The 82,650-nt window shown below is 30.5% G+C and carries 71 protein-coding genes and 1 tRNA gene (1 of these 72 cut by a window edge); 35 read left to right on the top strand and 37 right to left on the bottom strand.

What is annotated here, in order from left to right; translation table 11 throughout:
- Nucleotides 1-72 precede the first annotated feature (72 nt).
- The 10 genes from ACSHW5_RS05575 to ACSHW5_RS05530 all read right to left on the bottom strand — a co-directional run bounded on the left by ACSHW5_RS05575 (nt 73) and on the right by ACSHW5_RS05530 (nt 9,379).
- Nucleotides 73-405, bottom strand: a complete 333-nt coding sequence (locus ACSHW5_RS05575) for a hypothetical protein (RefSeq protein WP_435675119.1) — start codon at nt 403-405, stop codon at nt 73-75.
- Between the two features lie 4 nt (nt 406-409).
- The gene (locus ACSHW5_RS05570) at nt 410-2,152 is read right to left on the bottom strand and encodes a hypothetical protein (protein WP_435675118.1); all 1,743 of its coding nucleotides are present in this window, start codon (nt 2,150-2,152) and stop codon (nt 410-412) included.
- Nucleotides 2,153-2,203: 51 nt separating this feature from the next.
- Nucleotides 2,204-2,413, bottom strand: a complete 210-nt coding sequence (locus tag ACSHW5_RS05565; RefSeq protein WP_435675117.1) for a DUF6140 family protein — start codon at nt 2,411-2,413, stop codon at nt 2,204-2,206.
- A gap of 429 nt (nt 2,414-2,842) precedes the next feature.
- Nucleotides 2,843-3,940: a hypothetical protein gene (locus ACSHW5_RS05560; RefSeq protein WP_435675116.1), complete on the bottom strand. Its 1,098-nt coding sequence runs from the start codon at nt 3,938-3,940 to the stop codon at nt 2,843-2,845.
- Between the two features lie 149 nt (nt 3,941-4,089).
- A complete protein-coding gene (locus tag ACSHW5_RS05555; RefSeq protein ID WP_435675115.1) occupies nt 4,090-5,247 on the bottom strand; it encodes a hypothetical protein in 1,158 nt (385 codons plus the stop codon).
- A gap of 34 nt (nt 5,248-5,281) precedes the next feature.
- Complete coding sequence (locus ACSHW5_RS05550; RefSeq protein WP_435675114.1) at nt 5,282-5,578, bottom strand: hypothetical protein; 297 nt, start codon at nt 5,576-5,578, stop codon at nt 5,282-5,284.
- A 15-nt stretch (nt 5,579-5,593) separates the two neighbouring features.
- On the bottom strand, nt 5,594-6,667 hold the full coding sequence (gene cydB / locus ACSHW5_RS05545; RefSeq protein WP_435675113.1) for a cytochrome d ubiquinol oxidase subunit II: 1,074 nt from the start codon (nt 6,665-6,667) through the stop codon (nt 5,594-5,596).
- A gap of 3 nt (nt 6,668-6,670) precedes the next feature.
- On the bottom strand, nt 6,671-8,002 hold the full coding sequence (locus ACSHW5_RS05540) for a cytochrome ubiquinol oxidase subunit I (protein WP_435675112.1): 1,332 nt from the start codon (nt 8,000-8,002) through the stop codon (nt 6,671-6,673).
- Between the two features lie 97 nt (nt 8,003-8,099).
- The gene (locus ACSHW5_RS05535; RefSeq protein ID WP_435675111.1) at nt 8,100-8,543 is read right to left on the bottom strand and encodes an OsmC family protein; all 444 of its coding nucleotides are present in this window, start codon (nt 8,541-8,543) and stop codon (nt 8,100-8,102) included.
- A 110-nt stretch (nt 8,544-8,653) separates the two neighbouring features.
- On the bottom strand, nt 8,654-9,379 hold the full coding sequence (locus ACSHW5_RS05530; protein WP_435675110.1) for a peroxiredoxin: 726 nt from the start codon (nt 9,377-9,379) through the stop codon (nt 8,654-8,656).
- Nucleotides 9,380-9,565: 186 nt separating this feature from the next.
- Between ACSHW5_RS05530 and ACSHW5_RS05525 the strand changes: the two genes are divergently transcribed.
- Both ACSHW5_RS05525 and ACSHW5_RS05520 read left to right on the top strand, forming a co-directional pair.
- Entirely contained in the window at nt 9,566-9,940 is a 375-nt protein-coding gene (locus ACSHW5_RS05525; protein ID WP_435675109.1) for a hypothetical protein, read from the top strand.
- 63 nt (nt 9,941-10,003) lie between these two features.
- A complete protein-coding gene (locus ACSHW5_RS05520) occupies nt 10,004-12,106 on the top strand; it encodes a TonB-dependent receptor domain-containing protein (protein WP_435675108.1) in 2,103 nt (700 codons plus the stop codon).
- A gap of 85 nt (nt 12,107-12,191) precedes the next feature.
- On the opposite strand, the gene ACSHW5_RS05515 is transcribed toward ACSHW5_RS05520, so the two are convergent.
- Nucleotides 12,192-12,773 carry an SAM-dependent methyltransferase gene (locus ACSHW5_RS05515; protein ID WP_435675123.1) on the bottom strand — a complete coding sequence of 194 codons (582 nt, stop codon included), beginning with the start codon at nt 12,771-12,773 and terminating at the stop codon, nt 12,192-12,194.
- 104 nt (nt 12,774-12,877) lie between these two features.
- Between ACSHW5_RS05515 and nadA the strand changes: the two genes are divergently transcribed.
- Complete coding sequence (gene nadA / locus ACSHW5_RS05510; RefSeq protein WP_435675107.1) at nt 12,878-13,873, top strand: quinolinate synthase NadA; 996 nt, start codon at nt 12,878-12,880, stop codon at nt 13,871-13,873.
- Nucleotides 13,874-13,882: 9 nt separating this feature from the next.
- Complete coding sequence (gene nadB, locus ACSHW5_RS05505; RefSeq protein ID WP_435675106.1) at nt 13,883-15,472, top strand: L-aspartate oxidase; 1,590 nt, start codon at nt 13,883-13,885, stop codon at nt 15,470-15,472.
- A gap of 52 nt (nt 15,473-15,524) precedes the next feature.
- On the opposite strand, the gene trxA is transcribed toward nadB, so the two are convergent.
- The 8 genes from trxA to ACSHW5_RS05465 form a co-directional block, all read right to left on the bottom strand.
- Nucleotides 15,525-15,827 carry a thioredoxin gene (gene trxA, locus ACSHW5_RS05500; protein WP_435675105.1) on the bottom strand — a complete coding sequence of 101 codons (303 nt, stop codon included), beginning with the start codon at nt 15,825-15,827 and terminating at the stop codon, nt 15,525-15,527.
- A gap of 20 nt (nt 15,828-15,847) precedes the next feature.
- Nucleotides 15,848-16,867 carry a c-type heme family protein gene (locus ACSHW5_RS05495; RefSeq protein ID WP_435675104.1) on the bottom strand — a complete coding sequence of 340 codons (1,020 nt, stop codon included), beginning with the start codon at nt 16,865-16,867 and terminating at the stop codon, nt 15,848-15,850.
- A 51-nt stretch (nt 16,868-16,918) separates the two neighbouring features.
- A complete protein-coding gene (locus tag ACSHW5_RS05490; RefSeq protein WP_435675103.1) occupies nt 16,919-17,551 on the bottom strand; it encodes a Crp/Fnr family transcriptional regulator in 633 nt (210 codons plus the stop codon).
- Nucleotides 17,552-17,673: 122 nt separating this feature from the next.
- On the bottom strand, nt 17,674-17,805 hold the full coding sequence (locus ACSHW5_RS05485; protein ID WP_435675102.1) for a hypothetical protein: 132 nt from the start codon (nt 17,803-17,805) through the stop codon (nt 17,674-17,676).
- Between the two features lie 67 nt (nt 17,806-17,872).
- Nucleotides 17,873-19,192, bottom strand: coding sequence for a TolC family protein (locus tag ACSHW5_RS05480; RefSeq protein WP_435675101.1), 1,320 nt, complete (start codon nt 19,190-19,192; stop codon nt 17,873-17,875).
- A complete protein-coding gene (locus ACSHW5_RS05475) occupies nt 19,179-22,379 on the bottom strand; it encodes an efflux RND transporter permease subunit (protein ID WP_435675100.1) in 3,201 nt (1,066 codons plus the stop codon). Before ACSHW5_RS05475 ends, ACSHW5_RS05480 begins: the two co-directional genes overlap by 14 nt.
- A gap of 27 nt (nt 22,380-22,406) precedes the next feature.
- Nucleotides 22,407-23,519 carry an efflux RND transporter periplasmic adaptor subunit gene (locus ACSHW5_RS05470; RefSeq protein WP_435675099.1) on the bottom strand — a complete coding sequence of 371 codons (1,113 nt, stop codon included), beginning with the start codon at nt 23,517-23,519 and terminating at the stop codon, nt 22,407-22,409.
- Nucleotides 23,520-23,529: 10 nt separating this feature from the next.
- Nucleotides 23,530-23,994, bottom strand: a complete 465-nt coding sequence (locus tag ACSHW5_RS05465; protein WP_435675098.1) for a MarR family winged helix-turn-helix transcriptional regulator — start codon at nt 23,992-23,994, stop codon at nt 23,530-23,532.
- A 121-nt stretch (nt 23,995-24,115) separates the two neighbouring features.
- Between ACSHW5_RS05465 and ACSHW5_RS05460 the strand changes: the two genes are divergently transcribed.
- From ACSHW5_RS05460 to ACSHW5_RS05445, 4 genes are read left to right on the top strand one after another with little or no spacing between them, the layout of a single operon-like run.
- The gene (locus ACSHW5_RS05460; protein ID WP_435675097.1) at nt 24,116-25,009 is read left to right on the top strand and encodes a metallophosphoesterase family protein; all 894 of its coding nucleotides are present in this window, start codon (nt 24,116-24,118) and stop codon (nt 25,007-25,009) included.
- Nucleotide 25,010: 1 nt separating this feature from the next.
- Nucleotides 25,011-26,198 carry a peptidogalycan biosysnthesis protein gene (locus ACSHW5_RS05455; RefSeq protein WP_435675096.1) on the top strand — a complete coding sequence of 396 codons (1,188 nt, stop codon included), beginning with the start codon at nt 25,011-25,013 and terminating at the stop codon, nt 26,196-26,198.
- Nucleotides 26,188-27,069, top strand: coding sequence for an acyl-CoA thioesterase (locus ACSHW5_RS05450; protein WP_435675095.1), 882 nt, complete (start codon nt 26,188-26,190; stop codon nt 27,067-27,069). The genes ACSHW5_RS05455 and ACSHW5_RS05450 overlap by 11 nt, the downstream gene beginning before the upstream one ends.
- Nucleotides 27,070-27,092: 23 nt before the next feature.
- Nucleotides 27,093-27,443 (top strand): SdpI family protein, encoded by a 351-nt coding sequence (locus ACSHW5_RS05445; RefSeq protein WP_435675094.1) that lies wholly within the window; start codon nt 27,093-27,095, stop codon nt 27,441-27,443.
- 8 nt (nt 27,444-27,451) lie between these two features.
- Here the strand turns inward: ACSHW5_RS05445 and recO are convergent, their stop codons facing one another.
- Both recO and ACSHW5_RS05435 read right to left on the bottom strand, forming a co-directional pair.
- Complete coding sequence (gene recO / locus ACSHW5_RS05440; protein WP_435675093.1) at nt 27,452-28,174, bottom strand: DNA repair protein RecO; 723 nt, start codon at nt 28,172-28,174, stop codon at nt 27,452-27,454.
- A gap of 2 nt (nt 28,175-28,176) precedes the next feature.
- Nucleotides 28,177-30,504 (bottom strand): two-component regulator propeller domain-containing protein, encoded by a 2,328-nt coding sequence (locus ACSHW5_RS05435; protein ID WP_435675092.1) that lies wholly within the window; start codon nt 30,502-30,504, stop codon nt 28,177-28,179.
- An 88-nt stretch (nt 30,505-30,592) separates the two neighbouring features.
- Between ACSHW5_RS05435 and ACSHW5_RS05430 the strand changes: the two genes are divergently transcribed.
- A complete protein-coding gene (locus ACSHW5_RS05430; RefSeq protein WP_435675091.1) occupies nt 30,593-31,066 on the top strand; it encodes a CYTH domain-containing protein in 474 nt (157 codons plus the stop codon).
- Between the two features lie 46 nt (nt 31,067-31,112).
- Here ACSHW5_RS05430 and trhA read toward each other — a convergent pair whose 3' ends face one another.
- The gene (trhA, locus tag ACSHW5_RS05425) at nt 31,113-31,751 is read right to left on the bottom strand and encodes a PAQR family membrane homeostasis protein TrhA (protein ID WP_435675090.1); all 639 of its coding nucleotides are present in this window, start codon (nt 31,749-31,751) and stop codon (nt 31,113-31,115) included.
- Nucleotides 31,723-32,457: a lysophospholipid acyltransferase family protein gene (locus ACSHW5_RS05420; RefSeq protein WP_435675089.1), complete on the bottom strand. Its 735-nt coding sequence runs from the start codon at nt 32,455-32,457 to the stop codon at nt 31,723-31,725. The genes trhA and ACSHW5_RS05420 overlap by 29 nt, the downstream gene beginning before the upstream one ends.
- Nucleotides 32,458-32,720: 263 nt before the next feature.
- Between ACSHW5_RS05420 and trpS the strand changes: the two genes are divergently transcribed.
- The 7 genes from trpS (at nt 32,721) to ACSHW5_RS05385 (ending at nt 47,096) form a co-directional block, all read left to right on the top strand.
- On the top strand, nt 32,721-33,689 hold the full coding sequence (trpS, locus tag ACSHW5_RS05415; protein ID WP_435675088.1) for a tryptophan--tRNA ligase: 969 nt from the start codon (nt 32,721-32,723) through the stop codon (nt 33,687-33,689).
- Nucleotides 33,690-33,896: 207 nt separating this feature from the next.
- Nucleotides 33,897-39,455 (top strand): alpha-2-macroglobulin family protein, encoded by a 5,559-nt coding sequence (locus ACSHW5_RS05410; protein WP_435675087.1) that lies wholly within the window; start codon nt 33,897-33,899, stop codon nt 39,453-39,455.
- Between the two features lie 163 nt (nt 39,456-39,618).
- Nucleotides 39,619-41,967: a penicillin-binding protein 1C gene (gene pbpC / locus ACSHW5_RS05405; RefSeq protein WP_435675086.1), complete on the top strand. Its 2,349-nt coding sequence runs from the start codon at nt 39,619-39,621 to the stop codon at nt 41,965-41,967.
- 82 nt (nt 41,968-42,049) lie between these two features.
- Nucleotides 42,050-42,895, top strand: a complete 846-nt coding sequence (locus ACSHW5_RS05400) for an MBL fold metallo-hydrolase (RefSeq protein ID WP_435675085.1) — start codon at nt 42,050-42,052, stop codon at nt 42,893-42,895.
- Nucleotides 42,896-42,906: 11 nt separating this feature from the next.
- A complete protein-coding gene (locus ACSHW5_RS05395) occupies nt 42,907-44,601 on the top strand; it encodes a S8 family serine peptidase (RefSeq protein WP_435675084.1) in 1,695 nt (564 codons plus the stop codon).
- 57 nt (nt 44,602-44,658) lie between these two features.
- Complete coding sequence (locus ACSHW5_RS05390; protein ID WP_435675083.1) at nt 44,659-46,509, top strand: M1 family metallopeptidase; 1,851 nt, start codon at nt 44,659-44,661, stop codon at nt 46,507-46,509.
- Nucleotides 46,509-47,096, top strand: a complete 588-nt coding sequence (locus ACSHW5_RS05385) for a HupE/UreJ family protein (protein ID WP_435675122.1) — start codon at nt 46,509-46,511, stop codon at nt 47,094-47,096. Before ACSHW5_RS05390 ends, ACSHW5_RS05385 begins: the two co-directional genes overlap by 1 nt.
- Nucleotides 47,097-47,123: 27 nt before the next feature.
- On the opposite strand, the gene ACSHW5_RS05380 is transcribed toward ACSHW5_RS05385, so the two are convergent.
- From ACSHW5_RS05380 to ACSHW5_RS05370, 3 genes are all read right to left on the bottom strand, one after another.
- Nucleotides 47,124-47,789: a LysE family translocator gene (locus tag ACSHW5_RS05380; RefSeq protein ID WP_435675082.1), complete on the bottom strand. Its 666-nt coding sequence runs from the start codon at nt 47,787-47,789 to the stop codon at nt 47,124-47,126.
- Nucleotides 47,790-47,889: 100 nt separating this feature from the next.
- Complete coding sequence (locus ACSHW5_RS05375) at nt 47,890-48,936, bottom strand: 2Fe-2S iron-sulfur cluster-binding protein (RefSeq protein WP_435675081.1); 1,047 nt, start codon at nt 48,934-48,936, stop codon at nt 47,890-47,892.
- 14 nt (nt 48,937-48,950) lie between these two features.
- Nucleotides 48,951-49,940 (bottom strand): aspartate-semialdehyde dehydrogenase, encoded by a 990-nt coding sequence (locus ACSHW5_RS05370; protein ID WP_435675080.1) that lies wholly within the window; start codon nt 49,938-49,940, stop codon nt 48,951-48,953.
- Nucleotides 49,941-50,489: 549 nt separating this feature from the next.
- Between ACSHW5_RS05370 and ACSHW5_RS05365 the strand changes: the two genes are divergently transcribed.
- The 3 genes from ACSHW5_RS05365 to ACSHW5_RS05355 are packed head-to-tail and all read left to right on the top strand — an operon-like array spanning nt 50,490 to nt 53,002.
- Nucleotides 50,490-51,521, top strand: a complete 1,032-nt coding sequence (locus ACSHW5_RS05365) for a rhodanese-related sulfurtransferase (RefSeq protein WP_435675079.1) — start codon at nt 50,490-50,492, stop codon at nt 51,519-51,521.
- A 3-nt stretch (nt 51,522-51,524) separates the two neighbouring features.
- Nucleotides 51,525-52,781, top strand: a complete 1,257-nt coding sequence (locus ACSHW5_RS05360) for a peptidase U32 family protein (RefSeq protein ID WP_435675078.1) — start codon at nt 51,525-51,527, stop codon at nt 52,779-52,781.
- The gene (locus ACSHW5_RS05355; protein WP_435675077.1) at nt 52,772-53,002 is read left to right on the top strand and encodes a ferredoxin; all 231 of its coding nucleotides are present in this window, start codon (nt 52,772-52,774) and stop codon (nt 53,000-53,002) included. Before ACSHW5_RS05360 ends, ACSHW5_RS05355 begins: the two co-directional genes overlap by 10 nt.
- A 62-nt stretch (nt 53,003-53,064) precedes the next feature.
- Here the strand turns inward: ACSHW5_RS05355 and ACSHW5_RS05350 are convergent, their stop codons facing one another.
- Nucleotides 53,065-53,772: a Crp/Fnr family transcriptional regulator gene (locus ACSHW5_RS05350; RefSeq protein ID WP_435675076.1), complete on the bottom strand. Its 708-nt coding sequence runs from the start codon at nt 53,770-53,772 to the stop codon at nt 53,065-53,067.
- 615 nt (nt 53,773-54,387) lie between these two features.
- Here ACSHW5_RS05350 and ACSHW5_RS05345 point away from each other — a divergent pair.
- Both ACSHW5_RS05345 and ACSHW5_RS05340 read left to right on the top strand, forming a co-directional pair.
- On the top strand, nt 54,388-55,305 hold the full coding sequence (locus ACSHW5_RS05345; protein ID WP_435675075.1) for a serine hydrolase: 918 nt from the start codon (nt 54,388-54,390) through the stop codon (nt 55,303-55,305).
- 128 nt (nt 55,306-55,433) lie between these two features.
- The gene (locus ACSHW5_RS05340; protein ID WP_435675074.1) at nt 55,434-58,265 is read left to right on the top strand and encodes an Npt1/Npt2 family nucleotide transporter; all 2,832 of its coding nucleotides are present in this window, start codon (nt 55,434-55,436) and stop codon (nt 58,263-58,265) included.
- Here ACSHW5_RS05340 and ACSHW5_RS05335 read toward each other — a convergent pair.
- Together ACSHW5_RS05335 and ACSHW5_RS05330 are read right to left on the bottom strand one after the other, a co-directional pair.
- Nucleotides 58,255-59,511 carry a serine hydrolase gene (locus ACSHW5_RS05335; RefSeq protein ID WP_435675073.1) on the bottom strand — a complete coding sequence of 419 codons (1,257 nt, stop codon included), beginning with the start codon at nt 59,509-59,511 and terminating at the stop codon, nt 58,255-58,257. The two genes, ACSHW5_RS05340 and ACSHW5_RS05335, sit on opposite strands and share 11 nt — an antisense overlap.
- Nucleotides 59,512-59,516: 5 nt before the next feature.
- Nucleotides 59,517-62,423, bottom strand: a complete 2,907-nt coding sequence (locus tag ACSHW5_RS05330; protein WP_435675072.1) for a PEP/pyruvate-binding domain-containing protein — start codon at nt 62,421-62,423, stop codon at nt 59,517-59,519.
- 848 nt (nt 62,424-63,271) lie between these two features.
- Here ACSHW5_RS05330 and ACSHW5_RS05325 point away from each other — a divergent pair.
- The 12 genes from ACSHW5_RS05325 (at nt 63,272) to ACSHW5_RS05270 (ending at nt 74,793) form a co-directional block, all read left to right on the top strand.
- Nucleotides 63,272-63,832, top strand: a complete 561-nt coding sequence (locus ACSHW5_RS05325) for a phage tail protein (RefSeq protein WP_435675071.1) — start codon at nt 63,272-63,274, stop codon at nt 63,830-63,832.
- 6 nt (nt 63,833-63,838) lie between these two features.
- Complete coding sequence (locus ACSHW5_RS05320) at nt 63,839-64,408, top strand: hypothetical protein (RefSeq protein WP_435675070.1); 570 nt, start codon at nt 63,839-63,841, stop codon at nt 64,406-64,408.
- 191 nt (nt 64,409-64,599) lie between these two features.
- On the top strand, nt 64,600-66,129 hold the full coding sequence (gene ricT / locus ACSHW5_RS05315; RefSeq protein ID WP_435675069.1) for a regulatory iron-sulfur-containing complex subunit RicT: 1,530 nt from the start codon (nt 64,600-64,602) through the stop codon (nt 66,127-66,129).
- Nucleotides 66,107-66,607 (top strand): gliding motility lipoprotein GldH, encoded by a 501-nt coding sequence (locus ACSHW5_RS05310; protein ID WP_435675068.1) that lies wholly within the window; start codon nt 66,107-66,109, stop codon nt 66,605-66,607. Before ricT ends, ACSHW5_RS05310 begins: the two co-directional genes overlap by 23 nt.
- A 64-nt stretch (nt 66,608-66,671) precedes the next feature.
- Nucleotides 66,672-68,948 (top strand): transglycosylase domain-containing protein, encoded by a 2,277-nt coding sequence (locus tag ACSHW5_RS05305; protein WP_435675067.1) that lies wholly within the window; start codon nt 66,672-66,674, stop codon nt 68,946-68,948.
- Nucleotides 68,949-69,020: 72 nt separating this feature from the next.
- Nucleotides 69,021-69,719, top strand: a complete 699-nt coding sequence (locus tag ACSHW5_RS05300; protein WP_435675066.1) for a CoA transferase subunit A — start codon at nt 69,021-69,023, stop codon at nt 69,717-69,719.
- Nucleotides 69,720-69,759: 40 nt separating this feature from the next.
- Complete coding sequence (locus tag ACSHW5_RS05295; RefSeq protein ID WP_435675065.1) at nt 69,760-70,110, top strand: four helix bundle protein; 351 nt, start codon at nt 69,760-69,762, stop codon at nt 70,108-70,110.
- Nucleotides 70,111-70,143: 33 nt separating this feature from the next.
- A complete protein-coding gene (locus tag ACSHW5_RS05290; protein ID WP_435675064.1) occupies nt 70,144-70,797 on the top strand; it encodes a 3-oxoacid CoA-transferase subunit B in 654 nt (217 codons plus the stop codon).
- A gap of 87 nt (nt 70,798-70,884) precedes the next feature.
- On the top strand, nt 70,885-71,646 hold the full coding sequence (locus ACSHW5_RS05285; RefSeq protein ID WP_435675063.1) for an exodeoxyribonuclease III: 762 nt from the start codon (nt 70,885-70,887) through the stop codon (nt 71,644-71,646).
- 80 nt (nt 71,647-71,726) lie between these two features.
- A complete protein-coding gene (locus ACSHW5_RS05280) occupies nt 71,727-72,986 on the top strand; it encodes a transglycosylase SLT domain-containing protein (protein ID WP_435675062.1) in 1,260 nt (419 codons plus the stop codon).
- A 209-nt stretch (nt 72,987-73,195) separates the two neighbouring features.
- A complete protein-coding gene (locus ACSHW5_RS05275) occupies nt 73,196-74,179 on the top strand; it encodes a DUF4837 family protein (RefSeq protein ID WP_435675061.1) in 984 nt (327 codons plus the stop codon).
- A gap of 119 nt (nt 74,180-74,298) precedes the next feature.
- The gene (locus ACSHW5_RS05270; protein WP_435675060.1) at nt 74,299-74,793 is read left to right on the top strand and encodes a DUF1761 domain-containing protein; all 495 of its coding nucleotides are present in this window, start codon (nt 74,299-74,301) and stop codon (nt 74,791-74,793) included.
- A gap of 67 nt (nt 74,794-74,860) precedes the next feature.
- Here the strand turns inward: ACSHW5_RS05270 and ACSHW5_RS05265 are convergent.
- The 3 genes from ACSHW5_RS05265 to ACSHW5_RS05255 form a co-directional block, all read right to left on the bottom strand.
- A tRNA-Cys gene (locus ACSHW5_RS05265) sits at nt 74,861-74,931 on the bottom strand.
- A gap of 95 nt (nt 74,932-75,026) precedes the next feature.
- Complete coding sequence (folB, locus tag ACSHW5_RS05260) at nt 75,027-75,383, bottom strand: dihydroneopterin aldolase (RefSeq protein ID WP_435675059.1); 357 nt, start codon at nt 75,381-75,383, stop codon at nt 75,027-75,029.
- Nucleotides 75,384-75,658: 275 nt separating this feature from the next.
- Entirely contained in the window at nt 75,659-75,874 is a 216-nt protein-coding gene (locus tag ACSHW5_RS05255; protein WP_435675058.1) for a zinc ribbon domain-containing protein, read from the bottom strand.
- 111 nt (nt 75,875-75,985) lie between these two features.
- Between ACSHW5_RS05255 and ACSHW5_RS05250 the strand changes: the two genes are divergently transcribed.
- Together ACSHW5_RS05250 and ACSHW5_RS05245 are read left to right on the top strand one after the other, a co-directional pair.
- Complete coding sequence (locus ACSHW5_RS05250; protein WP_435675057.1) at nt 75,986-77,671, top strand: glutamine--tRNA ligase/YqeY domain fusion protein; 1,686 nt, start codon at nt 75,986-75,988, stop codon at nt 77,669-77,671.
- Between the two features lie 117 nt (nt 77,672-77,788).
- A complete protein-coding gene (locus ACSHW5_RS05245; protein ID WP_435675056.1) occupies nt 77,789-78,091 on the top strand; it encodes a DUF6370 family protein in 303 nt (100 codons plus the stop codon).
- Nucleotides 78,092-78,255: 164 nt separating this feature from the next.
- Here ACSHW5_RS05245 and ACSHW5_RS05240 read toward each other — a convergent pair whose 3' ends face one another.
- The 5 genes from ACSHW5_RS05240 to bioD all read right to left on the bottom strand — a co-directional run.
- Nucleotides 78,256-79,311 (bottom strand): NAD(P)/FAD-dependent oxidoreductase, encoded by a 1,056-nt coding sequence (locus ACSHW5_RS05240; RefSeq protein WP_435675055.1) that lies wholly within the window; start codon nt 79,309-79,311, stop codon nt 78,256-78,258.
- 258 nt (nt 79,312-79,569) lie between these two features.
- A complete protein-coding gene (locus ACSHW5_RS05235; RefSeq protein WP_435675054.1) occupies nt 79,570-79,806 on the bottom strand; it encodes a NifU family protein in 237 nt (78 codons plus the stop codon).
- 3 nt (nt 79,807-79,809) lie between these two features.
- The gene (locus ACSHW5_RS05230; protein WP_435675053.1) at nt 79,810-80,949 is read right to left on the bottom strand and encodes an Mrp/NBP35 family ATP-binding protein; all 1,140 of its coding nucleotides are present in this window, start codon (nt 80,947-80,949) and stop codon (nt 79,810-79,812) included.
- A 148-nt stretch (nt 80,950-81,097) separates the two neighbouring features.
- Nucleotides 81,098-82,363: an adenosylmethionine--8-amino-7-oxononanoate transaminase gene (bioA, locus tag ACSHW5_RS05225; protein WP_435675052.1), complete on the bottom strand. Its 1,266-nt coding sequence runs from the start codon at nt 82,361-82,363 to the stop codon at nt 81,098-81,100.
- Between the two features lie 38 nt (nt 82,364-82,401).
- Nucleotides 82,402-82,650, bottom strand: partial view of a dethiobiotin synthase gene (bioD, locus tag ACSHW5_RS05220; protein ID WP_435675051.1) — the final stretch only. 369 nt of this gene lie beyond the right edge of the window; 249 of the gene's 618 nt are visible here — the last part of the coding sequence; its start codon lies off the right edge, out of view; it ends in the stop codon at nt 82,402-82,404.

Here is an 82,650-nt window from a genome sequence, read left to right as displayed (position 1 = left end):
TCTTGTATTTCATATCTCAAATATATTAGTTTTGAAATTTAAAATATCACTCCGAACTATTAAGGGGCTAAACTATTCAGTGTATTTCTTTAAAAATATATTTTGATTTATTATATTCTGCTTTTGGATGATTTTTTTTTCTTGTTTTAAAGCTTCGGTACTAATTATATTTAGTATAATTGTTAAACCTGTTTCAATAATACTTCTTTTTTGATTATCGCTAAAAGATTTTAAATTTTCTTTATTATTTATCTTTTGCATAAGTAAATCAATGATTTTTTCTTTATTCTCATTGTTAAGTATAACTTCATTTGCAATACTATTGATATTATTTAATAATAATAGCTTGTTCTTATCTATATTCAAGAAATCTATTTCTTTTGATGAAATTATTTTTTTTTCCATAATATTAAAATAGATCTCTTGAAATATTTATTTCTAAAACACTTTTTGAACTAACAGAAACTTCTTTGACAGCTTCTAATAAATTTTTTAGTTCCTCTTTTGATTCATTTGAACTTTTAAAAATATTATTAATTTTTTCAGAATTTTGTTTTAATTCAATTGTTATAAAATTTTCCCTTTCAGATAATTTTTGTAAATCTTCGTTAGCCGTGTTTTTTAATTGAACTTCTGTTTTTATACTTTCTTTTAAAAAAATGTGATTTTCAATAAAAGGTTTGCAATATATATTCCAATCTTCTAATGTTTGATTATATAATTTTTTTGAATTGGTAGGCGAAACTATTTTATAAAACCAATTAGGTTCTTCTGGAAATAAAGAATTAACATAATTGTATTCATATACTTGATTTTTTACTAAAGTTGAAAGTTCAGTAAACATATATTCATGATATTTAACTTGTTTATGTTTATCAATAAATTCTTCTTTTATTTCTCTTTTTTCAATTGTTAAGTTTAAATTATTATTCCTTAATTCTTTTAATTCTTTATTTTCAATAATTTTTTTATAATAAGGTGATATTTTATTTATTACAATTTCAGAAACTCTATTTGTAAATAATTCTAATTGAGGAATTAATTTATTTTTTATTTCCGTGTGTAATTCTCCTAATTTTAAAATGTCATTCATTATCTTTTCGACATCTGATTGCATTCCTTGTTTTAGCTTTTCAATATCTAGCTCAATTTGGGCAATTGTTTTTTTTGATTGACTTCTTGATTTAAAGATAGCTTGACCTGCTTCTAGCATAATATTTCCTGCTGCAAATGCAGCAGCACCTTTAACATCTGATTTTGTTAATCTACCATTTGTTTTAGAAATATTATCTGCTGAATTTAGAAAACTTTTAAATCCGTCTTTTCCAGCGACAGATATTGCTCTCATTTGTACTGAATGAAACTCTTTAAAAATTTCTATTTCGTTATTTATACCATTATAAAAAAGTTCGAGTTTAGGGTAAGAGTCTTCATAATTATTCCAATTAATTTCTGAAAAATTAAACATATCTGGTTCAGTTGTTTTAATTGAGTCTCCAAATAAATCTATTAATAGGTTTAGTAAATCTTCTCTAATAATTTTTAACCTATTTCTAGTTACCTCAAAATCAGAAATTAAATCTAAATTAATATTTTTAACATATTCGTAAGTTTGAATTAGTTTTTCGTAATTATTTTTTATGTTAAAAGCGTGTTCTCTATATGATTCCACTTTTGAGCTACCCGTAATTGATATAGTTTTTTCTCTTTCAATTGACTCAATTTCCCTAACAACATCATCTGTTAGTTTAACCCCATCAATATCATTTATCTTTTCATTTTGAAGAGTGATTAATGTAAAGTTGTTCATATTAATATTCGGATTTTCAATGTCTAATGAAAATGTATTATCATCAACTCTAGCAGGATTGTAAACACTGTTTTTTTCGTCATTTTCTAGTATGTTATTTACTAAAGCCTCTTGGATACTTTTCGAATAAGAAGATTTTTCGTATGCAGTTTTAATGAGTTTCTTTATGTGAGCACTTTCTTTAATATGTATATTAAGGGTTAAATTTATATAATCAACTAATTCTCTTCTGTTTATTATTGTAGAATTCACTGAAAGCACTTGAGCTTTTTTTATAATACAATCTATAATATTTTTAAAATTATTATCTATGTTGGTTTGTGTTATTTCTTTATGATTCATAAAATGTTGATTTTATTTAGTAGAAAATTTTCGTAATTTTTATTTAAGTTGCTAAATATTCTTGTAGCTTAAATACCCCATATTTAAATATCCAGCAGATTTTAAATCTAATCCGTGAACTCTCATAAATGCTTTATGAATTTTTTCAACGTCATCAAATGGATTTGAATTCATTGTACTAATTTGTATGGACAATCCTTTATCTACGAATTCTCCATTTACATTCATTTTTTCTTTTGTTTTAATTTCAAATGTTGCCATAGTCAGTTTTTTTAGATTTTGTGAATTTCGGTTATTTTTTTTAATTTGATTTACTGTTTTCTGTATTATGGTTGTTTTTTTGAAGTTAGCTCGGTTTTTTTTTAATTACTGCCAACCTGTTTGTGTAGGAAAAGTTGCGGTTTTGTTCGCGAGGATTTTCCACCGGAAAATCTGAATTGAGCAAAAAAGCAGCTGCCTTTGGTGAAGCAATAAATTTATCAATTTTTTTTACACGGGTGCTGTTGCACAACTACTTGTTAAAGATACAGAAATTTTGTATATTTAGTAATGCAAGGCAAGAAAAACTATCAAGAAAAGCTGCTCAATAATTTCCAGTTGAGTGAGCGTGTTTTCCCCATAAGAGACATATTCTGCCAACTTCGTCAACACAATATTCAGCTCTGGCCTATCGGCGAGCCGAATACTTAGTTATTGGTATCTGGCTTTTCTCACAATCATCATTTTTCCTAACCTGCCTTTAAATGAACTCCCATTTAATTCGTTGAAAATGATAACTGGAAATTGTTTTTCAGGATAACAACCATTCCAAAAAGTTTCTAAAACCTCAAAACATTGTTTGTCAATCATTAAGTCACACTTTCTTTTCCATTCGTCTAAACTGATTTTGATTTTACCTTTTGCAGGTGATGAATGAACATATTGATTCCTTAATTCGACACAATCGTTTATGTAATTCTTAAATATATCATTATTTACGTCTAATTCCGTTCCGCTTATTATTCTTGAATACTCTTTAATCTTATCTTTCATTGACAAATAAGTTTTAAATCCATTTCGTTGATTAACAGATTTAATTCCTTTCAGCCTGTCCTTTTCTGTTTCATCAGTTCCTTTTCCTTTAAGATACGCGTCATAACCAACAGAATTTATAAAGCTTTCAACAAAAAATATAAAATTGATAAATGACTCTCTAAAACTCCGAAACATCATTTCTTCTTTTGATTGAATTCTTTTCATTTCCGCAGAAGGCAATTTGTTCATTTCTGAAAAGGATTTTTTGGTTAAGCGATTGTTGAAATAATCAAAACCTTCGTTGTAGAAATAACTTGCTGAATAAAGAAAATCTAAACAGTCAACTCCGAAGCGATAAAGGTGTTTTTTTGGATATCCGTGAAAACTATCGTGAAACATATAGCCATTTTCAAGAACCTCACTAATATCAAATATTTCATTTAAATCCTTGACAGAAATACCATCTTCATAAAAATCCGGATTTTTATTCATAAACTCAGCTATTTTTTTGTCAGGACATATTTGAGACCATTTTAGATAGGATTTTGCTTCTATTACTATTTCTTTAGTTTTAGAAATCCGATTAGTTATTACCGAATAATCACCGTTCCATTTTTCGGGATTAGCCATATTATGAATCTGTTCAATATTCTCATTTCCGTAATCAAAATGAGAAATAAATTCAGTTTCAGAAAAGAAGCCTCTTGTTAAAAAACAATAGAACTGAAGCAGCGCAGTTTGGATACTTAATTCTTTATGTAGTTCGTAGTACATTTTTAAGCTTGATGACAACGTTGTTTTGTATGGAAAGTTGCGGTTTTGTGAACGAGGAATTTTCAGCGGAAATTCAGAAGTGTGCAGAAAAGCAACAAGTTTTAGTTTAAACCAAATATAGCAATTTTTTACAAGGTGTTGGGGGTAGTTTATTTTATTAACTCAATCAATGTTCTGTAATAAAAGTGTGATTTTTCCTCTAAAGCTTTTACGTCATAAAATATATTCAAACGGTTATTTGATAATTTCTCAATTGTAATGTATTTTTCCCAACCATTATTTGTTTTTATTTTAATATAATTGCCAGTTTTACTAATTTCCCATTTACCTTTTGTAATAACAGTTTTAGAAACTTCTTTTAAATTTTCATTAATAAAAATTCCTTTTTTCATTAATTTAAATTTACCTTTTTTTTGGAATGTTAATTCGAATGATTGGTTTTCAAATTTTTCATATTGTGAGCCTATTGTATCAAATGGTATTGGGTTATTGATTGCTTTCCATTTTCCATTTAATTTAGATTTTATATCTTTTTGCTGGTTTATTGTTAGATATTCTAATTTTTTGATTTTAATATTATTGATTATAAGAGGTTTTGTAAACGAATAGGAATCTTCATACGTCTCTGCATAAAATATTTCATTTTCTAATTTATAAATATGATAAACGTTTTCTTTAAGTTTATCTCTGTTCGAAACACCTAAAAATAAATGATTTTTATAAAAATCAAGAGTGTAATTTCCAATTTCTGTATAGCCATATAAACCTTTATTTTTTGTAATTAAGACGATGTTTTTTTCTAAATAATCAAGACTATCTTTATGTGCAAAATTAAAATTTATGCCATAGTTTTTGGATTTAGATGCTGATTCAATTTTCCAACTGGAATTAAAGAATCTCGATCTGTCTGGGATTTCATTTTTTCTTAATTTCGAATTCTTTATTCTTCTAAGATAAATTTGCTTAATAGAATTGAGAGTATCCATTAGAGTAAATATTAAATCCTTTTCTGTAAATATTCCTTCTATTGAATCATTGCCAACTTTAATTCTAATGTTATTATTAGTAATCGAAAACTTTCCAAATTCTTTATCTTTCCCTAAACCTTTAATTATTACATTTTCTTTGTCAATAAAATCTAAAAGTAAATATGCTTTTGTGAAAATTGAATCAGATTTATATGGAATGTTTCGTTTTGTTGTTTCTAGGAAGTGAGAAGACAACCAAATTCCATCTAAATTTTGTCCAATTAACTTACTAGCTAGGATTAAAAATATAATTGTTAATATGTGAAGTTTCTTTCTCATTTTAATTACCCCCAACTATTAATAATAGAACTTATTATTTGTTTAATTTACTTTTTATCAGATGAATACAAACGAGTGCTAGTGCGCCTCCTAAAAACGAAACTACACAATTTATACTAAAAAGAAAACCATGAAATGTACCGTTTTGCATGATTGATTGCGGGTTAAAACCCAATCTTCCAAAAAACTTTATTAGAAAAATACTTCCAAAAACTCCTGCAATGGTGTTTCCTACAATTCCAAATGAATATTTTTTAAAAAGAATAGGGGTACAAATTGCTCCAATTATTCCTATTACAATACTCAGTAATGAAATGAATGTTTCTGTCATAAGAATAGGTTTAGACTAATGTCCGTAATCCATGTTATCTACTTTACCACCCATTAATCTTTTTTGAATAATTGCATAAATTATAAGTAAAATAAAACCTATAATTCCCCACGTAATCGCAACGGATAAACCATATTCTGATGCGGCAGTATTGTAGATGGTTAATGGGTCGTTTACAGAATTTACAGACGGTAAAATTACCGGAAATAAAGAAGCTAAAGAAGATGTAATTCCTCCTAAAATTAATAAAGTTGATAACCAAAATGCATGAATATCTTTTTTAATTTTTTTGATAAAAAACAAGCCAATTAATCCTGTAAGATAAATTACCGGAAATACAAGTAAATAAGGTTTGTCTACAAAATTATTCAAAGAATTAGGATTCACAATTTGCCAAACAAATAAAGAAAAAACCGTAAGTAATGCCAATGCAATATTCAACTTAAAAATAACACCTTTAAGCTTTTTGTTTATGGTAGAATTGGTTTTTAAAATAACCCAATTAGCACCATGAATGGTAAGAGTAACCACAGAAATTAACCCAATAATAATGGTAAACCAATCTATAATTCCGGGGTGTTGAGATAAAGGGCTAAAACTACTATCCCATAATGGTAAGAAAAAATAATGTCGTTCGTGCGCAGATATTCCGTTTTCTACAACACCTAAATTAACACCTCTTACAATATTACCTAATGCAATACCAAAAAATAAAGCCAATAATAAACTAGAAACACCAAAGGAAACATCCCAAATGTCTTTCCACATTTGGTAGTTAAACTGACTTCTAAATTCTAAGCCAATTGCTCTAAAAATAATTAGCCATAACACAATAATTAATGGCAGATAAAAACCGCTAAAAACAGACGCGTAAAATGTTGGAAAAGCCATAAAAAGCATGCCACCTGCAGCCACTAACCACACTTCATTAGAATCCCAAAATAAACCTGCAGATTTTGCAATTACTTCTTTGTCTTTTTCTTTTTTAGCAAAAAATAAATGAATAATTCCTGTTCCAAAATCGTATCCGTCTAATACAAAAAAGATACCTAAAACAGTTGCTATTGTAATGTACCAAAATATTTCCATAGTTTAATGTTTTTGAAGTTTTGGACCTTCGTTAATTGTTTTACCAACTAAAACTAAAAATAAGAGTCCTAATAACATATATAATGCAACAAAACCTAATAAGGTAAATAAAGTATTACCAGAGGATACTGTTGGCGAAATACCATCGCTTGTTTTTAACAAGCCATATACCAAGTAAGGTTGTCTTCCTAATTCTGCCGTGTACCATCCTGTAAGATTTGCAATGTACGGAAACGGAACTAAAAACATAATAAACCAAAGTAATGGTTTAAATGAGTACAATTTTTTTCGCCATAGAAAGAATAGCGCTAAAGCCATAACACCAATAAATATGGTGCCTAAACCCACCATTATGTGATAGGAATAATAAAGAGCCGGAATATTGTCTGGCAATTCTTCTTCTTTAAATTGATCCATTCCAGGAATTTGTTTATTCCAATCTTGATGCGTTAAAAAACTTAAAATATTAGGAACCGCAATTTTATTGTCTAGCTTTTTGTCTACCATATTTGGCTGACCAATTAATACAATTTCTGATCCAGCTTCTTCGGTTTCAAAAATACCTTCCATTGCTGCAAAAGCCGCTGGTTGATATTTAGCAACGTTTTTAGCATTCCAATCTCCTGTTGGAAAAGCAACTAAAAGGCTAGATACTAATCCGAAAATTACGCCTGTTTTTAAAAATAATTTCCCGTATTCTACTTGTTTTTTTCTTAAAATATAAAAAGCACCAATACTGGCTACTACAAAGGAAGATGTTACCACAGATGCAAATTGATTGTGTAAAAAAGCAGGTAACAACCAAGGATTTGTAAAAAGTGCAGAAAAGTTTTCTAATACAAATTTACCGTTCTCTAAAATTTCATAACCCACAGGGTGTTGCATCCAGGCATTGGTTGCTAAAATTAGCCAACCACTTGCCCAAGAACCAAGAAAAACTAGAAACCCTGTTAAGAAGTGTAATTTTTGTCCCATTAACTTTTCACCAAAAATAAAGAGTGCTAAAAAAGACGATTCTAAAAAGAAAGAAAACATTCCTTCCATTGCTAAAGTTTGACCAATAATACCTCCTGTTAATTCAGAAAATTTTGCCCAATTGGTACCAAATTGAAATTCCATCGGAATACCAGTTACAACACCCATGGTAAAATTAATAGCAAAAATTCTCATTAAAAATTTAGCAGCATTGTTATATTGTTCATTATTATTCCTTAAATATCTCCATTTAAAAAAAACAATTAACAAAGATAAACCCATTGTTAATTGCGGAAATATATAGTGAAATGTAATGGTGAATGCAAATTGCAATCGATCATAAAAGAGCATATCTTCCATAGAAAATCTTATTAATTGTAGTATTATTTTTGTTTCTTAAAAATGCAATAAAAATAAGTAATTTAGACCTTAACTTATCTTGTTTTTACATAAGTTTTTAGTCTTTTTTTACTTGAATTGTAATTTCTAATGTAATTTTTGAGGTAACAGAATTAGATATTAAACAGACGTTTTCTGATTTTTCTACCACTTTTTTAGCCAAGGCAATATCGGCTTGGTTAGAAATTGTAACTATTGGTTTTAAAACCACTTCACTCATCATAAATTTACGGTCTATCATTTCTAGTTTTCCCACTGCATTTGATTCAAAATTTACAAAATTGAGTTTAAAATTTTCTGCTACCGCTAAAAACGTAGTCATTAAACACCCATTAATTGCTGCCACAAAATAATGTTCTGGAGTCCAAATATTTGCTTCTCCTTTCGGAAATTCTGGGGGTGTAGCAATTGTAATCGTTTCATCTAAAACATCAGAAGAAAGCAATCCTTTTCTTTGTTCTTCCCAATTTACTTTTACTTGATAAAAATGTTCTTTTCCCATTATAAAAAAATTATAGGTCAAATTTATAGCCTTTAATAAAAGCTATCTGTAACTTATATTACAAAAGAGGCTGTCTTAAACAAAACAGCCTCTTTAAAAAAAATGGAGAATTATTTTTTAAGAATTTTGCTCAGTACCAAATCTTTATCTAGTTTTTTAGTGCAGAAAAACCAATCTTTACAATCTAATTCTTCGGAAGATGACATTCTTTCTTCTGCAACACCACAAGATCCGGCAGGAGATACAATTACATCATCACCAGGATTCCAATCTGCTGGTGTTGCCACATTAAATTTATCTGAAGTTTGCATGGCAATTAGCGCTCTGTATAATTCATCAAAATTACGTCCTAAACTTAATGGGTAATAAATTATTGCTCTAACGGTTTCATTAGGATCTACAAAGAAAACGGCTCTAACGGCTTGTGTTTTGCTTTCTCCCGGTTGAATCATTCCGTATTTTTTGGCAACATTCATAGAAATATCTTCTATTAAAGGAAACTTCACTTCTATGTTTTTCATTCCGTTAAATTCAATTTTATCTTTAATGGTTCTTAACCACGCAATATGGCTGTATAAACCATCAATAGACAATCCTATTAAACTACAATTTGCTTTTTCAAATTTTTCTTCTAAATGCGCAAATGTCATAAATTCTGAGGTGCAAACTGGTGTAAAATCTGCTGGATGGCTAAATAATATAGACCATTTGCCTTTATAATCTGAAGGATAATTAATTTCTCCTTGTGTGGTAGTTGCTGTAAATTGAGGTGCTTTATCACCAATTCTTGGCATGGCAAATTTTTCTTGTTCTAGCGTTGTTTCTTGAGTATTCATAATGATATTATTTTAACTTTTATACCGTAAAATTATGCAATACTTAGCTTCTTTTTTGTAACAGAAGTAGCACAGAATTCATAAATATTGATTTACTTTGCGGTGTTAATCTAGATTAAAAGCAATAGCAGCTTTTAATGATAAAAATCATAAAAAAAGATACTTTTATCTTTTAATTTTGTGTTTGTGAAAAATTGGAAACTCATTTTCTCTATATTATTCAGCACTCTTATACTCTATAATAGTTTAAGAGTATCTTTAACATACATCTATTATAATATAGATACCGAAGGGTTTATTGAAACTTTTTGCGAAAACAAAGACAAACCAGCCTTAGAATGTAATGGTAAGTGTCATTTAAAGAAGGTTACAAAAACCACAAACGAAGAAAAAAATCAACCCATTCAAGGTATCGATTTTAAAGATGTATTAGTATACAATCAAAAAATATCATCTTTTCATTTCACTAAAAATATCTTTATCAACAAACCTACTTTTCAATATTCAAACCTCTATAATTTTAAATTATTAACTAACTGTTTTCATCCGCCAAACGCATAATTGTTTTTTTCATTTTATAGAACTTCTATAAAAAATAAATACTTAAAAATAAAACAATTAAAGATGAAAATATTTTACAGTGTGCTTTTATGCGCGCTAATTTCGGCTACATCATATAGTCAAGAAAAAGTAATGTCTAAAAAAGATAGTACTAAACAAAAAACAGTACAACTAGATGAAGTAATTATTACAGGAAAAACCAAAAAAGACCCTGTATTTAGTTCTATAGCTAATAGATATGCTAAAAAAATAGTGCAACCTAAAAATGTTGCCGATTTATTTAATAACATTAATGGTTTCTCGGTAATTAAAAGAGGTAATTATGCCATAGACCCTTCTTTTAGAGGCGCCCAATACGAACAATTAAACATTCAATATGATGGTGGTACAAAAGCAATGCATGCTTGCCCAAACAGAATGGATCCGATAACAACGCATATAATTCCGGAAGATATTTCGAAAATTGAAATTATTAAAGGACCTTATACGGTTAGATATGGAGCAACTTTTGGTGGAATTATTAACTTGGTAACTCAAAAACCAAATTATGATGATTATGGTTTTCATGGTAAGGTTTCTGCAGGATTTGAAAGTAATGGAAACTCGCTGGTTAATTTGGCAGAACTGCAATACATCAATAAAAAATTTGACATTGTTGCCAATGTTGGTTACAGAGATTTCGGAAACTATAAAGATGGATTTGGAACCACCATTCCGTCTTCTTTTAAAAGCTCAGATTATGGAATTAAAGTTGGGTATAATTTCACTCAAAACCAACGTTTAAAAGTAGATTGGAGACAATCTTTTGGGCGAGATGTTTTACACGCTGCTTTACCAATGGACACTGAATATGACGACAGTAGTATTCTTTCTGTTGATTATAAAATAGAAAATATTGCTGAGGTTCTAAAATCTATTTCGGTAAAAGGATACCATAGTTATGTAGATCATTTAATGACCAATACCAACCGACCTTCTTTTATGATGATGGAAGCCGCTTCTTCTGTTGAAGCTACAACAATTGGTGGTAAAATTGAGTTGAACTGGCAACCTTCTAAAGCATTAAACATGTATTCTGGAATAGATGTAATGAGTATTGCAAGAGATGGTGGAAGAATAAGAACGGTAAAGGTGATGAATGGAACCACGTTACCAACTCCAATGGTTTTTAACGATAAAACTTGGCAAGATTCACAAATTATAGATCTTGGTTTTTTTACCGAAGCAAAATATAGTTTGGCAGAAAATACCATTCTTACAACAGGTATTCGATATGACAATGTAACGTCTGACATTAAAGACCCAGAAGCAGATTTTGCAGCCATGTATGATTTAAAAAAACGTACAGAACATACTTTTAGCGGAAACATTTCTATTAAAAAAATGATTTCAGACACTTATACTTTAGAAGCTGCTTATGGCCGTGGCGTTAGAACGGCAAACATGATAGAGCGTTTTATAAACCATTTTACTGTGGGACAAGATCCGTATGAATATGTAGGAAACCCAGATTTAAAAGCAGAAGTAAACAATCAATTTGAAGTTGGAATTAAAGGGTTTGAAGAACTTAAAAATGGTTTTAATAGTTTTCAGTTTAATACTTCTGTTTACTATTCTTATTTCGAAAACTATATTGTAGGAATTGTAGATCCAACCATTACAAAAAAGTTTAATCCTACTGTAGCACCAACAGATGTAAAAGTTTTTCAAAATTTAGACGTAGCTTACAAAACTGGTTTCGAAGCCATGGCTAGAGTAGATTTTTTAGACAATTATAATTTTAAAACGGAGTTTTCTTATGTGTATACAAAAAATAACGATTTAGATGAATCTTTACCGTTAACTCCGCCTTTTACCACCAATTTTACTTTAGGATTTGAGAAGGAAAATATTTGGGCAAATGCGCAATATAATTTGGTTTCTAAGCAAGATAATATTTCTGAAAGTTTTGGAGAAACATCAACCGAAGGTTACCAAACATTAGACCTTCGTTTTGGAGGAATACCTATTAAAAATGTTACTTTAGGTATTGCTGTTTTAAATGTATTTGACAAAGGATATAACAGTCATTTAAACTTTTCATTTACAAATCAGGCCAATTTTGGAAGAACTCCAATTACAGAACCAGGACGTAATTTCTCTGCTTTTTTACAGTATAAGTTTTAGGAAAAAGGAACATACAAACCTAAAAGATTTTAAAAAATCTTTTAGGTTTTGTTTAAAATTTAACTCTAAAAAAAGGATGTAATTTCTATTTCTTCACAAACTTTACAAACAACTCCATTTCTTGTCTGTTATGATAAGAATTGTAACACTTTTCAAAAACATCTAAAGAAAAATAAGGTTTAAAATACGTTTCGTATTCTTTTTTATTTCCACCAAAAGGTGGATGATCTTCATTGAGTTTTGCGTCAAAAAATAAGCCTATTAATTTGCCTTTATTATGCAACAGATCATTTATTTTAGAAGCATATTTTTCTCGTAAATCAGGATGTATTGCACAAAAAAAAGTTTGTTCAATAATTAAATCAAAAGAATCATAAACATCAAAAAAATTAGCATGAATTAATTGCGATGATGGAAAACCAGGAACTCTCTTTAAGATGTTTTCTAAAGGCAGTTTAGAAACATCAACCACAAAAATATTTTTAAAACCCTTGCTAAAAAGATACTCTGCTTCATAAGAATTTCCACCACCGGGAATCAATATTTTTAAATTTTTATTGGTTAATTGATCAAAATAAGATTTTAAAGGCGGAGAAATGACTCCTAAATCCCAACCAATCTTATTTGTTTTGTACTTATTTTCCCAAAAATTTTCCGATAAATTCAACATTTTTTGCATTATAGTTATAATTTCATAGAATAACGGTAATCATTTTACTAGCTACAAAATAGAGTTTATATTTGTAGTCTAGTTCAAAATAAACACTTTTTATGGAAACTTTAGATGCTGCAAAGAAAAATCTAACTAAAAAAGGATTTTTAGATATTGAAACTCCTAATATTAATTATTTAGAAGAAATTTTAAAGCTAAAAAAAGAGAAAAATGCAGTTATTTTGGCGCATTATTATCAAATAGATGAAATTCAAGAAATTGCAGATTTTGTAGGTGATAGTTTGGCGTTAGCGCAGCAAGCTGCCAAAACGGATGCAGATATTATTGTTTTTGCAGGAGTTCATTTTATGGCAGAAACGGCAAAGATTTTAAATCCTACTAAAAAGGTGCTTTTACCAGATTTATTAGCGGGTTGTTCTTTGGCAGATTCTTGTCCGCCAGCATCTTTTTCAGAATTCAAAAAACAACATCCAGATCATATTGTTGTAACTTATATAAATTGTTCTGCAGAAATTAAAGCCTTAAGCGATTACGTTTGTACATCTTCTAACGCTAGAAAAATAATTGATTCATTGCCAAAAGACCAACCTATTATTTTTGCACCAGATAGAAATTTAGGCGCTTATTTAAATAAAGAAACAGGAAGAGAAATGTTACTTTGGGATGGCGCATGTATGGTGCATGAAGCTTTTTCTATGGAAAAATTGATAGATTTGTACAAAGAACATCCAGATGCTGAGTTAATTGCGCATCCAGAATCGGAGGCACACATGCTTAAAGTTGCCAAATATATTGGCTCTACATCCGGACTTTTAAATCATGTAAAAAACAGCGATAAAAACAAATTTATTGTAGCTACAGAGGCTGGTATTTTGTTTGAAATGATGCAAGAAAATCCTGATAAAATAATTATTCCTGCGCCAGCAAAAGAAGACAATACTTGTGCTTGTAGCGAGTGTGCATACATGAAAATGAATACAATGAAAAAATTGTATTTGTGTTTAAAACACGAATTACCTAACATAGAAGTGGAAACAGAATTGGCAAAAAAAGCAATTATTCCAATCAACAGAATGTTAGAACTTTCTAAATAACGCCTTAAAATGTTACCCGATAAAAACATAATTTCTACCGATTTTTTAGTAATTGGTTCTGGTATTTCTGGATTAACTTTTGCTTTAAAAACTGCAATAAAATTTCCGGAAGCCAAAATTACAATTGTTACTAAAGACGAACAAAGTGAGTCTAATACAAAATATGCACAAGGCGGTATTGCAACAGTTTACAATAAAACCGTAGATACTTTTGAACAGCATATCAATGACACTTTAATTGCCGGTGATGGTTTGTGTGATGAAGAAGTTGTAAGAATGGTTGTAAAAGACGCACCAGACAGATTGCAAGAACTCATAAATTGGGGAACACAATTTGATGAAAACAAAAACGGTGATTATGATTTAGGTAGAGAAGGAGGTCATTCTCAAAATAGAATTTTACATCATACAGATATTACTGGTGCAGAAATTGAGCGCGCTTTATTAGCCCAAGTGAATGCGCTTTCTAATATCTCTTTTTTAACCTATCATTATGCTATTGATTTAATTACAGAGCATCAAACAAAAAAGAGAAAAACAAAACGAAATAGTAAAATATCTTGTGATGGTGCTTATGTTTTAGATGAAAAAAATCAGATAGTAAAAACCTTTATAAGCAAGTTTACAATTTTAGCTTCTGGAGGAAATGGTCAAGTGTATGAAACAACTACTAATCCTGCTGTGGCAACAGGAGACGGAATAGGAATTGCTTATAGAGCAAAAGCAGAAATTTCTGAAATGGAATTTATTCAGTTTCATCCAACGGCATTATACAATCCTGGAGAATATCCTGCTTTTTTAATTTCTGAAGCGGTTAGAGGTTTTGGTGCTAAATTAAGAGACTACAATGGTAATTTCTTTATGCATAAATATGACGAAAGAGAAGAATTGGCCTCTAGAGATATTGTGGCAAGAGCCATAGATAACGAATTAAAAAAGAGTGGAAAACCACATGTGTATTTAGATTGTACGCATTTAGATATGGATAAATTTAAAGAGCATTTTCCGAATATTACAGAAAAATGTGCTTCTTTAAATATAGACGTTACCAAAGATTATATTCCGGTTGTACCAGCATCTCATTATATTTGTGGAGGTGTAAATGTGAACAAAAAAGCGAAAACATCTATTAAGAAATTATACGCTTGTGGCGAGGTAACCAGATCGGGTTTACATGGCGGAAATAGATTGGCTTCTAATTCTTTATTAGAAGGACTTGTTTATGCCCATAACGCTTTTTTAAATGTTTCTAAAAAATATAATAAAGCTAAAATGCCCAAAGATATTCCTGTTTGGAATGACAAAGGTGTTATTAAAAACATGGAAAAAATATTAATTACTCATGATAGAAATGAAGTGAAAACTATTATGACTAATTATGTGGGTATTGTACGTTCTAACGAACGTTTAAAACGTGCCGAAAAAAAATTACGCGTACTTTATGAAGACAACAAACGCTTGTATGATCATTCTGAGCTTTCTGTAGATTTATGCGAATTAAGAAACTTAATTACAACGGCATATTTAATTACGCAATTTTCTAAAAAAAGAACTGAAAACTGTGGTGGTTTTTATAGTTTAGACTGTATTGCTGAATAAAAAAAGCACCTGGTATTATTCAGATGCTTTCCTTAAATGCTATTGAAAATAATTAAATCCCCCGATTATTATTTACAATAGAAATCAAATCTTTTTTCTGAACAACACCAGATTGTCTCCAAACTTGTTTGCCAGATTTAAATAAAATTAAAGTTGGTACACCTTTAACTTGATATTTTGCTGCTAAAGGTTGGTTTTTATCAACATCAATTTTAATAATAGAAATTGTGTCTCCTAAAGCATCTTTAACTTCTTTTAAAATAGGACTCATAGTTTTACAAGGTCCGCACCATTCTGCAAAAAAATCTATTAAAACCGGTTTGTCTTGATGTATAATTTCTGAAAAATTGCTCATGCCTAAGTGCTTTTATATAATTATTTTTGAAAAGTAATACTCCAAATTCCTCTAACTTCATTCTCGCTATAACCAATTGCCATGTCTTTTGGATATAAGGTATTTAGTTGCGCTAATGTATTGGTTTTAATCTCTGTAGTTGGTTTTCCGTGACATTGCAAACACATATTATTTGTTTTAATAGGGTAATACACTTTTACATTATTAGTAGCTTCTACAACAATTGGTTCTGACTCTTGGTTTGCTTTAATATCTTCTTTAAAAATAGTGATATATTCGTTTTCTTTTGTAGTTGCTCTGTTTTTTGTATTTCTAGGTTTGTCAGAAACTCGTTTTATGGTAGCTTTGTGCGCAACAGACATGCTGTCTGTTAAAGGTAATGCTTGTACATTACAAAATTTTAAGGCAGCCAAGGTTCCTTCTTTTTGAATTTTTCCCATTAAGTTTTTGCCCAAAACTGCTTTTGTAGATAAAGCATATTTTAAACCTCTTTCATTATAAGGTAAATTTGTAAAATTATTTCCTTGTAGCTGTTTTTGCATTCCTTGCCCCTTGTTATTTCCCATTCCTTTGCGGTTTCCATTTCCATTTCCATTACCTTTTCCGTGCTGTTTATTATAATGCTCTTCAAACCACGCTGGTTTTTCAATGTCAAAATTAAAGAGATAATCTGCAATTTGTTCTATAGTTTCTTCAGGAAAAGCTTGTTTGGGCATCACACCAAAACGTTTTACAGCACCGTACATAATTGCATTTTCTTCAGTTGGATTTTTAATAAAATCTTGCATCGACTTTATAAATGCTTCTTTAGCACTATTGCCCATTAAATAACGCTTTTTTATAGCAATCATAGGTGGCGCAATTCTATTTTCTTCTGGCGTTGTTGGGTTGTGGCACACGTAACAGTTTGTTTCTAGTAACTTTTTACCAGCATGTTCTTGAGTTTCTAAAACACTACTCTTCTTAGAATAAGTGGGTTTTTTAGAATCTTGGCAACCAAATAGAAAGGCAATTGCGAGGATAATTGTAAGTGATTTCATTATTTTTATTACAAAAATAAGACGCTATTTTAAAATCTAAAGTAACTAATGTTACAGTACTAAAACTTTAATACTATTTCTATATAATTGAATTTTATTTTCGTTTTCTAATTTCTTTAATAATCTAGAAACCACTACTCTAGAAGTGTGTAGGTCTTCAGAAATTTGTTTATGAGTAACGTGTAAAACATCATTATGTGTTACCATTGCTTTGTCTTTTAGATACTTAAATAGGCGTTCGTCCATTTTTAAAAAAGCAATAGTGTCTAAGGCTTCTAAAAGTTCGTCCATTCTATTGTGGTAGGTTTGTAAAATAAAAGCTTGCCAAGTTTTATATTTCCCTAACCATTCTGCCATTTTTTCTTTGGGCAACATAATTAGTTCTACGTTTGTTTCTGCAACTGCTCTAATTTTACTTTTTGTTTGTCCCATGCAACAAGAAAGTGTCATGGCACAAGTATCTCCTTTTTCTAAATAATATAAAACTAATTCTTCACCATTTTCATCTTCTCTAAGAATTTTAATAGCACCAGAAATTAATAGCGGCATGGATTTTATATAGTCTCCAACTTCAATTATAGTAGTGTCTTCTAAAAAATCTTTATAAATTCCTAGTTTTTCTATTTCTGAAATTAATTCTTCTTCAAAAAGATAGCCAAAGTTAAAGTCTAATTTATTTGTCATTATTTCTTACTATTTTACATCTATAAAAATAGTGAAATGCTTTTTAAGAATAATGAATTTTCAAATTTATTACAACAACAAAAGCCCGAGATTTAACTCGGGATCTTGTTTTTATATAGGGATTATTTTGCTTTTTTATCTGTGCTCATCAATAAATAAATAGTTACAACTAAGCCAACAACTACTAAGGCAAAAACGCCTATCATAATTGTGCCATTTACCCAAGAAACTTGTGGAATATTTAAAAAATTCATAAGCTAATAATTTACAATTTCAAAATTAGAATATATTACAATGTTAAATTATGACAAAAATCAGTTTTTAAAAATTTACATTTAAAATGTCTCCACTTAATTGTAAGAGTTGTAATTCTATTAGTTTTGCATCAAATTTAGCATTGTTAAATGCTGTTTTAGAGTTGATTAAGTTAATTTGTGCTTGCCTAAATTCTATAGAGGTAATTTGTCCTAATTTGTATTTTTCTGTGCTTCTGTCAAAATTATTCTGAGAAGTTAACACGTTTTTTTCTTGTGCTGATAAAATAAATAATTGGTTTTGATAATTTTCCCAAGTATTTTTTAGATTATTTTGAATGGTTACTTTTTGTTGTTCTAATAATATTTGCTGATTTTCTAATGCTATTTTTGCGTTGGCAACACTTGTTTTTGTGCTTCCTCCGTCAAACAAACTCCAAGACAAACTTAACCCCGCATTTAATCCGTTAGCAGTAGAAGCGGCTAAAAAAGAAGTTGCCGGATTTTCACTTTTATTCCAACCATAAGAAGTATTTAAATCCAAACTTGGTAAATAATTTGCCCTATTTATTTTGATGTTAAACTCGCTAATAGCAATGTTTTTTTCATTTTGTTTTAAGGCGGTGTTATTTGCAATTGTTTTTTGTTGAAGGGCTTCAAAATTCATTGCGTTTATAAATTCAACATTTGTTTCTACCACATAATTTACTTCTTTTTCAATACCTAAAATAATATTTAAACCACGTTTGGCATTGCTTAGTTGTTGTTTGGCATTTATTAAAGTTATGCTGTCATTATTTACATCAACTTCTGCATTTAACAACTCTAATTTGGTAGATTGCCCATATTCATATTGATATTTTGCCCGTTGTAAACGTTGTTTAGAAATGGATAAGGCTTGGTTTAAATTGTTCTTATTTTCTGTTAACCTACCAATTTGAAAATACGTTGTAAACAATTGCAGATAGGTGTTTTCAATGGTTTCTTTTGCTTGTAGTTCTGTTAAATTATAAGTTTCTTTTAATTGTTGATAATTGTACTTTCTACCCAACCCATCAAAAATGGTATAATTTAAACCTACAGATGCATTGTAAGATTTTGTAACCGCACCATCTATACTTGTAGAAGTTCCGTCTTGCCTAGAAATAGTTTGATTATTATTACTGTAATTTGCACCTGATGAAACAGAAGCTGTTGGCAAAAAACCAGTATTGTAAATACTTTTATTGTTTTTTGCAATGTCTAAATTATTATTGGCTATTTTAATACCAAAATTATTTTCTAAGGTAATTTCTAGTGCTTCTTTCTTTGTTAGAATTTCTTGTGAAAATCCTTGTAAAGTCGATAAAAAACTCACTACTAATACTATATTTTTAATGATCTTCATTTTCATCAAATTTAGATTCTATAATTGCTCTTTCTACTTCTTCTTTTGTTATTTCTTCTCCTGTTTTTAACCACTTAATTCCAACTTTAATAGAGTTAGAAACAGACAACAATAATGGCAACATTACCAATGTTAATACAGTAGCAATTGCTATTCCGTAAGAAATAGATATTGCCATTGGTATTAAAAATTGTGCTTGTCTACTTTTTTCTAATAATAACGGAGCCAAACCTGCAACTGTTGTTAAAGAAGTTAAGAAGATGGCTCTAAAACGAGATTGACCTGCCATAATTAATGCCTCGTCAAATTTTATGCCTTCTTTTAAATAGTTATTAAACTTCCCTATTAAAACCAAGCCATCATTTACCATAATTCCTACCAGTGCTATAATTCCCAAAAATGATAAAATACCAATTGAAAAATCATGAAAAAAATGTCCCCAAACAACACCAATCATACTAAAAGGAATCATTACAATTAATAAAATTGGCTGACTGTAAGAACGGAATGTAAAGGCTATAACAATATAAATTAGTAATAAAATAATAGGCCCTACAAGTTGTACAGAATCTGTTGTTTTTTTGGCTTCTCTATTCTGACCTTCATACAAAGGAGTTACACTATGATATTTAGAAAGTATTTCTGGCATAACATTTAACTTAATATCATCTAAAACTTCCGTTTCGCTTGTTTCTAAATCTTTTAAATCTGCCGTAATTTGAATTTCTCTTTTACCGTCTAAATGATTAATAGCAATATCTCCTCTTTCTATAGTATAATTTGCAATTTCAGAAAAAGGAACTCTTGTTCCTGTTGGCGTTTTAATGCGCATATCATCTAAATCTTTTATAGAAGATCTGTCTTTTTTGTCATAACGAACCCAAACTTTAATTTCATCTTGTCCTCTTTGAAAACGTTGTGCTTGAAAACCAAAGAAGCCATAACGTACTTGGTTCATTATAGATTGTAAAGTTAATCCTAATAAATACGCATTGTCTTTTAAAGTAATTTTTACTTCTTTAATTCCTGCCGGATCATTATCTGTTACATCTTTTAACAACGGATTATTCTCTAAAATTTGTTTTAACTCGTCTTTTACCGCTTTTAATTCTGTAATATTATTCCCTAATAAAGAAACTGCCACAGGGCTTCCTCCAAAATTACCACCAGAACCAAAGATTAAACTTTCTGCACCTGTAATTTTTCCAACTTTATCACTAATGGTATTTGTTATTTCTGGTGATGAAAAATCTCTTGCTTCTCCTGGTAATAAATTTACCGTTAAGGATGCATTTGCACTACCAGGGCCAATTCTTTTAATTACATTTTCTACAACTTGTACATTACCTGTTTGTTTTTTAGTGTATTGTTCATTTACCAACCACACCTTTTCTTCTATAGATGAAATAATAGAATCTGTAATTTGTTCATTTGTACCTTGTGGCATTGTAAGTGTTATTTTAACACTATCACTTGCTATTCTTGGAAAAAAGGATTGTTTTACAATTCCAGCACTCATTGCCATAAAGCTAAAAATGACAAAGGCAACAGGTATAGAAAATGCAAAAATTTTATTCTTTAAAGAAAACTTTAAAAAGGGCACATAATAATTGTCTCTTAATTTACCTAAACCTATATCTGCTGCTTTATTTATTTTATTAAAAAAAGTATCTATAGCATTTTTCTTAACTTCTACACCGTTCTCTAAACGTTTTCTATCTAAAGCTTTAGAATGTGCAATGTGAGCGGGTAAAATAATTAACGCCTCTATTAATGAAACTGATAAGGTTAACAAAACAATGGTAGAAACTTCTCCAAAAAAATCTCCAATTCTTCCGTCTACAAAGAAAAAGGTAGAAAATGCGATTATGGTGGTTATAATAGCGGATACAATTGGCGGAATTACCTCCATGGTACCATCTATTGCTGCCTGTATTTTAGATTTTCCTAAATCGTAATAATGATGATAAATATTTTCTCCTATCACAATACCGTCATCAACCAAAATACCAATAACGATAATCATACCAAATAATGATAATACGTTGATAGTAACATTAAATTGAGCGGCAAAAATAAACATCCCAAAAAAGGAAATTGGCAAACCAAAAGCTACCCAAATGGCCAAACGTAAGTTTAAAAATAATGCTAAAAAGAAAAGTACTAGCAAAATACCTGCAATACCATTTTCTATTAATAATTTTGTTCTTCCGTTTAATGTTGTACTTCTGTCACTGGTAATATTTAATTGTACATTTTGGTTTTCTTGGTTGTATTTATGTATGTATTCTTTTATTTTATCAGCAGAAGAAATTAAATCTTCATTATTAGTATTACTTACGGTAATATCTATGGCTAAATTTTCATTATAATATAACCTGTCTGGTGTTTCTGACCACGTATCTCTTACTTGTGCTACATCCTTTAAACGGATAATATTTCCGTTCGTTTCGGTTCTAACTATTAAATTTAGAAGTTCGCTACCATAATAAAAACGATTACTTGCTCTAATTAAATAATCTTCTTGTGGGGTTTTTATATTACCACCTGTAATTAATAGATTAGAATTTTGTATTGCTGCTGCTACTTCAGAAAAAGACATGTTATAGGCTAACAGATCATTTTCTCGTACTGCAATTTCTATTTCTTCGTCTGGAAACCCAGATAATGAAACTTGCGAAATTCCTTCTATTCCTCTAATATCATTTTCTACATTTCTAGCATATTGTTTTATAGATTTAAGACTAAGATGGTCTCCACTAATGGTAAAACTAATTGTTGGTCTAATGTTTTCTACTTTTGCAATAACCGCTGGCTCCATACCAGAAGGGAAAGAAGGAACTCTATCTACTGCATTTTTTACATCAGATAAAACAACATCTATATTTTTTCCTTTTTCTACTTCAATATTTACGGTGGCAGAATTTTCTCTAGAAACAGAAGTTACTCTTTCTACGCCAACAATACCTTTTAAATTATCTTCAATTTTTAACACTACACCTTCTTCCATTTCTTGAGGAGAGGCGCCGGGATATGTTAATGAAATGTTTATTAATTGTGAATCTGTTAGTGGAAAAAAAGAGGACTTCATACTTAAAGCGCCCACCGTACCAAACAAAATAAAAGCAATAATAAATATATTAACTGCAACCGGAAATTTAATAAAATATGTAATTATTTTCTTCATTTTATGCTGAGTTTATTTCAGTAACAATTACTTTTTATTAATTTTTACAATCATACCATTAAATGCGCCAGGTAAAACCTGTGATAACATTTTCTGGTTATTATCTAAACCTTTAACAACAACTGTTTCTGCATTAAAATAAACAGGATTAATAGTAGTTAAAGTTAAAATACTATCGTTTTTAACAGTATACACTGCTTTATTATTTACCAATAACTTTCTAGATATTTCTATGGCGTTAGATTCTGATTTTGCAACCAAATCTGCTTCTAAAAACATACCCTCTTTTAAATCTTTATGCTGTACATCTATGTATACTTTAATTGTTTGAGAAACCTGATCTACTTTACCGTTAACACGAACAACTTTGCCTGTATAATTTTTAGTTTTTTCTAAATTTGTTAATGCAACCGTATTACCCACTTTTAATAAATCTGCAAATTCTGAATTGATAGAAACTTCCATTTCATAAACACTTGGGTTTATAAATTCTCCTAATTTTTGTCCTACTCTTACCAAAGAACCAGGAGTTACCAAGGCTTCTGTAAGAATGCCGGTAAAAGGAGCTCTAATTTGATGTTTGGACAAACGAACTTCTAAATTCTTAACATTGTAATAGGCAGTAACAATGCCTCTACCATTAATAAAATACTTTTCTTTATCAGAAGAAAATTCTGGTAATTTTGGGGTAGCTGTATTCATATCAAAACCTTTTATATAGGTTTCCCATTTGCCAAATTCTTTTGGATAATCTAAACGTAAATCTGGTAGAATTGCTGTAATTAAATTGTTTAAATTACTTTTCTGAGATTGTAAACTAGCATAAAACTCATCACTATTAATGCTTAACAATGTTTCGCCTCTATTATACTTTGTTCCTGCTTTAAATGGTTTGTTAGAAGATTTTAAAATACCAGAAACTTCAGAGTATATTTCTATTTTATTTTTTGCCGTTAAATTACCATTGGCAGATAAAATAATAGGAATCTCTGTATTCTCTACTTCTTTTACATACACAGTTTTAATTTGCTTTTTATATTTTGGTTTGGGTTTTTGGTTTTTATCAATTAAGTAATTTCCTAAAATTATTGCCCCAACAATAGTTAAAACTCCAAGAACAGCTAGTATAATTTTTCTCATATAATGGTAGTTAAATATGTTCTGCTTTAGAACAGAAGTTAGTTTGTATTTTTTTAAAAATATTAATTATTTGTTGTTTTTCTTCCGGAGAAATATTTTTCTCCATAGTGGTAATTAAATCTTGAATAATAGGTGTTGTTTTTAGATAAATTTCTTTACCAAAACTAGTTATGTAAACATTTTTAATGCGTTTGTCTTCTTTATTTTGTTTTCTGAAAATATAATTTTTCTTCTCCATTTTAATCAACAAACGTGTTAATGAAGATTTGTTTCTTAATGTTAAAAAAGCCAAATCATGTTGATTTAAACCATCTTGATCTTGTAATCTTTTTAAAACAATCATTTGTTCTTTTGTAAGATCTAGTTTTTTAGATTTAAATGATTCTTGAAAAAAATAATCAACCAATTTCCCTGTTCTTCCTAACCAAGGTCCAATAGAGTTTTCAAAATCAATATGTGTTTTTTCATTTTTCACGATGCAAAAATAAACAAAACCTTAATTAGTTGCATGTGCAACTAATTAAGGTTTTGTTAAAAAAGTCATAATTTTAAGAATTCATATTTTTTATGCATCTTTATATTCCAAAAAATGACAGATGTCCTCTAATCACAGAATTTCTCGTGCTTTTAAAAATGCCAAAATAATTTGTTTTAATGCAGATTCTAAATTTGTGCTTTTTAGCGATTCTCATAGAGGAGACAATGGTTTTGCAGATGATTTTGCACACAATAGAAATATGTTTAAACATGCTTTAGAGTATTATTACAACAACAATTTTACGTATATTGAGTTGGGTGATGGTGATGAATTATGGGAAAACCGAAACTTTTCAAAAATTTTTAGAGCCAACAAACACATTTATATGTGGCTTAAAAAATTTCATGAGCAAGATAGGTTGCATTTCATTTGGGGAAATCATGACATGAAATATAAATATTCTAAAACAATCCGTAAGAACTTACATTATTATTACGACTCAGTTTCTGACACCAAAAAAGAATTATTAATAGGAGCTTCTTTTTCTGAGGCCATAATTTTAGAGGATGAAAATACTAACAATAAAATATTTTTATTACACGGTCATCAAGCAGATTGGTTTAATTATGTTTTTTGGAGATTTAGTAGTTTCTTGGTAAAAGTACTTTGGAAACCTTTGCAAATTTTGGGGTTTTCAGACCCTACAAGTCCTGCACAAAACTTTAAAGAACGCATAAAAGTAGAGTATAAATTAGAAAAATGGATTCAAGAAAATAACAATCAAATGATGATTACCGGACATACACACCGACCGCGTTTTCCAGAAAAAAATGAAATTCCTTTTTTTAATGATGGCAGTTGTGTGCACCCAAGGTCTATAACTGGTATTGAAATTGAAAACAATAAAATTTGCCTTATAAAATGGCATATTATTACTTTAGAAAACGGAACTTTGCAAATAAGGAGAACTCTTTTAGAAGGCCCCGAAAATTTAAAACATTATATGAATTAATTTGATTTGTTGTGCCAACACAAATACCGCATTGTTTTTCTCAACTATTGATGAAATTCCTTCCCAAATTTGGGAAAAGTTAGGGTGTACAAAAAATATTTATTTTCATCCCAACTTTTTAAAATCAATAGAAAATAATCATCCAGAAATTATTTTTACATACATGGTTTTGGTAGATACTAAAAATGAACCCAAAGCTTTTGCGAGTATAAAAATAATTGATTTTAAATTGAATTCTATTAAAAACGATTTTGAATTTTTAAAAGATATTGGTAGAAAACTACATGTATTTCCAAATAAAAAACCATTAAAATTATTAATTTGTGGCAACACTTTTGTTAGTGGAGAACACGGTGTTTTTATCAAGAAAAATGAAGATAAAAAAGCGGTTATAAAAGAATTAGCAGAAAGTATTAATCATTTTGTAAATTCTGATAAAAAACTAAAAAAACAGATTGATGCTTTTCTGATAAAAGACTTTGCAAAAGAATCTTTATTTATAACAGACGAATTAAAAAAATATGGCTATCATCCGTTTTCTGTAGAACCAAATATGATGCTTCAAATAGCTGAAAATTGGCAATCTTTTGATGATTATTTGGCAGCCATGAAAACAAAGTTTAGAGTAAAAGCAAAAAAAGCATTTAAGCAAAGCCAAGCCATTAGAATAGAGGAAGTGAGTTTAAAAAACATAGATGATATGTTGCCCAAAATGACCGCTTTGTACGAAAAAGTTGCATTGAACGCAGGTTTTAATTTAGGAAATTTTAATTTAAAAAGTTACAAAGATTTAAAAGAGAAATTGGGCGAAGATTATATTTTAAAAACGTATTGGTTAGATGATAAAGTAGTTGGTTTTATCTCTGGTGTAATTAATAAAACATCATTAGACGCACACTTTGTGGGTATAGATTATCAGTTTAATAGACCCTATGCAATTTACCAAAGAATGTTGTATGATTATATAGAAATCGCCATCAACAAAAAACTAAAAAACATAAACTTTGGAAGAACTGCTAGCGAAATAAAAAGTTCTGTTGGTGCAGTTCCTCAAGATCTAACAATGTATCTTCGTCATAAGAAAAGTATAACAAATAAAATTTTAAAGTTGTTTTTACAGCGAGTTCAACCAACTCCGTTTCAACAAAAATTTCCGTTTAAAAACTTAGAATTTATTCATGAAAAATAGTAAAGAATTAATAGATCTTTTAAATTTAGAGAATTTAGGAAATGATAATTTTAGTGGTAATAGTGTTACCATTGGTAGTCCGCATGTTTTTGGCGGACAAGTTTTAGCGCAAGCGGTAAATGCAGCGTATAGAACCATACCAGAAAATAGATTTTTGCATTCTTTGCATTCGTATTTTTTAGAAGCTGGAGATTTAACAATTCCTATAAATTATCATGTAGCAGAGGTTAGAGATGGCGGTAGTTTTTCTACAAGAAGGGTAACTGCAAGTCAAAATGATAAAACAATTTTTATTATGGCTGCTTCCTTTCACAAAAAAGAAGAAGGATTTGAGCATCAAGCAAAATTAAAAACCGGTATAAAGCAACCAGAAGAACTGTTAAGTTGGGATGATATGTTGGTTCAGTTTGGAGATTTTTTACCCAAATCTATGAAATACTTTTTAAGTATAGAAAGACCCATAGAATTTAAACCGGTTAGAATTCCAAACCCATTACAACCAGAAAATTTACCTGCAAATGAACAAGTTTGGTTTCGTTTAAAAGGAGAACAACAAAAAATAGATTTTAGAACAAAACAAGAAATTCTTACTTATATTTCTGATTATAATGTGTTAAATGCCGCTTTTAATCCGAATGCTAGTAATTACAATTTCGGAAATACGCAAACAGCAAGTTTAGATCATTCTATGTGGTTTTTTAGAGATTTCGATTTTGATGATTGGATGCTATTTTCTATTGAATCTCCCAATGCTTTTGGAGCAAAAGGGTTGTCTAAAGGAAATATTTTTACAAGAGATGGTACATTAGTGGCCGCTGTTGCCCAAGAAGGATTGTTAAGACCAAAAAAAGCAGTAAGCAATAAGCATTAAATAGTAAGCAAAATTAAAAAACAATGACTCCAATAATATATATTTTAACCACCAATGGTTTGCTTTTTTTATTAAGTATTATTTTTTTTAAATTTCCACCAAAAAAGATTAATAAAATATACGGTTATAGAACCTATAAATCTATGCTAAATCAACAAATATGGGATTTTGCAAATGCCATATTTAATAAAAACTTGTTATTATACGCAGGTATTTCTTTTTTAGGCGGATTGCTTTTGGCTAGTTTTACAAATGCTGAATTAACCTGGCAACCCATGGTTTTGGTATTGCTTTCTTTGGGAGTAAGTATTATAAAAACCGAAAAAGAGTTGAAAGAGAATTTTACAGAGGAAGGTAAAAAGAAGAAAAAATAATTAGAAACTTAACTAAAAACGGCTTCTAAAACTTGTAATGATTTAGGATTTCTAAATCCATCTAAGTGCAATTCAAAATACTTTATTATTATTTGTAACACTAATTGTCTTTCTTGTTTACTAAAAGACACTTGTTCTAAGGTGTTAAAATTGATGCCTAAAAGCTTTTTAAATTGATAAAAATGATTGCCTGAAATTACATTTTTTTGATGAATTTCATCAGAAAAACTTCCATCTAACAAATTAAAACCTAATTTTTCAGAATCAGAAACATCTGGGTAAAAACCTAAAAAACGTGTTAGATTTAGTAAAAATAATAAATGGAAATTTGCAATTTTATCATGTGTATCTAACCAAATAAAACCATTTTCTAAATAGGTAAAAAGGTTGTTGTTTTTCTCTTCTTCTTGTATAGAATTAGACAAAACTTCTGATAAAAATAAAACCACAGATTGTTTTACAATGTGTTGGTATATAGATGTGTATGGGTAAAAAACTTCTACTTCTTTTATAGAATTTAATCTGTTTTTTGTGTTGTGGTTGGCTTCAATTTTTAATAAGGTAAGTGGTTGGAAATACGCTATTTTAATTCCTCCTTTTTTAGCCTTTAATACACCTCTAATTAAATAAGATTTTATGCCTTCTTCTTGGGTAAAACACTTTACAATTAAACTGGTGTCGTTATATTTTAAGGAGCTAAATACAATGGCTTTTGTGGTAACTCTTGCCATTGCTAATTTACAATTGCAATTTTGGTAACTGCGGTTTCAGAAGCATCGTCATTAGATAATAAAACAATATATATACCAGAAGCTACTTTGTTGCCAGCAAGATTTTTTTTATTCCAAACTACTTTTCCTCCTTGTAATTCTTGCCCTTCTACCACATTGGTTTCATACACTAAATTACCAGCTACATCTAAAATTTTTACGTTGGTATTTTTTGGTAAATGTGTTCCGTTTCTACCATCAATAGTTATTGTTTCGTGGTTTTTTAAGGCAGGATTTGGGTAGGCGTACACTTCTTCTAAAACATCACCAAAAGGAGCAACATTACTATTGTAGGCAACAATACCTTTATCGGTGGCAAAATATACTTTTCCTAAATCATCATCTACAGTAATTGCTAAAATTCTATTAGAAGGTATTGGCGAATTTTGAGTGTTAAAATTTGCCAATGTAGTTTGTCCGCTTGGGTTTGTATATAAAACACCACCGCTACCTGTACCAAACCATTTGTTTTCTGCGCCATCTACAGCAATAGCATTTATGGTTTGATCACCTAAAAGACGTTCACCAACGCCATTTTCTTCAATAATTATTGAATTAGCATTAAAAGTTTCATCTTCAAAAACACCAAAAGCATTGCTGTACATCACCAATCCAGATTGTGTGCCTATCCAAACTCTACTATTTCCATCAATAGCAATTGCTCTAACATTTACATCTGGTAAATTTCCCATATTTGGAGATGCAATAAAGGCCTTTTTTCGGTTACCATTTTCATTGTAAAGATAAATTCCATTTCTTCTTGTGCCCATCCAAACGGTATTGTTATTATCTACCGTGATATTATTTGTTTCTTGGTCTTTGTTTGTTTGTAAGCTGCTTAAATCTATACTTGTCCAAGAACCACTAGCAGATAATTTTTTTAATTTTGTTGATGCTAGTGCGTCTGCAACCCATAAATTACCGCTATTGTCAAAACTAGAACTACTAATTCTTGTGGTTATATTAGTAGGACTTGTTGGAAAAAAATCTTCTAAAGGGCTGTTTTTTGAATGATAAAATGTACTTATTTCATTGTTTTCTACTTTTAAAAGTCCGCCACCAGAAAGTAGATTTCCATCGTTTGTTTGCGAAAATGAACTGATATAAACACTGTTTTCTTGATTGGGATTTATAGAAATATCAACCAAATCTTGAAAAGGAAAATCTAAAGAAAATTTATTATTTATCCATTCTGTGCCATTGTAATTACTAAAACCTTGTCTTTTTCCGGTTGGCACATAAGAAGATCTATCATAACCACCATATACAACCCAAAGCGAATTATTTTGTGCGGCAATAGAAAAAACATCATTAGACATAGGACCTTGCGGATGAATTTCTGTGTAATTTGTGGCATTACCAGCGGTAGTAGTTAAAATACCAAATTCTTCCGTTGCTAAAAAAGCAGTATTGTTTTCAAAAAATGCTGTGTGTAAAGTGAAATCAAAATCTGTTGTAGTTTCAAATTTAAAAACTTCATTAAATGTTACATCTACTATAATTGCATTTTTATTTAAAATAACAGAAAGATAAGAGCTTGAAGGTTTTATAGCCATAATCGTTTCCGAAAAATCTCTTATTTCAGTTAAACTTGTACCATTTATTGCATGTAATTTTGAACCTTCTACGGTATATAATTGATTGTTAAAAATAGTAATCTCAGTAAAAGTTCCATCAAATTGTTTTGTCCAATTGTTAAAATCTATTAATAAATTGCTAGTAACATCTGCAGAAAAAATGCCCTTTTCTGTGGCAGCATAAATTTGTCCCTCAAAAATTATTGTTTTATTTATTTTTAAAGAATTAGAATCGGTTTCAATAAAAAAAGTATCACCAAATTCTAGTTTTTCTATATCATACTCAACAATAGCAAAAGGTGTAGATAAATATAAGGTGTTTTCAAACTCCGAAATATGATTGATGCTTTTTTGTCCGGATTGATTAAAATTAATAATATCTGATGAAATGGTAATTGTATTGTCTTCATCTACCACTTCAATTAAGCCATTTTCATAGCCAATAACCAACCTTTTAAAAGTTTGGTTGTAATGAATTGCCGTTGTTGTTTCCCCAGATAAACCTTGTACAGAAGATAATTTATTAATTTCTTCTGTGGTAGTATTGTAGCTAAATACAGCATTATCTGCTAAAGCATAAATTATATTTTCTACTTTTACAAAATCTTTTACATTGTTGTAAGAATAAAAATCTTCCCAAGAAGTACTGTAATCTGTTTGGGCAGAAAGAATAAGTGAAAACAAGAAAATATAAAGCGTAAAAAGGTGTTTCATGCTGAAATTTGAATACATCAAAGATATTTATTTATTTTAACAATAACGACAAAACTATCCAACTTAGTACAAATTTGAATCTGATTTTATGAGTTTAGAAATAGAACGAAAATTTTTAGTAAATAACGAAGATTTTAAAAAAGAAAAGTATCATCAACAAAAAATAAAACAAGGTTTTTTAAATTCTGATAAAAATAGGGTTGTACGTATTAGAATTGCTGATGATCTTGCGTTTATAACGGTGAAAGGAAAATCTAATATTGCCGGAACTATGCGTTTTGAATGGGAAAAAGAGATTTCTAAAAATGAGGCAGAAAATTTGTTGCTACTTTGCGAACCAGCGTTAATTGATAAAACCAGGTTCTTAGTAAAAAAGGGAAAACATATTTTTGAAATTGATGAATTTTATGGAGAAAATCAAGGGTTAGTGGTTGCAGAAGTTGAGCTAACGGATGAAAATGAAGATTTTATAAAACCAACTTGGTTGGGCAAAGAAGTTACAGGAATTTTAAAATATTACAATTCTAACTTGAGTAAACATCCTTTTAAAAATTGGAAATAAGGTTTATTTTTCTGTTCCGTTTTAAAAATAGCAATACTAAAAATCTTTATAAATTGTAAATAACAAAAAAATGACTTGCACTTCCTAACAACACAAAAACGTGAAAAATGGCGTGGTTGTAAGGCAGCTTTTTAATGGAATATAAAATGGCACCAATGGTGTAAAAAATTCCACCAGCAAATAATAAATTAAGGTTGTTTTCTGATAAATTATGCATTAAAGGTTTGATAAAAAAAACAATTTGCCAACCCATTAAAAGATACAGGGCAGTAGATATTTTATCGAATTTTCCCGTAAAAAATAATTTTAAAACAATGCCTATTATGGCAAAAATCCAAACAAAAATAAACATATACCAACCCAGGTTAGAATCTAAAGCAACCAAACAAAAAGGAGAATAACTACCTGCAATTAATACGTAAATTGCGGCATGATCTACAATGTTTAATTTTCTTCTTTTTGTTGGATTTTTTGCCGCATGATAAAAAGTAGAAGCTGCATATAAAATAAGTAAGCTGGCTCCGTAAATTATAAAACTTGCAGGTTTCCAAAAGCTAGAATATTCGAAAGATTTAAGTATTAAAAAAGGAAATGCCACTATACTTAAAAGCAATCCTAAACCATGAGAAAGTACATTTAAGTTTTCTTCTTTTTTACTATACGGATGATTTAATTTCGTACTCATTATTAGTGCTATTTGTATCTTTCATAAATTTTTTGTCCTTTAGTAAGTCGCTGTAAATAAGGTTAAAAGTTTTGTCTTTTAAAGCAGTAAGATCTTTTGGTGTTAAATGTTTGGTTTCAATAAATGAATGTTGATGCACTCTTAAAACCCCTGGACCTCCTTTAAAAAAATCCCAAGAAAAAAACCGTTTACAATCGTAATATACTTGTGGTACAACGGGTACTTCAAACTCTATAGCCAAACTAAAAGCACCTTTTTTAAATGGTGCTAATACTACATTTTCAGGAGGAACTAAACCTTCTGGAAATATGGCAATACTTACACCGTTTTGCAACCTTTCTCTAGCCATTTTAAAAACACGTTTTCTACTATTAGGATTGTTTCTATCTACCATTATTACGGCTTTTTTATAGAAAAAACCAAAAATAGGAAATTTTGCCAATTCTTGTTTTCCTACAAAAACTATGGGGTTTTTGCTTAAAACTATCAATACAAACGGGTCCATAAAAGAAGTGTGATTGGGGCAAAACATATAGCTTTTATCGGCTTCAATTTCTTGGTCTAGCGTAATATCTAGCCTAAAACCCATGCCATAAATTAGTACTTTAGACCAAATACGTATTAATTTCCAAAGCAAATGGTAATATTCATCTTTATAGGTAAAAATAAGGAGTAACGGAATCATTAAAATAATTGTAGAAATCATTAAAATGTAAAACCACAAGCGCCAAATTAATAGAAAAGGTATTTTTATAAACTTCACAAAAAAAATATAAATTAAATAACTGATATTGAGTTGAATATTATAAAAAAAATAGATGACGTATATTTTTTATTACATTCTGCGTTGTAGACAAAAGTAGTAATATTCTTTTGTTTGATTGTTTTTCTTATTCAAAACCTTATTTTTACGCTCGCAAAGCGTTTAAGTTACACTCTTGCGTAAAATGATCTCAAATATATAATTTAATGTCAAGAATTTTAACAGGTGTTCAAAGTACAGGTACACCACATTTAGGAAATTTATTAGGAGCAATTTTGCCAGCAATAAAAATGGCAAATAGCCCAGGAAATGAATCTTTTATATTTATAGCAGATATGCATTCTTTAACACAAATTAAAGATGGAAATTTGTTAAGAGAAAATACTTATAGTGTTGCGGCTACTTGGCTTGCTTGTGGTTTAGATATTGAAAAAACAATTTTTTATAGACAAAGTGATATTCCGCAAACAACGGAGTTAACATGGTATTTAAGCTGTTTTTTTCCTTATCAAAGATTAACTTTGGCGCATGGCTTTAAAGATAAAGCAGACAGATTAGGAGATGTAAACGCAGGTTTATTTACTTATCCAATGTTAATGGCTGCAGATATTTTGTTGTACGATGCAGAAGTTGTACCTGTGGGTAAAGATCAACTACAACATTTAGAAATGACACGTGATGTTGCCAATAGATTTAACAATATTGTGGGTGAAACCTTAGTGCCGCCACAAGCAGAAATTCAAAAAAACACCAAATTAGTTCCAGGAATTGATGGTGAAAAAATGAGTAAATCTAGAAATAATATTATAAATATTTTCTTGCCAGATAAAAAATTAAGAAAACAAATAATGTCTATTAAAACGGATAGTTTAGGTTTAGAAGAACCAAAAAATCCTGATACAGATAATGTTTTTGGTTTGTATAAATTACTTGCTTCTGAGTCTCAAATTGCAGAAATGAGAGCAAATTATGAAGGTGGTAACTATGGTTATGGTCATGCAAAACAAGCCTTGTATGAATTAATTCTTGAACAGTTTTCTCCAATAAGAGAGCGTTATAATCATTTTATGGACAACAAACATGAAATTGATAGCGCCTTAGAAATAGGTGCGCAAAAAGCTACAATTGTTGCCAATAAGGTTTTACAAAGAGTTAGAGCAAAAATTGGGTACTAAATTTCTTTTTCTTCAGAAATAAAAATTTGTGTATACTTTCTTTTCCTAAATAGAGTTTTCATTAAAGATGCTTTAAGGAAAAGAAATTATGCACAATTAACAGTGGTTTTAATACAAATTCTATAGAATTTAATACGAATTCTAATTTTATGGATTTTGAAGCAGTTAAATTCTTACTTTTGAGTAGTCTTTATAAAAATCTCTGTCATGAAAATAAAAAACCTACTCAAAATTCTAACTATTTTTCTTTTAATTACTTCTTGTAGTGATGAAAAAAAAGAACCCAATAATCTTTTCAAATTTAAAGAATATATAAGTTATACAACTTCTGGTGTAGTTTCTGTGGCTAAAAATATAGAAGTAAATCTTGCTAAAGAAGTAGAAAATTGGGAACCAAACTTAGAAATTTCATCTAAAATTATTTCTATAACGCCACATGTAAATGGTGCTATAAAAACAGTAAATAAACATGCTTTTGTATTTTTTCCTGATGAAAACTTAGCGGCTAATACAGAATATACAGTTTCCGTAAATCTTAAAGAAATATATAAAAATACACCTCAAGATTTTAAAAATTATACTTTTCAGTTTAAGACAATTGCTCCAAATTTTACTATTCAAACTAATAATTTGCAATCGTATTCTAAGGAATGGCAGTATTTAGAAGGCCTTGTAAAATCTGCCGATGTAGTTTCTTTAGACAATGCTAAAAAATTAATAAAAGCATCGCAAAACGGAGTTGTTAAAAATATTGTTTGGAACGAATCTTTTAAAAATGGAAAAACATTTGAATTTAAAATTGATAGTATTCAACGTTTAGTCGAAGACAGTAAGTTAGCAGTAAGTTGGAACGGAAAAGCAATAAATGCGGATGCTAACGGAGAAAATGAACTGGTAATTCCTGGTAAAAACAATTTTAAGGTTGTAAAATTATCCGTTATAAATGGTACGGAACAATACATTTCAATCAACTTTTCTGATGCGCTTAAACAGCAACAAAATTTTGATGGTTTGGTCACTATTAAAGGAGTAAAAAACCCACAATTTATTCTGAATGGGAATGAATTAAAAGTGTATGCTGATACTAAAATTACAGGCAACACGGTTGTAAATGTATATCAAGGAATTAGAAACGAAGATAATTATAAATTAAAAACTAGTTTTTCTGAAACCATCACATTCGAACAAAAAAAACCAGAAATCCGCTTAATTAGTAACGGAACAATTTTACCCAATTCGCAAGATTTAAAATTTAATTTTGAAGCCATCAATGTAAAAGCAGTTGATGTTAGAATTATTAAAATTTTTGAGAATAATGTGTTGCAATTTTTACAAGAAAACAATCTGAATAGTGATAATGAATATGCTATAAAAAGAGTGGGTAGAAAAGTTGCGCAAAAAACCATCACCCTAATAAATAACACAGAAAATAACACCCAAGAATGGAAAAGTTATAGTGTAGATTTATCGCAAATGATGGAAACCGAGCCCGGTGCAATTTATAGAATTGAATTAGATTTCTCAAAAAATCAGGCCATTTATTCTTGTTCGGAAAATAGTAATTTAGCAGAAAATACAACCATTTCTGATGATGTGTTTGAACAAGATTCGGACGATTTAAATGAAATAGCAGACGAACAAGAAAGAGAAGAGTTGTATTGGGATAACAAATTGTATAGCTATAAAGATTACGATTATAGTTGGAGAGAAAGAAACAATCCATGTCATGATTCTTATTATAGAAACCAAGGTATTGCGCAGAATTTATTAGGTTCTAATTTGGGAATTATTGCTAAAAAAGGTACAAATAATACCTATTTCTTTGCGGTTACTAATATTTTAAATACTACGCCAACAGCCGGAGCAACAATTCAACTTTTTAATTTTCAACAACAAGAAATTTTATCAACAAAAACAGATGCAAGAGGTTTTGCAACTATAGAATCATCAAAAAACGCAGAGTTTGCCGTTGTTTCTAAGGGTGTAAACAAAGGGTATATTCGTTTGTTAGATGGTAATTCTTTGTCTTTAAGTAAGTTTGATGTTTCCGGAACTAAATTGCAGAAAGGAATTAAAGGGTATATTTATGGAGAACGTGGTGTTTGGCGCCCAGGAGATTCTTTGCATTTGTCTTTTGTATTAAATGATGCTGCAAATAAATTGCCCAAAAACCATCCGGTAAAAATGGAGGTTACAGATCCTAGTGGTAAATTGGTTTACAAAAAAGTGTCTTCAGAAAGTTTTAATAATTTTTACAATTTTACTGTTACCACGCCACAAGAGGCAAAAACAGGAAATTATACCGCAAAAGTTACAGTAGGAGGTGCCAAATTTTATCAAACCTTAAAAGTAGAAACGGTTAAACCAAATAGATTAAAAATAAAAGCCAGTTTTGATGATGAAATATTAGCAGCTAACAAACCTATAAACGGACTTTTAGACGTAAAATGGTTGCACGGAACTCCTGCTAAAAATTTAAAAGCAGAAATTAAAGCAAAAATTAGTACCACTAACTTTAGTTTTAAAAACTATAAAGATTATATTTTTTCAGATCCGTCAAGAAATTTTTCTTCCGAAGAATTAACCCTTTTCGAAGGAAAATTAGATGAAAACGGATTGGCAAAAATTAATTCTAAATTATCTGTAGGCAAAAATGCGCCAGGTATGTTAAACGTTCAGTTTTTAGTTAGAGCATTTGAAAACGGAGGCGATTTTTCTATGGATGCTTTTAGTAAAAAGTATGCTCCTTTTGTTTCGTTTTTGGGATTAAAATCTCCAAAAGGAAATAGATATGATTCTTTTTATACAGATGAAAATCAAACTTTTTCTGTAGTGTCTGTTGATGATAAAGGAAACCCAATTAAAAGAAATAACATTACGGTAGAGGTCTATAAAATTGAATGGCGTTGGTGGTGGAGTTCTTCTTATGATAATCTGTCTAAATATACTTCAAGCAAATATCATAAGAAATACAAAACACTTAAATTTAATACAGATACTACTGGAAAAGCAAACTTTAGTTTAAAGATTCCTGAGCAAGATAGAGGGAGATTTTTAATCAGAGTAATAGATCCAATAAGTGGTCATGCCACTGGTAGAACGGCTTATTTTTATAAAAATTGGTGGCAAAATGCTTCTTCTGGTAGTAAAGAAGCCGCTAAAATGTTGGTTTTTTCTGCGGATAAAGAAAAATATAATGTTGGCGAAACAGCAAAAATTACTTTTCCATCGGGTACAGAAGGAAACGCCTTAATAAGTATAGAAAATGGCACAGAAGTTTTAGAAACAAAATGGGTGAAAACTGAAAAAGGAACTACTTCTGTAGAGATTCCAATCAACAAAAACATGGCGCCAAATGTGTTTGTAAATATCTCATTATTGCAACCACATCAGGTTTCAGAAAATGATTTACCATTAAGATTGTATGGTACAATTCCTATGTTAATAGAAGATGCAGAAACTGTTTTACAACCGGAAATTATAATGCCAGAAGAGCTTCAGCCAGAAAAAGAGTTTACAGTAAAAGTATCTGAAAAGAACAAAAAAGCCATGACCTATACCTTGGCAGTTGTAGAAGAAGGTTTGTTAGATTTAACGCGATTTAAAACTCCAAATGCTTTTGATGTTTTCTACGCTAGAGAAGCTTTGGGTGTAAAAACTTGGGATATTTTTGATGACGTAATTGGCGCGTACTCTGGTAGTATAGATCAGGTTTTTGCCATTGGTGGTGATGAAAATTTAGCAAAGGGGAAAAATAAAAAAGCAAATAGGTTTAAACCCGTTGTAAAGGTTTTAGGACCGTTTTATTTAGAAAAAGGTGCGTCTAAAAACCATAAAATTACATTGCCTAATTATATTGGCTCGGTAAGAACTATGGTTGTTGCTGGAGATATTGAAAAAGAGGCGTACGGAAATGCAGAAAAAACTACGCCTGTTAAAAAACCATTAATGGTGTTGGCAACGTTACCAAGAAAATTATCTCCTAAAGAAAAAGTGACACTTCCTGTTACTATTTTTGCGATGGATAAAAAAGTAAAAAATGTAACGGTAACGGTAAAAACAACCGATGGAATTCTAGTAGTTGGAAATAAAACGCAATCGCTAAATTTTGACAAACCTGATGAGAAAATGTTATATTTTGAATTGGATGTTTTAAAAGCAAATGGAATAAATACCGTAGAAATTATTGCTGCAGGTGGCGGAGAAAAATCTACTTATAAAGTAGAGTTGGATGTGATAAATCCGAATGTAATCACCTCTAAAATAATTGATAAAACTATTGAAGCAAATGAAACGCAAACCATTAATTTTGAATCTTTTGGTGTTGCAGGTTCTAATAAGGCAACTATAGAATTGTCTACCATTCCGGCAATTAATTTTACAGGAAGATTAGAATATTTAATTCAATATCCGCATGGGTGTTTAGAGCAAACAACATCAAGTATTTTTCCACAATTATTTTTGAATGATATTTTTGACTTATCATCAGAGAAAAAGCAACAAGTTCAAGAAAATATAGAAAAAGGCATTCAGAGATTAAGTAATTTTCAACAAGCAAACGGTGGTATGAGTTACTGGATTGGTGAGAATTACGCCAATGATTGGGGAACAAGTTATGCAGGTCATTTTTTATTAGAAGCAGCTAAAAAAGGATTTGTGTTGCCGTTAACGTTTAAAAGTAATTTTATCCGTTATCAGAAAAATGCCGCAAGAGATTGGCGTCCCAATGCTAGAAATTATCGAACAGATTTAGCGCAAGCGTATAGATTGTATACCTTGGCTTTAGCAGGAAGTCCAGACTTGGGAGCTATGAATCGTTTAAGAGAATTTAAACAAATTTCTAATGAAGCAAAATGGCGTTTGGCAGCTGCGTATGCAATGGTTGGCCAAAATGAAGCTAGTGAAGAAATTATGGGTACAGCAACTATAAATTTCCAAAGTTCTAAGTACAACTATTACACCTATGGTTCTGTAGATAGAAATAGAGCAATGGCATTAGAAACCATGTTAATTACCAATCATAAAGATATAAGGGACGTTGCAAAATCTATTGCAAAAGAACTTTCTAGTACTCGTTGGATGAGTACACAAAGTACCGCGTATAGTTTGTTGGCAATTGGTAAAATGGTTGCTAAAAACGGTGGCAAGGCAATTAACATTACTTACACGTCAAATGGAAAATCTGAAACTATAAAAACCAACAGTACCATTGCGCAAAGAAATTTGAATGTTAAAAATGGTGAGAATTCTATCAGTATTAAAAATGAAGAAAACAATGTAGTTTTTGCAAGAATTATAAATTCTGGAAAATTGCCTTTGGGTGATGAAACTAGTGAAAGTAGAGGTTTTAGCGCATCAGTAAGTTATAAAGACTTAAAAGGGAAAGCTATTAATGTAAATGAGTTAATGCAAGGACAAGATTTTGTTGCTGAGATTACGGTAAGCAACCCTAAAAATGAAACTGTAAAAGATGTTGCGTTAACACAAGTTTTTCCTTCTGGATGGGAAATTGTAAATACACGTTTTACAGATTTTGGCACAACTACAAAAAGTGAAGCGCGTTATACAGATATTAGAGATGATAGAGTTAATTTCTATTTTGATTTGAATCAGCAATCTAAAAAATCGGAAACAAAAACTTTTTCAGTTTTATTAAATGCTTCGTATTTAGGCAACTATTATTTACCAGGAATTCAGGTAGAAGCTATGTATGATAACGATTATTTGGTAAGAACTAAAGGCCGTTGGATTCAAGTTGTAAAGTAAAAGAGCATTTTTTGTGTAAAGCGAAGTACTATCTTCATAAAAAAGAGAACTTCTAAGAGTTGAAAAATGCTGCAAGGCCACCAAGACCTTGTAGGTATCTATCTAAAAAAAACAATAAATACCTACAAGGTTTTAAAAATCTTGGGGGATAAAACAATCTAAATTGAAAATTACAAATTACATAAAACGCAACAAAAAGAAAACAATATTTGTTGTTATTCTGTTGATTTTTTACGCTTTTTGTTTACCAACTAAATTGTTTACCAAACCTACTTCTACCGTAATTACAAGTAATAATGATGAGTTATTAGGAGCTTTAATTGCCCAAGATGGTCAATGGCGTTTTCCACAAAACGATGCTGTTCCGCAAAAATTTAAAACGTGTTTAGTGCAGTTTGAAGATGAATATTTTTACCAACATCCTGGGTTTAATCCTGTTTCAATTTTTAAAGCTTTAAAGCAAAATTTGCAAGATGGAAAAGTAAAAAGAGGCGGAAGTACTATCTCTCAACAAGTAATAAGATTAAGTAGAGATGACAGACCAAGAACCTATTTTGAAAAAATTAAAGAGTTGGTTTTAGCAACACGTTTGGAACTTAGAGTATCCAAAGAAAAAATTATTTCTTTTTGGAGTTCTAATGCTCCTTTTGGTGGAAATGTTGTGGGTTTAGATGCGGCTTCTTGGCGTTATTTTAATAGAAAAGCTTCCGATTTATCTTGGGCAGAATCAGCAACTTTAGCGGTGTTGCCCAATGCGCCAAACTTAATTTATCCAGGGAAAAATCAACATAAATTATTGGTAAAAAGAAACCGATTGTTAAAAAAGTTACTCACTAAAAAAGTGATAGATACGCTTACTTATGAATTATCAATTTTAGAAAGTTTACCCCAAAAACCATATCCTTTACCACAAATTACTCCTCATTTACTGCAAAAAATTAACCATACTAAAAACGGAAAGTTTGTAAAAACAACCATTGATAAAAAGTTGCAAAAACAAGTAAATGAAATTGTTAAAAATAATTATAATATACTGAAAAACAATGGTGTATTTAACATTTCTGTTTTGGTTTTAGATGTAAAAACGAGACGTGTTTTAACCTATGTTGGCAATTCTCCAACAGATAAAAAACATCAGAAAGATGTAGATGTAATAAACAAACCCAGAAGTACAGGTAGTATTTTAAAACCTTTTTTATATGCTGCCATGTTAGATAGTGGAGATTTACTTCCCAATACGTTAGTTGCAGATGTTCCTACAAATTATGGTTCTTATCAACCTACAAATTTCGATAAAAAGTATTCGGGTGCAATACCTGCAAAATTAGCGTTATCAAGGTCTTTAAATGTGCCAACAGTAAGAATGTTACAGTCATTTGGCTTAGAAAAATTTTATGATTATTTACAGAAGTTGAAGTTAAAAGACATTACTAAAAGTGCAAATTATTATGGTTTAACCTTGGCTTTAGGAGGTGCAGAAAGCAACCTCTGGGATTTGTGCAAAAGTTACGCAGCCATGGCAGGAACTTTAAATCATTATACAGAAAATTCGAGTAGATATTTTGAAAATGAATTTTGTGAACCTATTTTTTATGCCGATAAAAAAATTGATTTCGGAAAAAAAACTCCTCATAAAATTATTTTTGATGCTGCTTCCATTTATTTAACATTTCAGAGTTTAAAAGAAGTAAACAGACCCAATGCAGAAGAAAATTGGGAGTTTTTTGATTCATCAAAGCAAATTGCTTGGAAAACAGGAACAAGCTTTGGGTTTAGAGATGCTTGGGCAATTGGTACTACCAAAGATTTTGTGGTTGGTGTTTGGGTTGGTAATGCAGATGGTGAAGGTAGAGCAGGTTTAGTAGGTGTGCAAACTGCGGGGCCTATTCTTTTTGATGTTTTTGATAAGTTGCCGAATGCAACATGGTTCGAAAAACCTTTTGATGAAATGCAAGAGGTAGAAATTTGTACTAAAAGTGGTTATAGAGCAAGTCTTATTTGTGAAGAAAAAAAGTTGGAGTTTATTCAATTAAGTGGTTTAAAAACAGCTCCTTGCCCGTTTCATATTTTAGTGCATGTAGATAAAAATGAACAATATCAAGTAAATACTTCTTGTGAGAATTTAGATGCCATAAAACAGAAATCATGGTTTGTGTTACCGCCACTTCAATCTTATTATTATCAAGAAAAAAATCCATTTTATAAGCCTTTACCATTGTATAGAAATGGTTGTTTGGGTGACGTACAAAACAGTATGAAATTTATGTATCCAACAGAAAAAAGTACTATTTTTTTACCCAAAGACTTTGATGGAAATAAGAATGAACTCGTTCTTAAAGTTGCTCATTCTAATAAAGAAGCGACACTTTTTTGGTACATAAACAACACATTTATGGCATCAACAAAAGAAATTCATCATTTTGCAATGAAATCGAAAGTTGGGAATTTTACAATTTCTGTAACGGATAATTTTGGAAATGAAATACATGAACAAGTAACTATTAAAGAGTAAGAATTTTGCTAGAAATCTTTAGATTTTTATTAACAAAAAATCATATTTTTTTCGTCACCTTTGTAGTCTAAAGTTTCGTAAAATGAAGATTTATCCAATAGAAACAGGTAATTTTAAGCTTGATGGTGGCGCAATGTTTGGTGTTGTTCCAAAATCTATTTGGCAAAAAACCAATCCGGCAGATGATAATAATTTAATTGATATGACTATGCGTTGCCTACTTATTGAAGACGGCAATCGGTTAATACTTGTAGATACGGGTCTTGGAAATAAACAATCGGATAAATTTTTTGGTTACTATTTTTTGTTTGGTGATTTCTCGTTAGATGCTTCTTTGGCAAAATACGGATTTCATAGAGATGATATAACCGATGTGTTTTTAACACATTTACATTTTGATCATTGTGGTGGTGCCATTGAATTTAATTCGGATAAAACATTGTTGCAACCTGCTTTTAAAAATGCAAAATTTTGGTCTAATGACAATCATTGGAAATGGGCAACAAAACCAAATCCAAGAGAAAAAGCATCATTTTTAAAAGAGAATATTAATCCTATTCAAGAAAGTGGTCAACTAAATTTTATACACAGTAACGCCAAAGACCAAATTGGTTTTGATGTTTTATTTATGAATGGCCACACAGAAAAACAGATGTTACCAAAAATAGAATACCAAGGGAAAACTATAATTTTTATGGCAGATTTATTGCCAACTATTGGGCATATTCCGCTTCCGTACGTTATGGGCTATGACACTAGACCTTTGTTAACGATAAAAGAAAAAGCCGCTTTTTTAAATGAAGCAGCAAACTACAATTACTATCTTTTTTTAGAACATGATGCATACAATGAAATTTGTACAGTAAAGCATACAGAAAAAGGAGTTCGATTAAAAGAAACACACAAATTTACAGATATTTTTAATTAAGAGAAAAGATTATGAAGGTATTAAAATCTATATTTTTTACTGCCACTGCATGTTTAGTTTTTACTAGTTGTGCAACATCTTTAGCGACTATTCCGGTGCCAAAAGGAGTGGAAACTGTGGTAAATGTTACGGCTAAAAAAGGAAGTTTATCTGAAGATGAAATGAATAGATGGAGTCATGCAGATTTGGAAAAAGATTCAATTCCTGGCATGAGCATAGACAAAGCATATCAATTTTTAGAAGGAAAAAAAGGGGTAGAAGTTGTAGTTGCCATTGCAGATTCTGGAATTGATGTTGAGCATGAAGATTTAAAGGATGTTGTTTGGACAAACCCAAAGGAAATTGTAGGAAATAATATTGATGATGATCAAAATGGTTATGTAGATGATATACATGGTTGGAATTTTTTAGGAAACAAAGAAGGTAAAATTATTCATGCAGATCAATTAGAGATTACCAGAATTGTAAAAAAAGGAATGCATAAGTTTGGAGATAAAAAAGCTTCTGAAATTTCTAAATCTGATAAAAATGAATTTCAAGAATACCTAGAATTAAAAGAAAAATTTGATAAAGTAGCTAATAAAAAAGCTACGGAATTAGAAAATTTAAAGAAAACAAAAGAAAGAATTGAGCAAATAGAAGGAAATTTTGTTGCTGTTAAAAATTTAATTGGTGATAAAACTATTTCAATAGAAAACTTAAAAAATATTAAACCTACTGGCATACAAAGTGCATCTCAAATTTCAGATGTTATTAATTTACTGAAAAATGGAATCACAGAGGAGGGTTTAGAAGATTATAAAAAAGGTTTTTTAGAGTATAAGTCTGGTATTGAAAGTGAAAAAGGTTACGATTTAGATTTTAATGCTCGTCAAACTTTAGGGGATAATATGAATGATATTAATGATAAATTTTATGGAAACAATAATGTCATTGGATCTAAAGAATTAGAAATTCATGGTACACATGTGGCAGGTATTGTAGCCGCTTCTAGAAATAATAATAAAGGTGTAAATGGTGTGGCTGATCATGTAAAAATTATGGCCGTAAGAGTTGTGCCAGATGGTGATGAGCACGATAAAGATGTAGCTTTAGGAATACGATATGCAGTTGATAATGGTGCAAAAATTATAAACACTAGTTTCGGAAAATCATATTCGCCAAACAAAAAATGGGTACATGATGCTATAAAATATGCTGCAAAAAAGGATGTTTTAATTGTAAATGCTGCTGGAAATTCTCATAAAAATATTGATATTGATATCTCATACCCAAATGATACTGCTGGTTTAGAAAATGAAATTTCTGATAATTTCTTAACCATAGGAGCAATTAATGTAAATTACGATGAAAATTTACTTGCTAGTTTTACAAATTATGGTAAAAAAAATGTAGATGTTTTTGCACCTGGTGTAAATATTTATGCAACTTTTCCATCAGATAATTACAAAGCAATTAGTGGTACTTCTATGGCGTCTCCTGGTGTTGCAGGGGTTGCAGCGTTGGTGCGTTCTTATTATCCGCAGTTATCTGCTAGCCAAGTTAAGCACATTATTATGAACTCTGGTACAAAAGTAAATCTAGAAGTATTAAAACCAGGGTCTAAAGATGAAAAAATACCCTTCGGAGATTTATCTGTTTCTGGAAGAATTGTAAATGCTTACAGTGCATTAAAAATGGCAGATAGTCTTGTAAATCAAAAATAATTAATCAATTAATTGATGTTTTTTCATCATGCTTTTATCAACATTAAACCAACTAAAATGAGAAAAAAATTTCTTTTACTACTTACAATAGCATTTCTTTTTTCCTGTGCCCAAACAAAAAATGTTACTTTAAAAGAGTTGTTTTTTTCAAAGAATAACGTGTATTGGCAACAGCATGTTTCCTATAAAATGGATATTGATGTAGATGTAAATAAATATCAATACAAAGGAAAACAAACTTTAGTATATACTAATAATTCGCCAGACGATTTAGAGAAAGTGTTTTATCACTTATATTTTAATGCTTTTCAACCAGGTTCCCAAATGGATGTTAGGTCTTTAAATATTAAAGATCCAGACAAAAGAGTTGGTGATAGAATTAGTAAATTACAGCCAAATGAAATAGGATTTATTAAAGTAAATTCTTTATTGCAAAATGGCGCGGCTGTTTCTTTTGATACGGTAGGTACAATATTAGAAGTACAATTAAATAAGCCTATTAAATCTGGTGAAAGCGTTACTTTAGAAATGACTTTTGATGCACAAGTACCTGTTCAAATACGTAGATCTGGTAGAAATAGTAAAGAAGGAGTTGCCTTGTCTATGTCTCAATGGTATCCTAAGTTAGCAGAATATGATTTTCAAGGTTGGCACACACCACCATATATTGCAAGAGAATTTCAGGGAGTTTGGGGAGATTTTGATGTAACCATTCATATTGATAAAAAATATACTGTTGGTGGTACGGGATATTTACAAAATCCACAAGAAATTGGTCATGGATATGAAGATGAAACTAAAAAGTTAAATTTGCCAAAAGGCGATAAATTATCTTGGAATTTTAAAGCGCCAAATGTGCATGATTTTACATGGGCAGCAGACCCAGAATACATTCACGATGTTTTAATAATGGAAAATGGAATTGATTTACATTTTTTATACAAGAAAGATCTTGAGGATACCTATTTAAAAAATTGGAAAAATTTTCAGCCTAAAGTTGCTGAATTGATGACTTATTTTAGTCAAAATGTAGGTCAATATCCATATAAGCAGTATTCAGTTATACAAGGTGGAGACGGAGGAATGGAATATGCAATGTCTACATTAATTACAGGTAAACGTAAATATGGTAGTCTTGTTGGCGTAACCGCTCATGAATTGGCGCATACTTGGTTTCAGTTTTTATTGGCTTCAAATGAGAGTTTACATCCTTGGATGGATGAAGGTTTTACATCTTATATTTCTAACAAAGCAGAAAATGAAATTTTGCAGGAAAATAAAGAAAATCCGCATTCTGGTGCTTATAAGGCCTATAAAACTATTGTTGCAAAGGGGTCTGAAGAAACGCTTACTACGCACGCAGATAGATACCATACAAATTGGGCTTATGGTACCGCTAGTTATTCTAAAGGTAATATATTTTTAAGTCAATTAGAATATGTAATTGGTTCAGAAAACGTTGCAAAAGGGCTGCAAAAATACTTTACAGATTTTAGTTTTAAGCATCCAACACCAAATGATATTACTAGAACTATGGAAAAAATTTCTAGTATTCATTTAGGTTGGTATTTAAACGAATGGACAGAAACCACCCATACAATAGATTATGGAATAAAATCTGTTGAAGGACAAAAAATTACATTAGAAAGAATTGGTCAAATGCCAATGCCAATAGACGTTACAGTACAATATGTTGATGGAAGTGTACAGAACTTTAATATTCCGTTAGAAATTATGAGGGGAAGTAAACCAACAACAGCAACAGTCTTAACAGATTGGGGTTGGGCAAACCCAACATATTCTTTTAAAGTTGCTAAAGAAGTTAAATCTGTTACCATTGATAAAAGTGGTTTAATGGCAGATATTAATAAAGATAACAATATTTTTGGGGAGAAAAAAAAACTTTAATACTCAATTTTAGTTCTTTTCTTAACTACTTTAAAATAGGGGTAAGGCATGTTTTAAGGTTTTCTTATTTAAATTATATCTTATTTCTTATATTATCAGTAATTGTATTTAATTTTAAACAATGGAAAAAGCTACTTTGGTTGGTTATTTCAATAGTTTTAAGTTATTTTATAGCTATTATTTTAGCTGTTTATGGCAATGTTGTGCCACAACTACCTATTATTAAATTTTTAATTCTATTAACTATTTTTTCTTTGGCGATTAAAAATATTTGGGGAAGTTTTCATTCTTTTAAAAATACAGAGAAATATATTTTTTTGCATGCAGTTTTATTTGCTTTTTTTAACGGGTTAGGTTCTTCAAGTGTGTTGTTATTAAATTTAGAAAGTAATGAAAGTGAGTTTTTTCCTATTATTGAAGTCGTTTTAGGAACCGGAGCATCTGTATTTCTTATGGTTTTAGGGTTGATAACTGTATTCACTTTTTTAAGACTAATTCCTAAGGTTAGTAAGATAAATAGCACCATAATTTGCTCGCTTATTATTATTGGAATAATTTTACCAAAAATAATAGGTCAAATTTTTTAATATGTAGCGTTCTAAAAGTTCAGACTTTTAATTAATTAACCCCTCAATTTCCTCATTAGGAATAAAGCCTTTTAGCATTAAAATTACGCCACAAACTATTAGAATAATTCCCATAAATCTTTTTAATCTGTAAATTACTCGTGGGGTCATTTTACTTTTTAACTGTTTTGCTAATAAAATTTTACCTAAATCTGTAACAGCATATCCTAAAATTATAGTGGCAAAATACCAAAAAATTGCAGATTGATTCATCTTTAAAGTAGGGCCAATAACTAAAACGGTACCCAACCAAAAAGCCAAAACACCCACATTTATAAAGTTTAGGAAATAACCTTTAAAAAAAAGTTTTATATAATTATTTTTAATTGGCACTTCCATTATTTGAGCAGATTCTAGAGCTTCTTTTTTGTTTTGTTTGTTTAAATACGTAATTAATCCATAAATAATAAGAACCAAGCCACCAATAAAAAATAACCTTGGGTCGTCTTTAATTTTTTCTAAGAAAGATCTACTGCCGTAATATGCTATTAGAATAAAGGAAACATCACCTAAAAGAACACCAATATCAAAGGCTATTGCGGCTCTAGCGCCTTTTAAAATACTGGTTTGTATCAACATAAAAAAAACAGGTCCTATCATAAAAGCCATGAAAAATCCTATTAAAAAAGCGTTTTTAAAGTCGTAAATATCCATTTTTTAAAAATACTATTTTTTAATTGAAGGGTAAAAAGAAAGGATGGAAAAACCATCCTTTACTATTAAAATTTTATAAATGTTTAGTTAGATTTATCCTTTAAACATCATCAAAATCTATCTTTATCTTAGATGTTGTGGGGTGTGCTTGACATGTTAAAACCAAGCCTTCATCAATTTCACTATCTGTTAAAATTGAGTTTTTAATCATCACCGCTTTTCCTTCAGTAATTTTACCCAAACAAGAACTACAAACGCCACCTTGACAAGAATACGGAGCATCTAAATCATTACGTAAACTTGCAGCCAAAATATTGTCTGTTTGTTCCATTGTAAATGTTGTTTCCTCGTCATCTAATAAAACAGTTACTTCTGTAGTTCCTTCTTTTATTTCGGAAACAGCTTCTTCATCAACAGTAACCGTAAATAATTCAAAATGAATATGCTCTTTTTTAAAACCTCGTTCAGCAAGTGTTTCAGAAACTTCATTTATCATGCTTTCTGGTCCGCATAAAAATGCAGCATCAAAAGAGGTGGTTTTATAACTATTATTAATGTAAAAATTAGTGTGAGCTTTATCTATTCTACCAAATAATGAACCTTCTAGTTGTTCTCTACTACAAATGTAATGTAGGTTAAAACGTTCTGGATTTGCTTCTTTTAAAGCATCTAATTCTTCTTTAAAAATAGTATCTGCAACTGTTTTATTTCCGTAGATTAATGTAAAAGTAGATGTTTTTTCGTTTGCTAAAACATCTTTAATCATAGACAGAATTGGTGTAATTCCTGAGCCAGCAGCAAAGGCGATATAATTTTTATGTGCTTTTGATTTTAATATAAAGGTACCTTCTGGTTCTGAAATTTCTATAAAATTTCCCGATTTTAATTCTGAGGTTGCGTAGGTAGAAAATGTACCATTTTCTACAGCTTTAATGGTTACTTTTATATAATTATCGGTAGGTGAAGAACAGATAGAATAGGCTCTTCTAACTTCTTTGCCGTTAATTGTTTTTTTAAGTGTTAAGTATTGTCCAGAATGAAATGCAAATTTCTCTTTTAAATTTCCGGGTATTTTAAATACAAGAGAAACCGCATCTGCGGTTTCTCTAATTACTTCTTGTATGCTTACTTTATGAAATGTTGCCATTAAAAATGTGTATTTTACACCAAATTATTTGCTATTAAATATTCGGCAATTTGTATTGTGTTTGTAGCTGCACCTTTACGTAAGTTGTCTGCAACTATCCACAAATTTAAGGTATTTTCTTGAGATTCATCTCTTCTAATTCGTCCAACAAATACTTCATCTTTATTATGAGCATTTATTGGCATCGGATATACGTTATTTGCCAAGTCATCTTCTACAATAACACCAGGTGTTTCACTTAATATCTGGCGTACTTCAGCCAAATCAAAATCATTATGAAACTGAATATTTACAGCCTCAGAATGCCCACCAGCAGTAGGTATTCTAACAGCAGTAGCAGTTACAGAAAAAGAATCGTCACGTAAAATTTTCTTTGGTTCTTTTACCAATTTCATTTCTTCTTTGGTATAACCGTTTTCTAAGAAAACATCACAATGAGGTAAGGCATTTCTACCAATTTTATGAGGATACGCCATTTCACCATCAATACCAGCCTCTTCATTATCTAATTGTTGTACTGCTTTTACACCCGTACCAGAAACAGATTGATAGGTAGAAATTACCACACGTTTCATTTTATATTTTAAATGCAAAGGAGACAAAGCCATTACTAACTGAATAGTAGAACAGTTAGGGTTTGCTATAATTTTGTCATCAGCAGTTAAAACATCACCGTTAATTTCTGGAACCACCAATTTTTTTGTTGGATCCATTCTCCATGCAGAAGAATTATCAATTACCGTTGTACCAACTTCTGCAAATTTAGGAGCCCATTCTAAAGAAGTGTCTCCACCAGCAGAAAACAATGCCACATCTGGTTTCATATTTACCGCGTCTTGCAAAGTTACAATGGTGTATTCTTTACCTTTATAAGATAATTTTTTACCAGCAGATCTTTCAGATGCAACAGGTATTAATTCTGTTATTGGTAAATTACGCTCTTCTAAGACTTTTAACATTACTGTGCCAACCATTCCAGTTGCGCCAACTACAGCTATTTTCATCCGTATATAATTTAATTTAGATTTCTGATTTTGCCTACTCAGGCAAGTTTTTTTTAATGTGCCTTAAAATAGTTTTAAGACGTACTTATAATATTTATGCTGCAAAGATGCTAAAAAAAAACACGAATTAAATTACTTAAAACCCTATAAATAAACCAAAGTTTAAAATTACAGCACAAATTTTTCTATTGTTTAAAATTAAACAGGTTGATGTAAAATTAAAATAAACCAAGTTTTCAATTTTTTTTAGAAGCTATTTCCAGCATGGAGTTTATCTTGAGCGCTGTCGAAAGGCACTCGCTTTTTTTAGTGTGTTCTGGATACATTTTTCCTTCCTTCGTCAGAAAAATCACTCGAAGAGACACTAGAAAAGAACTCAAACAAAGGCTTCAATCTGAGCTAAACTTGTTTACTAGCTACTTTGATTACTGCGTAAAACCTATGAAATCCCTGATGAAAGTCATAAAATTTGTTTCTAAAATTTGTAACTTTGCAATCACAAAAACTGAAACAAATTCAGTTTAAAACGTTAAACCTAATTAGTATAGCATGCAACTGTACAATAAGTTAAGCGCCAAAGAACGCGCTGCATTAATTGATGAAGCTGGCAAGGACCGCCTCACAATATCCTTCTATCAATATTATAAGATAGAAAACCCACAATTATTTAGAGATAAGTTATTCTTAGAATGGAATGAATTGGATGTTTTAGGTAGAATTTACGTTTCTTATGAAGGTATAAACGCTCAATTATCTGTTCCGTCAGAAAACTTTTATGCCTTAAAAGACCAGTTAGACAGTATTTCTTTTTTAAAAGATATACGTTTAAATGTTGCTGTTGAGCAGGATAATAAATCGTTTTTAAAGCTAAAAGTAAAAGTTAGAAACAAAATTGTTGCCGATGGTTTAAATGATGCCACTTTTGATGTTACCAACAAAGGCGTTCATTTAAATGCGCAAGAATTCAATGCAATGTTAGCAAATCCAGATACGGTTTGTGTAGACATGCGTAACCATTACGAAAGTGAAATTGGTCATTTTGATGGTGCTGTAACTCCAGATGTAGATACTTTTAGAGATTCTTTAGATATTATAGAAGAAGACTTAAAAGACAACAAAGAAGACAAAAATTTGTTGATGTATTGTACTGGCGGAATTCGTTGTGAAAAGGCATCTGCGTATTACAAACACAAAGGTTTTAAAAACGTTTTTCAATTAGAAGGCGGTATTATAGAATACACACGTCAGGTAAAAGAAGAAGGAATAGAAAATAAATTTATTGGTAAAAATTTTGTTTTTGATCATAGAAGAGCAGAACGTATTACAGAGGATGTTGTTGCTAATTGTCATCAATGTGGTACACCCTGTGATACGCATACAAACTGCGCAAATGAAGCCTGTCATTTATTATTTATTCAATGTGATGAATGTTCAGAAAAAATGGAAAATACCTGTTCTACAGATTGTCAAGAAATAATTCAGTTGTCTTTTGAGGAGCAAAAAGAACTCAGAAAAGGCAAAGGAAACAGCAATAAAATCTTTAAAAAAGGAAGATCGGAAGTTTTAAAGTTTAAGAAGTAAGACATGCAAAAAATCGAATTAATGGCGCCTGCTGGTAATTTTGAATCTATGCAGGCTGCTTTGGATAATGGTTGCGATTCTATTTATTTTGGAGTAGAGCAACTAAATATGCGCGCAAGAGCATCTATCAATTTTACTTTAGATGATTTAGAAGAGATTTCTAAACGATGTTCAGAAAAAAATGTAAGAACCTACTTAACGCTAAATACAATTATTTACGATCATGATTTATCAATAGTAAAAACATTGATAAAACGTGCAAAAGAAGCAAATATTACTGCTGTAATTGCTATGGATCAGGCGGTAATTTCTATGGCTCGTGAACAGCAAATGGAAGTGCATATTTCTACGCAAATAAACATTACAAACATAGAAACGGTTAAGTTTTATGCACTATTTGCAGATACTATTGTGTTAAGTAGAGAGTTGAGTTTACGACAAGTAAAAAAGATTACAGAAGATATAGAAAAAGAGCAAATAAAAGGGCCTTCTGGAAGATTAATAGAAGTTGAAATTTTTGGTCATGGAGCTTTGTGTATGGCGGTTTCTGGTAAATGTTATATGAGCTTACATTCGCATAATTCATCGGCAAACAGAGGTGCTTGCAAGCAAAATTGCAGAAAAAAATATACGGTAATCGATCAAGAAACTGGTTTTGAAATGGAGTTGGATAATGAGTATATTATGTCTCCAAAAGATTTGTGTACCATCGATTTTTTAGACCAAGTTGCAGATGCAGGAATCAAAGTTTTAAAAATTGAAGGTAGAGGAAGAGCTCCAGAATATGTTGCCAAAGTAATTAAATGTTACAGAGATGCCATTGATAGTTTGGCAAACGGAACCTACGATAAAGAAAAAGTAATTTCTTGGATGCAAGAATTAGAAAAAGTCTACAATCGTGGTTTTTGGAATGGCTATTATTTAGGTCAGAAATTAGGAGAATGGAGTAAAGAATCTGGCTCACATGCCACGCAAAAGAAAGTCTATGTAGGCAAGGGAGAACATTATTTTGATAAAGCTAAAATTGGTCAGTTTAAAATTGATGCGTACGATGTAAATATTGGTGATACAATTCTAATAACTGGTCCTACAACAGGTGCGCAAGAAATGGAATTGAAGCAAATGTTTGTAAATGATAAACCTTCAGAAAAAGCCACAAAAGGAGATGAAGTTACCATGAAATTAGACTTCAAAATAAGAAGATCAGACAAGTTGTACAAGATTGTAAAAACAGAATTCGCAGAAAAGGAATGGTTGTAATTACATTACAAAGAAACAAATGTATTGGTTGCAATTACTGTGTAGAACTTGCTCCAAGTCAGTTTCAAATGTCTAAAAAGGACGGGAAATCTGTGTTATTACATTCTGTAGAGAAAAAAGGTTTTTTTACCGTAAAATCTTTTGATGAATCTATTTTTGATTGTTCTATTGAAGCAAAAAAGGCATGCCCTGTTAATATTATTGAGGTAAAACAAATTTAATAAGTACACAAATTATAAAGAAAGTCCTCATTTTGAGGTCTTTTTTTATGAAATAAAATGATTTAAACGCTATATTTTTCCTCGGCTACTGCAAGAAGAAGCTGTAAGTTTTTAACATTAATTTGTTTTCGGCTTACCGAAATGGCTCCACACTTTTTTAGCTCTTGAATATGTCTGTTAACTACCGCTCTTGTAGTACCAATTAAACCAGCAATTTCTTCGTTAGGAAGATTATTGATTAATTCTAATTTTCGAGTTTCTCCATTAATGTTTTTTAAAAGCAACTTGGCCAGGCGAACTAAAGTACTATGCAATGTAACGTCAGTTGCTGCATTCATTAATTGTTGCATTCTTTCGCCTAAATAATGCATTATTGCTTTATGTCCCTCCGGATTTTGATGTATCCAATGTCGCATTTGGTCTACGGGTATTTTTAATACTTCTAAAGGATCTATTGCTTCCCAATAAACATCATGAGGTTTGGTGTCTAATAAAGACAATACATCAAAAACATCTCCTGCAGATAGTACAAAAACGGTATGTTCTCTTCCAGTATCAGGATTCGATTTAAACACTTTAAGTCTTCCGGAAATGATAAAGTGAAATGTATAGGAAACTTCTAAACTACTTTTAAAACTTTTTGCAACCCAAAATTCTGGGGTCATGGATTCCAATAATTCTTCAATGGATGTAGTATTGAAACTGCTATAAAAAGAAGAGTTTATTAAAGCCTGCTTATATAATGAAAATTGGTCGTTGCTTTTGAGCATTATTTTTTTTAATAAGATGGTAAGATACTTAAATTCTATATAATGAATACGCTAAAGAAATGGAGCAATTAGTTTTAATTTTCATAAATTTCCTCTATTTACTAAATATGCCTGTTTATGAATAGTATTTCAAAGTATTGAAAACCTAGTATTTATGATTTTTTTTATTTGTACAGTTCATAACCTTGTATTGAACGAAAAGAGATATTCCGAGAAAAGTACTTCGATAATCAAAGTCTTAAATAGAATTCATGTTTATTCTTTACATTAAAACTCCAATGTTTTAGTGTGCCAATTGGATAAAGAATAACATTAAAAATGGGTTAAACAGCATTATTATAATTGTGGCTATTTGTTAGTTAAATTATTCTTAATTCAACTTTCATGCTACTTAAGTAGCTGTAGCTGTTCCTTTAAATAGATAAATTTGTATGTCCATTTGGTTTTGGTGGTACTCTGATGGTAAAATTTTATTTACTTTATAAGGAAATTTATATTTTAAGGGTAATCATAAAACTATTTTATTATTTCAATAGATAAAAAGAATATTGAAAAATGTAATTGGAGAAATTAATTAAATACATTTGTGTAACTTATTGTAATTCTATACTTTAAATGAAAAACAGAATTTTAATCCTATTAAGTTTTATTACATTTAACCTTTCATTGTTTGGCCAAAAAGGCTTGCCAATTAAGATAAATGATTCTAATATTAAGCCATTAATGTCTCTAAATGATGCGAATTTACAAGCTAGTTTAGAGAAAGAACTCAACGCAAATCCTAAGTGGAAAAGTTTAATTGCTAATAAAAAAATGGCTGTTGGTATTGTTGATTTAAGTGATACAAATAATGTAAGATATACCAGCGTAAATGGCAATTATATGATGTATGCTGCTAGTTTGCCTAAAATAGCCATTCTATTGGCTGCCATGGATGCTATTGAAAACGGAGAGCTCAATGAAACACTTGAGGTTAAAGCCGATATGCGATTGATGATTAGTAAATCTAGCAACCAAGCCGCTACTAAAATGATTGATAGAGTTGGGTATGACAAGATTGAAAGCGTAATGACAGATCCAAAATATATGTTTTATGATGAAGATCATGGTGGTGGGTTATGGGTTGGTAAACGTTATGGAGGTAGTGGAGATACTCATAGAGAACCTCTTAAAAACTTGAGTCATGCAGCAAGCGTTAGTCAAGTTTGTAGATATTATTATTTATTGGCTCATGGTAAATTGGTGAATGAAAAGCGTTCTAAGCAAATGTTAGAAATTATGGGTAACCCAGAATTACATCATAAATTTGTTAATACGGTTGAGGAAATAGCACCCAATGCAAAATTATTTAGAAAATCGGGTTCTTGGAAAACCTATCATTCAGATTCTATTTTGGTTTGGGGAAATGACCCTAAAAGGCGTTATATTTTGGTAGCATTAGTTGATAACCCTAATGGTGAGCAAATTATAAGAGGATTAGTTAAACCTATAGAAAGAGCACTAAAAACAAGAAAGGTTTCAAGTAAAAAGTAATCTTTATATGGGCTTGCCTAATAATACAAAATACTAGTAATTTTAGTTAATATCTTCATGCAATGTGTTAGTTTTGTATACCAATTATTATACAGAGTTTTTTAAATAAAATTGAATTAACCTAGCCCATGTCAATTATTTATACGCTTAAATTATTCATTCTTAAAGTTTTTGATTTAAAAGAAGAGGAGTTGAAAAAAACTCTTTTACTTCAGCTTAATATATTTATAATTATTACAACACTATTAATTATAAAGCCAACGGTTAATTCATTATTTCTTTCAGAACTTACTTCAGATGCTCTACCATTAGGCTATGTTTTAACAGCCATATTTGCCATTGTTGGGTATCATTTTTATGACAGAGCTTTAGAGAAATATGCTTTAAATATTATTATAGACCGTACAATTATGGGGTCTGTAATCTCTTTAATTCTATTTGCCGTGGCTTTTAATTTTAATCTCGCAAAGGATGTGTTGTTATTCATTCCCTATGTGTGGATTGCCATTTTTGGATTATTAACAGCCTCTCAATTCTGGATTTTAGCAAATCTTGTTTATAATGTACGCGAAGCAAAACGTGTTTTTGGTTTTATTGGTGCTGGTGCTATTGCTGGTGGTATTTTTGGAGGTTATTTAACATCTTTATTAACTAATTTTTTAGAAACAGAAGATTTATTATTTGTTGCGGCTGTTTTGCTATTGGGTTGTATTCCCATAACAAGATATATTTGGAAGCATGAAGTGGTGAAGTTAAACCCTTTTCAGGTATCATTAAGAATAACACCAAAAGGAGATTCTCCAATTAGACTTATTAAACAATCAAAATTATTAAGTTTAATTGCTGTTGTAATTGGTATTAGTGTCTTGGTAGCAAAACTAGTTGATTATCAATATAGTGATTATGCATCAAGATTAATTACAGACCAAGAAGAACTCACGTCTTTTTTCGGGTTTTGGTTTTCTACGCTAAGTGTTATTTCATTATTAATACAGTTGTTTTTAACAAAACGAATTGTGGGAACTTTTGGTGTAGGTAAATCATTATTGTGGTTGCCTTCTGGAATTTTAATAGGGTCTGTTTTATTGTTCTTAATACCTCAATTATGGGTTGTTGTATTTATAAAAATAGTTGATGGTAGTTTAAAACAGTCTGTAAATAAGGCAGCTACAGAATTACTATCAATACCTATTCCTATAGAAATAAAGAAAAAAACCAAAACGTTTACAGACGTTGTAGTTGATAGTATTGCAACGGGTTTAGCTGGTTTTATTTTAATATTTTTAATTAACGGATTGGATATTCCTTCTATTTATATCAGTATCATTATAATTGCTTTAATTATAATTTGGTTGTATTTTATTTATCATCTAAGAAGAGCATATATTACTGCTTTTAAAGGTTTGTTTGAGGAAAAAAGCAACGTAAAAAAAGAGAAGAGTAGCAGTAAAGTTGAGGTAAACATTACGTCTATTGTAGATACAGTACAACGTATTTTAACTTCGGGTAACGAGCATCAAATTTTACACATGCTTCAAAAAACATTAGAAGTTAAGGATGAACGTTTTTTTGTTGCTATTAAAAATCTTTTAAGCCATTCTTCATCTAAAGTAAAGGTGTTAGCTATTGAAAACTTATACTTTTTAAAATCTGAAAACTTATGTGATAGTATCGAGTCCATGGTTTTTGATGATAATCAAGAAGTAACTACAACAGCTTTTCGATATTTGGTAAAACATTATAAGAATAATACGGTTGAACTTTTTAGTACCTATTTAGAAAGTGAAGACAAAACCATTAAAAATGCAGCACTTGTTGGTCTTTCTTCTGAATTAAGAAATAATGTGGTGCTTCAAAATAGATTTAGTTTAGAGCAGAGAATTGAAAATGCCTTAGTTGAATTCAATAATATGTCAAGTGATATTGACAGAACCTATAAAATGCAAGCTATTCTTGATGCAATAGGCTACTCAAGGTTAGAACGTTTTTATAATGTGATTAGGGCAGAACTTAATTCTGAAAATGTAGAAATACGTAAAACAGCTATTTTAAGCGCTTCAAAAACCTTAGACAAACAATTTATAGATCTTATCATTAGTCATTTGTCAATTAAAGAAACTCGTAAACAAGCTGTTGATGCGCTGTTTTTTTATGGAGAATCTATGATTGATATTTTATTTAATAAGGTTAAAAATGAATTAGTTGATAATGAAGATGTTCCTTTTGTGGTTACAACTATTGAAAAATACGCTTCACAAAAGGCTATTAAAAAATTAATGCAATTGACACAGGGAACGGAACACCTCATAAAAATTGAGGCTATTGAAGCCGTAAAACGATTAAAATGGAAATATCCTTATTTAGTCATAAAAGATCGTTTTATTATTGATACTATTTTAGATGAATGTTACTTGTATCAAAACACACTTTCGGTGATTCATTCTCAAATAATTATTCAGTATAAGAAGAAAAATCAGAACCCGGAAACAGAAGAAAATAAAGCAAGAAATGCACTTATTAATTTATTGGAACAACGTTTGGATAGGCAATTAGAACGTATGTTCCGTCTACTAGGAATTAAATATCCACCAAAAGATATAGACCCTATTTTTAAGACCATTTTAAATGGTAAGGAAGCGCAACGCAATCATGCCATTGAATTTTTAGATAATATACTAGATAAGCAACTTAAAAAAGAATTAATTCCTGTGGCAGAATCAATTTTATTTGAAATGAATTCCGAAGAAAAAATAAAGAAACTCAACGTTAAAATATTAAGCGAAACTGAATGTTATCATGCGCTTTTAAAACGAAAAGATTTCAAACTTAAATTATCTGTATTGTATCTTTTAGAAAAAACTAAAAATCCTACTTTTAATTCACTTCTTCAAATGGTGATTCAAACCGATTCAAACGAAAAAATAAAACAACGAGCTGAAGAAATTTCAGCTATTGTCTAATCACTTTATCAATACTAGCAGCTAGCATCATGTGGTCTGTAGCTGAATTTTTGCGTAATACATTCGTCATTAACACCACAATGTAATTACAATTATCAGGATGTTCTACAATGGCTACAGAGTTCATGAAATTTTGAACATTGCCCATATATTTTCCGCAGGCTTCACCATTACTTCTATCACATTTATACAAACTCCCCGATTTAAAATATACCGCTGCTTCTTTTAATACCGGTGATTGTGCGTATCTAATGCGTCTGTCGGTCATGTACATTAAACGCTTCATTTCTAAGCTAGATTTCTCATCTATAACATTTCCTTGTTCAAGTTGTACTAAAAATTTCATTAAGCCAATAGTAGTTCCAATACTTCCGCCTTTGTCACCTACATACGTGTTGGCACCTCTTGTGAAAAAGCTACCCAAACGCCATTCATCATGTGTAATTCCTAATTTTCTTAAGGGTAAATTAACCACATCATTACCAATATCTGTCAATTCTTTTTTGTTAGCTGTTTTAAAATAAGCATCAGCTTCCTCTTGTGTTAATGTTGGGTATTTATTACCAAAAACCTGCATTAAAAGCACTTCTCGCCAAACAATACTAGCGGCTCCGTTATTACTAACAGATAACATGTGGTCTGCCCATTCGAAAAGGGTAAACACATCGCTAGCAATTACTTGTCGTTTTACTAATTTTTGAGTTTCTATGTTATAAATAGGAATGGTGTGTTCATCCGTCAAGCCCCATACACCTGCTTTTACAGATTTAGTACGCAGTAATTTTAATCGATTTTCAAAATCATTTGGATAAATTTTTGACAATTGGTTGAATAACCCAACTAAAACCGCTAGTTTACCAACGCTTCCTGGTTGATAACCCGCTGTTTCATTTCGTTGAGCAAATCGTATGTGGTTTATGTCTGAAAAATCTAAAACCGCTAATGAATAACTCTTATCTAAACCTCTAAATAAATTACTAATCTCTTTTTGAAAAGGTTCATTCACTTTTAAATAAGACTGTACGCTGTCATTCTTTTTTGAAAGTAAATTCAATTTAATATCCATATAAGATTTTAAAGCACCAGCAGGAAGTGCCGAAGGATCTTTAAGTTCGCCACTTTTTATGAGTTCTAAACGTTTTAAACGCTTAATACCCGTGTGAGAGTAGCCATCAATAGGATAATAATTTATGGTAAAAGCAGCACAAACTAAAAGTACAACAAATGTTAAAATATATTTTTTCATGTTAATTATAATTTTGTTGAAAGTGAAATCACTTTATTTTTATCGATTATAGGAGTAATGGATTCTAAATACTCAGAGCTTAATGCTTTTTTGTTTTCTACAAACGGACGAATTTGAAAGAGCCATAGTTTATTGTCTTTAAAGCCAAGTTCCACATCATACGCACCTTTGTAATCTGAATGTGTTTCCTTTGGAAGTGTTTCACGAATCGTTTTTGTTAAAGCTAGTATTTCGTTAATATTTTGTTGATTTAATATAGGATTTTCAAAGGTTGCTAGTTTCTTTAACATGCCGCCTGTTTCTGGTAAACTATTGTAATGTTGCTCTCTTGCGGGTGCTAAAAATTGAGTACCTCCGTTCATTTTAATTAAATACGTTTCTGCTGATTGCCCATCTACAGCACCACCTGCACCTCGGCTAAAGGCTATTGTTAAATCTTCTTCGTTACCATTACTAATGCCTTTTGTAATTAGAACACCAGAATAATCAACATCTACACTCGGAATCACTAAAATGGAAGGAAATACATTTTCAGGATTTAACAAGTATTTTTGACGCCATTTAAAACTGCGCTCTGTATAAGGCGATGCCCAAACGGCTTTTATACCTTCTAATATTTTGTTTTTATCCGCTACATTAAAAAGCGTTAAATTTAATCCTGCACCTGTAAAATCCTTAAGATCTTCCATGTTTGTATCACTTCTTAAAAATACCGGTATTTTACCTAAGTCTTTCCCTAATATTTTTTTAAAATCGACTTCTAATTGCGTTACAAATTCTGGTTTTAAAGTAATCTCTTTAATGGCGTTTCTTAATATTGCTAATTGTTGAAGTTGGTATTCTTCAACTTTTGTCTCATCAATGCTATCTTCTCGCATTTTTTCAGCTTTCGCAAACATGTTATTTAAAAACGTCCAATAGGAAATAGTTTCATTTGGCATGTTCTGATTCATGTGTTCTTTGAAAATACCGAACGGAATAACCAAGCCTTCCACAACTTTTTCAGGGAACATTTTTTTTAGTTGACCTAAGTTAGCGGCTTTTGGTCCACAAAGCTTCCCTGAATCGTTAGCATCAACATTGCGCAGGTTTAAAATATTGGTTTCTGTTAAACGAATATTTTTAACAGGAACTTCAATTTTTTCTTCATTTCGTTCTTTCTTTAAAAATAATAAACGCTCAGCTTTTGTCATGTTTGTTGCTGGTTTCAGTATAATATTTCCTTTATTTGAAACCGCATAAAATACTTTCTGACCGTTGTATTTTTTTAAACTCTTTAAATTATCATCAGACAAAGCCGCATTTGGAATGCCTAAATTTCTAGCCAATAATTGCACATGAGACACCATATTGCCTTCTGATACTGTGGCAATACCTGCTATAGGTTTTAAATCTGCAGGCGATCGTTGAAAAATATATATTTTATCAGAAGATACTTCAATCTCATCTGGCGAACCATCAACAACAACCAACTCGCCAAAGGCATAACCAGGGTTTAAACCTCTAAATGAGCTTTGGTTAGTAATGTCCATAACTTTATTAGTTAATGCAGATTCTTTGGCAATAAAATCACCTAATAAACCAACACTTTCACCTAGATATAATGCAATTGAGCCTCTAATTCTGTCGTCGATAAAACCATAGGCTTTTGGTTCAAAATCCGTATATAAATCGGTGGTGTTTTGGTAGTTTGCTTTTACCATAGAAGAACTCCATTCTACCAGGCGTCTTGCGTCTTCTAATACTGTGGTTAATTCGTTTAGTGATAAATTTCCGTCGCTAACCAATGGTGTCTTTAGGTTTATTTGATCCCATTCTGTTAACTCAATATAGCCAGAACCCGCCGTTGCCATTCCTAAATAACAAATTTTTGTAAGTATTTGCTGCACATTTTTAGGTTGCCATTGTGGTGCGTTTTTAAAAACAATTTCTTCCAATTTTAATGATAAATCTAGCAGTTGTAATCGTGCTAAAGGGCGTTTTTCTTTTAAAAGAGATGTTCTAATATCCATTAAAAGTTCTGCAGTTTCAGGGATTAATTTTGATGCTGAACTTTCTGATGAATTTGCAGCAATAAAACTTGCTATTTTTTCACCAATAGCGGTGTTTCTAAATAATGATGATTTGTTAACCAATGTTTTAATATCAATAGGCTTATAATAAGATTGCATGGTGGTAATAAGTTCATCAACCTTTTTAGATTGTGCAACAGAAAGTTGAGCTTTGTATTTGTTTTTGAAGCTTATAATTTTAGAAATATCGGCAAATTCTGGTTGACTATGGATTTTAACCCGTAAATCCATAAACTGAATAAATTCATCTGAAATAACTTTAGATTGACTTCTAATGATTTGCGATAAATTATTATCACCATTATGAGGGACATCTTTTAATGATTGACGAATTAAAAAATAGTTTTTTTCGATGTTTTTATCAGTACTTAAAAGCCATTTGTAAAAATCGATTCCCCAAGCCTCTTCGTCTTCAGATTGAATAGCACCTCTATAAAACTGACCTTTTTCATTAATCCAACCATTATCAATAGCACGTAAATATTTGTCAAGTTGATATTGTTTAAGTCTAGAATGGTTGTTTTCGATATCCCAAAATTCATCTTTATTGGTGTAGGCTAATATTTGCCCTAAATAGATGTTATTCATTTTTCCTAATGTAACAACAGCATCCTTATAACGCGCATGTTGTACTCCTGGACCAATAATATTTGGACATGGGTCTTTGGGTTGTCTTAAGCTACCGTCTGTACAAAACCAACGAATGTCTTTATATGGTCCACGAAGATCTTTCTTGTATTGAAGAATTTGTTGAACTATTTCTTCAGTACTAATTTTTTGAGAAAATCCATTGCTAATAAAAGCAATCAATATTATACTAAGTGAAATTATTTTTTTCATTTGAAATTGTAAAATATATTCTTAGTTATATAATAGCTGTTTTCTAGGAAATACAGCGTTTTTTTAAATTTTATATACTGCTAAAATAATAGGAACCTGTAGAGTAAACTACTACTAAAGTAGCACTTTAAAATTATTTAAATTATCAATTACCCGTTGTGCATTAAAATATAAGATAAGAAATTGTTCATTTTAATGTAAATTAGTTACAATAAGCAACTTAATTGTAAATTACGAAAGAATATTGGAAGTTTTATGAAAAATATTAAAAGAACAATTTTTAAGGGATCAAAATAACCAAAGTATAGATTTAAGCCGAGTATTCTTATATGACATCAATTATTTTCTGGGTAATAAAACTGAAATTATCAATTGTACTTTAATTAGTGATCGAGGGTATTTATCCCTAGAAAATTAACTTAACTTTTTTGAAAGCTCTATTATAAGGTTGCCTACTCTATTGAGAAATAATCAGAATAATTCTAAAAAAACAACCAAACTCGTTTAGAAAATCTAGAAAAAGGATTGAAACCTTATCTCCCTAACCTTTGGATCAATTTATAATTAGAAGAAATTACGTTAAGTATTTTAAAATTAGTTATTTATAAATAATTATAGAACGGAGCTGGTAACTATACAATATATTAATAAATGTTTTTATGAAAATAACTTTCAAGAATTAAATAGGTATTTATACCTAGTAAAATATAATTGTAAAATCATTATATTTTGAACCCGAAAAACGATTTTTTAATTCCTTATAAAAAATTTTTACTATTAAAAATAGCATTACATAGTACTTATAAGTTAAGGAATTAAATCAATAATTAACTTAAAACCAATTAGATATGAAAAAACTATTTTTTGCAGCAATTTTATTTATTTTTATTGCAACGGAATCAAATGCACAACAAGACGGAATGTTAGGTGAGGTAAAACTCTTTGCTGGGAATTTTGCGCCAAGAGGCTGGGCTCTTTGTCATGGTCAATTATTACCTATTAACTCAAATACAGCTTTGTTTTCCATTTTAGGAACTACGTATGGAGGAGATGGACGTACAACTTTTCAGTTGCCAGATTTAAGATCTAGAGTTCCGGTAGGAGCTGGAACTAGTCCAGGGTTGCCTACAACTAGATTAGGTTATAAGTTTGGAGCACCAACAACAAATTTACCGTTAACAGCTTCAATTCCGCAAATTGTTAGTATACCTGTGCATGAAGTAAATCCGGATGGAGAAAAATTAGTAAAAGGAAATAGTGCTTTATTATCTGTTGGAAATGCTAAAACAAGTTCATTATTAGTTAAAGGTGAATCTAAGGGAAATTCTATTCCCGTTAATAATTTACAACCTTCTCTAGGAATGAATTATATTATTTGTTTAGTAGGAACATTTCCTTCACGTAATTAATAGCTTATGAAAAGATTTTTATTCATATTAGCTGCTTTATTTTGTATGCAAAATACAATAGCGCAAGAATTTACCCAAAACGAATTAATAGAATGGATGGGATACAATAAATCTGAAAAAGATAGTATAAACGTTGTATCGGTAAATAATGATTGGCATAATTTCAGAAATGCCAAAATGGAACTTTTAAAAGGAGAAAGTCTAAAGAAACCAAGTTTTGTAGTATCATCTAACTTGCAATATTTATTATATTTTGATGATAAAGATTTGCCTGTTTTAGGAAAAGTTACCAATACAAAAAGGCAAGAAGAAGATGAGTTGGTACAAGTAGAGGTTGTTTATCAGTTTCCAACAGTAAAGGCAGGTTGGTTGCAAGCATCAGAAACTATACTTTATATTCAGGCCTCAGACGGAAACGTACAATATGTAAATCCGAATAAACAATATTGGGGTCTTACAAATGGTAGAGATACTAACAAAGTACTTTTGTACAAGGTAAATAAACTAAAAGTTACCAATGATGGTAGAATAGTGTTACTAGATAAAAATGATTCTGAAATTTGGTCGCATCATTAACGATTTTAAATTATATAAAAAAAAGGCATCTTTGGATGTCTTTTTTTATGCAAAAATTTTAATTCTCAATTTCATTCAGAATACGTATATTTACTGATTAGTCTTTGTTAAGTTGTTGTTTTTCTATCAACTTGATAATCAATTTACGAACGGTAAAAAGCTGAGAGCTTTTCTAAAAATATATAGATTACATGGCATGTGGAAGTTGTGGTACAACAGAAAATGGCGTACCAAAAGGTTGTAAGAGTAATGGTAATTGTGGGTCAGGAACCTGCGGAAGCGGTAGTAATAAACTAGCTGTTTTCGATTGGTTGTCTAATATGACAATGCCAAGTGGTGAAGAGCGTTTTAATATTTTTGAAGTCCGTTTTAAAAACGGAAGAAAACATTTTTATAAAAATCCAGATAATGTACCCATAACTATGGGAGATATTGTAGCGGTAGAAGGTTCTCCAGGACATGATATTGGTACGGTTTCTTTAGCAGGAGAATTGGTAAAAGTGCAAATGAAAAAGCGCAAAATTACCGCTGATCATGAAGATGTTAAGAAAATTTACAGAAAAGCTAGTCAAAGAGATATCGATATTTGGCAACAATCTAGAGATAAAGAAATAGAAACTCAAAGAAGAGGTAGAGAAATTCTTGGTCGTTTAGGTTTGCAAATGAAGCTGTCTGATGTAGAATACCAAGGAGATGGTAATAAAGCCACTTTTTATTATACAGCAGAAGCTAGAGTAGATTTTAGACAGTTAATTAGAGATTTTGCAAGTGCATTTTCTATTAGAGTAGAAATGAAACAAGTAGGCGCAAGACAAGAAGCGGCACGTTTAGGTGGTGTTGGTTCTTGTGGAAGAGAATTGTGTTGTTCTACCTGGTTAACAGATTTTAGAAAAGTGTCTACTTCTGCAGCCCGATACCAACAATTATCTTTAAATCCGTTAAAATTGGCGGGACAATGTGGCAAACTTAAATGTTGTTTAAACTTTGAATTAGACACATATTTAGACGCTTTAAAACCGTTTCCAAAACAAGATTTAGTATTAAAAACGGAAAAAGGAGAAGCTGTTTTTGTAAAGATGGATATTTTTAAAAATCATCTTTGGTACACGTATAAAGAAGAACGTTTTAAGTGGTTTAGATTAACCTTAGAACAAGTCTTAGAAATTATTGATTTGAATAAAAATAACGAAAAATCTATTTCGTTAGAAGAATATGAAGCGGATGTTGAAATTCCTGTAAAAGTAGATTTTGAAGATGCAGTTGGGCAAGATAGTTTAACACGTTTTGATGTGCCAAAAACTAGCAAGCGCAGAAGAAATAACAGAAATAAAAATAAGAAAAGACCGGTTGGTGCTGCAGCAAATAATACAACGGCAAAACAAAATACAAGCAGAAAGCCACAAGCAAGAACGCAAACAAAGCCTCAGACTAAACCTCAGGCAAAGCCAAGGCCACAACAAAAACCACAATCAAGAACACAGGCAAAGCCTGCAGCAAAACCAAAACAACAAGCAAAGCCGCAAGCAAAACAACAAAATAAGCCGCAGCCAAAGCCAAGGCCACAACAAAAACCGAGACCAAACCCTAGAGCAAACACAAATGCTAATTCTGATGATAATCAAGCAAATGCAAAGGTAAATAAGAAGCCAAAACCGAGAAGAAATAATAATAGAAATCGTAAAAATAACAATCCACAAAATGGAAACGATTCTGAAAAATAGTAGTTATATAAGCATTCTATTCATGTTTTTTTTGATGATATCATGTGTAGATACATCAGAATACAATCAATATAAATCTATAAAAAACGCTTCTTGGGAAGCCAATAAAAAAGAGTTTTTTGAGTTTGATGTTTCAGATACTATTTCTCCAAGGAATTTGTTTATCAATATTAGAAATAATAAGAAATATCCTTTTAGTAATTTGTATGTAATTGCAGAACTAAATTTTCCGGATGGTAAAAGAATAGTAGATACATTACAATATGAAATGACAGATAATTCTGGAAATTTTTTAGGCAAAGGTGTCTCGGAAATTAAAGAAAATAAATTGTTTTATAAAGAAAATAAATTGTTTCCGATTTCTGGAACCTATGTATTTAGTGTGAGACAAGCAATGCGCAAAAACGGAGAAGTAAATCCTATTCCTTTTCTAGAAGGAATTAGTGACGTTGGTTTTAGTATAGAAAAAATTGAATAGAATCCGTTATCACGGAAAAGAAAAATGAATTAAATTTCAACAATGTTGAGAAGAAATTTTTAATATGACAACAGAGAAAACAACAAATTTTAAAAAATATATAAAATGGTTCTGGGGAATTGTTTTAGGAGGATTTTTAAGCATCGTATTTTTATTTTTACTAACCTCTTGGGGAGTTTTAGGTGTATTACCAACTTTTGAAGAATTAGAAAATCCGGAAACAAACCTGGCAACTGAAGTTATTTCTAGCGATGGAAAAACCATTGGTAAATATGCAACAGAAAACAGAACACCTATATTGTATAAAGAATTACCTCAGAATATTGTAGACGCTTTAGTGGCTACTGAAGACGAGCGTTTTTATGAACATGCAGGTATTGACTTTAGAGGAACTGCAAGAGCAATTTTAAAACCTGGAAGTGGTGGTGCAAGTACCATTACGCAGCAATTGGCAAAGATGTTATTTACTGGTAGAGCTTCTAGAAATATTGTAATGCGAGTTTTGCAAAAGGTAAAAGAATGGGTAGTTGCTACCAAATTAGAAAGTCAATATACTAAGCAAGAGATTATTGCTATGTATTTAAATAAATACGATTTCTTAAATCAAGCTGTTGGTATTCGTTCTGCGTCTAGAATTTATTTTGGAAAAGAACCCAAAAATTTAGCAATAGAAGAATCTGCAATGTTGGTGGGTATGTTAAAAAACTCTTCTTACTTTAATCCTTTGCGAAGAGAAGAAAAAGTAAAACAACGTACAAATGTGGTGTTAAAACAAATGACTAGAAGTGGTTTTATTACAGAAGTTGAAAAAGATTCACTTCAGAATTTACCATTTAAAATAAATTACACTCCAGAGAGTCATGATGTTGGTTTGGCAACGTATTTTAGAGGTCATTTACAAAAATTTTTAAGAGCATGGGTTCAAAAAAATCCAAAGCCTAATGGAGAAGAATACAATATTTATAAAGACGGATTAAAAATTTATGTAACTATAGATTCTAGAATGCAGCAATATGCAGAAGAAGCTGTAAAAGAACACATGGCTAATTTACAATCTTACTTTTTTAAAGAACAAGAAAGAAATAGAACAGCACCTTTTTATGACTTAGAAACCGAACAAATTAACGGAACTTTAAAGCGTGCAAAAGAAAATTCTGAAAGGTTTAAGAGACTAAAAATTGCAGGAAAATCATCTAAAGAAATAGATGAAATTTTCAATACTAAAACAGAAATGACGGTGTTTTCTTGGAAAGGAGAATTAGACACCATAATGTCTCCTAATGACTCTATAAAATATTACAAATACTTTTTACGCTCAGGATTGGTTTCTATAGAACCACAATCTGGACACATAAAAGCTTGGGTAGGTGGTATAAATAATAAGCATTTTAAATATGATGCAGTTGCCCAACAAAAACGACAAGTAGGTTCTACTTTTAAACCTTTTGTATATGCAACAGCTATTAATCAATTAAGAATGTCTCCTTGTGATGAATACCCAAATACCTTATACACAATTCCAAAGGGAAAATATGGCATACCGGAAGCTTGGACGCCAGAAAATGCTAACAAAAAATATGGTGGAATGCTAACCTTAAAAGATGGTTTAGCAGGTTCTGTAAATACCATGTCTGCAAGATTGATAGACAAAGTTACGCCAGAAAATGTGGTGCGTTTGGCAAAATCTGCAGGTATTGAAAGTGAAATTGAACCTAATCCTGCAATAGCCCTAGGTGCAGTAGATTTGTCATTATTAGAAATGGTAAGTGCATATTCTACTTTTGCAAACAAAGGATTGCGAGTTAACCCAATGATTTTAACAAGAATTGAAGACAAAAACGGAACCGTTTTAGAGCAATTTACACCAGAAACCAAAGAAGTTTTAAGTGAAGATTCTGCCTATGTAATTTTAGATTTAATGAAAGGTGTAACTCAATCTGGATCAGGAGTTAGATTGCGTTCAACCTGGACTTTCGCAGGAAAAACAGCTACGGGGTTTCCTTATAAGTTCACAAATCCTATTGCAGGAAAAACAGGAACAACTCAAAATCAATCAGATGGTTGGTTTATGGGAATTGTACCCAATTTAGCTACAGGTGTTTGGACAGGTGGAGAAGATAGAGCAACTCATTTTGCAGGAATCACAAAAGGGCAAGGAGCAACCATGTCTTTACCTTCTTGGGCACTGTTTATGAGGAAATGCTATGCAGATAAAACCTTAAATATTAGTCAGGAAGATTTTGAAGAACCAGAAAACCTTTCTATCAATTTAGACTGTAATAAAACTTCTGGAGAAGAAGATGAAAATGATAAAAAATCAGATGAAGATATTGATTTCTAGCTTTTTATTAATAACTTAGGATATAATTTTGGTATAACATCGTTATTTTACATCCTATAAAAGATACTATTTATGATAAATAAAAAAGTAAATACTGTACAAGAAGCTTTACAAGGAGTAAAAAATGGCATGACATTTATGCTTGGTGGCTTTGGTTTGTGTGGAATTCCAGAAAAAGCAATTGCCCAATTGGTAAAACTAAATGTTAGAGATGTTACATGTATTTCTAACAATGCAGGTGTAGATGATTTTGGTTTGGGTTTATTGCTTCAAAATAAACAAATAAAGAAAATGATTTCTTCTTATGTTGGGGAAAATGATGAGTTTGAACGCCAAATGTTATCCGGAGAATTAGAAGTAGAATTAACTCCACAAGGAACTTTAGCCGAAAAATGTAGAGCCGCACAAGCAGGTTTTCCTGCATTTTATACACCTGCCGGTTACGGAACAGAAGTTGCAGAAGGTAAAGAAACCAGAGAATTTGATGGAAAAATGTATGTGTTAGAGCCTGCATTTAAAGCAGATTTTGCTTTTGTAAAAGCATGGAAAGGAGATGCCGCTGGGAATTTAATTTTTAAAGGAACTTCAAGAAATTTTAATCCAGTAATGTGTGGTGCCGCAACTATTACAGTTGCAGAGGTAGAAGAACTGGTAGAAGTTGGTGAATTAGACCCTAATAACGTTCATATTCCAGGAATCTTTGTGCAACGTATTTTTCAAGGTGAAAATTATGAGAAAAGAATTGAGCAGAGAACTGTGAGACAAAGGTGATTAATCAATTTAACAATGTGTTATTGTAATGATTAAAAAAATGAAAAACCCAGTAGTTGATAAATCAATTGAGGTTGCATTAATGGTTATTGATTATTGCGAATTATTACAAGTAGAAAGAAAATATGTGATTTCTAGGCAGTTATTAAAATCAGGGACAAGCCTAGGAGCAAATGTTCATGAAGCACAAAACGCAGAAAGTAAAGCTGATTTTATTCATAAAATAAAAATTGCAACTAAAGAATTAGAAGAAACTAAATATTGGTTAATTCTTTGTGAGAAATCAAAATCATATCCAACTCATATAGATTTGAGTAAGAAAGTAAATGAATTGGGTTTAATCCTTTACAAAATTTTAAGTACTAGTATTAAATCTAGAAAACAGAATTGATACATTGTTAAATTTTTTAATTGTTATATTAATATGTTAGACAAGACTGGAATTGCAAAACGAATTGCACAGGAAGTACAAAACGGATTTTACGTAAACCTAGGTATCGGAATCCCAACCTTGGTGGCTAATTATGTAAGAGATGATATAGAAGTAGAATTTCAAAGTGAAAACGGAGTTTTAGGAATGGGACCTTTTCCGTTTGAAGGAGAGGAAGATGCAGATGTTATCAATGCAGGAAAACAAACAATTACTGCAATGCCTGGAGCAAGTTTTTTTGATTCCGCATTAAGTTTTGGAATGATTCGTGGTAAACATGTACATTTAACAATTCTTGGAGCAATGGAAGTGGCCCAAAACGGAGATATTGCTAACTGGAAAATTCCAGGGAAAATGGTAAAAGGAATGGGTGGTGCAATGGATTTGGTTGCTTCTGCAGAGAATATTATTGTAGCAATGATGCATACTAACAAACGTGGAGATTCTAAAATATTAAAGCAATGTTCTTTACCCCTAACAGGTGTTGGTTGTGTTACAAAAGTAGTGACTAACTTAGCTGTTTTAGAAGTAAAAGAAAATGCCTTTCACTTATTAGAAAGAGCGCCAGGAGTTTCTATTGAAGAAATAAAAAATGCTACAGAAGGCACTTTGGTGGTTGAAGGAGAAATTCCAGAAATGAACATTTAATAGAATTAAACCTTGAATCAATTTTCAAGGCAATAGAAATAAAATTATACAAAATTTTCCGTCTTAAAGGAAATTTAAAGAGTTTAAATGAAAATAGTATCATACAACGTAAACGGCATTAGAGCCGCATTAAAAAAAGGATTTTTAGATTGGTTACAAGCAGCTAAACCAGATGTAATTTGCATACAAGAAACCAAAGCACATAAAGAACAATTAGATCTTTCTGATTTTGAAAATGCGGGTTACCCATATCATTATTGGTTTTCTGCACAAAAAAAAGGATATTCTTCTGTAGCTGTTTTTTGTAAAGAAAAACCAAATCATATAGAATACGGAACAGGAATAGAATCTATGGATTTTGAGGGTAGAAATTTACGTGTAGATTTTGATGACGTTTCAATTATGAGTTTGTATTTACCTTCAGGAACTAATTCAGATAGGCTTAATTTTAAGTTTAATTTTATGGATGAGTTTCAAGAATATATCAATACCTTAAAACAAGAAATTCCAAATCTTGTTATTTGTGGTGATTATAATATTTGTCATCAAGAAATAGACATTCATAACCCTAAAATGAAAGGTGTTTCTGGGTTTTTACCCGAAGAAAGAACCTGGATTGGTGAGTTTATAAATAGCGGATTTATAGATAGTTTCCGTTATGTTCATCCAGAAAAACAAGAATATTCTTGGTGGAGTTACAGAGCAAATTCTAGAGCAAATAATAAAGGTTGGCGTTTAGATTATGCAATGGTTTCAGAACCTTTAAAAGAGAAGATTTCTAGAGCGTATATTTTACCTGAAGCCAAACATTCAGATCATTGTCCTATTGCTGTAGAGCTAAATCTTTAAGATTACAAAATTACTATGAGGAAAAAATAGCCTGATTCTTTTAAAGAATCTTTAATTTTTGCTTATCTAAAATATATAAAATGAAAAAAATCTTCCTATTACTACTCTTTTCGGTAAGTGTTTTAGTACAAGCACAAAGCAGTACAGAGCCTAAAAAAATTACCGAAGCAGATTTGTTTTCTGACTATGATATTATGTTGATAGATAGTTTGTTAATGAATACAAAGTACAAGTCTCCATTATATGATACATCAGAATACATTATTGCAAATATAGAAACAAGTGATGTTTCTTCTATAGATTTATCAACAGAAACACTGAAAGATAGATTGCAAAAAATAAATGTAAAAACACCTTTTCATATTGCTTATAATCCGGCTTTAGAAAAAGTAATAAAAGGGTATTTAAAATATCAGAAAAAGTATTATCCGGCGTTAATGGCAAAAGCAACTTATTATTTTCCTTTGTTTGAAAAGCATTTAGATCAATATGATATTCCTTTGGAAATGAAATATTTAGCAATTGTAGAATCTACTTTAAATCCTACAGCAAAATCTAGAGCAGGCGCAACAGGTTTGTGGCAATTTATGTACACAACTGGTATTCAATACAATTTAAAAGTGAATTCTTATGTAGATGAGAGACAAGATCCTTTAAAATCAACCATTGCAGCTTGTAAATATTTATCAGATTTATACAATATTTTTGGCGATTGGGACTTGGCGTTGGCTGCTTATAATTCTGGACCAGGCAATGTAGCAAAAGCTATAAAACGTTCTGGAGGTTATAGAAATTATTGGAATATTCGTCCGTATTTACCTTCAGAAACGGCAGGATATGTGCCAGCTTTTTATGCAACTATGTATTTGTTTGAATATCAAAAAGAACATGAATTAATTCCAGATGCACCACAAATTAGGCATTTTGAAACGGATACAATTCACGTTAAAAAGACCATTAGTTTCGATCAAATTTCAGAAACAACAGGTATTAATTTAGAGTTGCTTCAATTGTTAAATCCTGCTTATAAATTAGATGTTATTCCATTTGTAGAAGGAAAAAATTATGCCATTACTTTACCAAGAAAAAATTCCTTTCATTTTTTAGATAAAGAAACACAAATTTATGCATTAGCAGAAGATGATGCTTCTAAAAGAGAAAAACCATTACCAAAGTATTTTGAGATGGATAAACGTGTAAGATACAAAGTAAGAAGTGGCGATTTTTTAGGTAAAATTGCGAATAAATTTGGAGTAAGAGTAAGTGAATTAAAACGTTGGAATCGCTTAAAAAGTAGTCGTTTAAAAATAGGCCAACAATTAAGCGTTTATCCAAAGTAAGCTTCTAAATTTTAAACTTTAAAATGATTGTTTTATTATCTATAATGTAAATTTTATCTATTTTTATCTTTAATAGCTTTTAAAAACTCCTATTTTATTGGTTTTTTTTAATTTTTTAACATTTTTTAGTTAAAATTATAAATTGGAACAATATTTGGTACAAAAGTATTTTTAAAGACCCAAACTATAATTAAAAAAAACTAATCGATATGAAAAAAATAGTATGTACGCTTGTTATTTTTGCTTTTTTAGCTTCTTGCACAGGTAGTGACAAGTTTGTTTTGCGAACTTCAATTGGCAAAATAAACAAAGTAATGGTGGTTACAAAATCTAGTGATTGGATTGGTGATGTAGGTAAAGAAATACGAAATTCTTTTGGTGAGTTAGTAGTGGGTTTACCCCAGCCAGAACCTACTTTTACTGTATCGCAAATAGCGCCAAATGGTTTTGGAAATATGATGAAAGTAAGTAGAAATATTTTAGTGATTGGAGAATCTACTAAAGAAAGTTTTACTGTAAAACATGATGTATATGCCAAACCACAAACTATTATTTATATTTATGCAAAGGATGATGATGGACTGGTGAAAATGTTTCAAAAACACAAAAAAGAGATTATAGATATTTATATAGATTCTGATATAAAGATGACTCAAGATGTGTTTGCAAAATCTAAATTAGATGATAGCGAATTTAAAACTTTGAAAAATTTAGGCGTTTCATTTACCATTCATGATAAATTTAATTTAGTAGATGACACTGGAGATTTTTTATGGTTACGTCATCATTTAACAAGCGGAATTGCAAAAACAGGTAGTAATAATATTTTAGTTTATGCTGTTCCGTTAGAAGATGAAACGAAAGTGGCAGATAGTATTGTTGCTGTTAGAAATAGAATTGGTAAGAAATATATTCCTGGTACAGATCCAGAAACCATGCACATGATTACAGAAGTTGCCTATACTCCTTTTACTTTTGATGCAGTTATTGACGGTAAAAAAGCGTATGAAACTCGTGGAAAATGGGAAGTGAAAAATGATTTTATGGCGGGGCCGTTTGTAAATTATACTGTTATAGATAAGAAAAATAACCGGTTAATTGTTTTTGAAGGTTTTACGTATGCGCCTTCTGTAAATAAAAGAGCATTTTTGTTTGAATTGGAAGCAATAGGAAAATCTATGAAGATTAAATAAATAGATAATACAAAATTAAAGAAAAACCAAAGACTACTGTTTTTGGTTTTTTTTTTGCAACAATCTTAAAATCAAAAAGATATTCCCTATATTTGGATTACAACCAAAACTACTTTAACATGGAATCAAATTTTTATATCTTTTTTATAGCGGCCATAGTACCTTTAGTAATAGGTTTTGTGTGGTATGGACCCTTATTTGGTAAAGCTTGGATGAAAGAAATGGGATTTACCAAAGAGTCTTTAGCAGGACAAAATATGGCGTTAACATTTATTTTATCGTATGTGTTTAGTTTTTTAATTACTTTTATCTTACAGTCAATAGTAATTCATCAATGGGGTGTTTTCTCTGTTCTTTTAGAATCTGGTTCTACGGAATTACAAGGAGAAGTACTTGTTTATTTTGAAGATTTTATGACAAAGTATGGAAACAATTATAGAACTTTTAAACACGGTACATTACACGGTGCCTTAACAGGTTTCTTTTTAGTGATGCCAATTATTGCCATTAATGGAATGTTTGAAAGAAAAAGAGCAAAATATATAGCTATAAATAGTGGTTACTGGATTGTTATTTTAGCAATTATGGGAGGTATTATTTGTAAATGGGCGTAATTTCTGTATTGAAAAATAAGATTTATAAAAAAACCATAACCTACAAGTTTGTAAGTTATGGTTTTTGAGGTGTCTAGCGGATTCGAACCGCTGTACATGGTTTTGCAAACCATTGCCTAGCCACTCGGCCAAGACACCTTTTAAGGTTTAAAATAAATTTCCAATATGTGGTCATCTATTTTAAGGATTGCAAATTTAAGCAAATTTATAAATATAACAAGTGTTTTTTTGTCTTATCTCTTTTTTGTAAGAATTACAACCACTTCTTTTACATTGCCACCAATAGGTGGATTTATTTTTGCCACAGAAACTTTCGCTTTTTTAACCATAGAAAGTTCATTTAAAATTCTATCTAATATTCTATTTGCAACTTCTTCTAAGAGCTTAGATCTAATAGCCATTTCTTCTTTTACAATATGGTTTAAATGCACATAATCTACCGTGTCTGCTAATTCATCGGTTTTTGAAGATTTTTTTAAATTGGCTTTTATTTCTACATCAATTTTGTATTCACTACCAATTTTAGCTTCTTCATCTAAACATCCGTGATACGCATACAATTTAATGTTATTTACTTGTATTATTCCCAACTAAATTATTTTTTGAAACCTTACAGGTCTGTTTATTTTTTTACTTTAAGTTGCAAAAATACGATAAAAAAAAAGCTATAAAGTAGATTCTTAAGAACTTTAATTGATTAAAACGCCCGCGTTAGCGATTGAAGTGGCATCCTTTTTTAATGAGAGTATGAACTTTTTAGAAATGATATTTCTTTAAATGTGCTTACATAATACTTTTTAGAAGCATTTATTTAATTAAAAAAGATATAACGTAAAGCGCGACCTAACAGGGAACGCCCAAAAGGTTAATTTGTAAAAAAGTCGAAAACGTTACTGATGGCGCTTGTTTTGGTTTTGTAAAATTCTGTATAGGTACAACGTTCGCAAGTTACGCTGGTAAATTTTTGATTTTGAATATCAAATATTTTTGACAAGGTTCCGCCAGTTGCACGCATTTGACCTAATTTATAGGTTTTAGAATTGCATTTTGGGCAGGTGTAATTTCTAATTTTATCGCTCATAGTAAATCATGTTTGTCTATTAGTAGTAGAATTTACATTTTTGTTACAAAACTAACAATAGCAATGAAGTATTTTCCGTAATTTTGTAGCTTAATTTTTTCGTATAAATTTATGTCTGAAGAGAAGAAATCGCTCAATTTTTTAGAGCAAATTATTGAAGAAGATTTGGCCAATGGAATGCCAAAAGAAAATTTACGTTTTCGTTTTCCGCCAGAACCAAATGGATATTTGCATATTGGTCATACCAAAGCAATAGGAATTAGTTTTGGGTTGGGATTAGATTACAATGCGCCTGTAAACTTACGTTTTGATGATACAAACCCGGCAAAAGAAGAGCAAGAATATGTAGATGCTATTAAGAAAGATATTTCTTGGTTGGGGTATTCTTGGGCTAATGAATGTTATTCTTCAGATTATTTTCAGCAATTGTTTGATTGGGCGGTGTTGTTAATTAAGAATGGAAAAGCCTATGTAGATTCTCAATCTTCAGAAGACATGCGTGTGCAAAAAGGTACACCAACTTCTGTAGGTACAAATAGTCCGTTTAGAGATAGATCTGTGGAAGAAAACTTGGAATTGTTTCAAGGAATGAAAGACGGAAAGTTTAAAGAGGGTGAACATACATTGCGTGCAAAAATAGATATGGAGTCTCCAAACATGTTAATGAGAGACCCTTTAATGTATAGAATTATGTACAAATCTCATCATAGAACAGGTACAGATTGGTGTATTTACCCAATGTACGATTGGACACACGGTGAGAGTGATTATATTGAGCAAATTTCGCATTCTTTGTGTTCTTTAGAGTTTAAACCTCATAGAGAATTGTACAATTGGTTTAGAGATAACGTGTATGATTTTAGTAAAACTGAATATTCGTTACCACCAAAACAGCGCGAGTTTTCTCGTTTGAATTTGAGTTATACCATTATGAGCAAACGAAAGTTGCTTACCTTAGTAGAAAACGGAATTGTTGCTGGTTGGGATGACCCAAGAATGCCAACAATTTCTGGTTTAAGAAGACGTGGTTATACACCAAATGCTATTAAAAGTTTTATTGAAACAGTAGGTGTTTCTAAGCGTGAAAATGTGATTGATGTTGCTCTTTTAGAATTTAAAATTCGTGAAGATTTAAATAATACGGCTAAAAGAGTAATGGCTGTTTTAGATCCTGTAAAAGTGGTAATTACAAATTATCCTGAAGGAGATGGGGAAATGTTAACAGCCAATTATAATGATTACGAAGATGGTTTTGGCAGAAGAGAAGTGCCTTTTTCTAGAGAAATTTATATAGAAAAAGAAGATTTTAGAGAAGAAGCAAATAAAAAGTTTTTCCGATTAAAATTAGGTAAAGAAGTCCGTTTAAAGAACGCATATTTTATTACTGCTAATAGTTGTACAAAAGATGCAGACGGAAATGTAATAGAGATACAATGTACTTATGACCCGTTAACAAAATCTGGTATGGATACGGAAGAAAGCAAACGAAAAGTAAAAGGTACTTTGCATTGGGTTTCTATAAAACATGCTGTAAAAGCAGAAGTTAGGGCTTATGATAGGTTGTTTTTAGATGAAGCACCAGATTCTCATAAAGACAAAGATTTTATGGAATTTGTGAATCCTAATTCTTTAGAAAAAATTACAGCTTTTCTAGAACCAAGTTTGCAAACTGCAAAAATTGGCGAGCGTTTTCAGTTTCAACGTTTGGGGTATTTTAATGTGGATGATGATAGCACTCCTGAAAATTTAGTTTTTAATAAAACCGTAGGTTTACGAGATAGTTGGGGAGGAAAATAAGTAATTATTGGTAGAATTTAGTATTTATTGTTAATCGAATACCTTTTTAGTTATGGTTGCAGTGGGTAATAATTACTGTTGTGTGTTCAATAGAATGTTTATATATAAAAGTTAATTATGAAAAAATTACTAATATTAAGTATCTTAATTTTAGCTTCTTGCTCAAATAAGAAAGAAGTAAAACATGTTGCAGATATTTCTTGCGGACAGTGTCAGTTTGAGTTAGATTCTGAAGCTGGTTGTAGTTTAGCTGTGAAGATTGATGATAAAGCCTATTTTGTTGATGGTTTTAATATTGATGATTTTGGTGATGCACATGATGAAAATATTGGCTTTTGTAATGTAGTTAGAAAGGCGGAAATAGTTGGTGTTTTAGAAGATGGACGATTTGTAGCTAGTGCTATTACATTGGTAGAATAATAAAGGAAGTCTTACTTTTTAAGGCGGTTTTTAAAAGTTACTTAAGTTATTGTAAGTTTTGTATTATTAAAACTGATAAATTATAAAAAAACCCGAAAGATATCATCTTTCGGGTTTTTTAATTCCTGTAGTTTAACACTTATAAAAGTGTTCAAACTTAATTATTATTCAATCTTTTTAACAACGGCTTTTGGTGCTTCTTTTCTAGTTCCGTCAAAACCATCTACACCACCAACTGTTGTGTATTTCATGACATACTTTTTGTCTGGAAAAATACGCTGGTAAGCACTTTGACACATTAATGTTGCTTCGTGAAAACCGCATAAAATTAGTTTTAGTTTTCCTGGATAGGTATTTACATCTCCAATAGCATAAATGCCCGGAATGTTGGTTTGGTAATCTAAAGCATTGTTTACTTTAATGGCATTTTTTTCTATTTCTAATCCCCAATTTGCAATAGGACCCAATTTAGGTGATAAGCCGAAAAGTGGAATAAAATTGTCTGTTTCTAAGGTAAATTCTTCTTTGCCTTTTTGTGCCACTGTAACTCCGGTTACTTTATCTGTACCAATAATACCTTTAACTTCTGCAGGCGTAATCATATTAATTTTACCAGCATCTTTTAATTCTTGCACTTTGTCTACAGAATCTAAAGCGCCTCTAAATTCGTTTCTTCTGTGTATTAAGGTTACAGAAGAAGCTACGTCTGTTAAAAATATAGACCAATCTAAAGCAGAATCTCCACCACCAGAAATAACCACTTTTTTATCTCTATATAATTCTGGATTACGAATGATATATTCTACACCTTTATCTTCAAAATTTGAGATGTTAGGAATTGGTGGTTTTCTAGGTTCAAAACTTCCTAAGCCACCAGCAATGGCAACTATGGGTGCGTGATGTTTTGTGCCTTTATTTGTGGTTACAATAAAAGAGCCATCTTCTTGTTTGTCTATAGTTTCTGCACGTTCTCCTAAAGTTAAACCTGGTTCAAATTGTTTAATTTGTTCCATTAATTTATCAGATAAATCTCCTGCTAAAATTTCTGGATAAGCAGGAATATCATAAATGGGTTTCTTTGGATAAATTTCTGAACATTGTCCGCCAACTTGTGGTAAAGCGTCTATAAGATGACAACGTAATTTTAACAATCCTGCTTCAAAAACAGTGAATAACCCTGTTGGTCCGGCACCAATAATTAAAATATCTGTAGTAATCATTTTTATTTCTTTTATTTTGTGATTGCTAAAAATGAAGCAATTTGCTAATTTATATAGAGAAATTGCTTGGTTTTTAGCAAAGAGGCTCTTTTATTTTTTTATGCTGATGAGCGCGTTAGGGATTGTAGCAATTGTTTGAGCTCTTTTTTACTTTTTTGGAAGTAAAAAAAGCGAGTGCGAAAAGCCCGACCACGCTTTTTTGCGTGGAACGCCCAAAATTATAGAATTAGAAAAGGTTAAAAGCTGATTTTTATCAGTTTAGGTTATGTTTATTACTTCTTCTATTTGTGGCGCATACTTTTTTATGGTTGCTTCTACACCGTTTTTTAAGGTCATATGATTTACAGAACAACCTGTACAAGCGCCTTCTAACTGCACTTTTACAATGGAATCTTCTATTGATAATAACTTTATATTGCCTCCATCACTTATTAAAAACGGACGAATTTCATCTAATGCTTTTTCTACGTTATTTAAGGTTTCTTGTGCTGTCATATTTTATTTTTTTACTGCGCTACAACCACTCATTGTTGTAATTCTAACAACTTCTGTGGGTGGTAAATCTGCATTTCTTTTTAATAATTCTGAAAGCATCTCTTTAGTAATGTCTTGAAAAGATTTTTCTAAAATGGTGCCATCTTGTAATGCTACAGGATGCCCAACATCACCAGCTTCTCTAATACTTTGTACTAAAGGAATTTCTCCTAAGAATTGTGTTTGTATATCTTCTGCCAAATTTTTAGCACCATCTTTTCCAAAAATATAATATTTATTATCTGGTAATTCTTCTGGTGTAAAATATGCCATGTTTTCTATAATTCCTAAAACGGGTACATTAATACTTTCTTGTTGAAACATTGCGACTCCTTTTTTAGCGTCTGCTAAGGCAATATTCTGAGGAGTACTTACAATTACTGCTCCATTAATTGGTAATGCTTGCACTATTGATAAATGCACATCACCAGTTCCTGGAGGTAAATCTATTAAAAGGAAATCTAAGGTTCCCCAATCTGCATCAAATATTAATTGTTTTAATGCTTTTGATGCCATTGGTCCGCGCCAAATTACTGCTTGATTTGGGTCTGTGAAAAAGCCTAAAGACAATAATTTTACACCATAATTTTCTACGGGTTTCATTTTAGGGCGTCCGTCTACGGTTACAGAAAGTGGTTTTGCTTTTTCTACATCAAACATAATATGTTGTGATGGGCCATAAATATCTGCATCTAAAACACCTACTTTAAATCCCATTTTTGCCAGAGAAATAGCGGTGTTTGCTGTTATTGTAGATTTACCAACACCACCTTTACCAGAAGCAATTGCTATAATGTTTTTAATATTAGGAATTGCTTTTCCTTTAATTTGGTTTGGATTTTCTTTGGGTGCAGTTTTTTCTACCTTTAAATTTATTTTTACCTCTATATCTTCAGATACATTTGTTTTAATGGCTTTTGTAATTTCTGCTTCTATCTTCTTTTTTGCTTGTAATGTAGGATTATTAATGGTTACATCTACATTTACTTCATTGCCAAAAATTACTACGTTGGTAACATTTTTGTTTTCTATTAAACTTTTTCCTTCACCAGGTGCTGTTATGGTTTCTAAGGCGTTGTATATATTTTGTTTGTTAAAACTCATTTTGAGATTTTCATTTATTAGGATTCATTCTAAATACAAAGATACAGTTTAGTCGCCATAAAATAGGGCTTGTAGATTGTGTTTTTTTATAGATTAATAAGCGTATTTTATTGTGATAGACTTTCTGCTTAAAATTGTAAAAAAGGCACTAAAGAGTGTCTAAACATTCTTCTATAACTTGGTATACTTTTTCTAATTCTTCTGATGATATTACATAGGCGGCTTGTATATAAATAGTGTTTCCTAAGGGGCGAAGAAATACACCATTGTCCATAAAAAACTTGAACAACCTATCTCGTAAATTGCCATAACGCTCCATCTTTATATCTAAATCTAAGGCAAAAATAATTCCGGTTTGGCGTGTTGTTTTTACCTTTGGATGTTTTTTAATTTTTTCGTTAAATATTTTATGTGAAGAAATAATGCGTGCAATATTTTGCTGTATTTCTGTTGAAGTTAACAATTCTATGCCAGCTAATGCAGCTGTACAAGCCAACGGATTTGCAGAATAGGTATGGCCATGAAATAAGCCTTTTGTAATATCTTCTGAATAAAAAGCGTCATAAATTTTTTGAGAACAACTGGTAATTGCCATTGGTAATAAACCAGCAGTTAAGGCTTTACTCATGCAAATTACATCTGGTTTTGTGGTTATAAAATCAGAGGCAAAATTACTTCCTGTTTTTCCAAAACCCGTCATTACTTCATCTGCCACCGTAATAATGTTGTGTTTTTTGCAAAATTCTAAAATAAGATTTAAGCCTTCTGCATTGTGCATTTTCATGGCAGCCGCTCCTTGTACCAATGGTTCATAGACAAAACCTGCAAGGTTATTTTCTTGTACAATTATTTGTAATTTTGATAAAATTTCTTGGTGATTTTTACCGTTTGGTGTTGGAATTCTGAGTACATCTAAGAAAAAATCTTCAAAAGGTCCGTTGTAAACAGACAAACTAGAAACAGACATGGCGCCAAAAGTATCGCCATGAAAACCATCTTCAAAAGCGAGTAAAGTATTTTTTTTGTTTCCTTGATTAAAATGGAATTGCAACGCCATTTTTATTCCTATTTCTACAGAGGAAGAACCATTGTCTGAAAAGAATATTTTTTGTTGATTATTGGGTAAAATCTTAATGAGTTCTTCAGATAATTTTACGGCAGGTTCATGTGTAAAACCGCTAAACACAATTTGATCTAATACCTGCATTTGCTTGCTTACAACAGAAGTAATGTATGGGTTGCAATGTCCGTACATATTGGTATACCAAGAGGCAATAGCATCTATGTATTTGTTGCCATTTTCATCTGTTAAAATACATCCTTTTGCGTGGGTAATTCCAATAGTTTCTGGATGTAATTTGTGCTGTGTTAATGGGTGCCAAATATGTTTTTTATCTCTTTCTTGTAATGTCATTTGTTCTAAGTATTCCTAAATATTTAGGAAATTGTATTTTATTTTAATAATTGATCTTTAAATTTATCTGCATATTCTTTAATGACATTTTTGTCAAAATACGGCTCCTCATCAATACGACCAAGAATAGGAACGTTTGTCATTTTTTTTATGATACTTTCTGTTGTTGGATGTTCATTTCCAGAGAAAAGAATAGTGACGTCAAACCCTTTTTCTTTCAATAAATTCACAGTTAATAAAGTATGATTGATACTGCCCAAATAATGTCTAGAAACTACAATTACTTT

Source organism: Polaribacter sp. (assembly GCF_051251875.1).
GTDB lineage: Bacteria > Bacteroidota > Bacteroidia > Flavobacteriales > Flavobacteriaceae > Polaribacter.
This window is presented reverse-complemented; position numbering and strand designations above follow the sequence as displayed.

Bases quoted from the DNA above. Each gene is read 5' to 3' on its own strand.
- ACSHW5_RS05575 (WP_435675119.1), bottom strand. From the start codon at position 405: ATGGAAAAAAAAATAATTTCATCAAAAGAAATAGATTTCTTGAATATA.
- ACSHW5_RS05570 (WP_435675118.1), bottom strand. From the start codon at position 2,152: ATGAATCATAAAGAAATAACACAAACCAACATAGATAATAATTTTAAA.
- ACSHW5_RS05565 (WP_435675117.1), bottom strand. From the start codon at position 2,413: ATGGCAACATTTGAAATTAAAACAAAAGAAAAAATGAATGTAAATGGA.
- ACSHW5_RS05560 (WP_435675116.1), bottom strand. From the start codon at position 3,940: ATGTACTACGAACTACATAAAGAATTAAGTATCCAAACTGCGCTGCTT.
- ACSHW5_RS05555 (WP_435675115.1), bottom strand. From the start codon at position 5,247: ATGAGAAAGAAACTTCACATATTAACAATTATATTTTTAATCCTAGCT.
- ACSHW5_RS05550 (WP_435675114.1), bottom strand. From the start codon at position 5,578: ATGACAGAAACATTCATTTCATTACTGAGTATTGTAATAGGAATAATT.
- cydB (WP_435675113.1), bottom strand. From the start codon at position 6,667: ATGGAAATATTTTGGTACATTACAATAGCAACTGTTTTAGGTATCTTT.
- ACSHW5_RS05540 (WP_435675112.1), bottom strand. From the start codon at position 8,002: ATGGAAGATATGCTCTTTTATGATCGATTGCAATTTGCATTCACCATT.
- ACSHW5_RS05535 (WP_435675111.1), bottom strand. From the start codon at position 8,543: ATGGGAAAAGAACATTTTTATCAAGTAAAAGTAAATTGGGAAGAACAA.
- ACSHW5_RS05530 (WP_435675110.1), bottom strand. From the start codon at position 9,379: ATGAATACTCAAGAAACAACGCTAGAACAAGAAAAATTTGCCATGCCA.
- ACSHW5_RS05520 (WP_435675108.1), top strand. From the start codon at position 10,004: ATGAAAATATTTTACAGTGTGCTTTTATGCGCGCTAATTTCGGCTACA.
- nadA (WP_435675107.1), top strand. From the start codon at position 12,878: ATGGAAACTTTAGATGCTGCAAAGAAAAATCTAACTAAAAAAGGATTT.
- nadB (WP_435675106.1), top strand. From the start codon at position 13,883: ATGTTACCCGATAAAAACATAATTTCTACCGATTTTTTAGTAATTGGT.
- trxA (WP_435675105.1), bottom strand. From the start codon at position 15,827: ATGAGCAATTTTTCAGAAATTATACATCAAGACAAACCGGTTTTAATA.
- ACSHW5_RS05495 (WP_435675104.1), bottom strand. From the start codon at position 16,867: ATGAAATCACTTACAATTATCCTCGCAATTGCCTTTCTATTTGGTTGC.
- ACSHW5_RS05490 (WP_435675103.1), bottom strand. From the start codon at position 17,551: ATGACAAATAAATTAGACTTTAACTTTGGCTATCTTTTTGAAGAAGAA.
- ACSHW5_RS05485 (WP_435675102.1), bottom strand. From the start codon at position 17,805: ATGAATTTTTTAAATATTCCACAAGTTTCTTGGGTAAATGGCACAATT.
- ACSHW5_RS05480 (WP_435675101.1), bottom strand. From the start codon at position 19,192: ATGAAGATCATTAAAAATATAGTATTAGTAGTGAGTTTTTTATCGACT.
- ACSHW5_RS05475 (WP_435675100.1), bottom strand. From the start codon at position 22,379: ATGAAGAAAATAATTACATATTTTATTAAATTTCCGGTTGCAGTTAAT.
- ACSHW5_RS05470 (WP_435675099.1), bottom strand. From the start codon at position 23,519: ATGAGAAAAATTATACTAGCTGTTCTTGGAGTTTTAACTATTGTTGGG.
- ACSHW5_RS05460 (WP_435675097.1), top strand. From the start codon at position 24,116: ATGTCCTCTAATCACAGAATTTCTCGTGCTTTTAAAAATGCCAAAATA.
- ACSHW5_RS05450 (WP_435675095.1), top strand. From the start codon at position 26,188: ATGAAAAATAGTAAAGAATTAATAGATCTTTTAAATTTAGAGAATTTA.
- ACSHW5_RS05445 (WP_435675094.1), top strand. From the start codon at position 27,093: ATGACTCCAATAATATATATTTTAACCACCAATGGTTTGCTTTTTTTA.
- recO (WP_435675093.1), bottom strand. From the start codon at position 28,174: ATGGCAAGAGTTACCACAAAAGCCATTGTATTTAGCTCCTTAAAATAT.
- ACSHW5_RS05435 (WP_435675092.1), bottom strand. From the start codon at position 30,504: ATGAAACACCTTTTTACGCTTTATATTTTCTTGTTTTCACTTATTCTT.
- ACSHW5_RS05430 (WP_435675091.1), top strand. From the start codon at position 30,593: ATGAGTTTAGAAATAGAACGAAAATTTTTAGTAAATAACGAAGATTTT.
- trhA (WP_435675090.1), bottom strand. From the start codon at position 31,751: ATGAGTACGAAATTAAATCATCCGTATAGTAAAAAAGAAGAAAACTTA.
- ACSHW5_RS05420 (WP_435675089.1), bottom strand. From the start codon at position 32,457: ATGATTTCTACAATTATTTTAATGATTCCGTTACTCCTTATTTTTACC.
- trpS (WP_435675088.1), top strand. From the start codon at position 32,721: ATGTCAAGAATTTTAACAGGTGTTCAAAGTACAGGTACACCACATTTA.
- ACSHW5_RS05410 (WP_435675087.1), top strand. From the start codon at position 33,897: ATGAAAATAAAAAACCTACTCAAAATTCTAACTATTTTTCTTTTAATT.
- ACSHW5_RS05400 (WP_435675085.1), top strand. From the start codon at position 42,050: ATGAAGATTTATCCAATAGAAACAGGTAATTTTAAGCTTGATGGTGGC.
- ACSHW5_RS05395 (WP_435675084.1), top strand. From the start codon at position 42,907: ATGAAGGTATTAAAATCTATATTTTTTACTGCCACTGCATGTTTAGTT.
- ACSHW5_RS05390 (WP_435675083.1), top strand. From the start codon at position 44,659: ATGAGAAAAAAATTTCTTTTACTACTTACAATAGCATTTCTTTTTTCC.
- ACSHW5_RS05380 (WP_435675082.1), bottom strand. From the start codon at position 47,789: ATGGATATTTACGACTTTAAAAACGCTTTTTTAATAGGATTTTTCATG.
- ACSHW5_RS05375 (WP_435675081.1), bottom strand. From the start codon at position 48,936: ATGGCAACATTTCATAAAGTAAGCATACAAGAAGTAATTAGAGAAACC.
- ACSHW5_RS05370 (WP_435675080.1), bottom strand. From the start codon at position 49,940: ATGAAAATAGCTGTAGTTGGCGCAACTGGAATGGTTGGCACAGTAATG.
- ACSHW5_RS05365 (WP_435675079.1), top strand. From the start codon at position 50,490: ATGCAACTGTACAATAAGTTAAGCGCCAAAGAACGCGCTGCATTAATT.
- ACSHW5_RS05360 (WP_435675078.1), top strand. From the start codon at position 51,525: ATGCAAAAAATCGAATTAATGGCGCCTGCTGGTAATTTTGAATCTATG.
- ACSHW5_RS05355 (WP_435675077.1), top strand. From the start codon at position 52,772: ATGGTTGTAATTACATTACAAAGAAACAAATGTATTGGTTGCAATTAC.
- ACSHW5_RS05350 (WP_435675076.1), bottom strand. From the start codon at position 53,772: ATGCTCAAAAGCAACGACCAATTTTCATTATATAAGCAGGCTTTAATA.
- ACSHW5_RS05345 (WP_435675075.1), top strand. From the start codon at position 54,388: ATGAAAAACAGAATTTTAATCCTATTAAGTTTTATTACATTTAACCTT.
- ACSHW5_RS05340 (WP_435675074.1), top strand. From the start codon at position 55,434: ATGTCAATTATTTATACGCTTAAATTATTCATTCTTAAAGTTTTTGAT.
- ACSHW5_RS05335 (WP_435675073.1), bottom strand. From the start codon at position 59,511: ATGAAAAAATATATTTTAACATTTGTTGTACTTTTAGTTTGTGCTGCT.
- ACSHW5_RS05330 (WP_435675072.1), bottom strand. From the start codon at position 62,423: ATGAAAAAAATAATTTCACTTAGTATAATATTGATTGCTTTTATTAGC.
- ACSHW5_RS05325 (WP_435675071.1), top strand. From the start codon at position 63,272: ATGAAAAAACTATTTTTTGCAGCAATTTTATTTATTTTTATTGCAACG.
- ACSHW5_RS05320 (WP_435675070.1), top strand. From the start codon at position 63,839: ATGAAAAGATTTTTATTCATATTAGCTGCTTTATTTTGTATGCAAAAT.
- ricT (WP_435675069.1), top strand. From the start codon at position 64,600: ATGGCATGTGGAAGTTGTGGTACAACAGAAAATGGCGTACCAAAAGGT.
- ACSHW5_RS05310 (WP_435675068.1), top strand. From the start codon at position 66,107: ATGGAAACGATTCTGAAAAATAGTAGTTATATAAGCATTCTATTCATG.
- ACSHW5_RS05305 (WP_435675067.1), top strand. From the start codon at position 66,672: ATGACAACAGAGAAAACAACAAATTTTAAAAAATATATAAAATGGTTC.
- ACSHW5_RS05300 (WP_435675066.1), top strand. From the start codon at position 69,021: ATGATAAATAAAAAAGTAAATACTGTACAAGAAGCTTTACAAGGAGTA.
- ACSHW5_RS05295 (WP_435675065.1), top strand. From the start codon at position 69,760: ATGAAAAACCCAGTAGTTGATAAATCAATTGAGGTTGCATTAATGGTT.
- ACSHW5_RS05290 (WP_435675064.1), top strand. From the start codon at position 70,144: ATGTTAGACAAGACTGGAATTGCAAAACGAATTGCACAGGAAGTACAA.
- ACSHW5_RS05285 (WP_435675063.1), top strand. From the start codon at position 70,885: ATGAAAATAGTATCATACAACGTAAACGGCATTAGAGCCGCATTAAAA.
- ACSHW5_RS05280 (WP_435675062.1), top strand. From the start codon at position 71,727: ATGAAAAAAATCTTCCTATTACTACTCTTTTCGGTAAGTGTTTTAGTA.
- ACSHW5_RS05275 (WP_435675061.1), top strand. From the start codon at position 73,196: ATGAAAAAAATAGTATGTACGCTTGTTATTTTTGCTTTTTTAGCTTCT.
- ACSHW5_RS05270 (WP_435675060.1), top strand. From the start codon at position 74,299: ATGGAATCAAATTTTTATATCTTTTTTATAGCGGCCATAGTACCTTTA.
- ACSHW5_RS05255 (WP_435675058.1), bottom strand. From the start codon at position 75,874: ATGAGCGATAAAATTAGAAATTACACCTGCCCAAAATGCAATTCTAAA.
- ACSHW5_RS05250 (WP_435675057.1), top strand. From the start codon at position 75,986: ATGTCTGAAGAGAAGAAATCGCTCAATTTTTTAGAGCAAATTATTGAA.
- ACSHW5_RS05245 (WP_435675056.1), top strand. From the start codon at position 77,789: ATGAAAAAATTACTAATATTAAGTATCTTAATTTTAGCTTCTTGCTCA.
- ACSHW5_RS05240 (WP_435675055.1), bottom strand. From the start codon at position 79,311: ATGATTACTACAGATATTTTAATTATTGGTGCCGGACCAACAGGGTTA.
- ACSHW5_RS05235 (WP_435675054.1), bottom strand. From the start codon at position 79,806: ATGACAGCACAAGAAACCTTAAATAACGTAGAAAAAGCATTAGATGAA.
- ACSHW5_RS05230 (WP_435675053.1), bottom strand. From the start codon at position 80,949: ATGAGTTTTAACAAACAAAATATATACAACGCCTTAGAAACCATAACA.
- bioA (WP_435675052.1), bottom strand. From the start codon at position 82,363: ATGACATTACAAGAAAGAGATAAAAAACATATTTGGCACCCATTAACA.